This window comes from Streptosporangium saharense (assembly GCF_014203715.1).
GTDB classification, from domain to species: Bacteria; Actinomycetota; Actinomycetes; order Streptosporangiales; family Streptosporangiaceae; genus Streptosporangium; species Streptosporangium saharense.
On the sequence record NZ_JACHJP010000001.1, the window covers coordinates 55,938 to 168,896 of the forward strand.

Annotated in this window: 104 protein-coding genes, 1 tRNA gene and 2 pseudogenes (2 of these 107 running past the window's edge); 62 read left to right on the forward strand and 45 right to left on the reverse strand. The window is 69.1% G+C overall.

Features of this window, described 5'->3' with window-relative positions:
* The 4 genes from FHS44_RS00280 to FHS44_RS00295 form a co-directional block, all read left to right on the forward strand.
* Nucleotides 1-421, forward strand: the 3' portion of a protein-coding gene (locus FHS44_RS00280) for an alpha/beta hydrolase (RefSeq protein WP_184711821.1). 281 nt of this gene lie to the left of the window's left edge; 421 of the gene's 702 nt are visible here — the last part of the coding sequence; the start codon falls outside the window, past its left edge; its stop codon occupies nt 419-421.
* Nucleotides 422-500: 79 nt separating this feature from the next.
* Complete coding sequence (locus FHS44_RS00285) at nt 501-1,118, forward strand: MmpS family transport accessory protein (protein WP_184711822.1); 618 nt, start codon at nt 501-503, stop codon at nt 1,116-1,118.
* Nucleotides 1,119-1,334: 216 nt separating this feature from the next.
* Nucleotides 1,335-2,495, forward strand: a complete 1,161-nt coding sequence (locus FHS44_RS00290; protein ID WP_221460268.1) for a methyltransferase domain-containing protein — start codon at nt 1,335-1,337, stop codon at nt 2,493-2,495.
* Between the two features lie 108 nt (nt 2,496-2,603).
* Nucleotides 2,604-2,837 (forward strand): hypothetical protein, encoded by a 234-nt coding sequence (locus tag FHS44_RS00295; protein ID WP_184711823.1) that lies wholly within the window; start codon nt 2,604-2,606, stop codon nt 2,835-2,837.
* A gap of 109 nt (nt 2,838-2,946) precedes the next feature.
* Here the strand turns inward: FHS44_RS00295 and FHS44_RS00300 are convergent, their stop codons facing one another.
* Nucleotides 2,947-3,453, reverse strand: a complete 507-nt coding sequence (locus tag FHS44_RS00300; protein ID WP_184711824.1) for a winged helix-turn-helix transcriptional regulator — start codon at nt 3,451-3,453, stop codon at nt 2,947-2,949.
* Nucleotides 3,454-3,515: 62 nt separating this feature from the next.
* Here FHS44_RS00300 and FHS44_RS00305 point away from each other — a divergent pair, with 62 nt between their 5' ends.
* Complete coding sequence (locus FHS44_RS00305; RefSeq protein ID WP_184711825.1) at nt 3,516-3,914, forward strand: nuclear transport factor 2 family protein; 399 nt, start codon at nt 3,516-3,518, stop codon at nt 3,912-3,914.
* A gap of 197 nt (nt 3,915-4,111) precedes the next feature.
* Here FHS44_RS00305 and FHS44_RS00310 read toward each other — a convergent pair whose 3' ends face one another.
* The 3 genes from FHS44_RS00310 to FHS44_RS00320 form a co-directional block, all read right to left on the reverse strand.
* On the reverse strand, nt 4,112-5,395 hold the full coding sequence (locus FHS44_RS00310; RefSeq protein ID WP_184711826.1) for an adenylosuccinate synthase: 1,284 nt from the start codon (nt 5,393-5,395) through the stop codon (nt 4,112-4,114).
* Between the two features lie 113 nt (nt 5,396-5,508).
* Nucleotides 5,509-5,925 carry a DUF3151 domain-containing protein gene (locus FHS44_RS00315; protein WP_184711827.1) on the reverse strand — a complete coding sequence of 139 codons (417 nt, stop codon included), beginning with the start codon at nt 5,923-5,925 and terminating at the stop codon, nt 5,509-5,511.
* A gap of 76 nt (nt 5,926-6,001) precedes the next feature.
* The gene (locus FHS44_RS00320; protein WP_184711828.1) at nt 6,002-6,490 is read right to left on the reverse strand and encodes a MarR family winged helix-turn-helix transcriptional regulator; all 489 of its coding nucleotides are present in this window, start codon (nt 6,488-6,490) and stop codon (nt 6,002-6,004) included.
* 68 nt (nt 6,491-6,558) lie between these two features.
* Between FHS44_RS00320 and FHS44_RS00325 the strand changes: the two genes are divergently transcribed.
* The 3 genes from FHS44_RS00325 to FHS44_RS00335 are packed head-to-tail and all read left to right on the forward strand — an operon-like array spanning nt 6,559 to nt 8,770.
* Nucleotides 6,559-7,314 (forward strand): SDR family NAD(P)-dependent oxidoreductase, encoded by a 756-nt coding sequence (locus tag FHS44_RS00325; RefSeq protein ID WP_312863475.1) that lies wholly within the window; start codon nt 6,559-6,561, stop codon nt 7,312-7,314.
* A complete protein-coding gene (locus FHS44_RS00330; protein WP_184711830.1) occupies nt 7,311-7,979 on the forward strand; it encodes a hypothetical protein in 669 nt (222 codons plus the stop codon). Before FHS44_RS00325 ends, FHS44_RS00330 begins: the two co-directional genes overlap by 4 nt.
* The gene (locus FHS44_RS00335; protein WP_184711831.1) at nt 7,979-8,770 is read left to right on the forward strand and encodes an SGNH/GDSL hydrolase family protein; all 792 of its coding nucleotides are present in this window, start codon (nt 7,979-7,981) and stop codon (nt 8,768-8,770) included. The genes FHS44_RS00330 and FHS44_RS00335 overlap by 1 nt, the downstream gene beginning before the upstream one ends.
* Nucleotides 8,771-8,807: 37 nt before the next feature.
* Here FHS44_RS00335 and fbaA read toward each other — a convergent pair whose 3' ends face one another.
* On the reverse strand, nt 8,808-9,830 hold the full coding sequence (gene fbaA, locus FHS44_RS00340) for a class II fructose-bisphosphate aldolase (RefSeq protein WP_184711832.1): 1,023 nt from the start codon (nt 9,828-9,830) through the stop codon (nt 8,808-8,810).
* Nucleotides 9,831-9,999: 169 nt separating this feature from the next.
* Between fbaA and FHS44_RS00345 the strand changes: the two genes are divergently transcribed.
* Nucleotides 10,000-10,719 carry a DedA family protein gene (locus FHS44_RS00345; RefSeq protein ID WP_184711833.1) on the forward strand — a complete coding sequence of 240 codons (720 nt, stop codon included), beginning with the start codon at nt 10,000-10,002 and terminating at the stop codon, nt 10,717-10,719.
* An 87-nt stretch (nt 10,720-10,806) separates the two neighbouring features.
* The gene (locus tag FHS44_RS00350; protein ID WP_184711834.1) at nt 10,807-11,217 is read left to right on the forward strand and encodes a hypothetical protein; all 411 of its coding nucleotides are present in this window, start codon (nt 10,807-10,809) and stop codon (nt 11,215-11,217) included.
* Here FHS44_RS00350 and pyrE read toward each other — a convergent pair.
* A complete protein-coding gene (gene pyrE / locus FHS44_RS00355; RefSeq protein ID WP_184711835.1) occupies nt 11,214-11,750 on the reverse strand; it encodes an orotate phosphoribosyltransferase in 537 nt (178 codons plus the stop codon). The two genes, FHS44_RS00350 and pyrE, sit on opposite strands and share 4 nt — an antisense overlap.
* 265 nt (nt 11,751-12,015) lie before the next feature.
* On the opposite strand from pyrE, the gene FHS44_RS00360 reads away from it, so the two are divergent.
* Nucleotides 12,016-13,236: an NYN domain-containing protein gene (locus FHS44_RS00360; protein ID WP_184711836.1), complete on the forward strand. Its 1,221-nt coding sequence runs from the start codon at nt 12,016-12,018 to the stop codon at nt 13,234-13,236.
* Between the two features lie 62 nt (nt 13,237-13,298).
* On the opposite strand, the gene FHS44_RS00365 is transcribed toward FHS44_RS00360, so the two are convergent.
* Both FHS44_RS00365 and FHS44_RS00370 read right to left on the reverse strand, forming a co-directional pair.
* Nucleotides 13,299-13,934, reverse strand: coding sequence for a response regulator (locus tag FHS44_RS00365; protein ID WP_184711837.1), 636 nt, complete (start codon nt 13,932-13,934; stop codon nt 13,299-13,301).
* Nucleotides 13,935-18,128: a HAMP domain-containing protein gene (locus FHS44_RS00370; protein WP_184711838.1), complete on the reverse strand. Its 4,194-nt coding sequence runs from the start codon at nt 18,126-18,128 to the stop codon at nt 13,935-13,937.
* A gap of 121 nt (nt 18,129-18,249) precedes the next feature.
* On the opposite strand from FHS44_RS00370, the gene FHS44_RS00375 reads away from it, so the two are divergent.
* Nucleotides 18,250-19,788, forward strand: a complete 1,539-nt coding sequence (locus FHS44_RS00375) for a PP2C family protein-serine/threonine phosphatase (protein ID WP_312863476.1) — start codon at nt 18,250-18,252, stop codon at nt 19,786-19,788.
* A gap of 148 nt (nt 19,789-19,936) precedes the next feature.
* Here FHS44_RS00375 and FHS44_RS00380 read toward each other — a convergent pair whose 3' ends face one another.
* The 3 genes from FHS44_RS00380 to rho all read right to left on the reverse strand — a co-directional run bounded on the left by FHS44_RS00380 (nt 19,937) and on the right by rho (nt 23,853).
* The gene (locus FHS44_RS00380; protein WP_184711839.1) at nt 19,937-21,703 is read right to left on the reverse strand and encodes a S9 family peptidase; all 1,767 of its coding nucleotides are present in this window, start codon (nt 21,701-21,703) and stop codon (nt 19,937-19,939) included.
* 163 nt (nt 21,704-21,866) lie between these two features.
* The gene (locus tag FHS44_RS00385; protein ID WP_184711840.1) at nt 21,867-22,709 is read right to left on the reverse strand and encodes a putative RNA methyltransferase; all 843 of its coding nucleotides are present in this window, start codon (nt 22,707-22,709) and stop codon (nt 21,867-21,869) included.
* A gap of 37 nt (nt 22,710-22,746) precedes the next feature.
* Nucleotides 22,747-23,853: a transcription termination factor Rho gene (gene rho, locus FHS44_RS00390; RefSeq protein ID WP_312863477.1), complete on the reverse strand. Its 1,107-nt coding sequence runs from the start codon at nt 23,851-23,853 to the stop codon at nt 22,747-22,749.
* Between the two features lie 221 nt (nt 23,854-24,074).
* On the opposite strand from rho, the gene FHS44_RS00395 reads away from it, so the two are divergent.
* Complete coding sequence (locus FHS44_RS00395; protein ID WP_184711842.1) at nt 24,075-24,824, forward strand: MBL fold metallo-hydrolase; 750 nt, start codon at nt 24,075-24,077, stop codon at nt 24,822-24,824.
* On the opposite strand, the gene FHS44_RS00400 is transcribed toward FHS44_RS00395, so the two are convergent.
* Nucleotides 24,805-26,049, reverse strand: a complete 1,245-nt coding sequence (locus FHS44_RS00400; RefSeq protein ID WP_246435030.1) for an MFS transporter — start codon at nt 26,047-26,049, stop codon at nt 24,805-24,807. The genes FHS44_RS00395 and FHS44_RS00400 overlap by 20 nt on opposite strands.
* 179 nt (nt 26,050-26,228) lie before the next feature.
* Complete coding sequence (relB, locus tag FHS44_RS00405; RefSeq protein WP_184711843.1) at nt 26,229-26,813, reverse strand: type II toxin-antitoxin system RelB family anti-toxin; 585 nt, start codon at nt 26,811-26,813, stop codon at nt 26,229-26,231.
* 63 nt (nt 26,814-26,876) lie between these two features.
* Between relB and FHS44_RS00410 the strand changes: the two genes are divergently transcribed.
* Nucleotides 26,877-28,040, forward strand: a complete 1,164-nt coding sequence (locus FHS44_RS00410; protein WP_184711844.1) for a benzoate/H(+) symporter BenE family transporter — start codon at nt 26,877-26,879, stop codon at nt 28,038-28,040.
* 44 nt (nt 28,041-28,084) lie between these two features.
* Here the strand turns inward: FHS44_RS00410 and FHS44_RS00415 are convergent, their stop codons facing one another.
* The gene (locus FHS44_RS00415) at nt 28,085-28,543 is read right to left on the reverse strand and encodes a hypothetical protein (protein ID WP_184711845.1); all 459 of its coding nucleotides are present in this window, start codon (nt 28,541-28,543) and stop codon (nt 28,085-28,087) included.
* Nucleotides 28,544-28,671: 128 nt separating this feature from the next.
* Here FHS44_RS00415 and FHS44_RS00420 point away from each other — a divergent pair, with 128 nt between their 5' ends.
* The 4 genes from FHS44_RS00420 to FHS44_RS00435 all read left to right on the forward strand — a co-directional run bounded on the left by FHS44_RS00420 (nt 28,672) and on the right by FHS44_RS00435 (nt 32,734).
* Nucleotides 28,672-29,727 (forward strand): FAD-dependent oxidoreductase, encoded by a 1,056-nt coding sequence (locus FHS44_RS00420; RefSeq protein WP_184711846.1) that lies wholly within the window; start codon nt 28,672-28,674, stop codon nt 29,725-29,727.
* Between the two features lie 22 nt (nt 29,728-29,749).
* Nucleotides 29,750-30,718: a magnesium transporter CorA family protein gene (locus FHS44_RS00425; RefSeq protein WP_184711847.1), complete on the forward strand. Its 969-nt coding sequence runs from the start codon at nt 29,750-29,752 to the stop codon at nt 30,716-30,718.
* 173 nt (nt 30,719-30,891) lie between these two features.
* A complete protein-coding gene (locus FHS44_RS00430) occupies nt 30,892-32,166 on the forward strand; it encodes an aspartate aminotransferase type Ic (protein WP_184711848.1) in 1,275 nt (424 codons plus the stop codon).
* Nucleotides 32,153-32,734, forward strand: a complete 582-nt coding sequence (locus FHS44_RS00435; RefSeq protein ID WP_184711849.1) for a hypothetical protein — start codon at nt 32,153-32,155, stop codon at nt 32,732-32,734. Before FHS44_RS00430 ends, FHS44_RS00435 begins: the two co-directional genes overlap by 14 nt.
* Here the strand turns inward: FHS44_RS00435 and FHS44_RS00440 are convergent.
* Both FHS44_RS00440 and murJ read right to left on the reverse strand, forming a co-directional pair.
* Nucleotides 32,715-33,491, reverse strand: coding sequence for a class I SAM-dependent methyltransferase (locus FHS44_RS00440; protein ID WP_184711850.1), 777 nt, complete (start codon nt 33,489-33,491; stop codon nt 32,715-32,717). The genes FHS44_RS00435 and FHS44_RS00440 overlap by 20 nt on opposite strands.
* A 37-nt stretch (nt 33,492-33,528) precedes the next feature.
* Nucleotides 33,529-35,091, reverse strand: a complete 1,563-nt coding sequence (gene murJ / locus FHS44_RS00445) for a murein biosynthesis integral membrane protein MurJ (protein ID WP_184711851.1) — start codon at nt 35,089-35,091, stop codon at nt 33,529-33,531.
* Between the two features lie 74 nt (nt 35,092-35,165).
* On the opposite strand from murJ, the gene FHS44_RS00450 reads away from it, so the two are divergent.
* From FHS44_RS00450 to FHS44_RS00460, 3 genes are all read left to right on the forward strand, one after another.
* A complete protein-coding gene (locus FHS44_RS00450; RefSeq protein ID WP_184711852.1) occupies nt 35,166-35,678 on the forward strand; it encodes a DUF6879 family protein in 513 nt (170 codons plus the stop codon).
* 40 nt (nt 35,679-35,718) lie between these two features.
* Nucleotides 35,719-36,786, forward strand: coding sequence for an alpha/beta fold hydrolase (locus tag FHS44_RS00455; RefSeq protein WP_184711853.1), 1,068 nt, complete (start codon nt 35,719-35,721; stop codon nt 36,784-36,786).
* Nucleotides 36,787-36,920: 134 nt separating this feature from the next.
* A complete protein-coding gene (locus tag FHS44_RS00460; RefSeq protein WP_184711854.1) occupies nt 36,921-37,889 on the forward strand; it encodes a methyltransferase domain-containing protein in 969 nt (322 codons plus the stop codon).
* A gap of 3 nt (nt 37,890-37,892) precedes the next feature.
* Here FHS44_RS00460 and FHS44_RS00465 read toward each other — a convergent pair whose 3' ends face one another.
* Nucleotides 37,893-38,123: a hypothetical protein gene (locus tag FHS44_RS00465; protein WP_184711855.1), complete on the reverse strand. Its 231-nt coding sequence runs from the start codon at nt 38,121-38,123 to the stop codon at nt 37,893-37,895.
* Nucleotides 38,110-38,355 carry a DUF6400 family protein gene (locus FHS44_RS00470; protein ID WP_184711856.1) on the reverse strand — a complete coding sequence of 82 codons (246 nt, stop codon included), beginning with the start codon at nt 38,353-38,355 and terminating at the stop codon, nt 38,110-38,112. Before FHS44_RS00470 ends, FHS44_RS00465 begins: the two co-directional genes overlap by 14 nt.
* Before the next feature lie 402 nt (nt 38,356-38,757).
* Here FHS44_RS00470 and FHS44_RS00475 point away from each other — a divergent pair, with 402 nt between their 5' ends.
* A complete protein-coding gene (locus FHS44_RS00475; protein WP_221460399.1) occupies nt 38,758-40,647 on the forward strand; it encodes an ABC transporter ATP-binding protein in 1,890 nt (629 codons plus the stop codon).
* Between the two features lie 73 nt (nt 40,648-40,720).
* Here the strand turns inward: FHS44_RS00475 and FHS44_RS00480 are convergent, their stop codons facing one another.
* The 4 genes from FHS44_RS00480 to guaA form a co-directional block, all read right to left on the reverse strand.
* A complete protein-coding gene (locus FHS44_RS00480; protein ID WP_184711858.1) occupies nt 40,721-41,272 on the reverse strand; it encodes a hypothetical protein in 552 nt (183 codons plus the stop codon).
* Nucleotides 41,273-41,340: 68 nt separating this feature from the next.
* Entirely contained in the window at nt 41,341-41,988 is a 648-nt protein-coding gene (gene tmk / locus FHS44_RS00485) for a dTMP kinase (RefSeq protein WP_184711859.1), read from the reverse strand.
* A 192-nt stretch (nt 41,989-42,180) separates the two neighbouring features.
* Nucleotides 42,181-42,963, reverse strand: a complete 783-nt coding sequence (locus FHS44_RS00490) for an SDR family NAD(P)-dependent oxidoreductase (protein WP_184711860.1) — start codon at nt 42,961-42,963, stop codon at nt 42,181-42,183.
* Between the two features lie 178 nt (nt 42,964-43,141).
* Nucleotides 43,142-44,731 (reverse strand): glutamine-hydrolyzing GMP synthase, encoded by a 1,590-nt coding sequence (gene guaA, locus FHS44_RS00495; RefSeq protein ID WP_184711861.1) that lies wholly within the window; start codon nt 44,729-44,731, stop codon nt 43,142-43,144.
* 334 nt (nt 44,732-45,065) lie between these two features.
* Between guaA and FHS44_RS00500 the strand changes: the two genes are divergently transcribed.
* The 11 genes from FHS44_RS00500 to FHS44_RS00550 all read left to right on the forward strand — a co-directional run bounded on the left by FHS44_RS00500 (nt 45,066) and on the right by FHS44_RS00550 (nt 56,573).
* Nucleotides 45,066-46,496, forward strand: a complete 1,431-nt coding sequence (locus FHS44_RS00500) for a coproporphyrinogen-III oxidase family protein (protein WP_184711862.1) — start codon at nt 45,066-45,068, stop codon at nt 46,494-46,496.
* 11 nt (nt 46,497-46,507) lie between these two features.
* Nucleotides 46,508-47,689: an adenylosuccinate synthetase gene (locus tag FHS44_RS00505; RefSeq protein ID WP_184711863.1), complete on the forward strand. Its 1,182-nt coding sequence runs from the start codon at nt 46,508-46,510 to the stop codon at nt 47,687-47,689.
* A complete protein-coding gene (locus tag FHS44_RS00510) occupies nt 47,689-48,723 on the forward strand; it encodes an ArsR/SmtB family transcription factor (RefSeq protein ID WP_184711864.1) in 1,035 nt (344 codons plus the stop codon). The genes FHS44_RS00505 and FHS44_RS00510 overlap by 1 nt, the downstream gene beginning before the upstream one ends.
* 25 nt (nt 48,724-48,748) lie before the next feature.
* Nucleotides 48,749-49,258 carry a DinB family protein gene (locus tag FHS44_RS00515; RefSeq protein ID WP_184711865.1) on the forward strand — a complete coding sequence of 170 codons (510 nt, stop codon included), beginning with the start codon at nt 48,749-48,751 and terminating at the stop codon, nt 49,256-49,258.
* Nucleotides 49,255-51,021, forward strand: coding sequence for an alpha/beta hydrolase family protein (locus FHS44_RS42195; RefSeq protein ID WP_184711866.1), 1,767 nt, complete (start codon nt 49,255-49,257; stop codon nt 51,019-51,021). Before FHS44_RS00515 ends, FHS44_RS42195 begins: the two co-directional genes overlap by 4 nt.
* Nucleotides 51,022-51,064: 43 nt before the next feature.
* Nucleotides 51,065-51,208 (forward strand): hypothetical protein, encoded by a 144-nt coding sequence (locus FHS44_RS00525; protein WP_184711867.1) that lies wholly within the window; start codon nt 51,065-51,067, stop codon nt 51,206-51,208.
* A gap of 34 nt (nt 51,209-51,242) precedes the next feature.
* Nucleotides 51,243-53,426 (forward strand): asparagine synthase (glutamine-hydrolyzing), encoded by a 2,184-nt coding sequence (gene asnB, locus FHS44_RS00530; RefSeq protein WP_184711868.1) that lies wholly within the window; start codon nt 51,243-51,245, stop codon nt 53,424-53,426.
* The gene (locus tag FHS44_RS00535) at nt 53,416-54,195 is read left to right on the forward strand and encodes a hypothetical protein (RefSeq protein ID WP_184711869.1); all 780 of its coding nucleotides are present in this window, start codon (nt 53,416-53,418) and stop codon (nt 54,193-54,195) included. The genes asnB and FHS44_RS00535 overlap by 11 nt, the downstream gene beginning before the upstream one ends.
* A complete protein-coding gene (locus FHS44_RS00540; protein ID WP_184711870.1) occupies nt 54,195-54,470 on the forward strand; it encodes a PqqD family protein in 276 nt (91 codons plus the stop codon). The genes FHS44_RS00535 and FHS44_RS00540 overlap by 1 nt, the downstream gene beginning before the upstream one ends.
* Nucleotides 54,467-55,420, forward strand: a complete 954-nt coding sequence (locus tag FHS44_RS00545) for a diiron oxygenase (protein ID WP_184711871.1) — start codon at nt 54,467-54,469, stop codon at nt 55,418-55,420. Before FHS44_RS00540 ends, FHS44_RS00545 begins: the two co-directional genes overlap by 4 nt.
* Before the next feature lie 160 nt (nt 55,421-55,580).
* Entirely contained in the window at nt 55,581-56,573 is a 993-nt protein-coding gene (locus tag FHS44_RS00550) for a LacI family DNA-binding transcriptional regulator (RefSeq protein WP_184711872.1), read from the forward strand.
* Here the strand turns inward: FHS44_RS00550 and FHS44_RS00555 are convergent.
* A complete protein-coding gene (locus tag FHS44_RS00555; RefSeq protein WP_184711873.1) occupies nt 56,564-57,823 on the reverse strand; it encodes an MFS transporter in 1,260 nt (419 codons plus the stop codon). The genes FHS44_RS00550 and FHS44_RS00555 overlap by 10 nt on opposite strands.
* Nucleotides 57,820-58,857 carry a hypothetical protein gene (locus tag FHS44_RS00560; protein ID WP_184711874.1) on the reverse strand — a complete coding sequence of 346 codons (1,038 nt, stop codon included), beginning with the start codon at nt 58,855-58,857 and terminating at the stop codon, nt 57,820-57,822. Before FHS44_RS00560 ends, FHS44_RS00555 begins: the two co-directional genes overlap by 4 nt.
* A 459-nt stretch (nt 58,858-59,316) precedes the next feature.
* Here FHS44_RS00560 and FHS44_RS00565 point away from each other — a divergent pair, with 459 nt between their 5' ends.
* The 4 genes from FHS44_RS00565 to FHS44_RS00580 all read left to right on the forward strand — a co-directional run bounded on the left by FHS44_RS00565 (nt 59,317) and on the right by FHS44_RS00580 (nt 65,178).
* Nucleotides 59,317-59,931: an HAD-IA family hydrolase gene (locus FHS44_RS00565; protein ID WP_184711875.1), complete on the forward strand. Its 615-nt coding sequence runs from the start codon at nt 59,317-59,319 to the stop codon at nt 59,929-59,931.
* A gap of 441 nt (nt 59,932-60,372) precedes the next feature.
* Nucleotides 60,373-62,118, forward strand: coding sequence for a non-ribosomal peptide synthetase (locus FHS44_RS00570; protein ID WP_184711876.1), 1,746 nt, complete (start codon nt 60,373-60,375; stop codon nt 62,116-62,118).
* Entirely contained in the window at nt 62,115-64,055 is a 1,941-nt protein-coding gene (locus FHS44_RS00575) for a B12-binding domain-containing radical SAM protein (RefSeq protein WP_184711877.1), read from the forward strand. The genes FHS44_RS00570 and FHS44_RS00575 overlap by 4 nt, the downstream gene beginning before the upstream one ends.
* A complete protein-coding gene (locus tag FHS44_RS00580; RefSeq protein ID WP_184711878.1) occupies nt 64,045-65,178 on the forward strand; it encodes an acyl-CoA dehydrogenase family protein in 1,134 nt (377 codons plus the stop codon). The genes FHS44_RS00575 and FHS44_RS00580 overlap by 11 nt, the downstream gene beginning before the upstream one ends.
* A 191-nt stretch (nt 65,179-65,369) precedes the next feature.
* Here FHS44_RS00580 and FHS44_RS42850 read toward each other — a convergent pair whose 3' ends face one another.
* From FHS44_RS42850 to FHS44_RS00595, 4 genes are all read right to left on the reverse strand, one after another.
* A complete protein-coding gene (locus FHS44_RS42850; RefSeq protein ID WP_513762518.1) occupies nt 65,370-66,185 on the reverse strand; it encodes a DUF8757 domain-containing protein in 816 nt (271 codons plus the stop codon).
* A gap of 89 nt (nt 66,186-66,274) precedes the next feature.
* Nucleotides 66,275-66,955, reverse strand: coding sequence for a DUF488 family protein, N3 subclade (locus tag FHS44_RS00585; protein ID WP_184711879.1), 681 nt, complete (start codon nt 66,953-66,955; stop codon nt 66,275-66,277).
* A 385-nt stretch (nt 66,956-67,340) separates the two neighbouring features.
* A complete protein-coding gene (locus FHS44_RS00590; protein WP_221460269.1) occupies nt 67,341-67,520 on the reverse strand; it encodes a sulfotransferase domain-containing protein in 180 nt (59 codons plus the stop codon).
* 20 nt (nt 67,521-67,540) lie between these two features.
* Nucleotides 67,541-67,846, reverse strand: a complete 306-nt coding sequence (locus FHS44_RS00595) for a hypothetical protein (protein WP_184711880.1) — start codon at nt 67,844-67,846, stop codon at nt 67,541-67,543.
* A 219-nt stretch (nt 67,847-68,065) separates the two neighbouring features.
* On the opposite strand from FHS44_RS00595, the gene FHS44_RS00600 reads away from it, so the two are divergent.
* The 3 genes from FHS44_RS00600 (at nt 68,066) to FHS44_RS00610 (ending at nt 71,344) form a co-directional block, all read left to right on the forward strand.
* Nucleotides 68,066-69,094 (forward strand): ABC transporter substrate-binding protein, encoded by a 1,029-nt coding sequence (locus FHS44_RS00600; RefSeq protein ID WP_184711881.1) that lies wholly within the window; start codon nt 68,066-68,068, stop codon nt 69,092-69,094.
* Nucleotides 69,091-70,110: a FecCD family ABC transporter permease gene (locus tag FHS44_RS00605; RefSeq protein ID WP_312863483.1), complete on the forward strand. Its 1,020-nt coding sequence runs from the start codon at nt 69,091-69,093 to the stop codon at nt 70,108-70,110. Before FHS44_RS00600 ends, FHS44_RS00605 begins: the two co-directional genes overlap by 4 nt.
* A gap of 214 nt (nt 70,111-70,324) precedes the next feature.
* A complete protein-coding gene (locus FHS44_RS00610; RefSeq protein WP_184711882.1) occupies nt 70,325-71,344 on the forward strand; it encodes a FecCD family ABC transporter permease in 1,020 nt (339 codons plus the stop codon).
* A 352-nt stretch (nt 71,345-71,696) separates the two neighbouring features.
* Here FHS44_RS00610 and FHS44_RS00615 read toward each other — a convergent pair whose 3' ends face one another.
* Nucleotides 71,697-72,617, reverse strand: a complete 921-nt coding sequence (locus FHS44_RS00615; RefSeq protein ID WP_184711883.1) for a TetR/AcrR family transcriptional regulator C-terminal domain-containing protein — start codon at nt 72,615-72,617, stop codon at nt 71,697-71,699.
* Between the two features lie 105 nt (nt 72,618-72,722).
* Here FHS44_RS00615 and FHS44_RS00620 point away from each other — a divergent pair, with 105 nt between their 5' ends.
* The gene (locus FHS44_RS00620; RefSeq protein WP_184711884.1) at nt 72,723-73,808 is read left to right on the forward strand and encodes an FAD-dependent monooxygenase; all 1,086 of its coding nucleotides are present in this window, start codon (nt 72,723-72,725) and stop codon (nt 73,806-73,808) included.
* Here the strand turns inward: FHS44_RS00620 and FHS44_RS00625 are convergent.
* Nucleotides 73,801-74,826, reverse strand: a complete 1,026-nt coding sequence (locus FHS44_RS00625) for an aldo/keto reductase (protein ID WP_184711885.1) — start codon at nt 74,824-74,826, stop codon at nt 73,801-73,803. The two genes, FHS44_RS00620 and FHS44_RS00625, sit on opposite strands and share 8 nt — an antisense overlap.
* A 134-nt stretch (nt 74,827-74,960) precedes the next feature.
* Here FHS44_RS00625 and FHS44_RS00630 point away from each other — a divergent pair, with 134 nt between their 5' ends.
* A complete protein-coding gene (locus tag FHS44_RS00630; protein WP_184711886.1) occupies nt 74,961-75,530 on the forward strand; it encodes a TetR/AcrR family transcriptional regulator in 570 nt (189 codons plus the stop codon).
* 88 nt (nt 75,531-75,618) lie between these two features.
* Here the strand turns inward: FHS44_RS00630 and FHS44_RS00635 are convergent, their stop codons facing one another.
* Nucleotides 75,619-75,873, reverse strand: a complete 255-nt coding sequence (locus tag FHS44_RS00635) for a holin (RefSeq protein ID WP_221460270.1) — start codon at nt 75,871-75,873, stop codon at nt 75,619-75,621.
* A gap of 322 nt (nt 75,874-76,195) precedes the next feature.
* On the opposite strand from FHS44_RS00635, the gene FHS44_RS00640 reads away from it, so the two are divergent.
* Nucleotides 76,196-76,495, forward strand: a complete 300-nt coding sequence (locus tag FHS44_RS00640) for a hypothetical protein (RefSeq protein ID WP_184711887.1) — start codon at nt 76,196-76,198, stop codon at nt 76,493-76,495.
* 100 nt (nt 76,496-76,595) lie between these two features.
* Here FHS44_RS00640 and FHS44_RS00645 read toward each other — a convergent pair whose 3' ends face one another.
* From FHS44_RS00645 to FHS44_RS00655, 3 genes are all read right to left on the reverse strand, one after another.
* Nucleotides 76,596-77,012 (reverse strand): hypothetical protein, encoded by a 417-nt coding sequence (locus tag FHS44_RS00645; RefSeq protein ID WP_184711888.1) that lies wholly within the window; start codon nt 77,010-77,012, stop codon nt 76,596-76,598.
* Between the two features lie 426 nt (nt 77,013-77,438).
* Nucleotides 77,439-77,512, reverse strand: a tRNA-Pro gene (locus FHS44_RS00650).
* Nucleotides 77,513-77,544: 32 nt separating this feature from the next.
* On the reverse strand, nt 77,545-78,468 hold the full coding sequence (locus tag FHS44_RS00655; protein WP_312863484.1) for a metallophosphoesterase: 924 nt from the start codon (nt 78,466-78,468) through the stop codon (nt 77,545-77,547).
* Nucleotides 78,469-78,548: 80 nt separating this feature from the next.
* On the opposite strand from FHS44_RS00655, the gene FHS44_RS00660 reads away from it, so the two are divergent.
* Entirely contained in the window at nt 78,549-79,004 is a 456-nt protein-coding gene (locus tag FHS44_RS00660; protein ID WP_184711890.1) for a GatB/YqeY domain-containing protein, read from the forward strand.
* A gap of 185 nt (nt 79,005-79,189) precedes the next feature.
* Here FHS44_RS00660 and FHS44_RS00665 read toward each other — a convergent pair whose 3' ends face one another.
* Nucleotides 79,190-81,403, reverse strand: a complete 2,214-nt coding sequence (locus tag FHS44_RS00665; RefSeq protein ID WP_312863485.1) for a transglycosylase domain-containing protein — start codon at nt 81,401-81,403, stop codon at nt 79,190-79,192.
* 317 nt (nt 81,404-81,720) lie between these two features.
* Here FHS44_RS00665 and FHS44_RS00670 point away from each other — a divergent pair, with 317 nt between their 5' ends.
* Nucleotides 81,721-82,017: a WhiB family transcriptional regulator gene (locus FHS44_RS00670; protein WP_012887233.1), complete on the forward strand. Its 297-nt coding sequence runs from the start codon at nt 81,721-81,723 to the stop codon at nt 82,015-82,017.
* 125 nt (nt 82,018-82,142) lie between these two features.
* Here the strand turns inward: FHS44_RS00670 and bagB are convergent, their stop codons facing one another.
* Together bagB and bagA are read right to left on the reverse strand one after the other, a co-directional pair.
* The gene (bagB, locus tag FHS44_RS00675; RefSeq protein WP_184711892.1) at nt 82,143-83,294 is read right to left on the reverse strand and encodes an ATPase BagB; all 1,152 of its coding nucleotides are present in this window, start codon (nt 83,292-83,294) and stop codon (nt 82,143-82,145) included.
* The gene (gene bagA, locus FHS44_RS00680) at nt 83,291-84,295 is read right to left on the reverse strand and encodes an ATPase BagA (protein WP_184711893.1); all 1,005 of its coding nucleotides are present in this window, start codon (nt 84,293-84,295) and stop codon (nt 83,291-83,293) included. Before bagA ends, bagB begins: the two co-directional genes overlap by 4 nt.
* Nucleotides 84,296-84,452: 157 nt before the next feature.
* On the opposite strand from bagA, the gene sp36 reads away from it, so the two are divergent.
* The 4 genes from sp36 to FHS44_RS00695 are packed head-to-tail and all read left to right on the forward strand — an operon-like array spanning nt 84,453 to nt 86,751.
* A complete protein-coding gene (sp36, locus tag FHS44_RS40050; protein ID WP_221460272.1) occupies nt 84,453-84,608 on the forward strand; it encodes a Sp36 family protein in 156 nt (51 codons plus the stop codon).
* Nucleotides 84,605-85,063 (forward strand): RidA family protein, encoded by a 459-nt coding sequence (locus FHS44_RS00685; protein WP_312863486.1) that lies wholly within the window; start codon nt 84,605-84,607, stop codon nt 85,061-85,063. The genes sp36 and FHS44_RS00685 overlap by 4 nt, the downstream gene beginning before the upstream one ends.
* A 54-nt stretch (nt 85,064-85,117) precedes the next feature.
* Nucleotides 85,118-85,957, forward strand: a complete 840-nt coding sequence (locus FHS44_RS00690) for an NUDIX hydrolase (protein WP_184711895.1) — start codon at nt 85,118-85,120, stop codon at nt 85,955-85,957.
* Nucleotides 85,954-86,751 (forward strand): MBL fold metallo-hydrolase, encoded by a 798-nt coding sequence (locus FHS44_RS00695; RefSeq protein ID WP_184711896.1) that lies wholly within the window; start codon nt 85,954-85,956, stop codon nt 86,749-86,751. Before FHS44_RS00690 ends, FHS44_RS00695 begins: the two co-directional genes overlap by 4 nt.
* A gap of 6 nt (nt 86,752-86,757) precedes the next feature.
* Here the strand turns inward: FHS44_RS00695 and FHS44_RS00700 are convergent, their stop codons facing one another.
* Together FHS44_RS00700 and FHS44_RS00705 are read right to left on the reverse strand one after the other, a co-directional pair.
* Nucleotides 86,758-87,438, reverse strand: a complete 681-nt coding sequence (locus FHS44_RS00700) for a Crp/Fnr family transcriptional regulator (RefSeq protein WP_086567499.1) — start codon at nt 87,436-87,438, stop codon at nt 86,758-86,760.
* 262 nt (nt 87,439-87,700) lie between these two features.
* Nucleotides 87,701-89,116, reverse strand: a complete 1,416-nt coding sequence (locus FHS44_RS00705) for an APC family permease (protein WP_184711897.1) — start codon at nt 89,114-89,116, stop codon at nt 87,701-87,703.
* A 136-nt stretch (nt 89,117-89,252) separates the two neighbouring features.
* Between FHS44_RS00705 and FHS44_RS00710 the strand changes: the two genes are divergently transcribed.
* The 4 genes and pseudogenes from FHS44_RS00710 to FHS44_RS00725 all read left to right on the forward strand — a co-directional run bounded on the left by FHS44_RS00710 (nt 89,253) and on the right by FHS44_RS00725 (nt 95,238).
* Nucleotides 89,253-89,879, forward strand: coding sequence for a TetR/AcrR family transcriptional regulator (locus tag FHS44_RS00710; RefSeq protein ID WP_184711898.1), 627 nt, complete (start codon nt 89,253-89,255; stop codon nt 89,877-89,879).
* A complete protein-coding gene (locus FHS44_RS00715) occupies nt 89,876-90,949 on the forward strand; it encodes a DmpA family aminopeptidase (RefSeq protein WP_184711899.1) in 1,074 nt (357 codons plus the stop codon). The genes FHS44_RS00710 and FHS44_RS00715 overlap by 4 nt, the downstream gene beginning before the upstream one ends.
* A gap of 103 nt (nt 90,950-91,052) precedes the next feature.
* A pseudogene (locus FHS44_RS00720) lies at nt 91,053-91,826 on the forward strand (IS5 family transposase).
* Between the two features lie 757 nt (nt 91,827-92,583).
* Nucleotides 92,584-95,238, forward strand: coding sequence for an AfsR/SARP family transcriptional regulator (locus FHS44_RS00725; protein ID WP_184711900.1), 2,655 nt, complete (start codon nt 92,584-92,586; stop codon nt 95,236-95,238).
* Between the two features lie 8 nt (nt 95,239-95,246).
* On the opposite strand, the gene FHS44_RS00730 is transcribed toward FHS44_RS00725, so the two are convergent.
* Entirely contained in the window at nt 95,247-96,158 is a 912-nt protein-coding gene (locus FHS44_RS00730; RefSeq protein WP_184711901.1) for a serine/threonine-protein kinase, read from the reverse strand.
* Between the two features lie 98 nt (nt 96,159-96,256).
* Here FHS44_RS00730 and FHS44_RS00735 point away from each other — a divergent pair, with 98 nt between their 5' ends.
* The 8 genes and pseudogenes from FHS44_RS00735 (at nt 96,257) to FHS44_RS00770 (ending at nt 108,170) form a co-directional block, all read left to right on the forward strand.
* Nucleotides 96,257-97,780: a PD-(D/E)XK nuclease family protein gene (locus FHS44_RS00735; RefSeq protein WP_184711902.1), complete on the forward strand. Its 1,524-nt coding sequence runs from the start codon at nt 96,257-96,259 to the stop codon at nt 97,778-97,780.
* Complete coding sequence (locus FHS44_RS00740) at nt 97,777-98,847, forward strand: pPIWI_RE_Y domain-containing protein (RefSeq protein WP_184711903.1); 1,071 nt, start codon at nt 97,777-97,779, stop codon at nt 98,845-98,847. The genes FHS44_RS00735 and FHS44_RS00740 overlap by 4 nt, the downstream gene beginning before the upstream one ends.
* The gene (locus FHS44_RS00745; protein ID WP_184711904.1) at nt 98,840-102,253 is read left to right on the forward strand and encodes a pPIWI_RE_Z domain-containing protein; all 3,414 of its coding nucleotides are present in this window, start codon (nt 98,840-98,842) and stop codon (nt 102,251-102,253) included. Before FHS44_RS00740 ends, FHS44_RS00745 begins: the two co-directional genes overlap by 8 nt.
* Nucleotides 102,254-102,258: 5 nt before the next feature.
* Entirely contained in the window at nt 102,259-104,823 is a 2,565-nt protein-coding gene (locus FHS44_RS00750) for a pPIWI_RE module domain-containing protein (protein ID WP_246435150.1), read from the forward strand.
* Between the two features lie 592 nt (nt 104,824-105,415).
* Nucleotides 105,416-106,437: pseudogene (locus FHS44_RS00755) on the forward strand (IS5 family transposase).
* A 32-nt stretch (nt 106,438-106,469) separates the two neighbouring features.
* A complete protein-coding gene (locus FHS44_RS00760; RefSeq protein ID WP_184711906.1) occupies nt 106,470-106,631 on the forward strand; it encodes a hypothetical protein in 162 nt (53 codons plus the stop codon).
* 69 nt (nt 106,632-106,700) lie between these two features.
* Nucleotides 106,701-107,444 (forward strand): endonuclease III, encoded by a 744-nt coding sequence (nth, locus tag FHS44_RS00765; RefSeq protein ID WP_184711907.1) that lies wholly within the window; start codon nt 106,701-106,703, stop codon nt 107,442-107,444.
* 84 nt (nt 107,445-107,528) lie between these two features.
* A complete protein-coding gene (locus FHS44_RS00770) occupies nt 107,529-108,170 on the forward strand; it encodes an NUDIX hydrolase (RefSeq protein ID WP_184711908.1) in 642 nt (213 codons plus the stop codon).
* Here the strand turns inward: FHS44_RS00770 and FHS44_RS00775 are convergent.
* Entirely contained in the window at nt 108,120-108,683 is a 564-nt protein-coding gene (locus tag FHS44_RS00775) for a HEAT repeat domain-containing protein (RefSeq protein WP_312863487.1), read from the reverse strand. The genes FHS44_RS00770 and FHS44_RS00775 overlap by 51 nt on opposite strands.
* Nucleotides 108,684-108,782: 99 nt before the next feature.
* Between FHS44_RS00775 and FHS44_RS00780 the strand changes: the two genes are divergently transcribed.
* Entirely contained in the window at nt 108,783-109,982 is a 1,200-nt protein-coding gene (locus FHS44_RS00780; RefSeq protein ID WP_184711910.1) for a MarP family serine protease, read from the forward strand.
* Nucleotides 109,983-110,168: 186 nt separating this feature from the next.
* On the opposite strand, the gene FHS44_RS00785 is transcribed toward FHS44_RS00780, so the two are convergent.
* The 4 genes in view from FHS44_RS00785 to nhaA are tightly spaced (each overlapping or abutting the next) and all read right to left on the reverse strand, a layout consistent with a single transcriptional unit that may run on beyond the window.
* The gene (locus tag FHS44_RS00785; RefSeq protein ID WP_184711911.1) at nt 110,169-110,630 is read right to left on the reverse strand and encodes a DUF309 domain-containing protein; all 462 of its coding nucleotides are present in this window, start codon (nt 110,628-110,630) and stop codon (nt 110,169-110,171) included.
* Nucleotides 110,627-111,550 carry an alpha/beta fold hydrolase gene (locus tag FHS44_RS00790; protein WP_184711912.1) on the reverse strand — a complete coding sequence of 308 codons (924 nt, stop codon included), beginning with the start codon at nt 111,548-111,550 and terminating at the stop codon, nt 110,627-110,629. The genes FHS44_RS00785 and FHS44_RS00790 overlap by 4 nt, the downstream gene beginning before the upstream one ends.
* Nucleotides 111,547-112,035, reverse strand: a complete 489-nt coding sequence (locus FHS44_RS00795; RefSeq protein ID WP_184711913.1) for a phage holin family protein — start codon at nt 112,033-112,035, stop codon at nt 111,547-111,549. Before FHS44_RS00795 ends, FHS44_RS00790 begins: the two co-directional genes overlap by 4 nt.
* On the reverse strand, nt 112,032-112,959 hold the 3' portion of the coding sequence (nhaA, locus tag FHS44_RS00800) for a Na+/H+ antiporter NhaA (RefSeq protein ID WP_184711914.1). The gene runs 329 nt beyond the window's last position; the window shows 928 of its 1,257 coding nt (coding positions 330-1,257); its start codon lies off the right edge, out of view; its stop codon occupies nt 112,032-112,034. The genes FHS44_RS00795 and nhaA overlap by 4 nt, the downstream gene beginning before the upstream one ends.

Genomic DNA, 112,959 nt, shown 5'->3' on the forward strand with positions numbered 1-112,959 from the left:
CCACGGCGACGTTCCCGTGGTCCTCGTGGGCAACTCCCTCGGCGGCCGGGCCGCCTTCCGGGCCGCGGGGCACCCGAACGTGGTGGCGGTCGCCGGGGTCGCCCCCTGGCTTCCCCCGGGTGAACCGGTCGAGCAACTGGCGGGCCGACGCGTCCTCATCGTCCACGGTGACCGCGACCGCAGCGACGCCAGCGCGGCGGACTCTCTCGCCTACGCCGAACGGGCCAGGCCGGTGACGAACGTCCGCCGCCTGGAAGTGGCCAACGCCGGCCACTTCCTCCTGACCCGCGCCGACGACGTCTGGGCCATAACCACCAACTTCACCCTCGCCACCCTCACCAACCGCGACCCCTCCCTCCCCACCGAAGACCCCTCCACCCCTCTCCGCACCCCACTCCCCATCGGCTACGGCACCCGGTAGTGACCGGATCCGGTCACCACGTAGCCCGGGTGCATGGCACAGCCGTCACACACGCATCCCTCGCAGATCAGGAGATGACGTGTCCTACCCGCCGAACTATGGCCAGTTGTACGGCGCGCCGCCGCCGACCAAGAACAACGGTCTCGCCATCGCGTCCTTGGTCCTCGGCCTGACCGGTTTCATCACCTGCGGGTTCACGTCGCTGCTGGCCGTCGTGTTCGGCCACGTCGCCCTGGGTCAGATCCGCCGTGACCGCACCGACGGCCGTGGCATGGCCTTCGCGGGCGTCATCCTCGGATGGTCGCTGACCGGCCTGTGGATCCTCTACTGGGTCCTCGTCATGGCGGGCGCCGTCTCCAGCTTCGGCTCCTTCGCGGCCAGTCGCGGCGACTCAGCCTCCTCGAAGGCGGTGGGCGCGCACTCCGTGGTGCTCGAAGCCGTCGGTTCCGACGGGGCCACCAGCGCGATGAACATCACCAGCAGCGTGGACTTCGACATTAAGCAGGACAGCGGTGTTCCCCTGCCATGGCGAAAGGAACTCAAGCTGGACGAACTCGGCCACACGTATCTGTGGGTGCAGAACGCCGGAGACAAAGGCACCGTGACATGCCGCATCATCATCGACGGCAAGGTCACCCGCGAAAAAGTAGAAAGCACCCCCTACGGCGTATGCCAGGTCACCGCCGACACCCCGTAATGCAAGCCGGGTGATCGGATTATCTCCTTCCGGTCGCTCAGCGCGAAGGTACGATCACCGTGAGCGTTCCACGTCAAGGATTCGACGAGGGAGAAAACGCATGGGAGATCACGAGGGAAAACCTCTGCCGCCGCTGGAGCCGTTCGAGTTGGGCGACACCAAACAGGAGCCTGATTCGAATCCCCCTCCGGGTAAGCACGAGAAGCCAGCGCAGAAGTGACGGCCGAAGAACCCCAGCAGGGACTGCGCGAGATTCTGCTCGCCTGCGGTGTCTCCCCTGAGTGGATGAAAGCCTTCGAGGCAGCGCCTCGGGAGTTGTTCCTGCCGGAGGTGATGTGGCCGTTCGACAATGGGCGTGACCTTGTCGTCTCCCGGCCGCGGGAGCCCGAGCGGTGGCGACGGTGGGCGGACACCGATGTGCCGATCACCACGCAGTGGAATGACGGCCGACACACTGGGACAGCACCGGGTGAGGAGCGGACCAGTTCCAGTTCGGCGCCCAGTCTGGTGTTCACCATGTTCGCCGACCTGTCGGTGGACGAGGGGATGCGGGTCCTGGAGGTCGGCACCGGAACCGGCTGGTGCGCGGCTCTGCTGTCAGCTCGGCTGGGGGAGTCGAACGTCGTCTCGGTCGAGGTGGACGAGGCGGTGGCCGTTCGGGCGCGCGAGGCTCTGTCCGCCGCTGGTTGGCATCCCGAGGTCGTCGTCGGGGACGGCCTGCTGGGCTGGCCAAGGCGGGCGCCGTACGACCGGGTGCTCGTGACCGCTGCCGTGCGGGAGGTGCCGCGAGCGTGGATCGAGCAGACCCGGCCCGGTGGGGTGATCGTGGTGCCCTGGGGGACCCGTCACAGTTACCAGGACGCCATCGCCCGGCTGGTCGTCGGCGAGGACGGTACGGCCAGCGGGCACTTCACCAGGCTCGCCCGGTTCATGCAGATCCGCTCTCATCGGCTTGAGGTGAGGTCCGCCGACTACATCCCCGGCAACGCCTGGCCGGACGACACCAGGGCCTCCGCCACCGGTCTGACCGCCTCGAAGATCGTGGGCGACCCCACCACCACCTTCGTGCTCAGCCTGCTGCTGCCCGACTGCGTGCGCGTCCCCGGTCGCAACGCTGACGGCACGCGGGGCATGTGGCTGTACGGCCTGGGCGACCGGTCATGGGCGGCGGTGTTCTTCGGTGAGGATTCACGAGTCTTCCAGGGCGGTCCACGCAACCTGTGGGACGAGGTCGAGGCCGCCCATCGGTGGTGGAGCGAGCAGGGTCAACCGGGATATGAGAAGTTCGGCCTGACCATCACCGGGGACGCCCGCCAGGAAACATGGCTGGGTGACCCATCCACACCCGTACCGAACACCGCTTCCGCCGTACAGTAACCCCGTGCTAGCTGCATAGGCTTCCCCGCTGGCCTCACAGTGAGCGTCAGGCTGTAGGGACGCCCTGATTCTTACCGTCGTGCTTCAGGCAAAGGTGAGGATGGGATCGTGAATCACTACCTGCTGATCTACGGTCGTCGTGAAGGGCGGCTTCTTGCACAGGAAGAGTTCCGTGACGGCCGAGCGGCCTTGAGAGGGCGCTTCGCCGCTGAGGCGCGATACGCGGACGACCCCGATGTCGAGGTCGTCGTGTTGGGAAGCCGGTCCCTGGAGGGGCTGAAGAAGACTCATGCCCGTTACTTCGCCTCCGTCCAGGACATCGCCGCGAGCGCACTGAGGTAGGGCTTCCGCGTCGTGATGACGCACTGACTGTAAAGGGCCGACGCGCCGTGAAGGCGCGTCGGCCCTTGTCGTTTGGCGAGCCTTCCTGAGGAAGAACGTCTGACGGCCTTCACTCGTCGGGGTGACCGGTGAGGAGGGTGCCTATCAGGGCGGTGCCTCGGCCGGGGTGGGCGCCGGGGCCGGGGTGGTAGGTGATCTGGTCGGGGGTCAGTTTTTCGCCGCAGGAGTGGCAGGTCACGGTGGCATGGGTGTCGTTGCCGCAGGTGTGGTGCCGGACGATCAGGGGTGGGCCGTCCTCGCCCGCCTCCCAGCGGTCGCCCCAGGCGGTCAGCGCGAGCAGGACGGGCACCAGGTCGGCGCCCTTCTCGGTCAGGTGGTAGCCGTACCGGTCGGGGCGTTGGGCGTAGCGCTCGCGCCGGAGCAGGCCGCCCTCGACCAGCCGTTCGAGCCGTTGGCTCAGCACGTTGGTGGCGGCGCCGAGGTCGCGCTGGAGGTCGTCGAACCTGTGGAGGCCGAGCGCCACGTCACGCATGATCAGCAGCATCCAGGGATCGCCGACGATCGCCGCTGAACGGGCGATCGAGCAGGCGATGCCGGTGAAGTCCGTTCTGGTCATTTTTAGTCCCTTGCTTAAAGCAAGTCAGCAGGATAGCGTCCATTTTCGTGTATCACGCTGTTGTGCGATCTGTCGTCAGGAGAACCTGGCGCAAGGTGGGCGAGGGCGACTACGAGGCGGCGGTCGCGATGGCCGCGCCTGATGTGCGGTTCCGGTTCGTCGGGGACACGGCGTTGGGGGCGGACGTGCGTGGTCGGGCTGCGTTCCGGGCGTGGTTCGTCCGCTTCACCGAGCGACTGCCCGGTGTCCGGCTGGAGCTCGTGGACGTCGTGGCCGGGGGCTGGCCGTGGAACACCAGGGTCGCGGTCTGTCTGCGGGTCGTCGGCACGCTGAGGGACGGCACGCCGTACCGCAATGTCGCCATGCAGTGGGTCACCCTCCGCTGGGGGCGGATGGTCGACGACGTCGTGGTCGAGGACACCCTCACGCTCGACGCCGCCCTGCGACGGCTCCCCGCCTGAGGCGCTTGGCTTTCCCGGCACCGGGGCCCGGGAAAGCTGAGCCTCGAAGGGGCGAGGCTCGGGAAACGGCGACGTGGGGACGGTGCTCTGCGACACCGTCCCCACGTCAGCACGCCGTACGAACACAGGCAAAAGCACGCCGTACAGGCACAAGCAAAGCGCGCCGTACGGACACAGGCTGAAGCGCGCCGTACGGGCTAGATCAGGGAGTGGATCTGCAGGGTCTCGGTGCGGCCGGGGCCGACGCCGATGGCGGAGATGCGGGCGCCGCTCATGCTCTCCAGGGCCTTGACGTAGGCCTGGGCGTTGGCGGGCAGGTCCTCGAAGGTCTTGGCGCCGGAGATGTCCTCCTGCCAGCCGGGGAACTCCTCGTAGATCGGCTTGGCGTGGTGGAAGTCGGTCTGTGTCATCGGGATCTCGTCGTGACGGACGCCGTCCACCTCGTAGGCGACACACACCGGGATGCGCTCAAGACCGGACAGCACGTCCAGCTTGGTGAGGAAGAAGTCGGTGACGCCGTTGATCCGGCTGGCGTAGCGGGCGATGACGGCGTCGAACCAGCCGCAGCGGCGGTTGCGGCCGGTGGTCACGCCGTACTCCCCGCCGGTCGTGCGCAGCCAGTCGCCCATCTCGTCCTCAAGCTCGGTCGGGAAGGGACCGGAGCCGACGCGGGTCGTGTAGGCCTTGAGGATGCCGATCACGCCGGTCAGGCGGGTCGGCGGGATGCCGGAGCCCGAGCAGGCGCCACCGCTGGTCGGGGAGGAGGAGGTGACGAAGGGGTAGGTGCCGTGGTCGATGTCGAGCAGGTTGCCCTGGCCGCCTTCGAGCAGCACGACCTTGTTCTCGTCGAGTGCCCTGTTCAGGATCAGGGAGGTGTCGGCGATGTGCGGCTTGAGGCGTTCGGCATAGCCGAGGTACTCGTCGAGGACCTTGTTCGCGTCGATGGTCCTGCGGTTGTAGATCTTGGTGAGGATCTGGTTCTTCTCACCGAGGGCGACCTCGATCTTCTGCTGCAGGATGCCCGGGTCGAGCAGGTCCTGGACCCGCACGCCCATGCGGTAGATCTTGTCGCCGTACGCTGGGCCGATGCCGCGGCCGGTCGTGCCGATCTTGGCCTTGCCGAGGTAGCGTTCGGAGACCTTGTCGAGGGCCTTGTGGTGCGGCATGATCAAATGCGCGTTGGCCGAGATCAGCAGGCGCTCCGAGGAGACGCCACGGGCCTGGAGGCCGTCGATCTCACTCAGCAGCACCCCCGGGTCGATGACGACGCCGTTGCCGATCACCGGGATGACGTTGGGGGAGAGCACTCCCGTCGGCAGCAGGTGCAGCGCGTACTTCTGGTCGCCGATGACGACCGTGTGTCCCGCGTTGTTGCCACCCTGATATCTGACGACGTAGTCGACCTGGTCACCGAGCAGGTCGGTGGCCTTCCCCTTGCCCTCATCGCCCCACTGGGCACCCACGAGAACGACAGCCGGCATCGTTAGTCTCCAACCGCAAAAACCAAAGCCCCTGACGCAATCGCGACAGGGGCTCTTGCGAGGTGAGAATACCTGACCTGGTGGGAAATGGGGATTGTCCGTTTCCGTGAGGGTCAGCGGGCGTTCAACTCCTCCACGGCTGCGGGGCTCGAATCCTTCAGGAACTGCTGGCACCGCTCCGCCTCGTCCTTCTCGCCGATGGCCTGGGCGGCGCGGCCCAGAGCATGCAGGCAGCGCAGGAAACCGCGGTTGGGCTCGTGCTCCCAGGGGATGGGACCGTGGCCCTTCCAGCCCGCTCTGCGGAGCTGGTCGAGGCCGCGGTGATAGCCGGTCCTGGCGAAGGCGTAGGAGGTCACCGCGTGTCCGGACGTGAAGGCCTCGTCGGCGAGCGTGGCCCAGGCGGCGGGGTAGGCCGGGAAGCGCGCGGCGACGTCGGAGGCCTGGGCGCCGGACTCCAGCGCCTGCCTGGCCTCGGGCAGGTCCGGCAGCCTGGTGGGCGGCGGACCGGCGAGAAGGTTCTCGGATTCCATAGGGACAGTCCTACCCGCTGGGACGGGCTCAGGCCAAGATCAGCCGCCTGAGACGTGCCTTACTTCTCCAGGCTTGTCATCGGCGGTAGCCCGGGTGGACGCCCTCGGTCAGGCCCTGTTGTACGGCGACGGCCTCAAGGAGGGCGGCGAGCTGCTCGCGCTGGGGCTCGTCCAGGGCCGCGCAGATGTCGTCCTCGTGTGCCGCGCCCACCTCGCGCATCCCGGCCATCACCCGTGAGCCCTCCTCGGTGAGGTGCAGGGCGTAGTTGCGGCGGTCCCGGGGGTTGCGGCGCCGTTCGACCAGGCCCTTGCGCTCCAGGCCGTCGACCAGCGTGACGACCCGGCTCGGCACGACGCCCAGCTCCTCGGCCAGGGACTGCTGGCTGCGTCCGGGGCGCGTGGAGATCATGCGCAGCAGGCCGACGTCCGAGGGGGCGACGCCCAGGACGCCGACCCGCTCGGCGAAGCGCGCCGCGGCGTGTGCGCCCACCTGCGCGAGCAGGAACGCCGTGCCCCTGGGCCTGGACCGCGGCGCCGTCCCGTTCCCGTGCTCCTGTGAGGTCATGCAGCGATGGTAGCCGCAGTGAATAGTTCTCTGCTATGAATAGTTCAGTAAAGAGAACGGAGAAGAGCGTGACGAACGACATAACCGGCAAGGTCGCGCTGGTGACCGGCGGCTCACGGGGGATCGGCGCCGAGACCTCCCGTGTCCTGGCGGCCAACGGCGCGAGGGTCGCGGTGAACGGCCGCGATAGGGCGGCGATCGACGCGGTCGTCGCCGACATCACGGAACGGGGCGGTACGGCTCTCGCCGTACCCGCCGACGTCACCGACGAGGACCAGGTTGCGGCCATGCGCGAGCGGATCGAGAGCGAGCTGGGGCAGGTCGAGATCCTCGCCGCCTTCGCGGGCGGCGCAGGGGCGCCCGCGCCGACGGCGGAGCTCGGGGCCGCCCGCTGGCGCGAGGTCGTCGAGTCCGACCTGACCTCGGTCTATCTGACGGTCTCCGCCTTCCTGCCCGCCATGGTCGAGCGGCGCGGGGGCGCGATCGTCACCATGTCCTCGGCGGCGGGACGCCGCCCCAGCAGGGCGAACGCCGCCTACGCCGCCGCCAAGGCCGGGGTGGTGATGTTCACCAGGCACCTGGCCGCCGAGGTCGGCGAGTACGGCGTCCGCGTCAACTGCGTGGCGCCCTCGGCCGTGCTCAACGAGCGCATGCGGCGGTTCATGTCCGACGAGCAGCTCGACGGGCTGGCCGCCTCCCACCCCCTCGGCCGCATCGGGCTTCCCGAGGACGTCGCCCAGGCCGTCCTGTATCTCGTCTCCGACGCCTCCTCCTGGGTGACCGGCGTCACCCTCGACCTGACCGGTGGGCGGGTGACCGCGTGAGCCGGGGCGGCCCGCCGCTGGGCGTCCTCGGCGTCGTGTTCACCGCGCTCTTCCTGGCCGGGATCGCCGTCAGCACGATCATGGCGGGCACGACCTTCCCCTCGCCCTACGGGGACGGGGCCCCGGCCTACTTCCGGGCGAACCAGAGCGCCGTCATGGTGACCGGTTTCCTGCAGTTCGCCGCCTCCGTTCCGCTGGCCATCTACGCCGCGACCGCCTCGGCCCGGCTGCGCAACCTCGGCGTCCGCGCGCCCGGCGCCGTCATCGCCCTGACTGGCGGCACGCTCGCCTCGGCCATGCTGGCGATCTCCGCGCTGGTGAGCTGGACGCTCTCGCGTCCCGAGGTGGCCGCGGAGACCGGGGTGGTCCACGCGCTGCACTTCCTCGCCTTCGCCACCGGCGGCGTCGGGCACGTCGTCTTCCTGGGACTGCTCGTCGCGGGCGTCGCCGTACCGGGATGGCTCGCCAGGCTGCTGCCGCGTCCGTTCGCGCTGGGCGGGCTGGTGATCGCCGTGGTGGCCGAGCTGACCACCCTCGCCATCCCGCTGACCGGCCTGGCCGTGCTGCTGCCCGTCGCCCGCTTCTGCGGCCTGGCCTGGCTCGTGGCCGCGGGCTTCCTGCTGCCCCGCACCCGGCCCCGCAACAGCGTCAAGGAGACCCCGTGATGCTCGAAAAGCTCATCAGGTTCCAGCACCCCGAGAAGGTCCTCGGCTATCTCGGCGCCCTCGACGACGCCCACGTGGCCGCCCTCTTCGGCCTGGAGACGGACGCCTATCTGCGGGTACGGCACGGCCACGAGGAGCGGGTGCGGCAGACGGCCTCGGAGCTGCTCGACGATCCCGCGTTCGCCGAGAAGGTGGACCGGTTGCCCTTTGCGGCCGGTCAGCGGGTGGTGGCCGTCGGCGAGAGCACGACCGACGACCTGCTGTCCTGGTTCGAGATCCTGCGCCATCTCCTCGCCCTGCGGCGCCCTGCCGACGGGATCGTCCTGGAGAACACCGCCATCTCGGGGCAGACGAGCGTCCAGGCCCTGTCCGGCTCGCCCGGGGTGGCCTTCCAGCGGCCCGACTGGGTGCTGTGCATGCTGGGCGCCAACGACGTGCGGCGCTTCGGCGGCCCCGAGGGGCCGATCCTGGTCAGCCTTCCCGAGACCGAACGCGCCCTGGGCGCGCTGCGCGACGTCGTCACCGCGCGCACCGGCGCCCGCTGGGTGTGGGTCGCGCCGAGCCCGGTCGACGAGGAGCGGGTGGCGGCCTACCAGCCGTTCACGCGGGGTGGGTTCTCCTGGAGCAACCGCGACCTCGACCCCGTCGCCGCGTTTCTCGCCACCCAGCCGGAACCCGTGATCGACGGCGGATCCGCACTGGACGCGGACGCCTTCCTCGACGACGGGGTGCACCTGTCCCTGGCGGGCCAGCGGGCCCTGGCCGTCGCCGTGGTCGAGGCCCTCACGTGAGACGGGCTCCCGGTGGGAACCCGTCTCACACGGGAGCTCAGGTGAGCTTGGTGCCCGCGGACTTCAGGTGCTGGCAGGCCTCGACGATGCGGTTGGCCATACCGGTCTCGGCGGACTTGCCGTACGAGCGGGGGTCGTAGGCCTTCTTGTTGCCGACGTCGCCGTCGACCTTGAGCACGCCGTCGTAGTTCCTGAAGATGTGGTCGGCGATCGGGCGGGTGAAGGCGTACTGCGTGTCGGTGTCGATGTTCATCTTGATCACGCCGTACGCGATCGCCTCGTGGATCTCCTCAAGCAGCGAGCCGGAGCCGCCGTGGAAGACGAGGTCGAAGGGCTTCTCCTGGCCGTACTTCGCGCCGACGGCCTCCTGGATCTCCTTCAGCACGCTGGGACGGAGCTTGACGTGGCCCGGCTTGTAGACGCCGTGCACGTTGCCGAAGGTCGCCGCCAGCATGTAGCGGCCCCGCTCGCCAAGACCGAGGGCGTCGGCGGTGGCCAGGGCGTCCTCGGGCGTGGTGTAGAGCTTCTCGTTGATCTCCCCGACGACGCCGTCCTCCTCGCCGCCGACGACGCCGATCTCCACCTCAAGGACGATCTTCGCGCGGGCGGTCTTGTCCAGCAGCTCCTGCGCGATCTCCAGGTTCTCCTCAAGGGGTACGGCGGAGCCGTCCCACATGTGGGACTGGAACAGCGGATCCTGGCCACGGGCGACCCGTTCGAGGGAGATGTCCAGCAGTGGCCGTACGAAACCGGGGAGTTTGTCCTTGGGGCAGTGGTCGGTGTGCAGGGCGACCGTCACGGGATACTTGGCCGCGACGACCCTGGCGTACTCGGCGAGCGCGGTCGCGCCGGTCACCATGTCCTTGATGGTCGTGCCGGAGAGGAAGTCGGCGCCACCGGTCGAAACCTGGATGATGCCGTCGCTCTCCGCCTCGGCGAACCCTCTGAGCGCGGCGTTGAGGGTCTGGGACGAGGTCACGTTGATCGCCGGGTAGGCGAACTCGCCGGCCTTGGCCCGGTCGAGCATCTCGGCGTAGACCTCTGGAGTCGCGATGGGCATCGGTGTCATCTCCCTAGAGACGGCGGTGAACTGCTGGCGCGGGGCCCGGCTGGGGGCGAGGCCCTCAGCCAGTATTCCGGGTTCCTTCCCACGCGGACAGTCCGGGCAACACTTGTGCCTGTGAAGATCTCTCGATCCGGGGGCCTTTGCCCGGGTAGGCTTCGAGCCGATGGACCTCCTGCATAACATCCTCGACCCGAAGTGGTGGCTCGGCCTGCTCGGCCCCTTCGCCACCATCGGCGTGCTCGGCATCATCTTCGCCGAGACCGGGCTGCTGCTCGGCTTCTTCCTGCCAGGTGACTCGCTACTCGTGGCGGCGGGGGTGTTCAGCACGGCCGAGGCGGCCAAGGCCATACCCGGCCTCGAACCGCTGTCGTTCCCGGTGCTGCTCGTCGTGGCACCGCTCTGCGCGATCGTGGGGGCCCAGCTCGGCCACCACCTGGGCGCGAGATACGGCCGCAAGATGTTCGACCGACCCGACTCCAGACTCTTCAAGAAGGAGTACGTGGAGAAGGCCGAATACTACTTCCAGCGGTTCGGACCGGCCAGGGCGGTGGTGATCGCCAGGTTCATCCCGATCGTGCGGACGTTCCTGAACCCCGTCGCGGGCGCGCTCGGCATGGACGCCAAGCGGTTCTTCCTGTGGAACTGCATCGGCGCCGTCCTGTGGACCGACAGCATGCTGATCTTCGGCCGCGTGGTCGGTTCGGCGGTTCCCAACGTCGACCGGTACATCCTGCCGGGCGCCTTCGTGATCATCCTGCTGTCGATCATTCCGATCATCCGGGAGGTCATGAAGAGCCGCAAGGAGGGCAAGGCCGTACAGAATCCTCAGGGTAAGCACCACCGGGCCGCGCCGAGCGGCACGCCTGGTGAGCCCGGTCTCTGACCGTTCGCGCCTCAGTCCGACAAAGCCCCTCCCGGGCCCGCTGCCTGCCGCTACTCTCCACCTGTGGGACGCCACAGGTCTGATCCGATGGGCATCGCGCGCCTTCTCCTCGCGGCTCTCGCGGTGCTGGCGCTGATCGCCCTCGTCGTGATCGGCGTCAGGTCCCTGTCGGGAGCGCTCTCCGGAGGGGCTCCCGCGCCGACGCCGACCGAGGCGCCCTCCCCGGTGCCCTCCGCCACCGAGGCGACCGAGGAACCGGTTCCCACGGTCCTGGTGCGATGCGTGCGGGAACGCTGTCCCACGGTCTTCCTCAGGGTCGCCGGGGGCGACGTGCTGATCAACCGGGAGATGGACGACGGCGAGCAGGTCCGTTCCTTCGAGGACAGGCTCGACGTGGTGCTGGCCGACTCGGCCTCCGTCAGCGTCCTGGTGAACGGGGAGGAACGCCCCCCGGGCAGCCCGGGGGAGCGTCAGGAGTTCACCGTCTCCCGCGACTAGGCCAGCCCGAGGTCCCCGAGGGTGTAGGCGGTGAGGTACGGCAGGCCCGCGGCGGCGATCGCCGAGGCCGCGCCCCGGTCCACGATCGTGGCGACCGCGACGACCTCCGCGCCCGCCTCGCGCAGCGCCTCGACCGCCGTCAGCGGGGAGCCACCGGTCGTCGAGGTGTCCTCGACGGCGAGCACCCGCCGCCCGGCCACGTCCGGCCCCTCGATCCTGCGCTGCATGCCGTGCGCCTTCTGCGCCTTGCGGACGACGAAGGCGTCGAGACTGCGCCCCTGGGCGGCGGCCGCGTGCAGCATGGCCGTGGCCACCGGGTCGGCGCCCAGCGTCAGGCCGCCGACGGCCTCGTAGTCGAGGTCCTTCGTGAGGTCCAGCATGACCCGGCCGACCAACGGCGCCGCGTGCCCGTCGAGGGTCACCCTGCGCATGTCCACGTAGAAGTCGGCCTCCTTGCCGGAGGAGAGCACGACCTTTCCGTGCACGACGCCCTTGTCCTTGATCTCGGTCAGCAGGTTCTCACGATCGCTCATGGCAACAAGGTTAGGGTGACCGCGGAGGGCCTCGCGCGGCGGGGAATCACCTGCTGGAGGGGCCTCAGAAACGGGGCAAACTGGTACGGTCTGCGTAAACACTCCGGCGTGCGGTCATGCGCGGGTCGAATCGTCGGGATTCACCCTCGGACGATCAGCGGCTTGATTACCCTGAGAAAGGGCCGCCTGTTCTGGTCTCTCAAGGGGTTCTTTCAGGCGCGTGTGAGCCGGAAGGGCCGGGCCACGCAAGGAAGGGCGGTTTCGCGTGGATCGCTGCGCGCTTTTCGTGGACGCTGGATACCTGCTGGCCGACGGTGCGATGGCGGTGCACGGCACCCGGCACCGGGAGGCGGTCTCGTGGGACTACCCGGGACTGCTCACCCTGCTCAACGAACTGTCCAGGGAACGCACCGGTCTGCCGTTGCTGCGCTGCTACTGGTACGAGGCCACCGTCGAGGGCCGCCGCACCCCCGAGCACGACGCGCTGGCCGATCTCCCCGGTCTCAAGCTTCGCCTGTCGCGCATCCGTCCCGGGCGCCGCGAGGGCGTGGACGCCCAGGTCCACCGTGACCTGATGACGCTGGCGCGCAACGGCGCGGTCTGCGACGCGGTCGTGGTCAGCGGTGACGAGGATCTGGCCCAGGTTCTGTGCGACGCCCAGGACTTCGGGGTCCGCGTCACGGTCGTGCACATCACCGCCGAGGGAAGCTGGGCCGTCTCACGCTCGCTCCGCCAGGAGTGCGACGACCTGATCGAGATCAGCGCCGCCCATCTGAGGCCGTACGTCACCCTGACGTCGAGTGTCTCGGTCGGCGTCACGGTCGGGGCCCCAGCAGTGACCTCGGGGGTGACCTCGGGGGCGGCGGAGACCCCCGCGCTGTCCAACGGCAGCAGGTCGGGCGCGAACGGGCAGGCCCCCGCGGTCTCTCTGACCGCCGGGACCTCGCAGACCGGCCCCATGCCCACCGTCCAGCCCTCGCGGGCCGCCCACGCGCTGCCGACCTACCCCGGCTACTCGACCGAGCCGCCCGCCCCGCAGGCGCCGTCGCAGCCCCAGCAGCCGTCCCCGGTCTCCCCGTCGTCCCCCTCGTCCGGCCAGGGCGGCTCGACGGGGTCGCAGTCGCCGTACGGCTCGGCGGGCACGAGCGCGTCCTCGGCCTACCGGCCGGGGCAGATGGGCGCCTACACCGGGCCGCAGCCCGCGCCCGTCCCGCAGCAGAACGTGGGCGGCAACGGCACCACCACCCTCTCCGACGCGGTGAAGGCCGCGCACAAGGAGGGATACGACTTCGGCGAGTCCGTGGCCAAGGACGCCCCGGCCCTGTGGCTTGAGGCCGTGCTCGCGCGCAAGCCTCGGATGCCCTCCGACCTTGAGGCCCGGCTCCTGCAGGGCTCCTCCCTGCCGATCGACTTCCTGCTGCACGACGAGGTACGGCACGCCCTGCGCCGGGGCTTCTGGGACGCCCTCGAACGCGCTCGCCGGTAGCGTTCCGGCGCTGATCTGACGAGGCCGCTGGAGAGAGGTTCCTCCGGCGGCCTCCTCGTCGTTCAGGAGAGGGCGTCGAAGCTCGCCCTGAGGTGGTTGAGGCGGTGGGAGAGGTCGGACAGGGGGCCGACGAGGTTCGGGTCCCCGCCCTTGCGGGCCAGATCGACGACCCGGGCCAGCTCCTCCTCGGCCGCCGTGAGGCGCCTGGACAGCTCGGGCAGCACGGCCGTCTGGACGTCGGCCGCCTCCCCGGAGGGGATCTCGGCGGCCAGCCGCTCGCGGAGCATGGAGGCCTGCTCGGCCAGGCGGCGGTTCATGTTGTACAGCTCGACGAAGACCGCGACCTTGGCCCGCAGCACCCAGGGGTCGAACGGCTTGGTGAGGTAGTCGACAGCCCCGGCCGCGTAGCTGCGGAAGGCGTAGTCGGGAGCACTGTCCACCACCGTCAGGAAGATGATGGGGATGTTGCGGGTACGCTCACGGCGCTTGATGTGCGAGGCGGTCTCGAACCCATCCATCCCGGGCATCCGCACGTCCAGCAGGATCAGTGCGAACTCCGTGTTGAGCAGGGCCTTCAACGCCTCCTCTCCCGATCTGGCCCGCACGGGCACGAGGTCGAGCGAGCTGAGGATCGCCTCAAGCGCGATGAGGTTCTCCTCCCGGTCGTCGACCAGGAGGATCTTGGCGCGGTCCGCCATCTACTGTGCCCCTTCGTTGGAGTCGCCCGCCGGCCTGCCCCTGGTGAGCCAGCCGCGCAGCCGTTCCAGCAGCCGGTCGACGTCCACGGGCTTGGGAACGTAGTCCGAGGCACCCGAGGCTATGCTCTTCTCCCGGTCGCCGCGCATGACCTTGGCGGTGAGGGCGATGATCGGCAGCTCGGCGAACTGCGGCATCCTGCGGATCGCCGACGTGGTCGCCCAGCCGTCCATCTCGGGCATCATGATGTCCATCAGGACCAGGGCGACGTCCTCGTTGCGTTCGAGCTGCTCGATGCCCTCGCGGCCGTTCTCGGCGAAGACGACGGTCGCGCCGTGCCGTTCGAGCACGCTGGTCAGCGCGAACACGTTGCGGATGTCGTCGTCCACGATCAGGATCTTGGTCCCGGTGAGCGGGTCCTCGCCCTTCCACACCTTGGTCTCCTGCTGCGGGAAGTGCGAGACGGGCATCTCCTCGGGCATCGGGATCTCGGGAACCTCCTCGGGCTCCTCGGACACCCGCGTGGCCGGCTGGGCGGGCGGCAGCGCCTCGGTGACCGTGGCCTCGGGGACTGCGGCGCCGCCGTCGCGGGAGGCGAGCGGGCCGACGTAGGACGGCGGGAGATACAGGGTGAAGGTGCTGCCCTGCCCGACCTCGCTGGAGACGTGGATCTCACCGCCGAGCAGGCGGGCGATCTCCCTGCAGATCGACAGACCGAGGCCGGTGCCGCCGTACTTGCGGCTGGTCGTCCCGTCGGCCTGCCGGAACGCCTCGAAGATGAACTCCAGCTTGTCGGCGGCGATGCCGATGCCGGTGTCGATCACCTCGAAGGCCAGGGTGCCCTCGGCGCCGCGCAGGGTGTCGTCCACGTAGGAGATGGTCGAGGGGGCGTTGACGACGCGCAGCCGTACCTCACCCTTGGGGGTGAACTTGATCGCGTTGGACAGCAGGTTGCGCAGCACCTGCTGCAGGCGCTGCTCGTCGGTGCGTAGCTCCTGCGGGATCGAGGGATCGACCTCGACGGTGAACGACAGGCCCTTGTCCTGCGCCAGCGGGGCGAAGGTCGCCTCGAAGTAGTCGACCAGCTTGGGCAGCGAGATGCGCTGCGGGTGGATGTCCATCCGGCCCGCCTCGACCTTCGACAGGTCGAGGATGTCGTTGATGAGCTGGAGCAGGGCGGAACCCGCGCCGTGGATGGTCTTGGCGAACTCGACCTGCTGCACGGTGAGGTTGCCCTCGGCGTTCTCGGTGAGCAGCTTGGCCAGCACCAGGAGGCTGTTCAGCGGGGTGCGCAGCTCGTGGGACATGTTGGCCAGGAACTCGGTCTTGTAGCGGGAGGAGACCGCCAACTGCTCGGCCCGCTCCTCCAACGTACGGCGGGCCTGCTCGATCTGGAAGTTCTGGATCTCGATGGCGCGGTTCTGCTTGGCCAGCAGGGCGGCCTTGTCCTCAAGCTCGGCGTTGGAGCGGCGCAGCTCCTCCTGCTGGCGCTGGAGCTCGTCGGAGCGCTCCTGGAGCTCGGTGGTCAGGCGCTGCGACTCGGTCAGCAGGTCCTGCGTCCTGGAGTTGGCGATGATCGTGTTCATCGTGACGCCGATGGTCTCGACGAGCTGGTTCATGAAGTCATGGTGTATCTCACTGAACTGGCTGAAGGAGGCCAGTTCGAGCACTCCGAGGACCTGGGTCTCGAACAGGATCGGCAGCACGATGATCTGGGCGGGCACCGAGCTGCTCAGCCCGGTGTCCACGGTCAGGTATCGGGCCGGGACCTCTCGCAGGAAGATGCCCTTGCCGTCCATGGCGGCCTGCCCGACGATGCCCTCGCCGGTCGCGAAGCGCTGTCTGATCCGGGAGCCGGGGCGCGCGCCGTACCCGGCGATCAGGTGCAGGTCGTGGTCGCCGCTCGGGTCGGCGAGGTAGAAGGCGCCGTAGTGGCCCGCGACCAGCGGGGTCAGCTCACCCATGATCAACTTGGCGACCTCCATCAGGTCGCGGTGGCCCTGCATGAGACGCGAGATCCTGGCCAGGTTGGACTTCAGCCAGTCTTGCTCCTGGTTGGCCTTCGTGGTGTCACGCAGGTTGGACACCATCGTGTTGATGTTGTCCTTCAGCTCGCCGATCTCGCCCCCGGCGTCAACGGTGATCGAACGGGTCAGGTCGCCCCTGGCCACGGCCGTGGTGACCTCGGCGATCGCGCGGACCTGGGTGGTCAGGCGGCCCGCGAGCTCGTTGACGTTCTCGGTGAGCCGCCGCCAGATGCCGTCGACGCCCTCGACCCTGGCCTGACCGCCGAGCTTGCCCTCCGAACCCACCTCGCGGGCGACTCGGGTGACCTCCGAGGCGAAGGAGGAAAGCTGGTCCACCATCGTGTTGATGGTGGTCTTCAGCGCGAGGATCTCGCCCTGGGCGTTCACGTCGATCTTGCGGGTGAGGTTGCCGTTGGCGACCGCCGTGGTGACTTCGGCGATATTTCGGACCTGGTAGGTCAGGTTGTTCGCCATCGAGTTGACGTTGTCGGTGAGGTCCTTCCACACGCCGGAGACGCCTCGGACGCGTGCCTGGCCGCCGAGCTGTCCTTCCGTGCCGACCTCGCGGGCGACGCGGGTGACCTCGTCGGCGAACATGGAAAGCTGGTCCACCATCGTGTTGAGGGTGTCCTTGAGCTGGAGGATCTCCCCCTGGGCGTCCGCGGTGATCTTCTTCGACAGGTTGCCCTGCGCCACCGCGGTCGAGACGGCCGCGATCTGACGGACCTGCGTGGTCAGGTTGTTCGCCATGACGTTGACGTTGTCCGTCAGGTCCTTCCAGGTGCCCGAGATGCCGGGAACCTGGGCCTGGCCGCCGAGCTGCCCCTCGGTGCCGACCTCGCGCGCCACCCGGCTCACCTCGGAGGCGAAGGAGGAAAGCTGGTCCACCATCGTGTTGATCGTGGTCTTCAGGGCCAGGATCTCGCCCTGGGCGTCGACGTCGATCTTCCTGGTCAGGTCGCCGTTGGCCACGGCGGTGGTGACCTCGGCGATGTTGCGCACCTGGTAGGTCAGGTTGTTGGCCATGAAGTTGACGTTGTCGGTGAGGTCCTTCCAGACCCCCGAGACGCCTCGGACGCGGGCCTGGCCGCCGAGTTGCCCCTCGGTGCCCACTTCGCGGGCGACGCGGGTGACCTCGTCGGCGAACATGGAAAGCTGGTCGACCATGGTGTTGAGGGTGTCCTTGAGCTGGAGGATCTCCCCCTGGGCATCGGCCGTGATCTTCTTGGACAGGTCGCCCTGGGCGACCGCCGTGGCGACGGAGGCGATGGCGCGGACCTGCGTCGTCAGGTTGCCCGCCATGAAGTTGACGTTGTCGGTGAGGTCCTTCCACACGCCCGAGACCCCGCGCACCTGCGCCTGGCCGCCCAGCTCGCCCTCGGTGCCGACCTCGCGGGCGACGCGGGTGACCTCCTCGGCGAACGCCGAGAGCTGGTCCACCATCGTGTTGACCGTGGTCTTCAGCTCGAACATCTCGCCGACCGCGTCAACGGTGACCTTGCGGCTCAGGTCTCCCTTCGCGACCGCCGTCGTGACCAGCGCGATGTCACGCACCTGCGCCGAGACGCGGCTGGACATCGTGTTCACGGCCTCGGTGAGGTCCTTCCAACTGCCCGACATGCCCCGGACGTTCGCCCGGCCGCCGAGGCGCCCCTCCGTGCCGACCTCGCGCGCCACCCGGGTCACCTCGGAGGTGAACAGCGAGAGCTGGTCGACCATGCCGTTGATCGCCTTGCCGAGGCGGCGCACCTCGCCCCGGGAACCGCGGACCAGGTCGATCCTGCGCGACAGGTCTCCCTTGGCCACCGCGTCGATCACGTCGGCGGCCCCGCTGACCGGGCCGACCAACGCGTCGATCAGAGCGTTCACCGAATCGACGCTCTCCGTCCACGAACCGACCCCGGGACCCGGGGTGAGACGTTCCCCGAACCGGCCCTCCCGCACGACCTCCCTGCGGACCCTGTGCAGCTCGTTCGCGAGATGCTCACGGCGGTCGGCGACCTCGTTGAGCAACAGGCGGATCTCGCTCAGAATCCCAGGTGGGGCGTGCGGCACCCGGCGGCGAAAATCGCCATCGCGCCAGGTGATCAGTGTCTGGAGAATCGGCTGCAGGTCCGATTCGGTGTACCGTCGTTCTTCGACGCCAGACACGGTGTTGGCCGTGGTCATGAGACCTCCTTGACTCCCGGGGGGCGCAGCCGTGAGTCATCCCAGTCTGTCACGGTGCGCAACTCCGAGTCCCGCCTTCGATTTACCCCATGTCAGCAGCAAGTGTGGTAGGCACGGAACAGTGACGAACGCTCCCCGCGCCGTCCTGGCGGCGACTTTCGCCCCAGGAGACACGGCCATCCCAGCAGCCAGGCGGTTCACCATGGAGGTGATGACCGCCTGGGCGGCCGCCTCCCTGCTCACCCCCGCTGAGCGCCTGGTCGAGGAGTTCGCCGGTCAGACCAGGAACGTGCCGTTCGAGGTCGTCTGGAGCCACCTTGAGGACGGCCTGCGGATCGAGGTGCGGAGAGAGGACACCTCGGAGACGACGTTCGACCGCCCGACCGTGCCGGTTGAGGAGTGGGGCGTCACCTTCATCGACAACCAGCGTACCCACTGGGCGGTACTGGGGCTTCCCGCCAAGGGGGAGAGCAGGGCCGCCGAGTGGAAGGCGGACGAGCCGAGCCGGGGACCGCTCTGGATGGGCTTCCTCGCCGACGCCAGCGACCTGCTCGCCGGAACCCTCAACCCGGACATGGTGCCCGCGATCATCTCGCAGATCGTGGTGCCCCGCCTGTCCACCTGGTGCGCGGTCTACACCTGGAGCGACGGCGGCGGCCCGCAGCGCCCCGCCTACCTGTGGCACACCGACGAACGCGGCATCGACGGGCTGCGCGAGGAGCTGTCCACCGTCCAGATCCCGCAGACGGGCGGCATCATGCAGCTCGGCGACTGGCAGATGCTCGTCGTCCCGCTGCTGGCCAGGGGCAGGGCTCTCGGCGCGATGTGCCTCGGGCGCCCCGACCACTTCGCCGAGGACGTCTTCCAGTACGCCGAGGACATCGGCCGCCGCGCCGCCCTCGCCATGGACAACGCCAGGCTCTACGCCACCCAGGCGGCGGCCAACAGGGCCCTGCAGCGCAGCCTGCTGCCCCCCGACGAGCCCGGCGAGATCCCCGGCCTCGACCCCGCCGTCGTCTACGAGCCCGCGGGTGAGACCAACGAGGTCGGTGGCGACTTCTACGACCTGTTCGCCGCCGGGGACGACTGCTGGCGCTTCGCCGTCGGCGACGTCTGCGGCACCGGCCCCGAGGCCGCCGCGGTCACCGGCCTCGCCCGCCACACCCTGCGCCTGCTCGCCAGAGAGGGGTACGGCGTCGCCGCGGTCCTCGACCGCCTCAACCAGGCCATCCTTGAGGAGGGCGACCGGGCCCGCTTCCTGACGCTGCTGCACGGGGAGATCAAGCCCGTGCCGAGCGGGCTGGACGTCTCCATGGTCTCCGCGGGCCACCCCGAGGCGCTGCGGCTGCGGCCGAGCGGCGTCGTGGACACGGTCGTGACCTCGCAGTCGCTGCTCGGCGTCTTCCCCGAGGCGACGTTCAAGGCCCAGCTCGTCCACCTCGACCCCGGCGACGTGCTGCTCGCGGTGACCGACGGCGTGACCGAACGCCGCCAGGGCGGCAGGCTGCTCGACGACGACGGGGGACTGGCCAAGCTGTTCGCCGAGTGCGTGGGGCTGTCGGCGCGCGCGGTGGCGGAACGGATCCGCCGCGCCGTACAGGACTTCACCAACGAACCGAGTGCGGACGACATGGCTATTGTCGTGCTACGCGCACGTTAGCCCTGCTTTTTTGCGACGCCTGGCGGCGTCGCGGGGCTTGGGCGCCTGAGGCCAACGCTTTCCCTCGTCGCTCATCCGCTGGCGCTCCTTCGCTCCTCAGTCCAAGCGTCGGCGCGCCCAAGCAAACCCCTCACGCACGGCACCGGGGCTAGTGCTCGGGGGTTATGTGTTTGCGGGCGAAGTCGAGTTGGGTTGACATCTGGGTGATGCGTTCCGAGACGACCAGGGAGCCGTGGCCGGCGTCGTAGCGGTAGACCTCGTGGCGGTGGCCTCGGGCGGCGAGGTGGGAGACGTAGGTCTCGATCTGTCCTATGGGGCAGCGGGGGTCGTTCTCTCCGGCCAGGATCAGCACCGGGGCCTCGACCTGGTCGACGTAGGTGATCGGGGAGCACCTCGCGTAGCGTTCCGGCTGCTCCTCGGGGGAGCCGCCGAGCAGGGCGCGGTGGTAGGCCCGCAGTGCCTCGGTCTCCTCGCGGTAGGTGGCCAGGTGGTCGGCGATGGGCACGGTGGCGATGCCCGCGGCCCACATCCCCGGCTGGGTGCCCAGGCCGAGCAGCGTGAGGTAGCCGCCCCAGGAGGCTCCGGCGAGCACGAGGCGGTCGGGGTCGGCGGTGCCGCGTTCGATCAGGGTGGCCCGGACCGCGGCCACGTCGGCCAGTTCGATGTGGCCGACCTCGCCGACCAGCGCGTCCCGCCAGGCGGAGCCGTACCCCGTGGAACCTCGGTAGTTGATCCGCGCGACGGCGAAGCCGTGGTCCACCCAGGCGGCCACCTGGGGCACGAAGGAGTCGTCGTCCTGCGAGGTCGGGCCGCCGTGCAGCAGGAAGACCGTGGGGAAGGGGCCGGAGCCGCGTTCCGGGCGTGAGACCAGGGCGTGGATGCGTCCGCCGGGACCCTCGACGTCCAGGTCCTCGACCGGCACGGACGGCGGTGCGGTGGGGCCGCCGTGGCTCACGACGACGTGGCCGTTGGTCGATCTGATCACCGGTGGGTGGGCGCCGCTCGACCAGGAGTACTCGACCGAGCCGTCGGGCCGGGGCGCGGCGGCGTCGATCACCCCGTGCGGGGTGTCGATCGGGGACATCCTGCCGCCGGGAAGGTCGTAGTGGTGCAGGTATGTCCGGCCCCGGTTGGCCCGCACGAGCAGCAGGGAACGGCCGTCGTCGTACCAGTCGGCGGTGATCTCGCCGGAGTCGCGCAGCCAGATCTCCCGCTGGTCGCCGGTCTCCGGGTCCCACACCAGGGGCTCCCTGCGGCCCCTGCGCTCGTGCAGGGCGAGCAGTCTGCGGTCGCCGAGGACGGGGGCGAAGCGCAGGCCGAGCACGCCCCTGCCCTCGCCGTCGCGCAGGTCGCCGACCACGGTGCCGTTGCGCCTGAGCACCCGCAGCGCGGGGTGGCGCGAGTCGCCGTGCTCGCTGTGGCTGATCGCGATGAGGGAGCCGTCCAGGGAGATCGCGGCGACGGAGGCGGCCTCGGTGTGCTCGTAGATCACCCGGGCGGGTTCGCCGGGCCGTACGAGACTGACGGTGAAGCCCTGGCCGGGCCTGGCCATGCCGATGGCGGCCTCGCCCGTCGCGGACAGCGCGATTCCCGAGGGGAAGCCGGGCTCCAGGTCGATCGGCTGGTCGTCGCCGCCGTAGAAGGGCTGGCGCATCCAGCCGCCCCACTCGTCGCCGTCGGTGTCGGAGAACCACCAGATCCACTGCCCGGAGGGGTCGATCGTGCCGTGCGAGGTGCCCTTCGGCCGCGCGGTCACCTGGCGGGTCGAGCCCGTCGTACGGTCCCAGGCGTAGATCTCCCAGGTGCCCGAGGCGTTGCTCCGGTAGACGTTCCTGGCGGGTGCCCGCCGCGCCCACACGGGCAAGGTCACGCGGGGCGCTCGGAACCTGGATTGCCAGCGTTCCTCCGCCTTCATATATCGCTTCCCCTCGTCAAGGCGTGGCTTCAAGCGTCCAGGCGCGGGCTCGCCGGATTGCCGTCCAGTATGTCGCCTCCACCACTGGTTTGCTTCATTAATGTGTGGGAATTTCGGGCTAAATGTCACTCCAGTAACACGAATCTCGGAGGCATCTGTCAAGTTAACGGCTTGATCGGGGACGGCGTTGAAAGATAGACATATGGAAAGAAGCCGTCACTTCACTGGTTTCCGGTAGGTCAGCGATCCGAGCCCGCATAACGTGAGAATCGGTATGCCAGGCGCTCGGTCCCATGCCCACGACGGCCTCGACAGCGTCCCGTCCGAGCGTCATGCCGAACTCGTGCGGGCTCCGCTCCGTCTCCGCGAAACGGTCACCGAGGCTCTCGGCCACCCGCCGTTCCTTCTCCTGGTCGACCGAGAGCAGCCCGAGCTTTTCGACAAGCGGTTCCAGGTGCCTGGAGGTCGGGGTGACGACGACCAGCGTGCCTTCCGGGGCGAGAACCCTGGCGAACTCGGGGCCGTTCCTCGGCGCGAACACGTTCAGCAGCACCTCGACCGAGCCGCTCCTGAGGGGCAGTGGCCGCCACACGTCGGCCACCACGGCGCCGAGCCGGGGATGGGCCCGCGCGGCCCGCCTGACCGCGTGCTTGGAGACGTCGAGCGCGACGCCGACCGCGCCCGGCAGCCCGTCGAGCGCTCGCGCCAGATAGTGCCCGGTGCCCGCCCCGGCGTCCGCGACGACCTTCGTTCCCGTACGGCAGGCGCCCGCGACCGCCTCGGTCAATGGGGCGAAGTGTCCGGCCCCGAGAAAGACGTCCCTGGCCGCGACCATCTCCGCGCTGTCGGCAGTCCCCGGTGCCCGCGAGCCGGTCAGCAGGCTGACGTATCCCTGCCTGGCCACGTCGAAGGCGTGCCCGTCGTCACACCGTACGGCCCGCTCGTCGAGGGCCAGGTCGCCGCCGCAGACCGGGCAGACGAGGAGGTGGACGACGTCGGCCAGCATCCGTCCATCATTCCGTGTCCTACGGAGTGCTACGGCCTCAGGCCGCCCGGACCTGCCTGAGGAAGGCGGCGTTCGAGGGGGTCTCCCTGAGGCGGTCGGTGAGGAGCTCAAGGGCCTGCTGCCTGTCGAGGCCCCCGAGCGTACGGCGCAGCCGCCAGGTGAGGTCGAGTTCGGCGGGGTCGAGGAGGATCTCCTCGCGGCGGGTGCCCGAGGCGTCGAGATCGACCGCGGGATACAGGCGCTTGTCGGCGAGGGCGCGGCTGAGGCGCAGTTCCATGTTGCCCGTCCCCTTGAACTCCTCGAAGAGGTTGTCGTCCATCCGGGAGCCGGTCTCGACCAGGGCGGTCGCCAGGATCGTCAGCGAGCCGCCGCCCCTGAGGTTGCGGGCCGCTCCGAAGAAGCGGCGGGGAGGCAGCAGGGCAGCGGCGTCGAGCCCGCCCGCGAGGGTGCGTCCGCCGCCGGGGGCCAGGTTGTTGTAGGCCCTGGCGAGCCGGGTCAGCGAGTCGAGCAGCACGACGACGTCGTGTCCCGCCTCGGCCAGGCGCTTTGCCCGCTCGACGGCGAGTTCGGCGACGGCGACGTGGTCGCGGTCGGCGCGGTCGAACGTCGAGGCGGCGACCTCGCCACCGACGGTCTCGCGCATCTCGGTGACCTCCTCGGGGCGTTCGCCGACGAGGACGAGCATCAGGTGACATTCGGGGTGATTACGGGTGACCGCGGTGGCCAGGTCGCGCAGGACCATGGTCTTGCCCGCCTTGGGCGGCGCGACGATGAGGCCGCGCTGGCCCTTGCCGATCGGCGCGAACAGGTCGACGACCCGGGTGGTCACCGACTCGGTCTCCAGGTGGAGCCGGTCGCGGGGATGGGTCGGCGTCATGTCCGCGAAGTCGGGTCTGTCCTGCCAGGAGGTGCCGCCGTTGACGGCGCTCACCTCCTCCAGCTTCTCGTACGGCCTGCGGGCCTTCGCGACGACGTGGTCGCCGGGACGCAGGCCGTACCGTCTGATCTGGGCGAGGGGGACGCGAACGTCGTCGGGACGGGGCAGGTAGCCACCGGTCCTGAGATATCCGGTCTTGTTGCGGATGTCGAGGAGCCCGGCCACCGTCTCGACGGGGGCGCTGTTACGGGGGCGAGGTGGTTTCACAGGTGTTTGGGACGTCATGGGAGGACCTTTCACACGGGAGACCCCGGACGGGTCTCACACGGGGGAGAAGACACATGGGAAGAAAAGGGGAAAACAACCGCACGCCGAAGAAAGGGGCGGTGATGTGAGAATGGGCGGATCATCGCACGCGGCTCGGCCAGCGGTGCGTCACACCCACATTTACCGTAGCACCGTCAAGCTGTGGATGAACAGGAGAACCGATGCCACATCAGCCGATAACAGTCGCCGGGGTCGAGGTGTTCCCGCTCTGCGACGCCGTGGGACCGATGGGCGAGGCGATCCGGCGTCCGCTTGCCGAGCTGTTCCCCGGGGCCGACCACGGGGACTCCGACGAGTGGGTGCTGCACTTCCACTGCTACCTGCTGCGTGACGCCGCGGGCCGTACGGTCCTCGTGGACACCGGCGTCGGTCCCGAGGGTTCGCCCGCGTCGAGCTGGGCGCCGGTCCCCGGGGCGCTCGGGGCGGAGCTGGCGCGGGTCGGCGTCGCCGCTGAGGAGATCGACGCGGTGGTCATCACGCACCTGCACAGCGACCACGCCAGCGGCGCCGTGATCGACGGACTGCCCGCCTTCCCCAACGCCAGGCACGTGCTCCAGCGGGCCGAGGTCGAGGCGGCGGCGGAGACCGTCCTCGACGCGGTCGTCAGGCCGCTGGGCGAGCGCGTCCACGTGGTCGAGGGCCGGGCGGACGTGTTCCCCGGCATCAGGATCCTGCACGCCCCCGGCCACACGCCAGGCCACCAGGTCGTGCAGGTGGGAGACCTCGTGCTGACCGGTGACCTGGTGCTGCACCCGGTGCAGCTCGCCGACCCCTCGGTCACCTACCTGTACGACGATGATCCCGGCCTCGCCGTGGTCACCAGGACGAAGCTGCTCGAACAGGTCGAGGCCGAGCGGGGCATGATCGCCACGGCCCACTTCCCCGAGCCGTTCACCCGGCTTGGGAGGTGACCTCGGGCTCCGCGGGCCGTACGGCCGCCGCCATCCGCCGGGCCTTGCGCCGGTAGCGCAGGACCTGGAGGGCGCTCAGCGCCCAGATCGGATACTGGACGGCCAGGGCCCAGCGGAAGGACTCAAGGGTGGTCTGTCCTGACAGGTCCAGGACGATCCCGATCAGGGCGATCAGCGACATCGACGCCACGAACCCGCCGCCGTTGACGATGCCGGTCGCCGCGCCGATCCTGGCGGCCGGGTTGAAGGTCCTGGCGTAGTCGAAGCCGATCATCGACCCCGGGCCGTTGGAGGCCAGCACCACCACGAGCACCACCAGCAGCCACAGCGGGGCCCGCCCAGGCCAGGCGAGCACGGCGGTCCACGCGGCGGCGGTGCTGCCCACCACGACGAACACCATCCGCGAGCGGTGGAAGGGGAAACGGCCCGCGAGATAGCCGAGCAGCGGGCCGCAGACCATGCCGCACAGCGTCAGCGTGGACAGCAGCACGCCCGCCGTCGCCGGGGACAGGCCCTGCCCCTGGACCAGGAACGGATACCCCCACAGCATCAGGAACGCGGCGGCCGAGCACTGGGTCGCCGCGTGGGTCCACATGCCGAGACGGGTCCCCGGCTCCGCCCAGGCGGCGCCCAGACTCGGCAGTTCCGCCGTCCGCGCGGGCCGGGAGTCACGCAGCACGACCAGCAGCGACAGCGCAGAGACCGCCCCGAGCACCGCCGCGCCCATGAAGGTCGGGGTCCAGCCGTTGACGCGCAGGGAGTGGATCAACGGCACCGTGGACGCGATCGCGCCCACCTGTCCGATCAGGCCGGTGAGCTGCACCATCAGCGGGTTGCGGTGGGCGGGGAAGTGGACGTTGACCAGCCGGATCACGCTGATGAACGTCATCGCGTCGCCGCAGCCGATCAGCGCCCTGCCCGCGATGCCGCTGGTCAGCGTGTCGGCCAGCGCGAAGACCAGCTCGCCGCAGCCCATCACGACCGCGCCGGTCACCAGCATGCGCTTCGAGCCGAACCGGTCGACCAGTACCCCGACGGGCACCTGCATGACCGCGTAGACCAGCAGTTGCAGCATCGCCAGGATGGAGAGCCCCGCCGCGCCGATCCCGAGCCGGGCGGCGGCCTCGATGCTGGACACGCCGAGGGACTGGCGGTGGAAGACCGCGATCACGTAGGCCAGAACACCCACGGCCCAGAACAGCCCCGCCTTGGATCGTGGAGTCATGGGATGAATATACGTTTATGTGCTTTTTGCCGCATCGTTGGGGTTGTATGACTCTGAGCACACAGGGTGTGGCGCCGGGGACAGTTTCGGTGTGGCTGTACGGCCTCAGCCTCGTGGGCTGCTCTCGGTGTGGCTGTACGGCCATCGGCGATGGGCTGCTCTGGCGTCGCCGTACGGCCTCAGCGGTGGGGGTAGCGGATGAGCAGGGTGGCGTGGACGTCCTGGGTGCCGAGTGCCTCGTAGGAGTGCGGCACGTCGGAGACCCAACTGATGTGCTCGCCCGGCCCGGCCGTCAGCGGGCGGTCCGCGGGGCCGACCCTGAGCGTCCCCGCGAAGACCGTGATGTGCTCGGTCACCCCGCGGTGGTGGGCGGGGGAGGTCTGCGCGGCCCCGGCCGGGACCGTCATTCGGTAGAGCTCGTAGGTCGCCTCCCTCTCCTCGAACACCTCAAGGAGCACGGCGGCGACGGCCGTACCCCTGATGGTGGTGCCCGGGGCGGCGGGAGCGGTGCCGAGGGCCACGGCCAGGGGCACGCCGAGCTCGGCGGTGACCGACCAGAGCGTCTCCAGGGTCGGGTTGCGGGTGCCGTTCTCCAGACCGGAGAGGGTGGCCTTCCCCACGCCCGCGCGACGGGCCAGTTCGGAGAGCGACATGCCACGTTCCTCACGCAACTGGCGGATTCGTAGGCCGATGTCGTGAGTATTGCTCTCCAGCGCCGGACGAGGCGTTTGTGAGTCGGACTCCATGGGGCTATCGTGCAGCATGCCCGCTGTTCCGTTTACGGAACGATCGTCCGCGCGGCGGGCATAGGCGGAGAACGGAGAACGATGTCACGCCTTCTGCAACCGGCGCTCGCCGGGATCGTCACCGCGCTCGTCGGCTTCGCCAGCTCCTTCGCCGTGGTCCTGGCCGGGCTGCGCGCGGTCGGCGCCGACCAGCGTCAGGCGGCCTCGGGACTGCTCGCTCTCTGCCTGGCCAACGGGGTCGTCGCGATCGTTCTCGGGCTGCGGCGACGGATGCCGATCACCATCGCCTGGTCCACGCCGGGCGCCGCGCTGCTGGTCGCGACCGGCGCCGTCGAGGGCGGTTTCCCCGCGGCCGTCGGCGCCTTCGTTGTCTGCGGGCTGCTGATCGTCGCCGCCGGGCTCTTCCCCGCGCTCGGCCGCCTGGTCGCGGCCATCCCCGCCCCCATGGCGAGCGCCATGCTCGCCGGGGTCCTGCTCGACCTGTGCATCGCTCCGGTCAGGGCCCTCGGGGAGGTGCCGCTGATGGCCGCTCCCGTGGTGCTCACCTGGGCGCTGCTGAGCAGGTTCGCCGCCCGATGGGCGGTTCCCGCCGCGCTGGTGGTCGCGGTGGTCGCCATCGCGCTGACCGGCCCCGGTCTTGGCGCCGTGGACGTGAGCCCTGTCGTGGAGCTGACTCTCCCGGCGTGGAGCCCGCAGGCCATGATCAGCATCGCCCTGCCGCTGTTCCTGGTGACCATGGCCTCCCAGAACGTGCCGGGCATGGCGGTCCTCGCCCAGTACGGCTACCGCCCGCCGCTGCGGGGCATCCTGCTCGGCACCGGCCTGGCCAGCACGGTCGGCGCGCCCTTCGGTGGCCACGCGGTGAACCTGGCCGCCATCACCGCGGCCCTGGCCGCGAGTCCCGACGCCGATCCCGACCCGGGGCGCCGCTGGATCGCCTCGGTCACCGCGGGCGTCTCGATGATCGTCCTCGGCGTCGGCGCGGGACTGGCCACGGCGCTGGTCCTGCTCTCCCCGCCCGTGCTCATCGAGGCCGTCGCGGGCCTGGCCCTCGTCGGGGCGCTCGTCTCCGCCCTCGCCTCGGCCCTGGCAGAGCCGGACGGCAGACAGGCCGCCGTCGTCACCTTCGTCGTCACCGCCTCGGGGGTGATCCTGTTCGGGATCGGCGCCGCCTTCTGGGGCCTGGTGGCCGGGGGCCTGATGACCCTCCTGCACGGCGGCAGGAAGGCTCTCGTTCCACGCTGACACGCCCTCCCGCCCGGTGTGGGGCGGGAGGGCGTGGGGCGTCGCTACTTCGACTGGCGGGTGTGGCGACCGGCGACGAGCTGGTCGGACGAGTGCTGACGGGGGACCTCGACGCGGGGGTGCGGAGCCGTCGTCTCGGCGCGGTCGTCCACGCCGTCACGGTCCCTGTCCACCACGGGGGTCGCGGCGGGGGTTGTGGCAGGGGTTTCCTCAAGCTTGCGCTCCAGCTCCCGCTTCTCCTGCTCCAGGCGGGCCACCCGGTCACGCGCCTCAAGGCGAGAGGCGTGCATCTTGCGGCGCCGTACGGCGGAGTGGCGCATTCCGGCGAACAGCAGGGCCAGACCGAGCAGGAAGACCATGCCGGTCACGGCACCGGCGAAGAAGAACTCCAGCTGGGAGAGCTGGATGGTGCGGTCGAAGACCGTGAACGTCGCGGTACTCGCCGCCGTCGCGGCCTCGTCCCAGGAGACCGCGACCACGGTCGCGCCCGCGAGTACGATCAAGAGGAGTCCAAGAACTAACATGTGACCTCATCTCGGGCTGCTTGTGCTGTGCTGGTTATCACCGCTGCCCCGAGATGGTCCGGTTATGCGTGGGACTATCCGCCGCCGGCCGATGGTTGCCAGAAGACATGGTGGACATCGACGTCGTGGTCATCGGAGCGGGGCAGGCCGGGCTGTCCAGCGCCTACTTCCTCAGGAGAGCCGGTCTCGACTTCGTCGTGCTCGACCGCTCCCCGGCCCCCGGGGGCGCCTGGCAGTTCCGCTGGCCCTCGCTGACGCTCGGCGCCACGCACCGCGTGCACGACCTCCCCGGCCTGCCGCTGGGCAGTCCCGACCCCCGTCGTCCCTCGTCGGAGGTCGTCTCCGAGTACTTCGCCCGCTATGAGCAGACCTTCGACCTGCCGGTGCTGCGCCCGGTCGAGGCGCGCTCCGTCGAGGAGGGTACGGCGGGCAGGCTGCTGGTGCGCACCTCGGCGGGGGACTGGTCGCCCCGCGCCCTGGTCAACGCGACCGGCACCTGGGAGCGCCCCTTCTGGCCGCGCTACCCGGGGCAGGAGACCTTCGCCGGACTGCAGTTGCACACCGCCGACTACGTGAGCGCCGAGGAGTTCGCGGGCAAGCACGTCGTGGTCGTCGGCGGGGGAGCCTCGGGCGTGCAGCTCCTGATGGAGATCGCCCGCGTCGCCACGACCACCTGGGTCACGCGCCGTCCCCCGGTCTTCCGTGAGGGGCCGCTCGACGAGGAGGCGGGCCGGGCGGCCGTCGCCAGGGTCGACGCCCGCGTCAGGGCGGGCCTGCCGCCGGGCAGTGTGGTCGGCGCCACCGGCTACCCGGTGACACCGCAGGTGCGGGCCGCGATGGCGGCCGGGACACTGGACCGGCTGCCGATGTTCGACAGGATCGTCCCCGAGGGAGTGGTCTGGGATGACACAGGGCGCCTTGTCAGGGCCGACGTGATCCTGTGGGCCACCGGGTTCCGGCCCGTCGTCAACCACCTGGCCCCGCTGCGCCTTCGCGAGCCGGGCGGCGGCATCCGCGTCGAGGACACCGTCGCGATTCTCGACCCCCGCGTCCACCTGGTGGGATACGGTCCCTCCGCGAGCACGATCGGCGCCAACCGTGCGGGCCGTACCGCCGTAAGGCATATCAAAAGACTCCTCGGCGCCGTTTCCGAGGCCGCCTGATTCCTGGTTAGGGTGAAACGCCATGAACCGCACCCGCCTGTACCGTGACGGCGCCCTGAAGGCCGAGGGGTTCCCCGTCGCGGAGGTCTCCGAGCACGTCAAGGACCCCTCCGCCGTGGTGTGGTTCGACCTGTGCTCGCCGACGCCCTCCGACCTGGAGATGATCAGCGAGGAGCTCGGGCTGCACCACCTGGCCGTCGAGGACGCCCTGCAGAGCCACCAGCGCCCCAAGCTGGACAGCTACGACAGCCACCTGTTCATCACCGTCTACGGCGCGAGACTGGACGGCGGGACCCTCGACCTCGTCGAGGTGTCCATCTTCGTCACCAAGAACGCCCTGGTCACCGTGCGGGAGAACCCCGGCTTCGACATCGACGAGGTGGTCAGGCGCTGGGACGCCAACCCCGAGATGGCCAGGTACGGCGTGCCGTACCTTCTGCACGGGCTGCTCGACTACGTGGTGGACGGCTACTTCGACGTGCTGCAGGCCATGGACGACCGGGTCGAGGCGCTTGAGGACGATTTGTTCGCCGACGTTCCCGGGGACCGGATACACATCCAGCGCCTTACCTTCGAGATGCGCAAGAAACTGGTGCGTTTCCGGCGGTTGGCCGTACCGGTGCGGGAGGTCGTCGGCAGTCTCCTGCGCCGCAGCGTGGAGATGTTCGACCCGGCGCTGACCCCCTACTACCAGGACGTCTACGACCACACCCTGCGTGCGGCCGAGTGGACCGACTCCCTGCGCGAGCTGGTCGGCAACGTCAGGGAGGCCCACATCAACCAGCAGGGCTTCCGGCTCAACGACATCATGAAGCGGATCACGAGCTGGGCCGCGATCATCGCGGTGCCGACCATGATCACCGGGTTCTACGGGCAGAATGTCCCCTACCCGGGTTTCGGCCACGCGGTCGGCTTCTGGATCTCGACCCTGGCCATCGTCGTCACCTCGGCCATCCTCTACACGATCTTCAAAAAGAGAGGCTGGCTGTAGCCCTCAGGGGCCGCGGATGTCGTGGGTTCCCGTGGTCGCGGCCTTGATGTCCCGTGACGAGGCGTCCTTCTGATGATATTTCCGGGTACGGCATGCCGTACCCGACCGGTAAACGGGTTTCCGGTTGTTCTATTCTGCGAGGGCCATTCTGACCAGCAGGCGAAGGAAACCCCGTGACCTTTTCGGCTCTGACCCTCGACGAGCTGACCGCTCAGCGTGACCGTGCCCGGCGCGACTACGACGCTCTCGTCCAGCGCGGCCTCTCGCTCGACCTCACCAGGGGCAAGCCTTCGGCGCGCCAGCTTGACCTGGCCTCCGCCATGCTGACGCTCCCCGGCGGGCACACCGCCGCGGACGGGACCGACTGCCGCAACTACGGCGGTGGGCAGGGCCTCGCCGAGCTTCGGGCGATCTTCAGCGGCCTGCTCCAGGTGCCCGCCGCCCAGCTCCTCGCGGCGAACAACTCCAGCCTGTCCCTGATGCACGACACCATCGTGCACGCGCTGCTCAGCGGCCTGCCCGGTGTCGGGCGTCGCTGGGTGGACGAGCCGAGGGTCGCCTTCCTGTGCCCGGTGCCCGGCTACGACCGGCACTTCGCGCTGGCCGAGCGCTTCGGCATCGAGCTGATCCCGGTGCCGATGAACGACGAGGGTCCGGACATGGACGTCGTCGAGGGCCTTGTGCGGGAGGACGCCCAGGTCAAGGGCATCTGGTGCGTGCCCAAGTACAGCAACCCGAACGGCGTCTCCTACTCCGACGAGACCGTACGGCGCCTGGCCGCCATGCCGACGGCGGCTCCCGATTTCCGGATTTTTTGGGATAACGCCTATGCCGTACACCACCTGACCGAGACCCCGGTCGAGATCGCCGACATCCTGGCGCTGTGCGCGGAGAGCGGCAACCCCGACCGCGCCTTCGTGTTCGGCTCCACCTCGAAGATCACCTTCGCCGGGGGCGGCGTCGCGTTCTTCGGCTCCTCCCCGGCGAACGTGTCCTGGCTGCTCGGCCACACCGGCAAGCGCACCATCGGCCCCGACAAGATCAACCATCTGCGGCACGTGGAGTTCCTCCGCGACGAGGCGGGCGTCCTGGAGCACATGCGCCGTCACCGGGAGCTGATCCAGCCGAAGTTCGAGGCCGTGGACCTGATCCTCACCAAGGAGCTCGGCGGCACCGGCCTGGCCACGTGGTCCAAGCCCCTGGGCGGCTACTTCATCAGCCTCGACGTGCTTGAGGGGAGCGCGCGCCAGGTGGTCAGCCGGGCCGCGGAGGCGGGCATCGCGCTGACCCCGGCCGGTGCCACCCACCCCTACGGCGACGACCCGGCCGACAGCACCATCCGTATCGCGCCCACCTACCCCGAGCTTCCCGAGGTCGAGCTGGCGATCGGCGGCCTTGCCACCTGCGTGCGCCTGGTCGGAACGGAGAGGCTGCTTGAGCGCGCCTGACTGGTCGAGACTCTTCCACGCCTACGGGGCGGCGTCGGACGTCCCGGCCCACCTTGAGGCGCTGGTCGGCGACGACGACCGGGCGCGGGAGGAGGCCGTCGACCACCTGTGGGCGGCGGTGATCCACCAGGGAACGCCCTGGTCGGCCACCCCGCCCGCCGCGCTGGTCGTCGCGGGCCTGCTGTCCGATCCGCGTACGGCCCGGCACACGGTCTCCTCACGCCCGCTGCGGGCCGTACTGCTGGACTTCCTCGGTGAGGTGGCGGAGGCCACCCAGCCGGAGGTGCCCGAGGAGGAGTTCAGGGCCGCGGCCGACCCCCGGGGACGTGAGGCGGAGATCGCCGGGACCCTGGAGACGCTGCTCAGCGACGACTCCGAGGAGAGTGATTCGGAGGAGATCTGGGACGACGAGGCCATCGAAGTGATCATGGCCCAGGCCGTGCTCGACCTCAGGGCCGTGGTGCCGAGGCTGACCGAGGCGGTCGCCGCGTGCCTGGACGACGAGGACCCGAGGGTGCGCGACTCCGCGGAGGCGGTGCTGGAGATCCTCAGGAGCGTGCCGGTCTGACGTTCCCGTCAGAGGCGGTGGCCGACGGCGGTACCTCGACCACGAAGAACAGGAAGACGGGTCTCCGCGAGAGGTCGTGGAAGCCGTCGGGGAACAGCTCACGGGCGGCGGGGTCGGGCTGCGGCTCGCCGATGACGCCGAGGCGGAAACCGGCGGTGGTGAAGGCGTCGGTCATCGCGTGCAACGGCTTACGCCAGAACCTCATCGGGACGGTCCGCCCGCCGAACGTCCAGTCGAAGGTGTAGTCGGTGGTCGCGAAGTAGTCAGGCCGGGGATCCTGGATCGTGTAGGCCACGAAGGGGTGGTCGACCGACGCGATCAACCGGCCACCCGGCCTGAGCACCCGCCGCAACTCGGCCAGGGTCGGCCCCCAGTCCTCCAGATAGTGCAGCACCAGCGAGGCGACCACGTCGTCGAACGAACCGTCGGCGAACGGCAGGCGGTCCCTCAGGTCCACGGCGTGCAGGGCCACGCCGTCACCCAGCCGCCGCCTCGCCAGGGCCAGCATCCCGGCGCTGACGTCGACGCCGGTGACGATCGCACCGCGGTCGCGTAGCGCGGCGGACAGGGGACCGGAGCCGCAACCGGCGTCCAGGATCCGACGGCCGGTCACGTCTCCCGCGAGGGCCAACATCGCGGGCCGCTCGTAGTACGCGTTCACGAGGCTGTTCTCGTTCTCCACCGAGTACGCCTCGGCGAAGCCGTCGTAGTCGTTCACCCGGGCGGGGCTCTCCGGCACATCGGCTACGTGTTCCATCGTCCCAGCCTATTGATCACGTGATCCGCCGCGGTTCCTAGGGGCGTAGGGCGCCGAGCAGGGTCCGGAACTCGGAGACGCGAAGCGCCCACGCGGCCAGGCCGTACAGCAGGGCTCCGAAAGTGCCCGCGGCGAGCACGACGGTGAGCGAACCCGCCCAGCCCGGCCCCGTGACCTGCCCGGCCAGGCGTGCCACGACCGCCGTCGCCCCGCCCGCGACGAGCGTCGCGGGGAGCATCCTGCCGTGCGCGCGCAGCAGGCGGTGGCCGTCGACTCTGCCGAGCCTCGCCCGCAGTACGGCTGCCGCCACGAGGAACCCGGCGCAGTTGGCCAGCGCGTATCCCACCGCGACCCCGACGACCATCCGCGGACCGGGTACCAGCCACGCCGAGACCACGGCGCCCCCAACCGTGGCCGCCGCGACGAGCAGGCCGATCATGGCCGGGGTGCGGGTGTCCTGCAGGGCGTAGAAGCCGCGCAGCAGAACCTGGTAACCGCAAAATGGCACCAGGGCCAGGCCGTACGCGGCCAGGACCGTCCCCGTGAGCGCGACGGCGGAGGGGACGGCGTTGCCGTGCGCGAACAGGGCGGTGGCCAGGTGCGGGCCGAGCACGACCAGGAGGGCGGCCGTCGGCAGGAGCACCACGCCGGACAGCCGCAGGCACCGGGACAGCTCGGCCGTCACCTGCGACAGGTCCCGCCGCGCCGCCGCCCGGCTCAACCCCGGCAGCACACCGGTGACGATGGACACCGTGACGACCGCGTAGGGCAACTGGAACAGCGTGTAGGCGTTGGCGTAGGCCCCGAGCGCCCCCTGCCCCGAGGTCAGGGCGAGCCGGTTGACCACGACGATCGCCACCTGCGAGGCGGCCACGGAGACGAGCGTCCAGCCCGCCATGGCCGCGATCCGCCGGACCCCGACCCCTCGCGGATCGGCGCGCAGCCGTACCCGGAAACCGGTGCCTTGGGTCGCCAGACACAGCACGAGTGCCTGTACGGCGACGCCCGCCGTGGTGCCGACGCCGAGCAGCCAGGTTTGGGCGACGGTCAACCTCTCCAGGTGTCCCGTGCCGCCGACCACCAGGTAGACGGCGGTGGTCGCGATGACCACGAGGTTGTTGGCCACCGGCGCCCACATCGGTACGGCCTGGCGGCCCCTGGCGCTCAGGACGGCGGCGAGGGTCGTCCCCACGCCGTAGAACAGGACCTGCGGCAGGAAGAACCGGGTCAGCGTGATCGCCACCCGGCGCTGGTCGGCGCCGAGGTCGCTGGCGCACAGGTCCACGATCTGCGGGGCGAGCAGGGTCGTGACCACCACGGTCACGCCCAGGCCGTAGACCACCAGCGACAGCAGCCGCTGCGCGTACAACTCGTCGGGATGCCGCACGAGCAGGGGAACCAGGACGCTGGTCAGCGCCCCGCCGAGCACCAGGTCGTAGATCGAGTTGGGCAGCGTGTTGGCGACGGTGTAGGTGTCGAACAGGTGCGATCCGAGCCCGAGCGCGGCGACGAGCGCCAGCGTACGCAGGAACCCGGTGCTCCTGGAGACGACCGTTCCCACGGCCATGGCGCGCCCCGAACGTGCGAGTCCTTGATCCATGAACGCCATACTCCCCGAAAGGTGAGGTGTTCGGCCTATTAGCCGTGCTCCTGGAGGCCGGTACGGTCGGCGCTATGGAGTCGATCTCGGTACAGCGTCGGGGTGAACTGGTGCGGGCCAGCAGAGACACCCGCAAACTTGAGCTGCACGATTATTACGGCGCCGACAACGAGGACCTGAAGCTCTTCCTGGCGGGCGATCTGGACGCCGTGGAAGCCTCCTACCGGCAGTGGGCCGTCAAGGTCGCCGAGGAGGAACGCAAGGGCAGGCATCTGCGCCGGGTGCGGCTGATCTCTGAGCCCCTGTCGGACTACCAGCGGATGTCCGTCCGCTACTCCGGCATGGCGGTCGACGCGGGTGAGGACCTGCGCTGGCTGCCCCGGCGCCTCGCCTCCGCGATACTGCTGCCCGGCAACGACATGTTCGTCCTGGACGGCGGGCTCGCCATGTTCAACGTTCTGGACGGGAACGGGGAGCGGGTCGACATCCAGTTCACCGACGACCCCGCCGTCGTCGCCCGTTGCGTGGAGGTCTTCGAGGCGGCCTACTCCGTGGCCGTCCCGCACCGCGAGTATCACCCGGCCTGACGCCGGGCCGTGTCCGACCACCTCAACGGGAAAGGATGACATGAACCCTCGCTGGGTCACTCTCGCCCTCGCGGCGGGCGCCGTCAGCGCTCTCTACCAGAAGGTGTCCGAGCACGCCGACAGGCGCCGCTTCCCGGCACCCGGCCGGTTCGTCTTCGTCCGAGGCCGACGCCTGCACGTGCGGGCCGAAGGCCAGGGCGGTCCGACCGTCGTGATCCTGCCCGGCATGACCGACAACGGCCTGGGCTGGGCCAACGTCAGGAAGGGACTGGTTCCCGGCCGGCGGGTGTGGCAGTACGACCGGTCCGGACTCGGCTGGAGCGAGGCACCGCCCTGGTGGGAGTGGCGCGGCTCCTCGGCGCTGGCCGACGAGCTTCACGAGGTGCTGGAGGCGTCCGGAGAACCCGGCCCCTACCTCCTCGTCGGCCACTCGATGGGCGGGGAGATCGCCCGGTTCTACGCGGCCCGTCACCGTGACAGGGTCGCGGGGATGGTGCTCGTCGACGCGCCCTCCGAGCGCGTGACCTGGATGGTCGAGGAGTTCGGCTGGCGGGCCGGGCCCGTGAAGCACTGGCGGACCGCGCTCACCTACGCCCTGACGCCGTGCGGCCTGGTCCGCGCCCGGCTGCGCCTGGCGATCCTGAGGGGGCGGGAGCCGGCCCTGCTGCGGCAAACGCGGCGACGGCTCCCGGCGGAACTGGTCGAACTTGGCCTGGCCCTTGAGCTCACCAGCGGGCAACGCCGGGCCGAGGTGCTGGAGGATCTCGGCAGGGCCGGAGTCGTCAGGGCGCTGGAGGCCGAACGCACGCACTTCGGCGACATGCCGCTCACGGTCATCTCCAGAGCCCCGCACCCGGCGCGGGACAGTTACTACGGCGGCTACTTCGCCAATCGCCCCGCCGACGTGGCCGAACGCCAGAACCGCGTCTGGGGACGCATCCAGTCCGACCTGGCCAGCCTGTCCGACGACAGCACGCTGATCGTCGCCGAGCGGGCCGCGCAAAACGTCCAGGTCGACGAGCCCGAGCTGATCGTCAAGGCCGTCACCGACATGTGCGCCAAGCTCCGGACCGATGACGGTGAGCACGCGGGCGGGGGGAAGAGGTGAGCGATCCGGTCGACCGGATCGCCGGGCCCTTCGCGTCGTTGGGGCCTCGTTGGGTGGAGGCGTTGAGGGCTAATCCGAGGGGGTTGTTCGTTCCGGGGCAGGCGTGGGTTTCGCCGGAGGGCGGGCCCGGTTACATGATCGACCGGGACACGGACGCCTCGGCCTGGGAGAAGGCCGTCTACAGCGACATCTCGATCGTCACCCAGATCGACGACGGGGCGACATCCCTGAGCGAGGGGGACGGCCTCTACAGTTCCTCAAGCTCCATGCCCACGATCGTGGCCGCCGAACTCGGGCTCCTCGGCCTGCACGCCGACGACGACGTGCTGGAGATCGGCACCGGAACCGGCTGGACGGCGGCGCTCATCCACGGCTTCGTCGGCGACGGCCGGGTCACCAGCGTCGAGATCGACCTCGACGTCCACCGGCAGGCACGGGACAACCTGACGCGGGCCGGTCACGACGACGTCCGGTTGGTTCACGGGGACGGCACGCTGGGCTTTCCCGGCGGTCAGCCGTACGACGCCGTGCATGTCACCGTCGGCGCGACCGGGGCGGCACCGGCGTGGGTCGCGCAGACCCGGCCGGGTGGCACCGTCGTGTTTCCGTGGATGCCGACGTGGCGGTACGGCGCGTTCGTCGCCCTGCGTGCCCTGGGCGACGGTACGGCGGTCGGCCGTGTCGCGTCGGGCTGCTCGTTCATGATGATGCGCGGCCAGCGTCCGGGGGAGCTTCGGGGGCTCGGTGACGACGTGCGCGGGCGCCCGGCCAGGATCGACCCACGGCGGATCACCGGGGAGTGGGCCGCCTCCGTCTTCCTGAACGCGATGTTGCCCGGTGTCGCGTGCACCACCGAGCACGACGGCGGGTTCGTCCTGTGGGCACACTCCGACACCTCGGCCGCCTACGTGGCCTGGGACGAGGAGGTGGGTGACTGGGCGGTGCGCTACAGCGGTGATCGTGACCTGTACGGCGAGGCCGAGGAGGCGTTCCTGCGCTGGATCTCCTGGGGCTGTCCGGACATCGACCGATACGGCTACACCAGCACGCCCGAGGGCGACGTCGTCTGGGTGGACCACCCGGGTCGCGTTGTCAACCCTTGAGAATCAGAAGGGGCGGGTTCCGCCCGCGCCGAAGGTGGTCTCGTGGTTCCACAGGTGGGTGCAGCCGGGGCACTGCAGGTGGAGCGTGCTTCCCGTGGTGCGGATGAGGTAGCGCCAGTGGTCCGAGCAGTTGCGGCCGTCGGTGCAGGGGGCGCAGTCCCTGTCGTCGCGGCATCCCGGGCAGGGGATCCACGCCCTGCGTCCCAGGTCGGCCTGCGGATCAATCGGCAGCATGCCCGGCCCCCCGGTACGGCAGGACCCCGGCGGCCACGAGCGCGTCGTAGATCTCCTGCTGCCGCTCGTCGAGGTTCGAGTAGAGCAGGTCGTAGGCCTCCTCCTCGCCCTGCATCACCGCGATCGGGTCCCAGTCGTCCCCCAGGGCCTCCATGACCGCGGCCCGGCGACGGGCCTCCTCAAGCGTGAGGTCGATCTCGACGACGACGTGTGCGTTGCTGTCATGACTCATGCGGCGGCTTTCCGGCTTCCTGTGGGTTTGCTCTGGCTCCCTGCGGGCCTGATTGTGGGGGGATCTGGTCGGCGGAGCGGGACCTGCTCTTCGCGGTCACCTGAACGTCCGCCTGCGCGGGACCCTTGGGGCTATCTATACCTTTTTATACCTTATGTCGCTTTTCTTGGGTGGTTCGTGACACATTTCACGGTTTGTCGGGTGTTGGGGGACATGGTTGACCTGAACTTTGGTTGAGGTCCTACGGTTCAGGGAGATGCTCAGGGGGTGGTCGCACTCCGTGTTCGCGCGGGGGATGGCCGTACGCGATTTTGTCGGTGGCGAATGAGAACCTCTGGGTGTCGTAAATCTGTTCGAAGAACGGCCGGAAGGCCGTCGGCCCCCCCGGAGACGAACGTGGACATGGAAGTCACCGCGTGGACGTCGATGTACCACGCGATGCACGCCCAGGAGGAGCGCAGACCCTTCTCCCTGGCGACGTTGCGGCGCATCGGCTCCTTCGCCAGACCGCACCGCCGGTTCCTGACGTGGTTCCTGCTGCTCAGCATCGCGACGGCGGTCCTCGCCGTCGCCACCCCCGTGCTCGCGGGCCGGGTCGTCAACGCGATCGTCCAGGGTTCCGACCTCGGCGTCGTCGTGCTCCTGGCCTCCCTCATCGCCGTCATCGCGGTCGCCGAGGCAGGGCTCGGGCTGGTCACGCGCTGGCTGTCGGCGAACATCGGCGAGGGCCTGATCCTCGACCTGCGGACCACCGTGTTCGACCACGTGCAGCGCATGCCGATCGCCTTCTTCACCCGCACGCGCACCGGCGCGCTGGTCAGCAGGCTGAACAACGACGTCATCGGCGCGCAGCGGGCCTTCAGCGACACCCTCTCCGGCGTGGTCGGCAACCTCGTGACGCTCGTGCTCACGCTCGTCGTGATGATCGGGACCTCCTGGCAGATCACCCTGCTCGCCCTGCTCCTGCTGCCGGTCTTCGTGCTGCCCGCCCGCCGGATGGGCACCCGTCTGGCCAAGCTCGAACGCGAGTCGGCCGACCACAACGCCGCGATGACGACCCAGATGACCGAGCGCTTCTCCGCGCCGGGAGCCACGCTCGTGAAGCTCTTCGGCAAGCCCCTGCGCGAGTCGGCGGAGTTCGAGGCGCGGGCCAGGCGGGTGCGTGACATCGGCGTGCGCACGGCCATGTCCCAGTCGGTGTTCGTCACCGCGCTCGTGCTGGTCTCCGCGCTCGCCCTGGCCGTGGTCTACGGTCTCGGCGGGTTCTACGCGCTGCGCGGGCAGCTCGAACCGGGCGCGGTCGTGGCGATGGCGCTGCTGCTCACCCGGCTCTACGCCCCGCTGACCTCCCTGGCCAGCGCGCGGGTCGAGGTGATGAGCGCGCTGGTGAGCTTCGAGCGGGTCTTCGAGGTGCTCGACCTCAAGCCTCTCATCGCCGACGCCCCGGACGCGAGGGCGGTGCCCGAGGGGCCGGTCTCCGTCGAGTTCGACGGGGTCGGCTTCGCCTACCCCTCGGCCGACAAGGTGTCGCTCGCCTCCCTTGAGGAGGTCTCGACCCTCGACACCCGCGGGGGCGTCGAGGTGCTGCACGGGGTGTCCTTCCGCGCGGAGCCGGGGCAGATGGTCGCGCTGGTCGGCTCCTCAGGGGCGGGCAAGTCGACGATCGCGCAGCTCGCGACCCGCCTCTACGACGTCGACAGCGGCGCGGTGCGCCTGTCCGGCGTGGACGTCCGCGACCTGAGCGCGGAGTCGGTGCGCGAGACGCTCGGCATGGTGACGCAGGACGGCCACCTGTTCCACGAGTCCGTCCGCGCCAACCTCCTGCTGGCCAGGCCGGAGGCCACGGAGGAGGACCTGTGGGAGGTGCTGCGGCGGGCCCGTCTCGCCGACCTCGTCTCCGCGCTGCCCGACGGGCTGGACACGGTCGTGGGTGAGCGGGGATACCGGCTGTCCGGTGGTGAGCGTCAGCGCCTGACGATCGCCAGGCTGCTGCTCGCCCGTCCCCGGGTCGTCATCCTCGACGAGGCGACCGCCCACCTCGACTCCACCTCGGAGGCCGCCGTGCAGGAGGCCCTGGGGGAGGCGCTCGCCGGACGGACCTCGGTGGTGATCGCCCACCGGCTCTCCACAGTCCGGGCCGCGGACCTCATCCTCGTGATCGAGAACGGCCGGGTCGTGGAGCGCGGCACCCACACCGAGCTCCTCGCCGCGGGTGGCCGCTATGAGGAGCTCCACCGCACCCAGTTCGACCAGTCAGAGGAGAGGCAGCCCGTCCCCGAACCCGTCCACTGAGCCTGCCCCCGGGGCTCACCCCAGGCCGTCCGAGTCGTCGAAGGAGAAGGAGCACGGGCCGGATCCCGACCGGTCAGTTGTCGCCGTACCAGTGCCTGCCGACGTGCCCTTCGGGCAGGCCGCACGCCTCGTCGTCGACGCCGTTCGGGTCCGCGCCTATCCGGTCGATGGGGCAGGACGTCAGCTCGACCAGCTCACGGTCGCGACCGCTCCAGCGGATCCACACCGGCTGGGGGGCGTACCGGACCTGGAACACGGGCGACACGTGCGGGCCGGGGTGACCCGCCTCCAGGTCGCACTCGTAACTTTCCATCCGGGCGCTCTCGTCACCGTGGAACAGCCTGATCCACTCGGCGGTGGTGACGACGTTGAAGTGCGGGCACCTGCCCTCGGGGGCCCTGCGCTCCAGGCCGAAGGTTACCGCGCCGACCAGCCAGCTCGAACTGGCGGCCTTGCGCAGGCAGGCGTTGATGAGGACCAGATCGTCGCCGCTCAGGTCGGCCTTGGCGAGTTCGTCGGCCAGCGCCGCCACCCGGGTGGAGAAGGTCTCACAGAGCATGGCCAGCTCGATTACCGAATCCGGAACACCGGTGAGCGCGGTACCCCAGGGGTCCTGATCGTCCATGGCGCGATGCTATGCCGGGCTGTGCCAGGCCGTACCGGAAACGGCCATCCCTTCTCTGATGCGAAGGGTCAGGTGAGGAGGCCGGGGAGGCGGTCGTTGACCACGGCGTACAGCGCTTCCAGGCTCTCCTCGACGGGAAGGTTCGTGTCGAAACGGACAAGTCCCTCCTCGTCGGCGACGATCTGGTAGTTCATGTAGAGCTGCTGGTCGTGGTCGGCCTCGATGTAGGAGTCGCGCCAGTCGGTGCGGCGCCCGACCCGGGCCTGCGACACCTGGAAACCCGGGTCGCACAGCAGCGTCAGATCCGGCCTGGGCACGTGCTTGCAGATCTCGAAGAACCACTCCTCGTTGGCGAGACCGCGTGCCCTCATCTGCGCCAGCGCCGTGAAGACGTACCTGTCGGTGATGACCGTGCGTCCCTCGCGGAGCGCGGGCAGCACCACCTCGTGGATGTTCTGCAGCCGGTCGCTGGTCAGCAGGCAGATGAGGGCGCGGTAGTCGACCTGGTGCCGCTCCTCGGGGTGGTAGATGTAGCGGATGAACAGCGGAGATTCCCGGGCGTAGCGCGACGGCTGCATGGTCACGACCGGTTCCGCGCCACGTGAGGTCAGCCGCTTGGAGAGCCCCTCGATGAGGCTGGTCTTCCCGCTGCCGTCCATGCCGCAGAAGGCGATCAGCGTGCCGGGAAGGTCGTGTTCGTAAAGGGGAAGGGACATGGCCGGGATCCTCTCGGGGTCCTCTCTTGGGCAGATGACGGTACAGCTTCGGGGCCGATGACGGGTCAGCTCCGGGGTCGACAGTGAGTCGGCTCGGGGACCACCAGCGGTCTGGCTCCTGGGTGAGGCGGGGACTCCAGAGCCGATGATGGTCAAGGTGGGTTCAGGGCTGCGTCGGTGGCGATGGGTGGGTCAGATGGCGGTGTAGCCGCCGTCCACGAGTAACTCGGTGCCGGTGATGAAGCGGGCGTCGTCACCGGCGAGGAAGTGGATGGCTCCGGCGATCTCCTCGGGGCGTCCCTCGAAGCGCAGCGGCGCCCCGAACGAGTGCCGCTCCCGCCGGGGGCCGTCGGCGGAGGTGTAGACGGTCTCGGCGAGCCTTCGGGTGTTCTCACCGAGCCGGGTCGCGGTCCGTCCCGGGCTCACGACGTTGGCGCGCACGCCGTACGGGGCGTTCTCCACGGCGAAGGCGCGCACGAGCTGCACCAGGCCCGCCTTGGACGCCTCGTAGGCGGCACACCCGCCGCCCGCGCCGACCACGTGGGCCGAGACCGAGCCGACCGCGACGACCGAGCCCCGGGAGGAGCGGCGCAGCAGCGGCGCCGCCCCCTTCAGGCACAGGAAGGAACCGGTGAGGTTGACGCCCAGGATGTAGGACCAGTCGTGTTCCGACATGTCGGAGACGAACCCGTCGCTGGTGACGCCCGCCGCCAGGATGAGGGTGTCGAGCCCCCCGTCCTCCGCGAGCCGGGCGAAGAGGCTCTCCACCTGCCCGGCCACGGCGATGTCCACGACGTACGGCAGGGCACGGCCGGGGCCGTGTTCGGCGGTCAGCCGTTCCACGGCCTCGGTGAGGGCGCTCTCGTCACGGTCGACCAGGGCGACGTGGTGGCCGTTGGCGAGGAAGGCGTCGGCTGCGGCGTGACCGATGCCGCTGGCGGCACCGGTCACACACACCCGCCGGGGGGCCGTCACCGCTTCCTCCCCGGGGAGTCGTACGTCCGGCGGGAAAACTCACGGCCCTGGGACGCGTGCGCCCGGCGGGAAACCCCACGGCCTGAAACGTGCACCCTGGGAAAAGCCTCACGACCCGAGGAAACCCCACGGCCCGAGGGAGCCCCACGGCCTGAAACGTGCGCCTCCACAGTGGGAGTCACTCCCACTCCACGGTCGCCGGGGGCTTGCTGGTGATGTCGTAGACCACGCGGCTGATCCCCGGCACCTCGTTGACGATGCGGTTGCTCACCGTCGCCAGGAAGTCGTGGGAGAAGCGCGACCAGTCGGCCGTCATCCAGTCCTCGGTGTCCACGGCGCGCAGGGCCAGGACGTCCTCGTAGGTCCGGGCGTCGCCGAGCACGCCGACCGTCCGCTCCGAGGTGAGGACGGCCAGCGCCTGCGCGGTGTGCTTGTAGAGACCGGCCGCGCGCAGTTCGGAGATGAAGATGTGGTCGGCCCGGCGCAGCCGTTCCAGCCGCTCCCTGGTCACCGCGCCGGTCATCCGTACGGCGAGGCCGGGGCCGGGGAAGGGGTGGCGGTCGACGATCTCCTCGGGCAGGCCGAGGCTGCGCCCGACCTCGCGGACCTCGTCCTTGAACAGGAACGACAGCGGGTCCAGCAGCTCAAGGCGCATGGTGTCGGGCAGCCCGCCCACGTTGTGGTGCGTCTTGATCTTCGCGGCGGCGGAGGAGTGGCGCTTGGAGTCGCCCGCGCTCTCGATGACGTCCGGGTAGGTGGTGCCCTGGGCGAAGAAGTCGGCGTCGCCGAGGGTGGGCGCGACCTCCTCGAAGACCTCCATGAAGCTGCGGCCGATCCTGCGGCGCTTCTCCTCGGGATCGACAACGCCTTCGAGGGCGCCGAGGAACTTGTCCGTGGCGTCCACCTTGACGACGCGCATGTGCAGGTGGCGGGCGAAGACGTCCATGCACTGTTCGGCCTCGCCGAGCCGCAGCAGTCCGTTGTCGACGAACACGCAGGTCAACTGGGAGCCGACGGCCCGTGAGACCAGCGCGGCGGCGACGCCCGAGTCGACGCCGCCCGACAGGGCGCAGATGACGCGCCGGTCGCCGATCCGGGTGCGCAGCCACTCGACGGTGTTCTCGATGAACGAGGTGGCGGACCAGTCGCCCGCACAGCCGCACAGGTCGAGCGCGAAGTTGCGCAGCAGGTCGCGGCCGAAGGCGGTGTGCGCGACCTCGGGGTGGAACTGCACGCCCCAGAACATGGCGCCGTCGCCGATGACGGCGACCAGGCCGTCACCGCTGCGCGCGAACACCTCGAAGCCGGGCGGCACCTCGACGATGTGGTCGGTGTGGCTCATCCACGCCACGGAGCGCGACTCCACGCCGTTGAGCAGGGGGGACTCGCCCTCGACGAGGACCTCGGCCCGGCCAAACTCCCGGCTCGGGGCGGAGGCCACCTTGCCGCCGAGGGAGTGGGCGAGCAACTGGGCGCCGTAGCAGATGCCGAGGACGGGAATGCCCAGGTCGAGGAGGCCCTCGGGCAGTCCGGCGGCGCCGTCGTCGTAGACGCTGTGCGGGCCGCCGGACAGGACGATGCCGCGTGGCTTGCGCGCGGCGATCTCCGAGACGTCGGCGGTCGCGGGCATCAGTTCGCAGTACACGCCCAGCTCACGGATCCGGCGGGCGATCAGGAGGCTGTACTGCGAGCCGTAGTCGAGCACGACCAGCTCAGCCTGCTCGACGGAGGGACGGTTGAAGGTGGGGCTCACGTCGGAGCGTGACATGCGAATCCATTCGGGCGGTCTCGGCGGTCCCACGTCCCACGCGGGATCCAGAAGTACTCAGATCATACGTATTAAGTATGAGGGCGAGGCTCCGGGACAAGCCCCGCGAGAGGCCTTCCACATTCCAGCAGGTCAGAGCCTCAAGCTTGTCGGGAGGGCCGGTCGTACCGGCCCAAATGAACGGTAAACCTTCTTAACTGTAGATCCTTGACACTACCAAAGTCATACGTATGATGAAGCTCACTTGTAAGCCTGTTTGTGGGCTATTGGGTGCTTTGGCCATGCGAAAAGGCGGGCCTCCCACCCATAACGCTGCAGCTGGGAGTGAGCACAGATGTCCACCAAATCTGAACTCCAGCGGTCCATCGACGGTGGGGCCATCCCTCCCTTCGTCTACTGCTATCCGGTGCGTTCCTCCTATCGACCCCTGGATCCGGAAAGGGCCGTCGAGGCCATCTGGGAAGAGGACCTGAGTCACTCGCCGACCCGTGAACTCAACCTCTACCTGCACGTTCCCTTCTGCAGGTACAAATGCGGATTCTGCAACCTGTACACCGTCATCTCCGAGGACGCGGACGTGTACGACGCCTACACCGAGGCGCTGTGCGCGGACATCAGGCGGCACGCCCCCGTCATCCGTGACCGGCGATTACGGACGGTCTACATCGGCGGAGGGACGCCGAGCCTGTTGCACCGCCGCAACTTCGACCAGATCTTCGACACGCTGACCGAGGTCTACCCCAACTGGCGCAGCACCACGGAGGAGGTGGCGGTCGAGGCGACGCCCGACTCGATCGTCGACCGCCCCGACACCCTGCGCCACCTCATCGCACGCGGCCTGACCAGGGTCAACATGGGAATCCAGTCCCTGAGGCCGCAGGAGATCCGCGAGGCCGGGCGCGGCCAGGCCAACGAGCGCACGGTCCGCAAGGCCATCGAGATCGTCAAGACGACGGAGCTGGCCAACCTCAGCACCGACCTGATCATGGGATTCGCCGGGCAGGACGACCAGTCCTGGCGTGAGTCGGTCGACGAACTCGTCGAGCTGGCCCCGGAGACGATCAGCACCTACTTCCTGACGATCCGCCCGGACGCCTGGTTCTCCAAGACCGGGAGATACCGCTACATGCGCAACGGCGCCCTGTACGAGCGCTACGACTACGCGCAGGAGAAGCTCCTTTCGGCCGGGTACGTCCAGGAGTCCAACGTCCGCTACAAGAAGCCGGGACGCGGGGGCTACGTCCAGAAGGTCCTGCAGTTCCACGGCGTCCCCGTGCTCGGCCTCGGCTCGGGGGCGCGGACCTACACCAACACCGTGGACTACATCGTCGGCGGCAGCGCCAACCCCAACCTCGCCGAGGTCGGCGACTACATCAGGGGCGCCAACGCCGGGGTGCTCGCCCCCAGGGCCGGGTTCGTCTACGACGACGTCGAGCGCATCCGCAAGCGGCTCGCCCTCGACCTGTTCGACCTCAACCTGCGCGATCTCGACCGGTACGGCTACCGCGAGCACGCCCACCTGTTCGAGCCCGTCCTGCTCGCCGCCGAGGAACTCGGCCTGCTCACCCGCCTGCCCGGGGACCGGGTGCAGCTCACCAGGATCGGCTTCAAGTACCGCGACATCATCTCCTGGATGTTCTACTCCCCGGAGGTCGTGCGGCTCGACGAGGAGTTCTACCGGGAGCTGCACAACCAGAACTCCCGGGCCACCCGCCTGCTCGGCAACCCCTCGTTCATCTCCGGCCTGTCGTCGGCCGCGGTCTGAGGGGGGACGAGATGCCGGTGCTCGCCGTACTCGGGGCCCACTGGGGTGACGAGGGCAAGGGAAAGATCGCGGCGGCCCTCAGCAGGGACGCCCACGTGTGCGCGCGCTTCCAGGGTGGGCCGAACGCCGCCCACTCGGTGCTCGCGCCGGGCCGTACCGAACCGTGGGTGCTGCGCATGGTGCCCAGCGGCATCCTGAGCGGGGCCGTGGGGGTCGTCGGCGGTGGCTGTGTCATCGAGCCACGGATGCTGCTGAACGAGGTCGCGGCGCTGCGCGCGGCCTTCCCCGACGTGACGGACCGGCTGCGCGTCTCGCTGCGGGCGCACGTCATCACCGCCGAGCACCGGGAGGCCGACCGCTCGGGAAGCGGCGTGGGCAGCACCCGGATGGGAGTCGGCCTGGCCTACCGCGACAAGGCGGCGCGCACGGGGCTGCGGGTGCGGGACCTGCTGGCCGGTGGGGACCGGCTGCCCGCCGACCTGCGGCCCGTCGCCGAGGAGTTCGCCGACCTGCTCGGCGGCTGCTGCGTCGACGAGGTCACCTACCTGCGTGACCGGCTCGACGCCGGGGCGCGGGTGGTGGCCGAGGGGGCGCAGGGCAGCAGGCTGGACCTCGACCACGGCGACTACCCCTACGTGACCTCCAGCAACACCACGGTCGGGGCGGTCCTCACCGGCCTGGGCGTCGGCCCGAGGGACATCGCGAGCGTCCTGCTGGTCACCCCGGCCTACGTCACCAAGGTCGGCGGCGGTGAACTGCCCTCCCGGCTGTACGGCGAGCTCAACGCCGAGCTGCAGGAACGCGGGGAGGAACTCGACCGGGCGACCGACCTGATGCGTGACACCGGCTGGCTCGACGTCGGCTGGCTGCGCGCCGCCTGCCGGCTCAACCAGGCGGACGGGATCGTGATGACCAAGTTCGACGTGCTCGCGGGCTTCCCGTCGATCGGGCTCTACGACGAGGACAGGAACCCCGCCGTACGGATGGTCCCGGGGTGGAGCGCCGAGGACGTCGCCACCGCGTCCGGGGGTTCTGAGGCGCCGTACATCGCGGCCTACCTCGCCGAGGTCGAGCGTCGCTGCGCGACCCCGGTGGTCGCGGCGGGACGCGGGCAGGGGCTGGACGACTGGTGGTGGCGCGGCGACGAGAAGGACCTGTGGAGGTCGTCCGACCAGGCCATGGTCGTGGGCTGATGATCGAGGTCGACGTGGGCGAGGCCGTACTCGGCAACCTGCGGATCGGGATCAGCCCGCTGTGGGAGACGGTCGCGAGCCTGTCGCTGCTCAGCAGGCGGGACGCGTGCCCGTGGCCGTACACCGTGTGGGCCAGGAACGCCAGACAGGCGCTCGGCAGGGGACGCGGGGGCGAGGCGCTGGCGTGGTTCGCCGGGGTCGGGCTCCCGCTGCCCGCCTTCCTCACGCCGGTTCCGCCGCCCACGGCGGCCGGGATCGACGAGGAACTCGACGCGCTGCGGGCCGTACCCGAGGAGACGGTCAGGCAGGAGCTGGCCCGCCGGTATCCGTCGGGGACGCCGGAGCCGTTCGCCCGGTTCGCGAAGGAGCCGGGGGAGGCGCTCGACCGGTACGCGGACCTGATCCAGGACTACTGGACGGCCACGGTCGCGCCGTACTGGTCGGCCATGCGGCCCGTCCTCGACCAGGAGGTGCTGCTCCAGGCCAGGGTGCTGGCCACCGCGGGCGGTGAGGCCGTGCTCGGCAGGCTCGGCGGGCGGCTGCGCTGGGACCGGCCGACCCTGAGCCTCAACGACTCCTCGCCCTCCCGGCGTGAGGTACGGCGCGCGCGCAGGCTGGTTCTGGTCCCGCTGCTCTTCGCCAGGGGCACGCCGCTGTGCGTCACCGGTTCGCACGGCGAGGACGAGGTGGCGGTCGCCTACCAGGCGCGCGGCTCCGCCGTACTGGCCGGGGGGCGGGCCTCGGGGGCGGTCAGGCAGGACGCCGAGCCGGAGCGCGGTGACCGGCTGGCGATCCTGGTGGGACGCGGCAGGGCCGCCATCGTCAGGGCGCTGGCGGTTCCCACCACGACCTCGGTGCTCGCCACAACCCTTGGCCTGGCGGCGAGCACGGTCTCGGAACACCTCACGGCGTTGGTCGCCGCGGGCGTGGTGCAAAGGCATCGAATCGGTGTACGTGTGATGTACGAGCTGAACCGGTCGGGCCGGGCATTACTGGAGTATCTCGACAACGAGACCGTGCACCCGGCCGCCTGACGCCTGTTCCAGGAAGGACCACCGCATGCCACCGATGACACCGTCCCTGATCGCCGACGAGAAGACCACGCTGCACGCCTTCCTGCGCTACCTGCGGGAGTCCGTGATCGCCAAGACGACGGGCGTGAACGACGAGCAGGCCGCGAAGGAGCTCGTCCCCTCGGGCAAGAGCCTGCTCGCGCTGCTCAAGCACCTGACGGTGATGGAGCTCGGCTGGGTGAGCTGGGCCTACGCGGGCGTCGACCTGCCCTCTGAGCTGTGCGACCAGGAGGTACGGCCCGGCGAGACGGCAGAGGAGGTGATCGCCGCATACCTCGCCGCCGCGGAGCGCTCCGACGCCGTCATCGACGCCTGCGCGTCCCTGGACACCCCGGGCGTGCGCACGCTGCGCCCGACCGCCCCGGCCACGCCGACCCTGCGCTGGGTGCTGACCCACCTCATCGAGGACACGGCCCGGCACACCGGCCACGCCGACGTGCTCAGGGAGCAGATCGACGGGCTCGCCGGGAACTGGAAGGGCAACACGCGGTGGTGAACGGCCCGCGCGAGGTGGAGACCGTCTTCACCGAGGGGCACGTCGAGCTGCTCGACTGGGTGGGCGGCCCGGTGCTGGCCGACCAGGACGACAAGGGCGTGCTGCTCACCGGCCCGGACGGTACGGCGCGCAGGATCGACGACGGGGCCGACGTCACGGTCTTCACCGGGGACGAGGCCGCCTTCCTCTCGGTCACCCGGGACGGCACGACGCTGCGGGCCGTCCAACGGCCCCTGCGCGGCGACCAGGTCGCGTGGGAGGCTCCCCTCGAAGGGGCGGCCTCGCGGGGATGGACGCCGTTGGACGCCCTGCCGGGCCGTTCCGTCGGCGGGACCCGGGGCGTCGCGCTGGTCGTGGAGACCGACACGGGCGCCCAGGCGATCCTTGAGACGTTCCCCGGGGGAACCGGACGAATCCACCCCAACCGATGGCCCAACGAGTCGCCGGTGCACGTGGACGGCGGCCTGAACCTGGCCGTGACCCAGCTCTACGACGCCCCCGACCGGCCGGTGCTGCACGTGTGGCCCCTGGAGCCGGACGCCGTGGAGCCCGTGGAGCGACGGGTCGCGGGACGCTGGCTCGACGTCAGGGACGGCCTCGCGCTTCTCGACCGCGACGGCAGGCCGGTGACGTGGCGGCCCGGCACCGACGTCGTCACCGACGAGCCCCGGCCTGAGGGAGAGCTTGTCGACGCGCGCTTCCTCGGACCGGGCACGGACACGATCGCCATGGTCGTCACCTCCGAAGGAGCCGACCGGCTGGTGGTCGTCGATCGCGCGGGCGGGGCGCTGCGGGCCGTACCGCTGCCGCCGGGGCGGGTGCGGGTCTGCTCCGCGCACAGCGGCGGCGTCGGGCTGCACCTGACCTCGGTGGTGAACGGCAGCGTGTGGGCCTGGCTGGCACCGGACGGCACCACGCGCACCGCCCCGGGAGAGGTCCCGCCGCTCGGCGGGGGCGCCGGGTACGGCCACCGCCGGCAGGGCGCGACCCCGTTCCACGCCCACCTGCCGGGAGGCAGGCCGAAGGGCGTGGTGATCTCCCTGCACGGCGGCCCGGAGATCGTCGAACGGGACGAACTCCGCTATGACGGCCTCTACCGGAGACTCCTGGAACGCGGGATCGCGGTCCTGGCGGTCAACTACGCGGGCTCGTCCGGCTACGGGCCCGCGCACACCCGGCGCGCGTGGCGGGCGTGGGAGACGACCCTCAGGGAGGACCTGACGGCCTGCCTGGCGTTCGCGGAACAGAAGGGCGTGCCCCGGGAGCGGACGATCCTGCTCGGCGCCAGCTTCGGCGGCGGCCTCGCGCTGCTCGGCAACGCGCTCCTGCCCGGTCTGGCCGGGGTCGTCGCCTGCTCGCCCCTGGTCGACCTGGTGCGGCACGTGCGCAGGATGACCGAGGAGGACCCCCGCTGCCGGAGCTGGTTCGCCCGCAGGTTCGGCGACCTGACCGCCGAGGACGCGCGCGCCCCCCTCGATCCGGTACGGCTGGCCGCCCCCGAGGGCGGTCCCGTCCTCCTCATCCAGGGCGACCGTGACCCGATCTCCAGCCTTGGGGACGTCCAGGCTCTCGCGCGGCTGGCGGCCGAACGCGGCCTGCCCTGGGAACTGGTCGTCGAACGGGGCGTCGGCCACCGGCCCGTCACCCTCGCCCAGGCGCTGACCCGGCACCGCAACCTCATGGAGGGCCTGGAGAAGTTGGCCGGTCAGTGGGGGCATTCGGCTGGAACCGAATTCCTTGTTCGGCCAACGGAGGCGACCTAGGGTCACGGTGGCGATCCACTGTCCGCCGAGTCCGGGAGGTCCCGTGAAGCCCTACGTCAGGCCGAAGCCCATGCCCGAGGAACCTCAGGAAGAGGCCTCCTCAGAGCCCCCGAAGCCCCTCAAGCCGTACGTCAAGCCGCAGGCCAGGCAGGTCGCCTACAACACGGTGCTGCGCGTGGTCGCCTGACCAGGACCTTTCCCGACCGACCCCCGAGGTGTACATGTGCGGCCTGGCAGGTCTGGCCCGTATCGACGGCGGCCATACGGACGCCACGACAGACGCCCTCCTGGAACGGATGGCGCGGATCATCGCCCATCGCGGCCCCGACGACCGGGAGTTGCTGCGGCAGGGGCCGGTCGGCCTCGCCTTCACCAGGCTCTCCCTGGTCGATCCCGAGAGCGGCGGCCAGCCGCTCACGACGGAGGACGGCGACCTCGTCCTGATCGCCAACGGCGAGGTCTACAACCACCGTGAGCTGGCCGCCAAACTGCCCCCGGGCACCCGGCTCAGGGGAGGCTCCGACTGCGAGGTGCTCCTGCACCTGTACCGCGAGCGGGGCGACGCCTTCCTCGACGAGGTCCGCGGCATGTTCGCCATCGTGCTGTGGGACCGCCGCAGGGACCGGCTCGTCCTGGCCCGCGACCGGTTCGGGATCAAACCGCTCTACTACCACCGTGACGGCCGTCGCATCGTGTTCGCCTCGGAGATCAAGGCGCTGTTCGCCGACCCGGCGACGCCGCGGACCCTGGACTGGGAACAGGCGCTCACCCACCCCATGCTCAGCGCCGCGCCGTACCCGCACCGGGCCGAGACGCCGAGCACCTGGTTCGGCGGGATCGAGTGCGTCCCCGCGGGCCGGATCGTGCAGATCGACCTGGCGGACGGGACGACCAGGGAGCACCGCTACTGGTCGCTGCCGACGGCCGACACGGACGCCTCGGAGGAGGAGTTCGTCCGGCGCTACGGCGAGCTGCTCGCCGAGTCCGTGGCCGAGTGCGCCACCGCCGACGCCGAACTCGGGCTCTTCCTCAGCGGCGGCGTTGACTCCGCTGCCGTCGCCGCGCTGGCCACGCCGTACGCGGGACGGCTGCACACCTTCACCGTGCTGTCGGCGAGCACCTACCGCAACGGCGACGCCGAGCACGCCTCCTGGCTCGCCGGGAAGCTCGGGCTGCCCAACCACCAGGTGTGCTTCGAGGCGGAGCGCGTCCCCTCCCCGCAGGAGTGGAAACGGCTGCTGTGGCTGATGGAGCACCCGCAGTGCGGCCCCGAGCAGTACTACAAGCACGAGCTGCACCGCTACGCCAAACAGGCCAGGCCCGAACTGCGCGGCATGCTCCTGGGGGCCGCCAGTGACGAGTTCAACGGCGGCTACTCGGCGGACTACAGCGGGGGCGGCGGCTGGGACGACTTCGTCGCCACCCTCGACACCATGGCGTGCGCGGGCGCCCTGCGGACCAGGCCCGACCTGGCGCCCTGGTGGACGCGGACCGAGGTGCCCCTGCTCGCCAGGGACGTGCTCGGCGTGCGGGAGGACCCCTACCGGGCCTACCTGGCGGGCGAGTACAGCAAGATCCAGCAGTACAACTGCTGGCACGAGGACCGTACGGCCGCGGGCAGCGGCATCGAGGCCCGGGTGCCCTTCCTCGACCACCGGCTCGTCGAGCTGGTCGTCTCCGTCCCGCCGAGCCGTAGGAAACGGCTGCTGTGGGACAAGACGATCCTGCGGGAGAGCATGCGGGGCGTGCTGCCCGACAGGATCACCGGCCGGGAGAAGGTCCCCTTCTTCTACGGCGAGGGCCAGCATCACACCCACTGGCTCTTCCTGCGGATGCTGCGCCGGGACGGGGCCGCGCTCGTCGAGGAGGCCCTGGCGGCGCCGGGCGCGTCCGGGGTGCTGGACGGCCCCGCCGTACGAGGACTGCTGGGGTCGCTGACCGAGCGGAGCGACCTGGCCCAGGTCGAGATCCTGCTGCGCCTGGTGAACCTGGGGCTGCTGGCCCAGATGGTCGCCGACCTTCCCCCGCCCGTGGTGAACATGTCGGCAGGTTCCGTCCCCGTCGCCCTCGACCCCGGGGACCGGGAGCGGACGGAGGAGATCCTCGGCTGCGCGCCCTCCGTCGAGGTGGGGTCGGTGCCCACCACGGCCGACGGGTTCCTCCTACTCGCCGACGCCATGACCGAGGGAACCTGGTACGTCGCCCTGGACGGCGCCGTCCAGTACGTGCTGGAGCGGGACGACGACTGGCTCGACCTGCTGCGTTCCGTTGACGGCGTCCGCTCGGTCGCGGGCATCGCCGAGCTGACCGGCCGGTCCCCGGAGCAGGTGGTACGGCAGGTCGCCGAGGCCGTCGAACGAGGACTGCTGCGACTGACCGAGGAAGGCGTGAGCCATGCGGGTTGATCCGAGCGGGCACCTGGCCGAACTGGCCGCGCGCGGGCTGCTGCCCGAGGACCACCTGGCGGTCTACCTCGCCGGGTCCCTGGTGAGGGGCTGGGGCAACTCGGGCAGCGACCTCGATGTCTACGTCGTCTCCGCGGCCCCGAGAACCGCCCCGAGCACGGCTCTCGCCCCGGTCGCCCTGACCCCCGACCACGTCCCCGTCGAGGTCGTCCACGTGGACGGGGTCAGGTGGGACATCGAGTACTGGACCGACTCCCAGGTGGACCAGATGTTCGCCAAGGTCTCCTGGGAGGAGTTCGACACCAACCACAGCGTGGCCGACCTGCTCACCTCCCACGAGATGGACTTCCTCGAACGGCTCGGCAGCGCCGTAGCCGTGACGGGGGAGACCTGGCTGGCCGGGCGCAGGACACGGCTCGAATCCTCGGCGATCCGCTCGATCCTGGTCAGCCGCGCGCTCAACCTGTCGGACCTCTTCGTCGAGGACGCCGTGGGGCAGCTCAAGGCGGGAGACGTGGAGAGCGCCGTGCTGTCGGCCAAGCTCGCCTTCGGCTACGCGGTCAACGCCCTGCACGTCTCGTGCGGGGAGTTCGGGCACAGCGCCAAGTGGCGGGCCCGCCGCTTCCGCCAGGTCGAGCAGACCATCATGCCGTTCGAGGAGTACTGGGCGATCGAGACCATGCGGGGCTACGACCCGGCGAACCCGTCCGCGTGGGTCGAGGACGTCGTGCTGGCCTGCCGCCGCATCTCCATGGAGGTCGTGATCTGATGGACCACGAATCCGCCGAGGCCGTACCGGTGCCCAGGCTCGACGTCCGGGTGCGCAACGTCGGCGGCACGCTCACCGTCGCCTGGGGTGAGAGTGTCTTCGAACTCTCCGAGACGGCCGGGTTCCTGTGGAAGCGCGTGGACGGCCGCAGGTCGCTGCGCGAGCTGGCCGGGCTGCTCGCCGGTGAGTACGCGGTCGATCCCGAGACCGCGTTGCGGGACACGCTGGAGACCATGACGGCGCTGGCCGACGGCGGGCTCGTGCGGTTGCGATGAAGGACTCGCCGGAGGAGTACGGCAGCCGTTTCGAGCGCTGGGACGAGCGGGCGGCCGTCAGGGTCAAGCCGCAGCCCGTCCTGGACCTTCCGGCGCCGGACGTGCTGTATTTCCCCCCGGAACTCGTTCCCGTCCTGCGCCACCCCCTGGTCGCCGAACGGGGCGGGCGGGCGGTCCATGACGCCCTCGCCCAGCACCTCTACCACTACCTGCACTTCACGGTCGAGCTGGAACAGCTCGCGATCATCCCCGTGGCCGCCAGGATCGCCAGGGGACGCTCCGGGCTCGACCTCCCCGAGCGGATGCGCGCCGACGCCTACAAGATCGTGACGGACGAGGCCTGGCACGCCCAGCTCTCCTACGACCTGATCAGACAGGTGGAGACGCGCTCAGGGGTGGCCTGGACGGACGCGGGCACCCCGGCCTTCCTCCATCGTCTCGATGCCGTACGGCGCCGCCTCGATCCCCGGGTCAGGGGGCTGGAGCGGCTGCTGTTCGCGGTCGTCAGCGAGACGCTCATCTCGACGGTCCTGACCGACCTCCCCAGGGACCGCAGGCTGCCGGGGGCCGTGCGCGACCTGGTGCGTGACCACGCCGAGGACGAGGGCAGGCACCACGCGTACTTCCGTGACCTGCTCCGGCGGCTCTGGCCCGCGCTGAGCGCCACGGAACGCGCCTGCGTCGGCCCCCTGCTGCCCGCGATCGTCGCGGCGTTCGTCGAGCCCGACCGCGAGGCGGCGGCCGTGGTCGCCCGCGCCGCCGGACTGTCGCGCGATCAGGCCAGGACCGTCGCCGCCGAGTCGCTCTCGGTCGCGTGGACACCCCGGGACACGGCGTCGCGGGCCAGGACCGTCGTGCGCTACTTCGAGGAGGCGGGGGCGCTGGACGACGGCGCGACCAGAGAGGCGTTCGCCGAGGCCGGTCTCCTCGACCCCGGCCGCGACGGGTGACGGCATCCCCCGTGTTCCCCCTCGATCCGATGGGGAATGCCGGGATGGAATACTTGTCCTCACATCGGATCGCAGAGCATCGAGTGGCAGCGGCGCACGGGGGCAATGCCCGTCTGTGCCCCATGACGAACACACAGGGTGATTGGACATGCTGAGGCCGGTGAAAGCGCGCATCACCAGCAGGGATGTGGCCCAGGCGGCCGGGGTCTCGCAGTCGACGGTGTCCCTCGTCCTGACCGGGAAGTGGCCGGGCCGGGTCTCCGCGGAGACGGCGGACAGGATCAGGCGGATCACCGAGGAGATGGACTACCAGCCGGACCTGGCGGCACGGAGCCTGCGCCTTGAGCGCACCGGCACGGTGCTGCTGATCGTCCCGGCGATCACGAACGTGTTCTTCGCCAACCTCCACGTGGGAGCGACCCAGGTCGCCAACCAGTACGACACGAGCGTCCTGGTGTATCCCATGGGAACCGACAGGCACGAGCGGCTGCTGCCGATACCGCAGCAGGCCATCGACGGGATGCTCGTCTACGGCGCCGTGGGCACCGAGAGCATCCGGCCGCAGGGCGTCATGCCGCTGGTGCCGCTGGACTGCGACCCCCGGCTCTACCCGGACGCGGTGAACGTGGACATCGCCGTCGGCAGCCGCGAGGCCGCCCGGCACCTGCTGGACCTCGGCCACCACAGGATCGGCTACCTGCACGTGGAACGGCGCGGCGCCTGGATGTTCACGACCCGCCTGCGCTCCCTGCGCGCGGTGGTCAGGCACCGCGCGGGGGCGACCCTCACGGTTGCGGGCACGACCTTCGACCCCGTTGACGCCCACCGGGCGGCCCTTGAGCTGCTGCGTTCCGACCCGCCCCCGACGGCGGTCGTCTGCGAGGACGACAACCTCGCGGTCGTGGTCTTCAGCGTCGCCCGCAGCCTCGGGCTCGACATCCCGAACGACCTGTCGGTGATCGGCTACAACAACCTGCCGATCAGCGACGTCCTGCACCCGACGCTGACGACGGTGAACATCCCGGTCACGGAGCTGGGGGCGGCTGGTGCCCAGGCGCTGCACGACCGGCTCGCCGCCAGGGAGCCGCGCCCCGTCGCGCTGCGCAGCTCCCTGGTCGTACGGCATTCCACGGCCCCACCCCGTCAGGCCTGACCCTCCGAGGCCCGCACGAGGCCCGGGTTGCGGTAGATGATCCCGAACGAGGTGAGCAGGAACGCGACCGGCAGCAGCGCCTGGACGGTCCCGGTGAGGAAGACGGTGGTCGCGGTGCCGAGGGACTGCGCCGCGATGCCCCCGGCCAGCGCCCCGAGGGGGATGGCCCCGTGCGAGATCAGCCGGTAGCTCGCCGTCACCCGCCCCATCAACTCGGGACGGACGATCGCCTGCCTGGCGCTGATGGCGTGGACGTTGTAGACGGCCAGCGCGAACGTGCTGACGAACATGCACGCGACCAGCACGGCGACGCGCGCCGCCGTACCGTCGAGAAGCGTGGCCGAGGCCGCCGCCATCACCCCGACCCCGCTCATGAACTGGGCCGCGAAGATGGTCGGCCCCGCGGGGAAGCGGCTGTGCACGTAGGCCGCGAAGGCGGAGCCCGCGATCCCTCCCACGGCCCCGGCCGCCACGACGACCCCGAGCAGCGCGGGCGTCAGCGCGAGCGACTGGACCACGTAGATGATGATCGTCACTTCGAACGCCTGGATGCAGATGTTGCCGAGCCCGCTGGCCACCCCGAAGGCGAGCACCCGGCGGTCCCGGAAGAAGTAGCGGAACCCCTCGGTGATCGCCGTCCCCCAGCGCAGCCGCTGCGGCCCCTTCCGCCCGGAGAACCTGAGCTTGAGCGTGGCCAGCAACGAGGCGGACAGCAGGTAGGAGACCGCGTCCACGAGGATGGCGTACGGCGCGCCGAGCAGTTGGACGAGCAGTCCCGCGAGCCCGGGGCCCGTCACGTCGACGACGGAGTAGCTCGTGCTGACCGCGGCGTTGCCGGGGACGAGCTGCTCCTCGCTGACGATCCTGGGAAGCATGGAGTGGTGCGCCACGTCGCCGAGGGCCTTGAACACGCCCATGGCCAGGCCCAGGCCGTACAGCCAGTTGAGGCTCAGCACCCCGGTGGCCGTGACGATCGGCACGGTGAGCAGGATCAGCCCGCGGGCCAGGTCGCATCCGGCGTTGACCAGCTTGGCCGGCCAGTGGTCGGCGACGACCCCGGCGAAGGGCAGGACAACCACGGCGGGGACGTACTGCAGGCCGGACAGCACGCCGAGCTGCACGGGGTCGGCGTGCAGGACCACCAGCGCGGTCAGCGGCAGGGCCATCAGCGTGATCTGGGACCCGATCCCCGAGACGGTGACCGCGGTCCAGAACCTGAGGAAGTTCGCGTCGCGAAGCGGGCCTTTCATGGCAGGCCGATGACGCCCACGTCGACGAGCGAGGCGTGGTAGGCGGCGATCTCGTCCTCGCCGACCTGGAGCCCCTTCGAGGCGAGCACGCCCCCCATCAGCCGGACGGCCTCCTCCCTGGGACGGCCGTGGGAGATGCCCCACAGCAGGGCGCCCTGCCAGCTCAGCAGCACGGACTCACCGCGTATCGACTCGATGAGGACGCCGTCGCCCTTCATGGGGATCACGCACACGTCGGTGCGCCGGGTGTGGTGCTCCGGGTCCGCGCCGAGCACCGGCTCGTACTCCAGGCCCGTCGCGGCCATGACCAGCAGGTCCTGCGCCAGGAAGCGGTTCCTGCGGACGACGTCGCCCTCGGCCGCGTACGAATTGTCGATCACCTCGGTGACCGCGGCCTTCAGCAGGTCGCTCGCCGAGCGCCTCCAGCGGGCCCAGATCCACTTGGTGTTCACGTAGAGGTCGCCGCGCATGCACAGGTACGCCTCGGTCGCGCGGTGGAGAAGCTCCTGGGAGAGATATCTCGTGGCGGGCGCGTCCCCGTTGAGAATGGCGCCGCAGATGTCCTCGGTGAGGTTGTGCGCGTCGATCGCGTGCCGCGTGATGAGAAGCCGCCTGAAGTCCGGCATGCTCTCCGTCAGACGCCGCCGTAACGCGGCGAGTTCACCGTCGTCCACGACGACCTCGCCGAGCAGGAAACGCGTGAGAACGTCGAGCCGGTTACGGCTGAACCGCGCCGTCTGGCTGAAGTCGGTGTTCGTCACCCGGAAGACCGTGCTCTCCTGCACGTCCCCGCGCAGCCGGTCGAGGTCCAGGTATTCCACGTCCACGCGCTCGCCCTCGAATTCGAGCTGCGCCGGGGGAAGTGATTCGCAGTCGGCCCTGACGACGAACAGATCGATGTCCGACATCGGGGAGCCGAGCCCCGCCGTGGGCGCCCCACCGAGATAGATCCGGGAAACGGGATGTTCCTTCGCGAGCCATTCGGCGGCGCGTCGTCCTCGTGACAGGACATCGTTCGGCAGGGGGGTGCTCATAGATTTTCGACGCTTTCCGGAGATCTCGCGTGGATTTCTGGGGTCCGGCCGGACGGCTGGGTGCGCGAGCACTCTTTCCGAGGGCGCGCGCACCCAGTCAAGCTGGGGATATCCAGCTTTCGAAGTACTACTCCATCCTGGTGGAGATGGTAATCATCGGAGACTCACCCATGGCCGATCACCCCCTTCCTGACCGTCGCGGCGGTGTTTTTCGTGAAACACGGCCGTCCTCGCCAGGAACCGATATTCCGGGTTCCCATGGGATCTCCGGCCGCCGTCCTCTTCCACATGCGTCCGCCCACGGGAATGGCGTTCCGAATCCGTTGCCGCGTGATTCCTCTTCCGGCTCTCCCACCGGTACGGTTCCCTGCCCAACCTTCGTGGCCCCGGAGATCGCCGGGCAACTCTTTCGGCCCCCGCCGAATCGCCGGACTCCCGGCCCGTGGGTACCGTACAGAGATGTCCCCCTTCGACGCGGTGCTGTGTGACTTCGACGGTGTGCTGCGCGTTCACGACGCGCGGGTCCAGGCGGGCATCGACCACGGGTACGGCCTCGCCCCGGGGACTGTCCTCGCGACGGCGTTGAGCCCGGCCCTGATCGGCCCCGCGGTCCTCGGCGAGATCACCTTCGAGGAGTGGGAGGCGGCGCTGGTGACGGAGTTCACCGGCCTGCTCGGCTCACCCGAGCGTGCGACGCGGCTGGTCGGGGAGTTCATGGCGGTGCCCGCCCGGGTGGACGAGCGGGTGCGGGAGCTGCTGGCGCTGGCGCAGCGGCACGTGCCGGTGGTGCTGGTCACCAACGCCACGACCCGCCTTGAGGAGGAGCTCGACGGGCTCGGCCTGACCTTGTTCGCCGACGAGGTGGTGAGCAGCGCCAGGGTGGGGGTCGCCAAACCGGACCGGCGCGTCTACGAGCTCGCCGCGGCCAGGGCGGGCGCGGTCCCCGAGCGGTGCCTGTTCATCGACGACCGCCGGGAGAACGTCGAGGCCGCCACCCTGCTGGGGATGACCGGGGTGCACTTCCGGGAGGCGGAGGACCTGCGGCGCGTGTGGGCGGAAGCGGGCTGGGAGTAGCCCCGGAGGCGTGGCCCCGGGCCTCGGGCACCGCCATGCCCGAGACCCGGGGTGTCCCCTCCGCCCGAGCCCGGAGCGCCTCCGCGCCGGGGCAGGAAACCCCGATTATCCAGATGTCCCCCTCCCTTCGCTGGCTTTTTATCGTAGAATGCTCAGTTTTCTGAGGCCCTTCTCCCGGAATTGTCGGGTGCATATGATTCGAGCCGATTGAAGAAGTCTCCCGCGCTCGGACCCGGCCGTCTCCGCACGAGGAAAGGGACACCACGGAGCGGTCAGCCGTACTCCGCCTGCCCTGATGCGTCCGCGCGGCCGGGCGGCGGGTGTCGCGCGGTGTTTTCCGGAAACCCCGAACAAACGGTTAAACAAAAGGCGCGTCGGTTCGGCGGAACCCTTTCCCCATGAGTCACGCAAAGTCTTTTCGTATGCCTCGGAGGCGGAACGATGAACGAACCGATGACGGTCGGTGCCGCGGTTCCCGCTCTTGTCGCGCGCTGGGCGCGGGCGCGCCCCGACCACCCGGCGATCGTGTCCGCCGGAACCGAGCTGACCTACGGCGAACTGGTCGAGCGGGCGGGCCGGATGGCGAGCGTGCTGCGTTCCCACGGCGTGGACGGCGGCACTCTGGTCCCGCTGGTCGTCGAACGCTCACCGGAGCTTGTCGTCGCCGCCCTCGCGGTGCTGTTCGCCGGGGGCGCCTACGTGGGTGTCGACGTGGACGAACCGGACGCCAGGCTCAGCACGATCGTCGCCGACTCCGGCGCCCCCCTCGTCGTCACCCGCGCCGCCACGGCCGGACGGCTCGGCGGGGGAGCGGCCAAGGTGCTCGCCGTCGAGGAGCTGCTCGCCGCCGACGCCCCGGTGTGCCCGCCGCTCGATGTGACGACCGAGGACGTCTGCTACGTCACCTACACCTCGGGCTCCTCGGGCACGCCGAAGGGCGTCATGGTGCCGCACGGCGGACTGGCCAACCTGGTCTCCTGGTACGGCCAGGCCTTCGGCGTGCGGCCCGAGGACCGGATCACCCAGTTCGCCCGGCCCTCGTTCGACGCCTGGGCGCTTGAGGTGTGGCCCTGCCTCGCGTGGGGCGCGACCCTGCGCCTGGTCGAGGGACGGCTGCCCGACTCTCCCGCCGACTTCGCCGAGTGGCTCGCCCAGGAACGCATCTCCGTGTGCTTCCTGACCACGGTGCTCGCCGTCGAGATGTTCGACCAGCCCTGGGACCTGTACGGCTCCGCCCCCCGCGTCCTGCTCCTGGGCGGGGAGAGGCTGCGCCGTCACCCGCCCTTCGGCCTGCCGTTCACCGTGTACAACCTCTACGGGCCGACGGAGACGACGGTGGTCGCCACCTGGGCCGAGCTCGATCCCGCCGACGTGGTCGGGGGCCAGGACCCTCCGATCGGCAGGCCGCTGCCCGGTCTGCGGGCCTACGTCCTGGACGCCGATCGGCACCCCGTGCCCCCGGGCACCGTCGGAGAGCTGTACGTCGCGGGGGCCGGGGTCGCCCTCGGCTACCTGCGCAGACCCGAGCTGACCGAGGAACGTTTCCCCGCCGACCCCTTCACCCCCGGCGAGCGCGTCTACGCCACCGGCGACCTGGTCCGTGAGCTGCCGGGCGGCGCCCTGGTCTTCGTCGGGAGGGCCGACGACCAGGTGAAACTGCGTGGCTTCCGGATCGAACTCGGCGAGGTCGAGACGGCGCTGACCCGGCTGCCCGGGGTCCGCGAGGCGGCCGTCGTCCTGCACGAGCGGGGTGACCGGCTCGTCGGCCACGTCGTGACAGACGGCCCGGTTGAGGACCTGGGGGAGAAACTGGCCGGGTTGCTGCCCGCCCACATGGTGCCGCAGACGATCGTCCCGGTCGAGCGGCTGCCCCTGACCCCGCACGGCAAGCTCGACCGCGACGCCCTGGCCAGGCGCCCCCTCCCCGCCCGCGCCGCGAGCGAGGCCGGTTTCCTGACCGAGGCCGAGCGGGTGCTCGCCGAGATCTGGTGCGACGTGCTCGAACTCGACGAGGTCGGACGCCAGGACAGCTTCTTCGACCTCGGGGGCGACTCGCTCAGCGCGATGCGGCTGGCGTCCCGGGCCCGCGAACGCGGCATCAGACTCGGCGCGGAGGACGTGTTCGAACACGAGGTGCTGCACGAACTGGCCGCCGCGATCGGCGCCACGGCGGGGGAGGACCGATGAGCTCTCGAACGCGGCTGAGGGTGAGCCTGCTCGAACTGCCGTTGTACGCCAACACCCTGCCCCTGGCCTCCGGTTACCTCCAGGCCTACGCCCTCCAGGACCCCGAGATCGCGGCCGGGTGTGACTTCACCGTGTACGCCCCCATGGCGCAGACGCCGGTTCCCGAGCTGGTCGCGGCGCTGCTCGCCCAGGACGCCGACGTGTACGGCATGAGCTGCTACCTGTGGAACATGCGCCGGATCAAGGAGGTGCTCGACGAGCTCGTACGGCACCGCCCCGACGCCTGCTTCGTCCTGGGCGGCCCCCAGGTGATGAACCACGCAGCCGAGTACGTGGCGCCCGAGCTGGAGAACGTGCTGGTGTGCAACGCCGAGGGGGAACGGCCCTTCCAGGCGCTGCTCGTCGAACTGCTCGCCGCCCGTGGGCGGGCAGCCGTACCGGACTTCCAGCGGGTGCCGGGGATGAGCTTCTGGTCGGCGGGGGAGCTGCTGACCACCGAGAAGCCCGCGCGCATCACGGACCTGGACGAGATCCCCTCGCCGTTCGCGGCGGGCCTGTTCGACGGCGGGGAGTACACCTTCGCGGTCGTGGAGACCAACAGGGGCTGCCCTTACAGCTGCTCCTACTGCTACTGGGGCGCCGCGACCAACGACAAGGTCCACCGCTGGGAGCTGGACCGGGTCAAGGACGACCTCACCTGGATCAGCGAGCACGGCGTGGAGAGCGTCTTCGTCGCCGACGCCAACTGGGGGGCGCTGCCCCGCGACGTGGAGCTGACCCGGCACCTGGTCGAGGGCAAACGCCGTACCGGCTACCCGATGATGATCGCCATCCAGGCGGCGAAGAACCGTCCCGACCGGGTCACCGAGATCACCGAGATCCTCGTGGACGGCGGCCTGCTGACCAGCCAGCCGGTCTCGCTGCAGACGCTGAGCCCGCAGACCCTGGAGATCGTGCAGCGCGCCAACATCAAGGAGTCCACCTATGTGGAGCTCCAGCTCAAGCTGCACGAGAAGCAGATCAGCTCCTACACCGAGCTGATCTGGCCGCTGCCCGGTGAGACGCTGAAGTCCTTCCAGGCGGGCATCGCCAAGGTGTGCCGCACCGGGGCCGACGCCGTCGTCGCCTACCCCCAGCTCCTGCTGCGCAACACCCCCATGTACGGCACGCGCGAGGCGCTGGGCATCGAGACCGTCCGGGTGGACGACCCCGTGGCCGAGGCCGACGTGGTCGTGGCCACCAAGTGGGTGACCCGCGACGACTTCCAGGCCGGGGCCTGGTTCTACTACGCCGTGATCAGCCTCTACAACGCCCGCTCCGGCTTCCACGTCGCCAGGGAACTCGACCGCAGTGGCGTCTGCTCCTACGAGGACTTCCTCGTCCGCGCCGCCGACCACTACCGCCGCCGCACCGACACGGAGATCTGCGCGTTCTTCGACGAGTCGGTACGCGGCCTGGGCAACTACGACCTCAACAACATCGGCAAGGTCCTGCACATGGTGCTGCACTCCCACCGGGCGGAGATGGACACCCTGCTTGAGGACTTCCTCCGCGAGCAGGGCTGGCTGGCCGACCCCGCGCTGCGCGCCGTCTTCGAACTCGACCTGGTGGCCAGGCCGTACGTCTACCGGGAGGCGGTCTCAGAACCCGCGGTGGCGCTCTCGCAGGTGCGGATCGTGAAGCGCGACCGCTACACGCTCGTGGTGGACCTGCCGGAGACCGCCGTGGAGTCACTCGCCGACGCGGGCTTCGTCGAGGCCGGTGACTCCGGGAGGTTCGTCGTCGACCACCGGGGCCGCAGGAAGATGCCCTATCCGCGCCACCGCAGCCTGGAGCACAACGCCGCCTACTGCCAGGCGATGATGAACCGGCTGCGCGACATCCTGCCCACCTGGCGGGCGGCGGCCGTACGGGATCGGGTGCTCGATGCGTCGTGACCTCTTCACCCGGGAGCACGAGGAGTTCCGCGACCTCGTGCGGACCTTCGTGGCCAGGGAGGTCACCCCGAACCTGGAGCGGTGGGAGGAGCACGGCGCCGCCGACCGGTCCGTGTGGCTGCGCGCGGGCGAGCACGGCCTGCTCGGCCTCGACGTCGATCCGGCGTACGGCGGAGCGGGCGTGGCCGACTACCGCTACCACGCGGTGCTGGGGGAGGAGTTCGCGAAGGCCGGGGCCCACGCCCCGGCGCTCTCCCTGCACAACGAGATCTGCGGCCTCTACCTGCGCGCGCACACGACCGAGGAGCAGCGGCGGCGCTGGCTGCCCGGCTTCTGCTCGGGCGAACTGGTCACGGCCGTGGCCATCAGCGAGCCGGACGCGGGCAGCGACCTGCGGCGCATCAGGACCAAGGCGGTGCGGGACGGCGACCGCTACGTGCTCAACGGGCAGAAGACCTTCGTCTCGAACGGTGCCACGGCCGACCTCGTGCTGGTCGTGGCCCGGACCGGGGAGCGCCCCTCCGACGCCGGTGTCTTCGTCGTCGAGCCGACCAGGGTGGGGGTGACCAGGGGCAGGACGCTCGACAAGATCGGGATGCGGGCCCTCGACACCGTCGAACTCTTCCTGTCGGACGTGGAGATCCCGGTGGAGAACCTGCTCGGTCGCGAGGACCGCGCCTACGCCTACCTGATCAGGACCCTCCGGCAGGAACGGGTGATGCTCGCCGTCTCCGCGCTGACCACCGCCGAACGGCTCTTCGAGGAGACCCTGGTCTACTGCGGCAAACGCGAGGTTTTCGGACGGCCGATAGGACGACACCAGTACAACCGTTTCCTGCTCGCCGAGCTGAGGACCGCCCTCACGGTCGCCCGCGCCTTCACCGACCGCTGCGTTGCCGAACACGACGCCGGACGCCTCACCTCGGAGGAGGCCGCCATGGCCAAGTGGTGGAACACCGAACTGTGCCAGCGCGTGGTCGACCGCTGCGTCCAACTCCACGGCGGCTACGGCGTCATGCGAGAGTTCCCGGTCGCCAGAGCCTTCGTGGACACCCGGGTCCAGACCATCTACGGCGGAACCACAGAGATCATGAAGGAACTCATCGGCCAGTCCCTGCTGTGACCGGTTGCTTCTTCGAATGAGAAGAAGCTTGGCAAAATTTAAACCATGTTTTCTACGTCGCGCGCTCGAAGGAAGTTCTGGGATGCAGAAATAATTTTTCGACCGAAGAGGATTCCGGGGCCGTGCTGCGGGCGACCGACTGGATAAATGATTCGATGTGAATGTGGGCCATCTGTCATCGGCAAAAAATCTCACACGGAGAACAGATCGTCCTGTACAAACTCAACGACACTTCGCTGAGGATAGAACAGGCCTAGCAGCATGAAGGTTCGAGGGCGGGCTGCGATGTTTCCTACAAAGCAGTGAACCGCCCGATCCGGAGTAATGACACGCTCGAACCATCGCTCGTGTAGCTTCTCTCTGGCGGCCCGTTCACCGTATGCGCGCAGAAACTTTCGGTAGGAGGCGCCAGCTTCCCAGTCCTTGAGCCCCATGTCATGCCCTGCGCAGTGACTGTCCGCGCAGCGGAATCGGTAGCGAAATTCGAAGGGCACCCACTCCAGAGGCCTCAGATCTTGATCGAACAGGTCCATCTGGCCTGATAGGGCGGTTTTCGCCGCAGGCCATGGTTCCGCCGGCTCTAACCTGAAGTCGGTGATCTCAGCTGGTCGGAAGATACCGAGGGAGGTCCCGTTGACTTCCTGATCGCGTTTGATTGCGCACAGAGAGGGGGCAACGAGCGGTTCGACGTAGGCATATCGCTGCCTCCAGCCGTCGGACGGTGGCACGCTTCCAACGACATGTAAGGTTTCCAGGTTGGGGCGCAGACTCTCGGGGCGCCTGTCTCCGGAGTGTCGTCTGACGTCAACCTCGACAATTGAGTACTTGGTGAACTGGACGTCCGTGCTCAGGAGACGGAAGGGTACGGGGAAGAGCCGTACATGCTGAGGTTTTCCGCGATCCAGCCGTATGCCGGCCACGCAGCTTGTCTCTCGATACTTCGAGGACAGTTCCGGATAAGTCTTGACCGTGATCATTATTCGGTCTCGCTGCCAGTCGCCTGCCATGCCTTCCCTTCCCACGGGATATCCCTGATCCGATGGGAAAGGAGAAACGACCTTCGGTCAAGACCACAATGTGGTACAGCCCGCTGGTCTCAGCTCAGTGACTGCACCTCCACGACGATCCGCTCACGAACCGTGTCCAGGACCACCTTCCTGTGGCAGCGCTCCTCGTCCTTTTCGAAGCACAGGACGGCGACACGTGATTGTACGGCCTGCTCGGTCAGGCGATTGAGGTCCGACTGTGCTTCGGCTGAGCGCAGTATGTCGCGAAACCGCGCCTGCCCCACGTTCACACGACCGTCCCAGAACGGGGCACGGTTGTCTTTCGGATTACCAAGGGCGCGCAGATGGGTGTACTGGATGCCCGCCTGGGAGAGCGCCTCACCCAGGCGAGATTTGCTGAAACCGGGCTTTCGACTAATGGGCGTGAGGCGTACATCGGCCACCATGTCGATACCGTGGTCGAGTAAGGACGCAACGAACGAGTCAATGTCACGCCCTTCATAACCGGCAGACCACAGCCCAGGATTCGTGCGCGTGCTTCGGAACAGGTCGTCGAGCGACACGTTCAACGCTTCCGCGACAGCTCCGACCGTGAAGAAACCTGGCTGGGCCACGCTTTGGCTCTCCAGACGCGCAAGAGTGCTCAAACTGATTCCAGCTTCGATGGCGAGGTGTTCTCTCGACCATCCGCGCGTTTCGCGCAGCTTTCGAACCTGGCGTGCGAGAGCGTGGGCGTGGTCAGTGCTGTTCGTGGAGAGTTGACCGGCCATGATCTGGGATCCTAACGGGCAGACAACTACATCGTCCTGTTCCCCCTGAAGCCGTTCCATATCGTGTAGTTCGGCTTCTGGAAGACCTCCCGCGACACAGTCTGACGGTCATGCGGAGAAAACCAGCCCCTGCCGTGACCATACGGCTCAGCGGCGGTGGAGCCATTCCAGCAGGTCGGGTAGGGCAGGCGGCTCGTCCGCTCGTGGTAATGGGCCAGTTCGTCCGAAGTGAGCAACTCGCGGCCCGATTCTGAGGTACCCCTGCGGAAGAACCCGGCAGTATCCCTCAGCACCCTGGCCTGGTTGGGAGCGAGCCTGTCGGTACGTGCCGCTGGGCTTCGAGCCGCTCGAACAGCTCCTCCTTCGGCACGGTCAGGTTGTCCAGCTACGGCGACATCTCCGCAAGCGGCTCAGGGAGGTCGGGGGTCCGCAGGATCAGCGGCGCACAGATCATCTGCATCCACGTCGTGCCGCTCTTTGAGCGGGTGCTGATGACGATGTCCCCTCGGCGGGAGGGGAAGCCGTCCCAGCAGGCGCTGCCCTCCCCGGGGAAGACGTATCTCACGGACCCCTCTCCTCACTGCGTTACAGCTTGACGCAGGCGCTTCCCGAGGCCCAGGTGGGGCTGAGCAGGGTCACCCGGTCGCACCGGTAGGTGCCCGCACTCGGGCCCGAGGAGATGGTGATCACACCGGCGCCCCCGTCACCCGAGCCCGTGCACGGGTTGCCCCAGGCATGCCAGAGGGGAGGACCTCCGACGGGTCCGCGCTCGAAGAAGGTCCCGCTCTCACAGACGTACGTTCCCGCCGCGTGCGCGGCCGGGACCGTCAGCAGCGGCCCGGCGAGGAGCGCGGCGGCCACGGTGACGGTGAAACGCTTGATCAGGGACATGGGGGGTGCCCTTCCGAGAAAAGGATGATTGCCCAACTATCCAGCAATCTCCTCCTCGGTACCCCTCACCACCCCGTCAGGGTTTCGAACCCTTTCACCCGTTACAGGACTCTAATTACTGTACATGTACAGTTAGGTGTGGCTAACCTAAGTAGCGCAGGTTTCGGGCCAACCATAATCCCGGCCTTCCCTGGCTTCCCTCGGCAAAGGACCACACCCATGAGACTCCTCCGACGTCCGCTCACCGCCGCCGTCGGCGCGTTCGCCGCCACACTCTTTCTCGTGGGCTGTACGGCCTCCCCAGCGGCCGAAGCCCCCGCGCCCGAGGTGAAAGCCGGACAGGGCGGCTTCCCGCTCACCCTCCACAACGCCTGGGGCGACGTCACCATCCAGAAGGAACCACGCCGGGTCGTCGCCCTCGGCTACTCCGACGTCGCGGTGGCCTCCGCCCTCGGCGCCGAGGTCGTGGGAAGCGTGCAGAGCTTCGGCAGCGTCAGCGGCCTCTCGCAGGACAGGAACCTGCCCTACGTCACCCCGCTGCCCGAACCGGTGACCTGGCTGAACCCCATGGACATCAACGTCGAGCAGATCGCCACCCTCAAGCCAGACGTCATCCTCGCCACCGCCGCCTACAGCCTCAACGAGCAGACCTACGAACTCCTCAACGACATCGCCCCGGTCGTCACCTACGAGAAGGGCCTCTACCAGGCATCCGGTCCCGACGAGGCCCGCAGGATCGGCAGGGCCCTCGGCAAGGAGACCGCGGCGCGGGAACTCGTCACCAAGTCCGAGCAGGCGGTCTCCGCGCTCCGCGAGGAACTCCCCGGCCTCGACGGCGGCACCTACCTGTACGGCCAGGCCAGAGCCGGGGTCGCCGTCATGGTCGTCGCCAAGGACAACCTCACCGCGAAGTTCATGAGCGGCCTGGGCCTCGTGCCCCTGCCCGCCGTCGCGAACCTCAGGGGCAAGGGGTCGGTCCCGGGCACCATCGACGTCAGCTACGAGCAGGCCGGGCTGTTCGAGGACGCCGACGTGCTCTTCATGACCTACCAGAGCGACCAGTACCGCCAGCAGTTCGAGAAGGACCCCGTGGTCGGCAAGCTCGGCATCATGAAGTCCCGGTACGTGCCGCTGGACATCGAGGTCGCCACCGCCCTCCAGGCCCCCAACGTCGTGGCCGTGCCCTGGCTCCTCGACAGGCTCAGGGACGGCCTCGGCAAGGTCTCCGCCAGGCGGACCGGGTCGTGACCCCCACGCGCGGGACGGCCGAGAGGCCGCTTGCGCGCGCCGTGCCGTACCTCACGGGAGGCCTGCTCCTGCTCGGCGCCGCGGTGGTGTGCAGCGTCGCGATCGGCTCGAAGGCGCTCGGCGTCGGCGAGACGCTCCAGGCGCTCACGGGCGCGGGCGTCGACGAGAGCGCGACCATCGTCAGGGAGGTACGGCTCCCGCGCACCCTGCTCGGACTCGTCACCGGCGCCGCGCTGGGCGTGGCCGGTGCCCTCATCCAGGCGCTGACCAGGAATCCGCTGGCCGATCCCGGCATCCTCGGGGTGAGCGCCGGGGCGGGCTTCTCCGTCACCCTCGGGGTCGCCTTCCTCGGGCTCACCGGGGTCCAGGCCCACCTCTGGCTGGCCTTCCTGGGCGCCGCCGCCGTCACCGTCCTCGTCTACTTGGTGGGCGCACTCGGGCGATCCGGGACGAACCCCACGCGGCTCGTCCTCGTCGGCGTCGCCCTCAGCGCGGTGCTCGCCGGAATCCAGTCCGGCCTCACCCTGCTCAACCCCCGCGTCCTGGACGGCATGCGCGCCTGGGCCGCGGGGTCGCTCGCGGGCTCCGACCCCGAGGCCACCCGGCACGTCATCCCGTTCGTCCTGGCCGGACTGGCCCTGGCCGTCTGGGTGGCCCCTGCGTTCAACGCCGTCGCGATGGGGGAGGACCTCTCCCGCTCCCTCGGCGTCAACCTGACCGTCGTCCGCGTCCTCACCGTCGCCGCCGTCACGCTGCTCACCGGCGGGGCGACCGCGCTGGCGGGGCCGATCATGTTCCTCGGCCTCATGGTCGCGCACATCGCCCGCTACGTCGCGGGCCCCGACCACCGCTGGATCCTGCCGGTCTCCCTCCTGCTCGGCCCGCTCGTCCTGCTCTCCGCCGACGTCCTCGCCCGCGTCGTCGTATGGCCCGGCGAACTCCCCGTAGGCGTCGTCACCGCCTTCCTCGGCGCCCCCCTCCTCATCGTCTTGATCCGCCACCGAGGCCCAACATGACGTACGGCCCGCAATCCCATCGAGACACCCTTTCTCCGCGTGTGTACGGCGTGCTCCGGCACCCGGGGCCCCACCGAGGCGTCCTCCCTCCGCGCGCCGCCTCTCGTCATGCCGATCCGCAGCCGAGCCGGAGGCACGGCACGCCCTGGCTACTCGGAGATGTCTGTCTCATCCCTTCCGGCGCACTGACCCGCGGACAAGCCAGAGGCCCAGCATGACCCTTCAGCGTCACGTCGTCAGGCCACACCGAGGCGTCCGCGGGCACCTCGCCGTACTCCTCGTCACCGCCTCCATCGGCGCGCTGGTCTTCCTCCTCGCCCTGGGCACGGGCGAGATCGGTCTCTCCCCGCTCGAAGTCCTCCGGATCCTCGCCGGGAACGCCGGGGACACACTCGGCGGGACGGCCGTCCTGTCCTGGCGCATGCCACGTGCCCTGCTCGCCCTCGCCTTCGGCGCGGCGCTCGGCCTCAGCGGCGCGATCTTCCAGAGCATCACCCGCAACCCCCTGGGCAGCCCCGACATCATCGGCTTCGACACCGGCGCCTACACCGGCGCGCTCATCACGATCATGGTGACGGGCGCCGGGGGCTACCTCCAGATCGCGGCGGGGGCGCTCTGCGGTGGCCTGGTCACGGCCGGACTCGTCTACACCCTGGCCTTCAGACGCGGCATGCGGGGACACCGCCTCATCATCGTCGGGATCGGTGTGACGGCGATGCTCGCCTCCGTCAACACCTGGCTGATCTACCGCGCTGACCTCGACGTCGCGGCCCGCGCGGCGCTCTGGGGCGCGGGCTCGCTGGAGTCCCTCGGTTGGAAACACGCCCTGCCCGCCCTCGCCGTCCTGGCGGTGCTCCTCACCCTCGCCGCCGTCCTGTCCGGACCGCTGCGCGTCCTGCGGCTCGGTGACGACGTCGCCGTCGTCCTCGGCCTGCGCGTCGAGCCCGTACGGCTGGCGCTCGTCGCCGTCGGCGTCGGGCTGACCGCGACCGTCACCGCCGCCGCGGGCCCCATCGCGTTCGTCGCGCTGGCCGCCCCGCAGATCGCCCGCCGCCTGCTCCCCGCCACGGGAACCGCCCTCGCGCTCTCGGCCGTGGTCGGCGCCACCCTGCTCGCCGGAGCCGACTGGCTCGCCCAGCGCGCCTTCGCCCCCACCCAACTCCCCGCAGGCATCATGACCATCTCCCTCGGCGGCCTCTACCTCCTCCACCGCCTCACCACAAAACGCGTGTGACTCTCAGTAGTCACTCACAATTGACTTCGTGTCCGTCGTGGTGCACGATGAGGGCGTCGTGGGCACTAGTCCACGGAAGTGAACCCGGCAGCTCTCCGGACGGTGAGTCGGCCGGGTTTCGCGTTTCCCGGGGACGTTCTTCAGGCAGTCACACTGACGACGTTCCGCACCACACCATCTGTGCGACGACGCCAGTCGCCCCCCTTCCCGTAGGCCCACGCCAGAGCGTCCGGCACCCACAGAAGCGGCTCCGAAGAAGGACGACCATGGCCGTACGCCATCCGATCGTGCGCCTCGGCCTTGCCCAACATCTCATGGACAACCAGCCGATCCTGCCGCAGAAGGATTCCGGTCAGCGCCTCTCGATGATCGTGGTGAGGCCGTCGAGGAGGGCGGACAGGCCGAATTCGAAGAGGCGGTCGAGGTTGAGGTCGAAGGCACCGGCCAGGTCGTCGACGACCCTGGAGAAGGCCGGGTAGTCCCCGGTCTCGAAGAGCGTCCGAAGGTTGTCCTCCTGGCCGTCCATCCACTCGTTCTGGGTGAGCCCGGTGGTGGCGAACGCCTGCCGTTCGACCTCGATGTTGACCGCGATGCCCTGCACGAAGCTGTAGAGCAGGGTGTGCACATGCATCTTGGTCATGGCGTCGATCGGGGTGTCCTCCAGCGCGGCGAACGCCCATTCGGTGTGCCTGATCAGGTTGGACGAGGGAAGCGGCCTCACCAGTGAGGTCGCCTTGACCAGCCACGGATGAGCCCGGTAGGCGGCCCACTGCAGGCGCGCGGACGTCTCCAGGCGGGCGCGCCAGCCGTACGGAAAGACCTCGGGTAGGGGGAACTCCTCGACCACCGCGTCGATCATCAGCAGGACCAGGTCGTCCTTGCCGCCCACGTGCCGGTAGAGCGACATGGTGGCCGCGCCGACCCTGTCCGCGACGGCGCGCATGGTCAGCTCGGGGAAGCCGTCGGCGTCGGCGATCTCGATGGCGGCCCGCACGACGCGTTCCCGTGTCAGGTCGCCGCCCGGTGCCACCGGACGCCGGGCGGACACCGGGCGGCCCCGGGGCTTCGCGACCACCGTGCCGACCCGTGGCTCGGCGACCACGACGCCCTCCCGCGCCAGGAGGGTCAGCGCCTTCGCGGCGGTGGCCAGGGCGACCCCCCAGTCCCTGGCGAGCTGCCTGGTCGAGGGCACCCGGTCGCCCTCGCGGAGTCTGCCATCGGCGACGCGGCGCCTGATGTCGTCGGCGATACGCGCGTGGGGCGGCTGGGACATCGTGCTCCCTGTACTAGTACAGAACGTGCTGTTTCACCTTGCTGCTAGCTGTTCGTACATCGTAATTTCTGTTCTGCGTACAACGTCAACAGACAGGAGTGTCCCATGAGGGTTCTCATCTCGGGCGTGGGTGTCGGCGGCCCCGTCCTGGCCTACTGGCTACGTGAACACGGCGCCGAGGTGACGCTCGTCGAGCGTGCCTCCACCCCGCGCACGGGCGGCCAGGCCGTGGACATCCGGGGGGCGGCGCTGACCGTGGCCGACCGGATGGGCGTCCTGGAGCAGGCCAGGGCCGTACGGACGACCATGCGCGGCATGTCGATGGTCGACGGCGACGGCAACGAGACCATGCGCAGCACCGAGGAGACGGTCAGCGGAGGCCGCTTCGACAGCCCGGACATCGAGATCCTGCGCGACGACCTGACCGCCATCGTCACCGCGGCGACCGACGCCGAGTACCTGTACGGCGACTCGATCGCCGCCATCGACCAGGACGAACACGGCGTGGACGTCACGTTCGAGAGCGGCGCGCGAGGCCGCTACGACTACGTGGTCGGGGCGGACGGCCTGCACTCGAACGTCCGTGACCTGGTCTTCGGCCCCGAACATCAGTTCCTGCACCACCTCGGCACATACGTCTCGATCTACACTGCCCCCAACTTCCTCGGCCTGGACCACTGGCAGGTCTGGCACCACGAGGGCGAGGCGGGGTTCGGCCTGTTCAGCGACCGGGACACCGACGTGATGCGGGTCAACCTGGGCTTCGAGGCCGGGCCGATCGACTACGACCCCCGCGACACCGAGGGGAACAAGCGCCTCGTGGAGGAGCACTGCTCGTCCCTGCGCTGGGAGACGCCCCGGCTGATCGAGGCCATGTGGAAGGCCGACGACTTCTACTTCGACGCCATGGCCCAGGTCAAGATGGACAGCTGGTCCAGGGGCAGGGTCACGCTGGTGGGGGACGCGGGCTACTGCGCCTCGCCGCTGTCGGGCCAGGGCACCAGCCTGGCCATGGTCGGCGCGTACGTGCTGGCCGAGGAACTCGGCAGGAAGCTCGCCGGGGCGTTCGAACGCTACGAGGAGCGCATGCGCCCCTTCGTCGCCCGCAACCAGGCCCTCGCCCTGGAGAACCCCGGCCAGGGCGCCTCTCCCGAGACCGTACGGCAGGCCGCGGAGAGCATTGTCATCTGAGGCGGCGCCGCAGCGACGGGTCGAGCAGCGCGGGCGGGGTGTCGTGTTTCTCGTGCGGGGCCAGATCGACACCGGGGGCGACGATCGTGTCGATCGCGTCGAGGACGTCGGCGGGGAGCACCGTGTCCGCGGCGGCGAGCTGTGAACGCAGGTGATCCAGCGTACGGGGACCGATGATCGCGCTGGTCACGGCGGGGTGCGCGGTCACGAAACCGAGCGCGAGCTGGATCATGGTCAGCCCGGCCTCGTCGGCGACCTTGGCCAGCCGTTCGACGGCGTCGAGCCTGGCGCGGTTGGCGGGGACTGCGGTGTCGAAGCGCTGCGGCATGAACGTCGAGCGGTTGGTGGCGACCTCCCTGCCCTCGCGGATCGCGCCCGACAGCCAGCCGGAGGCCAGCGGGCTCCACACCAGCACACCGAGTCCGTACTGCTCGGTGACGGGCAGCACGTGGCTCTCGACGCCGCGCTGCAGGATCGAGTAGCTGGGCTGCTCGGTGACGTAACGACCCAGGTGGTTCTCACGGGAGGCCCACTGGGCCTGCACGATGCGGTACGCGGGGAAGGTCGATGAGCCGAAATACCGGATCTTTCCCGCGCGTTGCAGGTCGGTCAGGGCCGACAGCGTCTCCTCGTCGCCGGTGCTCGGGTCCCACCGGTGGATCTGGTAGAGATCGACGTGATCGACACCGAGGCGGCGCAGGCTGTCGTCCAGCGCGGTGACCAGCCAGCGCCGCGAACCTCCCCGGTGGTTGCGCTCCTCGCCCATCGGCATGCCCGCCTTCGTGGCCAGCACGATGTCGTCGCGGCGCCCGGCGACGGCCTTGCCGACCATCTCCTCCGACTCGCCCGCGCCGTACACGTCTGCGGTGTCGATGACGTTGATCCCGCCTTCGAGGGCGGCGTCGATGACGGCGGTGACCTCCTCCTGGGTGGTGCGTCCGATCCTGCCGAAGTTCATCGCGCCGAGCGCGAGAGAGCTGACCCGCACACCGGTGCGGCCCAGGTCGCGATACTGCATGGCTGGGTTCCTCCATCGGGGGTGATGACGTACGGCTTGGCCGCCGGGCCCCGTTCTGCCATCATGGATAAACGGGACGTTGTCCCGGTTAACGATATGGAACGTTGTCCCGTTTAGCAAGCTCGGCAGGTTCGATGGAGGACGGAGTGGTGGACAAGCCCAGGCGGGCGGACGCCCAGCGCAACAAGGAGGCTCTGCTCGACGCGGCCGCCGCGATCTTCGTCACCTCGGGCGTCGAGGCGCCGGTACGCGACATCGCGGCCAGGGCGGGCGTCGGGACGGCCACGATCTACCGCCACTTCCCGACACGGGCGGACCTCATCATCGCCGTCTACCGCCACCAGGTAGAGGCCTGCGCCGAAGCCGGTCCGGCCCTGCTGGCCTCCGGTGCGACGCCGTACACCGCGCTGGGGCGATGGATCGACCTCTTCGTCGACTTCCTGGTCACCAAGCACGGTCTCGCCGCCGTGCTGCAACCGGGCAACCCCGGCTTCGACACGCTGCACGCCTACTTCATCGACCGCCTGGTGCCCGTGTGCGCCCGGCTGCTCGACGCCGCGACCGAGTCCGGGGAGATCCGTCCCGGCCTTCAGGCCTACGAACTCATGCGCGGCATCGGGAACCTCTGCATAGGCGCGAACGGCGACCCCCACTACGACGCCCGCCGCCTGGTCGGACTCCTCGTCGCGGGACTGAGAGCGTGAGGAGCCTCAGGAGGGGGATCGCCGCCGCGCTTCCCGTCACCGGCGCGCCCCCGACCATGCTGTACGGCGAGGCGCTCGGTGACGACGGCTACGGTCTGACGCCCTTCCTGGCGCCGGTGGTGAAGCCCGCGGTCTGGGGGTCGCCGGTGGTGCCCGCCGCGACCGAGGTCAGCATGCTGACCACCGCCGCCATGCCCGCCACCGAGACCACCGCGGGCCAGGCGACGTCGAACAGTCCGACCTGCTTGGCGCTCAGCGCGGCCAGGGCGGTGGAGGCCGCCGCCCTGATCATCCGCTCGCCCGTGTCCACCCAGTACGTTCCGGTCAGCAGTCGTCGCGTCATCGTCGTGATCTCCTCTTCCGTCTGCGCCGGAGTCGGGGCGCTGGAGGGTGAATGCTTCCACGATCGTAACTATTTGTAGTTATGTGTGCACTGATCGTTACAGTGAGGAAGTCATCACTTCACCCGTCCCTGTTCGGGAGGGTCGTGGGGCGGACGGTGCTTCTTCGCGGGAGCCCTCCGAGGGCGGGAATTACTTCGGGGGCAAAACGGCAGGGAGATATCAACCATAGGGCCGAAATATCGGTAAATATGATCTCGTTATTCCCGGTGACTGATGATCATCTTGGAGGCGTTAACCCCCCAAAACGCAAGGAAACACCCAGTGAGAATCCGCAGTTTGTCCGCCGCAGCCGTACTCGCCGTGGCGCTGGGCGCCGGAACCCTCGCCGCCGCCGTACCCGCCAGCGCGGCACCGGTCGGATGCCGTCCGACCTACCCCTACAACGGCGCGGTCACCACCTACTGCTCGGGTGGCACCGGCGAGCACAGAGCCGTCTGCCTCTACCGGGACGGAGGAACCACCCTGAAGAACTTCGGCGCGTGGGTCCCCACCACCTCCTCCTCCACCACCTGGTGCCCACCCGCCTCCATGATCGGCGGCAACGTCGAGGTCAGAGGCTGACACCACCCCGACCACGCCCACGGGCGCCCCGGTGCTTCTCAGGCCAGAGAAACACAAACGACCCCTGGCCAGTAGGGCGCCAGGGGTCGTCTCGCGGGCCTCAGGGGATGATCAGGAAGAACGGTTCGTCGGCGGCGGCGCCGTTCTTGCCGGTGTAGACGAGGACCGAGTTGGGGTGGCCGGAACAGTTCGAGTTGTCGATGTTGGTGAAGATCTCGCTGCGCCAGTCGGCGGAGGAGCGCAGGGTGGCGATGGGGACGGCGCGGGCGGCCGAGACGTCGGAGTGGAGCTGGACGCAGTACTTGCCGGTGGCGACCTTGGTGACGCTGGTGACGTTCTTGGAGTTGGTGATGGTGCCGTTGGCGTTGACCTGGGCGGCGGCCTGAGCGTAAGGGGCGATCGGAGATGGAACCGGGGCTGAGGCGGCCAGGGCCGGGGTGGTCAGGGCGGCCAGGGCCAGGCCGCTGGCGCTGATGGCGGTGGCCGCGAAGGTGGCGATCCTGCTGCTGACGCGCATGTGAGGTGCCTTCCTGAGCTGTTCTCGGTGAGCCGGTGCTACCGTTTTGATCTTTCAGTAAACGATCACTCACTGTATGTAACCGATCGGCCACTGTCGACTACGCGCTGATGTGGAGTCGTCGTGTTCCGGCGTGGCCAGGCGTGCCGGGTCACCGCGGGGGGCCGGGTCGGGCGTCGGCCAGGGCCGTACGCGCTCAGGACCGGGGAAGCGTCGGGCGGTGTGCTTCATGCGCGTATGGCCGCACGTGGGAATACGCGCCCGAATGTTTTGATCTTGTCGCCAGGGTCACGCTCGCCGAGGCCACCTCGATCCGCGTGGAAGACAGGCCAGGGCGAGACCGGCGGGGGCCTGGCGATTGGACACGCGGAAAAGCAAGAAGGCCACCTCCGCAGATCGGAAGTGGCCTTTCAGCTGGCAATTCTGTCGGGGTGGCGGGATTTGAACCCACGACCTCTTCGTCCCGAACGAAGCGCGCTGCCAAGCTGCGCTACACCCCGGAGCACGCCGTTTTGCTCGTGCTTCGGAAAGTCTAGCGGACTTCGCGCGTGCTTGCGTCACCTCTGGGGCGGGGGCGCAGGGTCAGCAGGCTGGCCTCGGGGAAGCAGGAGAAGCGCACCGGGGAGAAGGGGCTGGTGCCCAGGCCCGCCGAGACGTGGAGGAAGGCGGACTCGTGTCGGCTCAGGCCCTTGACCCGCGCCCTGTCGATGCCGCAGTTGGTGACCAGGGCGCCGTAGAACGGGATGCAGACCTGGCCGCCGTGGGTGTGGCCCGCCAGCAGCAGTTGGTAGCCGTCGTCGGCGAAGCGGGTCATGTTGCGGGGCTCGGGGGAGTGCATCACGCCCAGCCGGAGATCGGCCTCGGCCGGGGCGGGACCGGCGATCTCGTCGTAGCGGTCGAGGTTGATGTGGGAGTCGTTGATGCCGCCGACGGCCACGTCGATGTCGCCGACCTTGAGGCGGGCGGTGGCGTTGTTCATGTTCAGCCAGCCCTCGTCGGACATGGCGGTGCCCAGTTCCTCCCAGGGCAGGGAGGGGATCTTCCTGCCGTGGTCCCCCTTCGAGGTGCGCCACAGGTAACGCGCGGGGTTCTTGAAGACCGGCTCGTACATGTCGTTCGAGCCGTAGACGAACAGGCCGGGGCGTGACAGCAGCGGTTCGAGGGCGCGCATGAGGGGGGCGACGGCGTCGGGGTGCGCGATGGAGTCGCCGGTGTTGACCACCAGGTCGGGCTTGAGCGCGCCCAGCGAGCGGACCCAGTTGATGAGCATCCGCCTGCCGGGGGTGAGGTGCAGGTCGGACAGGTGCAGGATGCGCACGGGCCGCTGACCGGGTTCGAGGACGGGCACGTCGAAACGCCGCAGACGGAAGGTGTTGCGCTCGACGACCGAGGCGTAGGCGAGGCCGGTCAGGCCGAGACCGATCAGGGACAGGGGCACCGCGGCTGCTTTCCTCACCTTCTCATCATGCCCGACGAACGACCCCCCACAGGAAACCTGCGATACAACGAGGCGGTTAAGACGGCAAGATGGACCGCATGAGCGCATTGAAGGACAAGCTGAAGGCCGACCTCACGGCCTCCATGAAGAACAGGGACGAGGTTCGCACCCGTACGATCCGCATGGCCCTGGCGGCCGTGAACGTCGAGGAGGTCTCGGGCAAGGCGGCCCGCGAGCTCTCCGACGACGAGATCGTCAAGGTGCTGACCAAGGAGGCCAAGAAGCGCCGTGAGGCGGCGGAGGCGTTCAGCGGCGCCGGCCGTACCGAGCAGGCGCAGGCCGAGGTGGACGAGCAGGCCGTGCTTGAGGAGTACCTCCCCGCCCAGTTGTCCGATGAGGAGCTCGCGAAGCTGGTCGACGAGGCCGTCGCGGAGAGCGGCGCCTCGGGGCCGCAGGCCATGGGTCAGGTCATGAAGATCGTGAACCCCAAGGTCGCGGGCCGCGCCGAGGGCGGCAGGGTCGCGCAGGCCGTACGGAGCCGTCTGGCGGGCTGAGAACGCGAACCGGCCGGAGCCCCTCCCCTTGAAAGACAAACGGGGAGGGGCTCCGGCCGTACGAGGGCCGTGCGAAGGAGGCCGCGCAGAAGGGCCCGAGGGTTACACGACCTGCGCGAATGGCTACGAGGACCCCGCGAAAGCCGTACGGCCCGCGCGAGAAGCCACGCGGGTCGTACGAGAGGTCAGCGGCCGCCGCGGGCGTTGGGGCGCTTCTTGATGCCCCGGCCGCCGAACCAGCCGCCGTTGCCGTCGTTGTTGCCGTCGTCGATGGTGCCGTTGTCCCTGGGGTTGCCGTTGTCGTCGCCCTGGCCGGGGCCGTCGCCGGGCTTGTCGGGCTTCGGGGGCGGCTTGGGGGCACACCTGGTGCACCCGCCGAAGCGGTCCTTGTCCACGGCGGTGAAGGGTGTCGGATCAATCCCCTTCAAGGCGTCGATCATGGAATATTTCCAGATCCGTCCGGAGATCGTGGCACCGTACACGTAGGGATAGTAGGTACCGCCGATGGTCACGCCGGTCAGGTCGTGCCGGAAGGCGCCACGCGGGTCGCCGAGGCTGACCGCGGAGGCCATGTCGGGGGTGAACCCGGCGAACCAGGCGGCGGTGTAGCCGTCGGTGGTGCCCGTCTTGCCGGCCGCCGGACGGCCGATGCCGCCGTACTGGCTCATCGTGCCCTTGGTGAACACCCCGGACATGATGTGCGCGGCCGCGTCGGCGACCTCCTCGTCCAGGACCTGCTGGCACTTCGGCTTGTACTGCGTGGCCTTGTTGACGCGGTCGCGGATCTCGGTGATGGCCATCGGCTTGCAGTAGGCGCCGCGAGCCGCGATGCCCGCGTAGGCCGCGGCGACCGTCACCGGGTCCATCTCGTTGACGCCGAGGGTGAAGGTCTCGACCTCGTTGAGCTTGTTGCCGTCGGCCCGCTTGATGCCGAGGCTCTTGGCGGTCTTGACCACGTCGCAGAGGCCGACCTCCTGCTCAAGGCGCATGAAGAAGGTGTTGACCGAGTGCTGCGTGCCGGTGGTCAGCGTGTTGAAGCCGCCCTCGCCCTCGCTGGAGTTCTGCACGGTGTGGTCGGGGATGCCGACCGGGTTGCCCTTGCAGTCGCGGAAGGTGCTGTAGGCCGAGGCGCTGTAGCCGGAGCCGGTGCTGAAGCCGTCGTTGAGCTTGAAGCCCTTGCTCAGCGCGGTGAGCAGGGTGAAGACCTTGAACGTCGAGCCCGCCTGGAAGCCGGTGCCGCCGCCGTGCTGGACGTCGCCCGCCAGGTTGTAGCTCATCTGGTTCTTCTTCTTGTTGCGCCCGAAGTCGCGGCTGGCGGCCATCGCCCTGATGGCGCCGGTGCCGGGCACGACCATCGCCTGCGCGGCCACCGGCTTGTCGCTGGCCTTGACGAACTTCTTGATGGCCTTCTCCGAGGCGGACTGCATCTTCGGGTCGAGCGTCGTCTTGATCGTCAGACCGCCCCGCTGGAGCAGCTTCCTGCGGTCCTCGGGGGTCTTGCCGAAGGACTCGTCGTTGAGGAGCTCGTTCTGGGCGTAGAGGCAGAAGTAGGGGTAGGGGCTCTCGTCGCAGCCACCGGGGACCTGGACGTCCTTGTAGCCCAGCTTCTTGGCCTTGGCCTCCGTGGCCTCCTGCTGCGTGATCTTGCCAAGCTCGGCCATCCGGCTCAGGACGATGTTGCGCCGTTCGAGCAGCCGCTCACGGCTCGCCTTGCCCACGTTCGGGTCGGTCCTGTTGGGGTTCTGTACGGCCCCGGCCAGCGTGGCCGCCTCGACCAGGTTCAGCTTGGAGGCGGGCTTGCCGAAGAAGCGCTTGGCGGCGGCCTGGATGCCGTGGGCTCCGGCGCCGAAGTAGGCGATGTTGAGGTAGCGCTCAAGGATCTCCGACTTGGTGTACTTCTCCTCGATGGCCAGCGCGTAGCGAAGCTCGTTCAGCTTGCGTTCGAGGGTCTGCTCGATCGCGGCGCTCTGCTCCTCGGGAGTCTCGGCGGCGTTGACCAGCACGAGCTTGACGTACTGCTGGGTGATCGAGGAGCCACCCTGGATGCTGCCCCCGGCGAAGTTCTTCACGGCGGCGCGGAGCGTGCCCTCCGGATCGATCGCGCCGTGCTCGTAGAACCGGAAGTCCTCGATCGCGACGATCGCGGTCTTCATGATGTCGGAGACCTTGTCGAGCTTCACCGACTCGCGGTTCTCGTAGTAGAACTGCGCGAACTGCTTGCCGTTCATGTCGAGCAGGGTGGTCTTCTCCGCGAGCGGAGGCTCCTTCAGCTCCTCGGGGAGCAGGTGCAGTTCCTCGGTGGCGGACTTGACGGTCAGTCCCGCCCCACCGACAGCCGGAAACGCCACGGCGGCGGCCAACACACCCGTGATGGTGGCCGCGGCGAGCAACCGCACCACGCTCCCGATGCCACCGAGCACAGACCTGTGAGCTTTGCCTTGAGCTTGCACGACACCAAGAGTACGTCGGACGGATAGCCCAAACGGTAACGGAACACCACTTCACTGTGACTCGCTCCCGTATCGGACGCAGGTGACTAGTCATTCCCGGCCAGATGGCCGCCGATGACCATGCGGGAAATTGGTCCCGCCGGGGTCTGTCGGCCCGATCGTCTGATTGCGTACGTTCTCCTTCTGCGGCAACTGAATACGGAGGCTCGACGCCCGCGCCCGTCGGCCCCAAGTCACGACTGACCACCTAAGGGGAGTGGGGTCGAATGTGGATCACGGATTGGACCTCCCGTGCGGCCTGTAAGGGTGCGGATCCTGACGCGCTTTTCGTTCAGGGCGCTGCCCAGAACCGGGCGAAGCTGATCTGCCGGGGATGCCCGGTCCGGACCGAGTGCCTCGCCGATGCGCTGGACAACCGCATCGAGTTCGGGGTGTGGGGCGGGATGACCGAGCGCGAACGCCGGGCGTTGCTACGCCGGCGACCGGACGTCGACTCCTGGCGAGACCTGCTGGAGTTGGCCAAGGAGGAGTACGAGCGGACGAACGAGCTGATCGCCGGCTGAGTTCACGCAGATTCCGTACGGCTGGCGTCCCGCGCCGGCCGTACCCGCGCGTCCGCGGGATGTGAGGCTCCCGGAGGCCTGAGAGAAGCCTTCGGGGGGTCTTTCCGAGACCTCCGGGAGAATCACTACGACTGGGCCGCCAGCAGTTCACCAACCTTGCGCAGGCCCGCGAGATCGTGCACGTCCTGCGACATCGCGGGAACCCTGGCGACGGGGACCGTGGGATGCGCCGACAGGAAGTGCTCCTGTTCACGGTCTTCACGCGCGGCCAGTTGCATCCGGCCCGCGTGCAGGCGCAGGACGGCGGCGGTGAGATCGTGCTCGCCCCGCGTCTCAAGATCCTCGGCGGCGGCGGTGCTCCGCGCGGCCGACAGTACGGCGGCGGGCGCCCGGTGCACCCGGTTCACCACCAGCCCGGCCAGCGGCATCCGCTCCTCGGCCAGCCGTTCCACGAAGTAGGAGGCCTCCCGCATGGCGTCGCGCTCCGGCGCGGCCACCACGACGAAGGCCGTCCCCGGAGCCTGCAGGAGCTTGTAGGTCTGCTCGGCCCTGGCCCTGAAGCCACCGAAGACGGCGTCGAGCGCGGAGACGAACATCTGCAGGTCCTTGAGCACCTGCGCGCCCAGCAGCTTGGTCAGGGCGCCCGCCACGATGCCGAACCCCGCGTTGAGCAGCTTGAACGCGCTGCGCCCACCCGCCTTCGCGGGGGCCATGAGCAGCCTGATGAGCCTGCCGTCCAGGAAGCGGCCGAGCCGTTCCGGCGCGTCGAGGAAGTCGAGCGCGGAGCGCGACGGCGGGGTGTCGACGATGATCAGGTCCCAGTCGCCAGAGCGGCGGAGCTGACCGAGCTTCTCCATCGCCATGTACTCCTGGGTGCCGGAGAAACTCGACGAGAGAGACTGGTAGAAGGGGTTCGTCAGGATCTGCCGGGCTCGTTCCGGGTCGGCGTGCGCCTCGATGATCTCGTCGAAGGTGCGCTTCATGTCGAGCATCATGGCGTGCAGCTTGCCCTCGCCCTTCACCCCGGCGACGGGCCTCGGGGTGTTGTCCAGCTCGGTGAGGCCCATGGACTGGGCGAGCCGCCTGGCGGGATCGACGGTGAGCACGACGGCCGAACGGCCACGCTCGGCGGCACGCAGCCCGAGCGCCGCGGCCGTCGTGGTCTTGCCGACGCCACCGGAACCGCAGCAGACCACGATCCTGGTGTCCGGGTCGTCGATGATCGCGTCGAGGTCGAGGACCGGGACCGCCCTGAGCCTGCCGGACCGCTCGTTCATGCCGCTCCCTGCGCGTGGATCGACTCGGCCAGTTCGTAGAGTCCCGCGAGATCGACCCCGTCGGCCAGCAGCGGCAGCTCGTAGCGGGGCCTGCCCGAGGTGTCCAGCGAGCGCCGCTCACGGCGTTCGAGCTTGGTGCGGTGGGCGTGCTCGGCGATCTCCTCGGCCAGGGCCTCGGCCACGGCTGCCGCGTTCGCGCCGCCTTCGGCGAGCCCTGCGGCCTTCAGGCCGAGCGCCAGCTCACCCGGGTCGAAGCGGCCCTTGGCGGCGGCGTCGAGGACCGAGGCGGGCAGCAGCGACTTCCTGACCATGTTCGTGAAGATGCCCCCGGGCGGCAGCCCCGTCTCCCGCAGCTCGCCGAGCCCGTCCAGGGTCTCCTGGACCGGCATCTCCTCAAGGAGCGTGACGAAGTGCACCGCGGTCTCCGGGGAGGCGACGACGCCGTTGACCAGGTCGGCGTGGTTCTTGATCGGCCCGACCCTGGCGAGCCCGGCGACCTCGTTGGTGACGTTGAGGAAGCGGGCGACCCGTCCCGTCGGCGGGGCGTCGAGCACGACGGCGTCGTAGACCCGCCTGCCGTCCTTGCCCTTGCGGCGCACCGCCTCGGTGGTCTTGCCGGTGACCAGGACGTCGCGGAAGCCCGGCGCGATGGTGGTCGCGAAGTCGACGACGCCCATCTTGGTGAGAGCTTTGCCCGCCCTGCGCATGCCGTAGAACATCTCAAGGTAGTCGAGCATGGCCTCTTCGGGGTCGATGGCCAGCGCGTGCACGTCCCCGCCGCCCGGGGCGACGGCGATCTTCCGCTCCTCGTACGGCAGCGGCGGCAGGTCGAAGACCTGTGCGATTCCCTGTCGGCCCTCGACCTCGACCAGCAGGACCCTGCGCCCGCCCGAGGCGAGCGCGAGGGCGAGGGCGGCGGCCACGGTGGTTTTGCCGGTTCCGCCCTTACCGGTGACGACATGGAGACGTACGCCGTCCCAGTCGGTGTCACGAGCTCTCACGCTTCGAAGGCTACCCAACGGTCCCTCGCCGATTCGCCCGGACCGTCCACCCATGGATATGCCAATTCTCACTGGCGATCCATCCGAAATGGGACACGGAGGTGGTGGGGGCCTGTGGACGCGGTCCCCGGGGGTGGCTGTCGCTAGTGTGTCCCCCATGACGCAATGGGAGTACTCGACGGTGCCGCTGCTGGTGCACGCGACCAAGCAGATCCTCGACAACTGGGGCCAGGACGGCTGGGAGCTCGTCCAGGTCGTGCCGGGGCCCAACCCCGAGCAGCTCGTCGCCTACCTGAAGCGGCCGAAGCAGTGACGCCGGAGGAGAAGCTGGGCGAGCTCGGCCTGACTCTTCCCGAGGTGGTCGCGCCGCTGGCGGCCTACGTCCCCGCGGTCCGCACGGGAAACCACGTCTACACCTCGGGCCAGCTCCCGGTCGCCGACGGCAAGCTCCTGGCGACCGGCAAGGTCGGCGCCGAGGTGAGCCCCGAGGACGCCTACCAGCTTGCCAGGACCTGCGCGCTCAACGCCCTGGCCGCGGTCGCCTCGGTGGTCGGCGACCTGTCGAACGTCGTCAGGGTCGTCAAGGTCGTCGGCTTCGTGGCCAGCGACCCGGCCTTCTCCGGCCAGCCGAAGGTCGTCAACGGCGCCAGTGAGCTGCTCGCCGAGGTCTTCGGGGACGCGGGCAAGCACGCCCGCAGCGCGGTCGGCGTCGCCGTCCTGCCGCTGGACGCCCCGGTCGAGGTCGAACTGGTCGTCGAGGTCGCCTGACCGGCCGCCAGGGGCGGGAGCCGTACCGGATGATTGTTCTGGTTGAGGGGTCTGATGGGTGGGATTCCGCTCCGCGGTGAGCTGGGCGAGCGCGCGCGTGACATCCTGGCCGGGCGGGCCGAGCCCGTCCCGGCCCGGGACGCCGCGACGGTGGTCCTCCTGCGCGAGACCCCGCCCCGGGGGGTCGAGGTCTATCTCCTGAGGCGTACGGCGAGCATGGCCTTCGCCGCGGGCGCCTGCGTCTTCCCCGGTGGTTCCGTCGATCCGCGCGACGCCGACCACGCGCTCGCCTGGGCCGGTCCGCCGCCCGCCGAGTGGGCACGCGTCTTCCGTACGGCCGAGGGCACCGCGCGTGGCCTGGTGTGCGCCGCGGTCAGGGAGACGTTCGAGGAGTCGGGCGTGCTGCTGGCCGGGCTCTCCGAGCGGGAGGTCGTGGCCGACACCACCGGAGACGACTGGGAGGTCGACCGGCTCGCCCTGATCGACAGGAGCCTGTCGTTCGCGGACTTCCTGGCCAGGCGCTCCCTGGTGCTCCGCGCCGACCTGCTGCGCCCCTGGGGGCACTGGATCACCCCGGAGGCCGAGCCGAGGCGCTTCGACACCCGCTTCTTCGTCGCCGCGCTCCCGCGGGGCCAGCGCACCCGCGACGTCGGCGGGGAGGCCGACCAGGTCATCTGGGTGCGGCCGGCGGACGCGCTCGACCGGGCGGGGCGGGGGCTGATCAGGCTGATGCCCCCGACATACCGCACGATCAGGGAGATCTCCCTGCACCCGACCGTGGCCGACGTCCTGGCGACCGAGCGTGAGATCGTGAGCTACATGCCCGACATCGCCGAGGTCGACGGGGAGATGCGGATCGTGCTCGACGACGACTACGGACCCGGTGTGGGATGAGCGGCCTGCGGATCCCGCTGGACGGCCCCGACGGGTCGGGGACCGCCAACGCGTTCGCCGTCCTGGCCCCCAACCCGTCCCCGATGACCCTGGACGGCACCAACACCTGGGTGATCGGCACCGGTGAGGAGACGCTCGTCGTCGATCCCGGTCCCGACGACGAGGCCCATCTGCGGCGCCTCGTCGCCCACCTGGGGGAGCGCAGGGTCCGGGCGGTCCTGCTCAGCCACGGCCACGACGACCACAGCGGCGGCGCCAGGCGCTTCGCGGAGCTGGTCGGGGCACCGGTCAGGGCCCTCGACCCCCGGCACCGCCTCGGCGAAGAGGGGCTCGGCGACGGGGACGTGATCACCGTTGACGGCCTCGAACTGCACGTCGTGGGCACTCCCGGCCACTCGTTCGACTCGCTGTGCTTCTGGCTGCCCGAGGACGGGGCCGTGCTCACCGGGGACACCGTGCTCGGCAGGGGGACGACCGTGATCGCCCCCGACGGGGACCTCGCGGACTATCTGCGCTCCCTCGACCGTCTGCGGGCGACGGTCGAGGAGGTCGGGGCGCGGGCGCTGCTGCCGGGACACGGCCCCGTGCTGCCCGACCCGGTCGGCGCGCTCGACGGCTACGTCGCGCACCGCAGACAGCGGCTCGACCAGATCAGGCGGGCCAGGAGGCAGGGGGCGACGACGGCGAGGGAGATCGTCGAGGTCGTCTACGCGGAGGTGGACAGGTCGCTGTGGCCGGCCGCGGAGATGTCGGTCCGCGCCCAGCTCTCCTACCTGGACGATCTCGGGGAGTGAACGGGGTCAGCGCGAGCGGTTGTGCAGGCGCTCCAGGTCCATGATCACCACGGCCTTGGCCTCGATGCGCAGCCAGCCACGCTGGGCGAAGTCGGCCAGGGCCTTGTTCACGGTCTCGCGCGAGGCGCCGACGAGCTGGGCCAGCTCCTCCTGGGTGAGGTCGTGGTGGACCCGGACGCCGTCGTCGATCCGCTGACCGAAGCGCTCGGCCAGGTCGAGCAGGGCCTTGGCGACCCGGCCCGGGACGTCGGTGAAGACCAGGTCGGCCAGCACGTCGTTGGTACGGCGCAGCCGCTGGGCCAGGGCACGCAGCAGGTGCAGGGCGACCTCGGGACGGCCGGTCAGCCACGGGCGCAGGTCGTCGTGGCCGAGACCGGCCAGGCGGACGTCGGTCAGCGCGGTGGCGGAAGCCGTACGGGGCCGGGGGTCGAACAGCGAGAGCTCGCCGAACATCTCGCCGGGGCCCAGCACGCTGAGCAGGTTCTCCCGCCCGTCTGGAGCGGTCCTGGACAGCTTGATCTTGCCTTCGAGGACCACGTAGAGGCGGTCCCCGGTCTCGTTCTCGCTGAAGAGGGTCTGTCCCTTGGACAGCTCGACCTCCGAGACACTCGTGCGCAGCGCGGCGGCGCCCTCACGGTCGAGCGCCGAGAACAGAGGCGCCTTTGCCAGCACGTCGTCGGTGTTCACAGTGCCTCCTGGTTCGCGGCTCACGCAGTTATTGTGACCTATCCCACCGAGTCGTTCTCAAGGGGCCCGGCGAGAAGGCCGCCGGGACTCACGGCGGCGGTTCCGCTGGTGAGGCCCGGCTCACAGTGGTTTCCCCGTGTTCGCCGGATAGACCACTCATCCGGAAATTTACCCATATGGGCGGGTGAACCCGACGCCGGTCCCTCCTCTTACGCCTGTGCCCGCGCTCCGGGCGGGCCGGAGCGCGGGTGTGAGGTGACCGTCAGTCGTCGGCGGCGCCGCGCAGTTCCCACGCGCCGCGCCTGCGCAGGACGAGCAGGTAGTAGGCGGCGAAGACGATCCCGATGCCGAGGGTGATGAGGAGGCTGGGCCGTCCGACCTCGGGGTCGAGGAGGTTGCGGTAGGCGACGTACCCGATGGCCAGCAGGGCGAGCACCGGCGCCACCGGGAACCACGGCATGCGGTAGGCGGCGTGCGCCGTGGAACCGTTGCGCCGCCCGGTGAGGGTCGCGACGCACAGCGCCGCGTAGATCGCGATGATCGTGGTCGCGGTCACGACCAGCAGGAACCGTTCGTCGGCGTAGCAGAACCCGGCGCCGACGAGTCCGGCCCCGATGGTGGCGATCCACGGGCTGCCGAAGCGCGGGTGGATCGAGGCCAGCGCCCTGCTGACCGGGGAGGGCCAGGTGGTGTCGCGGCCGGTGCTGAAGATCATGCGGGCGGTGACGAGGATGATCGCCAGGACCGCGTTGAAGATGGCCAGGGCCACGGTGAGGCTGAGGATGTTGTTCAGCGTCGTCCCGGCGCGGGCGGTGATGAAGTACTCCATCATGTTGCCCGCCCCGAACAGGTCGGGGAGCGAGGGCGCGCCCATGAGGACCGCGGTCACCGGGATCAGTTCGGCGGCGACGGTGATGCCCAGGGCCCACAGGACGGTCTTGGCGATGCCCCGGTGGGCGTCCTGGGTCTCCTCGCCGAGATAGACCGCGGCGCCGTAGCCGTTGTAGGCGAACAGGGCGACGGCGGTCGCGGCGCCGATCACCCCGACGGAGGCCGCCACGACCGTGCCGTCCTGGCCCGCGACCACCGGGTGGAACACCAGGTCGGCCAGGGAGCGCTGGGGGTTGAGGAAGCCGAGCGCGCTCACCACGACCAGGGCGAGCATCTCGATGGCCAGAAAGACGCCGGTGACCCAGGCGTTGAGCTTGATGTCGAACACGGCCAGCACGGTGGCGACGACCGTGGTCACGGCCGCGACGGTCGGGGCGTGCAGGCCGGGGAAGATGACCGCGAGATAGATGCCGACGCCGAGCGCGATCACCGCGATGATCAGCAACTGGGTGACCATGAACAGGCCGAGCACGACGAACCCGGGCAGCCGCCCGAAGGTGCGGGCCACGATCGCGTACTCACCGCCGCTGAGCGGGTAGGCCGAGCCGAGTTCCGCGTAGACGAAGGCCATGAAGATCCCCACGATGCCCGCGACCAGGAAGGCCGTGAAGGCTCCCGAGCCCGCCTGGGAGATGACGCCCGGGGCGATGATGAACACCGAGGACGCGGGGGAGATCGCCGACAACGTGATGAACAGGGTTCCCAGGAGCTTCAGGCCCCGATGCAGATGGGGATGGGCGTCGGCTGTTGGTGCGGGGGTGGACGGGCTCGTGTCGTGGGGGGTCACGGCGCCTCCTCAGGCGTGGTTCTTTGAACATGCATCAAAGAACTCCGCGGGGTGTACGTCAATACACATCCGTGTAAAAGCTCTGTGACGGCTTCCCCGGTTGCGTTCTTTGACCGATGTCTAGAGAATCACCGGCATGGCACGACCTAGCCGAGCACACGAGAAGCGCGCCGAGCTCGTCGCCGCCGCCCGCCAGGCGGTGCTGCGGCACGGCGTCATCGACCTGCGCCTGCGGGACGTCGCCGAGCAGGCGGACATGTCGACGGGATCGGTCCTGTACTACTTCCCGGCGCTGACCGACCTGCTGAGGGAGGTGCAGCACGAGGCGGTCGAGCGGTTCTGCGTGGAGCGGGAGCGGGCGGCCTCGGAGGAGCCTGACCCGAGACGCAGACTGCTCGGCATGATCCGCTCTGGCCTGCCCGCCGGGAGCGACGACGAGCTGTGCGTCCTGCTGTACGAGCTGGGCACCTACGCCCGCAGGGACCCCGCCTACTCCGCCCAGCACATCCGGCTGTGCGAACGGCAGGTCACCCTGTACGCCTCCATCCTGGAGGCCGGGGCCGCGACGGGGGCCTTCACGCTGACCCGTGACGCCGTCACCCTCGCCCGCAACCTCGTCATGCTGGAGGACGGTCTCGGTCTCCACGTCACGCAGGCCGTACCCACCCTCGACGCCGGGCAGGCCGAGCGTCTGCTGCTGACCTACGCCGCCGACGTGACCGGCTGCGACCTGGAGAACCTGGAAGGACCTGACGAACGATGACACGGGCGCGCGAACTCGGCCTACCGCTGCCGGGCCGTACGGGACCGGAGAACGCGATCACCGACGTTGCCGGGGTCGAGGTCGGCTACACCACGCTGATCGAGGGGGAGTCGGTGCGCACCGGCGTGACCGCGCTGCTGCCCCGCGGGCGCGCTGACTTCGAGGTGCCGTGCGCGGCGGGGTGGTTCTCGCTCAACGGCAACGGCGAGATGACGGGCACCTCCTGGCTCAGCGAGACCGGCTCCCTGCGGCTGCCGGTGCTCATCACCAACACCCACGCCGTCGGCACCTGTCATCGCGGGGTCATCGACTGGGTGGCGAGGGAGAAGCCCGAGGTCGCCGCCGAGTGGCTGCTGCCGGTGGTCGCCGAGACCTGGGACGGCTACCTCAACGACATCAACGGTCCTCATGTACGGCCAGAGCACGCGGTGGCGGCCATCGACGCGGCCCGGCCAGGCCCGGTCGCCGAGGGTTCGGTCGGCGGCGGAACCGGGATGAACTGCTACGGCTTCAAGGGCGGAAACGGCACTTCCTCCCGGCTTGTCGAGTATGGCTCCGACACCTACACGGTCGGGGCGTTCCTCCAGGCCAACTTCGGTGGCCGTAAGGAGCTGACCGTCTGCGGCGTGCCCGTCGGCAGGTCGTTCACGGACGCCGACACCATGGAGGCGCATGACACCCCGGCGGGGGCGGGCTCCGTCATCGTCGTCATCGCCACGGACGCGCCCTTGCTGCCGCTGCAGTGCACGGCGCTTGCCCGCAGGGTCCCGCTCGGCCTCGCCCGTACCGGAACCACCGGGTCGCACTTCTCCGGCGACATCTTCCTTGCCTTCTCGACCGGCAATCCTGGCGCCCTGACCTCGGGTTTCCCCGGGGAGGAGGCCGTCTACGAGACCATGCGGTTCATCCCGTGGAGCCGCCTCGACGACTTCTACGAGGCCGTCGTCGAGGCCGTCGAGGAAGCCGTGCTCAACGCCCTCCTGGCCGCAGAGACCATGATCGGCCGCGAGGGCCGCCGCTCACCCGCCATCCCCGTCCCCCGCCTCCTCGACCTGCTCGGCGACCGCTAATCCGCGAACGCATCGATCTTCACCATGGCCGCTGGTACGACGTCTCCTCCTTGAACGACGCGGTAAGACCGTGACTCATTTGGCGTCAGTCGTTAGACCGTTCGTGGATGCGTTCTTTCAACGACTGGTGCCCGGTGAGTTGCGGGAGTTGTTCCAGCGGGTGGTTCCGTCTGTGCCGACACGGCCGCAAGGCGGTGGACGGCGGCGGGTCGATGATCGTGTGATCATGGCGGCGATCGTGTATGTGGCCATGACTGGGTGCGCCTGATGGCAGGCGGTCAACCGGAGCTTCACCGAGTGGAGCTAAGCGCGGGTATGGGCCACACTGTACCATTTCCTGCTGGATGAACTCGGCTCCCGCAGGGAAGCCTGACTGGTCGCGGTGTGCGATCGACTCGGTCAGCGTGCGCGCACTTGAAGGAGGGGATCTGACCGGTCCCAGCTCGATCGATCGTGGCAAGCCCGGGTCGAAGATCCACCTTGTCGGCGGCATACGGGCCTGCCGATCGCTGTTGCGATCAGCGCCGCCAACATCCACAACAGTCTGGCCTTGGAGCCGCTGATACGGAGCATCCCGCCGATCCGCTCCCAGCACGGGCCACGACGGCGCCGACCCGCCAGGTTGCACGGCGATAAAGGCTGCGAATATCCCCATCTGCGGGCTTTTCTACGCAGCCGCAGCATCGTCCCGTACATCGCCCGCCGAGGCATCGAATTCAGCCGCAGACCCAGCCGTCACCGCTGGATCGTCGAGCGCACCGTCTTCTGTCTGTCCGGTTGCTGCCTGCACCACCGCTACGAACGCCGAGCAGGCCACTTTGCGTTCTTCGTCACTATCGCCATGGCCCTCATCCGCTACCGCCGATTAGCCAAATGAGTCATGATCCCGGTGACACCGACCCTGTTTGCGAAGTATCTGACGCCGGAGGGTCTTTCCGTAGTAAATCTACGCTGCCTTCGTGCGGAGCCTCAACTGAGGATGCCCTGACAGGCTCCGCCGCAACGGCACCCAATGCCGCTCACCGCCCCCGAAAATGCCCTCACCGGTTCGACCGGGAACCCGATGGATCGCGGTCGCGACCATGGATCTGGCTCGACTTCCTCGAATGGACCACATGATGGCGATGACACAGACAACCAAGCGGCTTCCACGGCCGAACTCCGCAAACTGCGTAGTGGCCCCGGATCGGTCAATCCGGGGCCACTATTTTCTATGGGCGATTTGTCGCGCTAGTCGGGTTGAGTAACGCGAAGAGCGGTTTGCTGTTAAGTGCCGGGCGTGGTCTCGCCGCCGGACTTTTTGGGCGCCGGACGCGGCTTGGTCGTCGGGTAGGACGGGCGGCGCCTACGGGATGCACGGAGCTCACGTCCCGGCCTTGAATACGTCTTTCCCATGATCGTTCCTTTCTTCAGCCTTGTGCCCGATATGTCTTCCTGAGGATGCACTTTCGGGTACAAAACCTATTTACTGGACAGTCCGGGTTTGATTGCTCGTTCTTCCCGGACATCACTCATGCTGGCAGAGGCGAACTCTGCTGTCGCGTGCGGTCATGAGCGAGTCGTGAGAATTCCTTCCGGCCGACCTGGCATGCTGAGGTCTGACAGAGAAACAGGTGATCGAGGGGCGATCATTGATGAGCATCTCAGTAAGGATTCTCGGCAACTTCGGGGTTTTCGCCGATGGCGAGCGTATTGCGATCCGTGCGGAAAGCATGCAGGGCCTCTATATCGTCGCGCTCGCCGCGAGTGAGAATGCCAGTGCTCGGCATGAGCACATATCTCGGCTCCTGTGGGGCGGCACCGTGACCGCAGAGCGGGCCAGAGACCGGCTTCGGCAGTACAACTCGCAGCTTCGCACTGCTGCTCCGGGAATTGTCCCAGAACGGAATGAATTCGGCGAATGTCGCCTCTCGCTCCCTCTCGCTGCCATTGACTACCAGAGGTTTCGCAGATACTGCGACAAGGCGTACGGGGCGACCGGAGAGGTCCGGGTTGACCTTCTCGGCAGCGCGCTCGCCCAGTGGAGTGGATCCCCTCTCTCTGACATCACCAGTGCTGGTTTCGCCGACGAGAGAATACGCCTTGATCTTGAATGGCTGAAGAGTTGGCACTCATATCTTGGCGCATTGGTGGATCTGGGAGACGTTAAGACGATCTTGGATCGGGTCGAGGAGCCGCTCGCCCGTTGGCCCAATGACGTTCGGCTCCACAAGATCAGGAGGGAAGCGGAAGACCTGCGGGAGGGGGTCGGCGCCTCGGAATCGTTCTCTCCGATCATGAAGTCCTTGTCGAAGCGTCCGACCGGAATATCATCCCTGATTGGGCGAGAAGAGCAGATACTTCTTCTCGATCTCTTTCTTCTCGGTTCCTCCGCGCCGCCGAAAGTCGTCGTCCTATCCGGAATGCCCGGAGTTGGCAAGTCTGCGTTGGCTCGGACCTGGGTCGAACAAGTAGCGCATAGATTCGGAGATCGCGTGCTCAGGGCTGATCTCAACAGTTATTCGGGCAGTCAGCCGGTCGCTGCGATTCTGGTTGAATTCCTGGACAGGCTCATGGTCAAGCCAGCTTCTTCCACCATGGACGATCTAGTCGAGGCGTATGTGAAGGCCACAAGTCGGCAGAAGGTGCTGGTCGTTTTGGACAACGTGCGTGATGCGACGCAGGTGCGCCCGCTTCTTCCTGCCCAGGGCGGTGGCTCCGCGGCCCTGGTGATCAGTAACGATGATCTCAAAGGCCTGACCGTTCGCCCCGGCGCCCGTTCCATACGGCTGCTTCCGCTTGCGCTCCACTCGGCGGTCAAGCTCCTTGCGGAGACCGGGGGCATCACTATCGACGCCAATCTGGCGATCGCGCGCGAAGTCGCTGAACATTCCGGCTGTCTTCCGCTCGCTCTGCGGATCATCGGATCCCTGGTCAAAGACGGCAGTCATACCCTCCTACAGGCGAAGACCCTTCTTGAGGGCACGACATCCAGGCTGCGTAAGCTCCGCTACGACTCCTCTGACGAGCGACTCGACGTCGAGGCGGTGTTCGCGAGTGCCCATCAGAGGCTGTCCGACGACGCGAAGGGGCTGTTCTGGCGGCTTGCCGTCCATCCCGGTCCGACGATCAGCAGGTCGGCAGTCGCCGTGCTCATCGGCGGGTCGGGTCATGAGTCCTGGATCCAAGAGCTCGAAGAGCTCAGATCGGCGAATCTGATCGAGGAGCCCTTGGAGGGTCGATTCGCCCTGCACTCACTGATCCGCAGCTATGCCGAGTCGCACATTGAGGAGCAGGACGAAGAAGAGATAGTTCGGACACTCACGCGCTGCCTCGACTTCCTCCTGCACGGCGCGCGTCATTGCGACCGGCTCCTGTCGCCCGGACGGCCCGAGTACACCGAGTACAGAGAGGAGTTCCCCGCATCCGCCATCGGCGACGTGCCGGAGGCCATGAAGTGGTTCGAACGCGAGTATCAGACTCTGGCCAGCGCTTTCACGTCCGCCCTCCGATTCGGACTCCACCGGCATACTCGACAACTGGCCCTGGTCCTCGTTCCTTACCAATGGAGGACGAACAGGCACGAGGAAACCGTTCGGATGCTCACGGAGATCCGGGACGTCGCAGACGGATCGGCCTCCTTCTGTGAGCAGTCGATGATCTATCGTCTCCTCGGCGGTGCCTACCGTTCGCAGGGCCGACCGAACCTCGCCATGGCCAACGCCGAGTCAGCGCTTCGGAAGGCAGAAGAGGGCGGCGAGCCCCGCGACATCTCGCTGAGTCAGAACGCTCTGGCGATCCTCTGCGTGGAGTCGGGCGACTACCAGAGGGCGCAGAGGCTGTTCGAGGAGTCGCTGCCGCAGCTTCGAGGTCTTGGTGACCTCGCCAGCGCCGCGATCTCGCTGCACTGGCTAGGCCAGATCCACTTGGATCGCGAAGACTTCCCCGCCGCGCGTGAACATTACGACGAGGCCATCGATGCCTTCAGCCAGACGACGGACATGGCAGGACTGGCCAGCGCGTTGTATGGCCGCGCGCTGCTACGGCTGGCGACGGATGCCGGAGCTGAGGCCATGGAGGACCTTCGTACAGCAGCGGAGTGGTACAGGCATCTCGGGTACACGCGGAACGAGGCGAGGACCCTCGCCGCACTCGCTCCGTCGCTGGTCGCTTCGGGCCTGATCGAAGAGGCCCGCCGTACGCTGACCCGTGCCCAGGCACTGTTCCAGACGATCAACGACACGCTCGACGCCGAGCACCGGAAGTCGGCGGATGCGGTCGAGACCATGCTTGAGGAACTGGCCCGGTGACCCTCTCCTCAATGAGTGTCGGCCGTTACGCCTGGGCCTTTGCGGTACCAGCGGGTGACATCCGGCGGCCTGACCTTCGCGGGCCGCAGACTGCCGGGAGCCGGGAGCACAGGTCCCAACGCGCGCAGCACGGCATCCGCTGTGGGACGGTCCGCCGCATTCGGGCTGATCATCGCGAGGCCGAGCTCCTTGAGAACCGGGTGGACTCCGTCGAGCGTCCCGGGAGGGAATTGCGGGTCGCCGGGCTTCGCGGTCCTTGCGTTGCCGTCGTAGGGAAGGACCTGCACGAGCATGTCGAACAGAACGCACCCCAAAGCGAAGACGTCGTTGGCGAACCGGGTCGGCTCGTCCTTCCTGAACTGCTCGGGGCCGGAGTAGCCCTCCGTTCCCGACGCGGACGGAGGAAGTTCCCCCACGCGGCAGGCCAGCCCGACGTCGAGCAGACGGACCTCCCCGTCGGGCTCGATCAGGATGTTCTCTGGTTTGACGTCCCGGTGCACGAGCCCCTTGCGATGGATTTCGGCCAGGATCTCGCTGAGCTGACCGGCGACCGAAGCCGCTACACAGGTCAGCGTCGCCTTTCCCACCTCTATGTAGCCTTCCAGGCTGCCGCCCGCACACAACTCCATGGCTATGTAGCGGCGTTTCTCTCCTGGTATTTCACCGATGTCGCCTTCGCAGACCCACTCCGGTACCCCACGGACCCCCCTCAGCTGGACCAGGTTCTTCCCCTCAGCTTCGAAGTCTGCGCGCGAGCTCTCGAAAGACTGAGTGGTGTCGAAACTGCGCCGGTGCTGGATCTTCACCGCGACATCCGCGCCTGTGATGAGGTCCCGGGCCTTGAAGGTCTGGCCCCAGGAGCCGCTGCCCAGCTCTTTGTCGAGGCGGAAACGGCTGCCAATCATCGTGCCGACGCGCACCGGGTCCCCCGATCCTCAGGGCCGCCTCCTGGGGCGAGCCCGGCTGATATCCACTGAAAGGTGAGTGCAGAATGTCAAGCTGGCACCCTCCCGAGGGCATGAAACCGTTCAGCGGTCTGATCCGGGTCTCCATGGCCACTCTCGCCTCAGGGAACTACCACTGTCCGGCCAGCACTGCCATGAAGGCGCGCCTGCTCGAGCCGGTGGTGCCGCCGCCGCGCAAACCGGATCGCCTGGAGGACTTCGCCCTCGGGCCGTTCATGGCCGCCCTGGATCAGGCCGACTTCCCCTTTCTGGAAGTACGCCGTGGCCGGCCGATGCACGACGGGCTCAGAGCGTGGACGGAGCACGCGCTCACGATGTACCGCAGGGCTTTCCCGGCGGGAGCGGAATCCGGCCTGGAACCGGTGTACGCCCCTTGGACCAGGACTGTCGAGCTGCGCGATCCCGACCATCGGTCCGCCCGGCGCTACGAAATCACCGCGTGGGGGCGCCGTCTGGCCTCGCCCGACAATCGCATCCGTGAACTGCGGCTTCCGGTGTACCGGATCAGCCGCCTCAAGAACTCCGCGGAACGTTCGGTGGCCGCGCTCGTCGCCGCGACGGGCTCGCCGGGGCCGCTCCCTGAGCACGTCCGGGTCTTGCAGTTCGGGCTGCTAGACGGCCAGGTCGAACCCCTTTTCTCAGGATCTCCGCAGGACGCGCAGATGCTCTTCGACGAGCATGGGCGGAGCGGCCTGGAAAAGGCCGTCGACAACAACGACTATCGCCCGGGCTCAGCCTGTGTCACTTGCAAGTACACCGCGGCATGCCCTGCGCTGCCCCGGGCCCCGGGGCTGCTGGGCATCACCGACCGGACGCAGCCGCGCAGAACATGGTCGCCGTCGAACGGACGTGCCTATCGGGCCTGCCCGGCACGCGATCATCTCCGCCGGTTGAACCTGCCGAAGGATCACCGGATCGATCACTCGGCGAGTGCGGACCGGGGACGGGCGATCCACCACTTCCTCGCGGACCGTCATCGTGTCCCGGCGGCGCCGTCCTGTGATCCCGCCGTTCCGGAGCAGTGGAACGCCGTCGATTTCGTTCTGCCTGAGAACGAACGGCTGCTCGGCGCGAGGCTGCTGCGCCAGCATGCCGCGGTATGCCCGCTTCTGCACGCTCGGACCGGCTCGGCGAAGGTCGAACCGACGCTGACCTTCCATGACGAGAATGCCGACGTCTTCGTGATCACCACTCCGGACCTGCTCTACCTCGATGGCGACTCGTGGGTGTGGCGGGAGGTCAAGACGAGGAGCCGAGATTGCAGGAGAACTGTCGACCTGCTGGAGGACAACCCGCAGCTCTCACTGGCGATCCTTCTGCTCGCACGCGGTGAGCTGGGGGGAAGCCGTACCAGGTCCCGAGTCGAGCTGGAGATCCTTCATCCGGATGGTGTCGACCTCGAGATCCTCGATCCGTTCACCATGAGCGTCCAGGTTACCGCTCGACAGGTCCTAGAAGATCATTTGCGTGAGTGGCACGCCGATCGGGACTACGCGCCCAGGCCTGGTATCGAATGCGGCCGCTGCGAGGTTGCCCGCTGGTGTTCGGCCGCTTCGACGTCAGGAGCGGAGACATGAACGAGCCTCAAGATCACCTATTCTTCGCGGCTGCCCGTGCTGTCATGGAGCTGATGATGCTGCGCAGGACGGACTCATTGCGACTGCCCTATCCGCCGCTGGTCCAGCTCACGCTGGACCGGATCGTGCTGGACTGTCTGAGACGGGGAGACGATCCGCCGACGAGCGTTCCCGATTTGGTCGCCCGCCTCGGAGACCCCGCCCGCTGGCCCTTCGTCCCGCCCGTTGGCATCACCATCCCTCTGGTCGACTTGGCCACGCGGACTCCGACGAGGACCTGCGCGGAGGCGGCCTCCGCAGGGCCCTCGGGAGTCCTGGAGCAGGAAGCCGAGCTGCTCCTAGCCGAGATCGCCGAGGGCTGCCGCTCTGCGGAGCACTTCGCCGAGTGCAGGGCTTTCCTCAGCGAGAACATCATCATCTCCCCGGCTAGGGGCCGAGCGCTGTCCTCTCATCGGCGGAAGTCGGCGCTGCTACGGCGTTTGCGGTGGCTATACGAGGAGGCGCCGACGGCCTTCGCAACGCGCGGAATGGGCGAACGGTTCCTTGCCGAGTGTGCCCGGTGCCGGTTTCCGGCCTTCCAGGTGGGACGGGCTGAGGAGGAGACCTGGCGGTGCGAGACCGGCTATTGCGGGCTCATGGACGCACCGACCCTCTACGGCTTCCACGACTCGCTGCTGCTCCGAGCCCCATTGCGGCTCTTCATGGCGCTGCCAGGTCAGGTCGAAAGTGATCTCCTCCGGCGTCTCCACGGAGCCGGCGTCTCCACCGTGCTGGTGGAGGGAGGTCTTGGCGCTCATCGGACGACCCACCCGGTGGACGGGCCGGTCTTCCAGGTTTTCGACCGTGAGGATCCCGTCCTCCTTGCAGCTCGCTTCAGTGAACTGGACGATCTTCCTGGGCCTCCGGTGACCGCAGTGATCCCTGATCGAGTGGTCGCTGAACGACCCTCCTACCTCACCACCCTCGCTGCGCATCTGGAGCCGGGAAAGACCGCGACGGTCGTCACCGAGGCGGAGCTTCTCCGCTCCCTCATCGGCGCGGTCGAGGAGGGATTGGCGCATGCGTAGCCTGGACGTGCCACTCAAGGAGATTCTCGGAGAGCTCCGAGAATCACCCCTGTCCAAAGACCTGCTGGAGAGCGATCTGCGCGCTCTGTGCGAGGTTGAGATTGGGTTGTACCTCCAAGAGAAGATCATCCCGAACGACCCAGCCATCACCGGCTGGGCGATTTTCAGCGGCTACCCGTTCGCCGAGGCGTGGGGCACGGTCACGACCCCAGAGCATCGGCTGCTTCTCCGCATCGCGCGCCATAGCGTCTGGAGCTTCCGGAGTCGTGAAGCCTGGAACTCCGCACTCCAGACTTATCAGACCCACGAGCGGCTGCTCAGAGGCTACGACGTGGCGAGTCCCGCTGCCGCGCCAGCGGTACGCCGCAGCCTCCCCGCAGCGGCACGTGACCGCTGGGACGTCTACGAAGCGCTTCTCCTGGCGCCGCCACCGTTCGAGGGTGCCCCGCTGCCGATTGCGGCCCCCGGGTACTACGAGTTCTGGCTCGGCCGGTCGAAGACCGGCGTTGCTATGCCTGTGTTGCCGTCTCAGCCGCCGATCCCATCCCACGACCTTGACGTCCGTCCGGGTCCGTGCGGCCCGCTGACCTTCGGCTGGGACGAGTTCGAGCGCACTGCGGACTACATGGATTCCGTGAGCTATCGGCGGTGGAGGGGCCGCCTCGACGAGATCCGCCTTTTTACCGCCGGAGCCCAGGGATTCGCTAGGAGCGAGCGGTTCACCGTCTCCGGCATGCTCCACCTTCTCGGCATCGTCGGAGTGGGGAAGAGCACGCTGCGGGACGTCCTCACCGTCCACCTCGCCCGAACGGGCCGACGGGTCACGGTGGTGGTGGGAGATGTGGCGGAGCAATTGAGGCTCGTGGAGGACTACAACCTCTACGCCCCTGAATCGGCCGTCCCGGTGATCGGAGTGTCCAGCCGGGAACAGCATGCTCAGCGGCTCCACCGCAGACTCGCGAGTCGGACCAGCCTGAACCTCCTAGCCCATGACGGCCCTGGTTTCGCCAGCGTCTGTACCAGCTGCTCGATCAACGCCCTCCGCTGGGAGCAGCAGGGCGTGGCAGAGCCGCTCCCGTACACGGACGCCCCCTGCACCCGGATGTTGCGGGGCTGGACCCGGCACTTCTGCTCTCTCTGGGCCTCATGCCCCCGCCACTTGGACGAACAGCGTCTGGTCTCCGCGCCCGTATGGGTCACCACCCCACAGAGCCTCGTCAGTTCCTCGGTGCCGGATCCGCAGAACGCCGAGCAGATCCGTTACCTGGAACTCGCCTGCCGCCGCAGCGACCTGATCATCATCGACGAGGCCGACCGCGTCCAGATGCAGCTCGACAGGATCTTCGCGCCAGCCGTGACGCTGGAGGGTGGTTCCAGCGGAGAGTCGTTTCTGTTGGACGTGAACCAGCGCAAGCTCAGCACTCTGGCGGAGGGCAGGCAGGAGCAGCTTTCCAGCCATGACGTCGAGACGTGGTCGGCAGCGGTAAACACCGTCACCGCTGCGGTCAACCGGATCTATCCGATGCTTCTCCGCGACCCCAGCCTGCGCAAATGGGTCCGCGGCAGGTACTTCAACTCCTGGACCCTCCAGTTGCGGATGGTCGAGGAAAGGTATCCGCTGCCTGAGGACCCCGCCTTGCCTGACCCGTACAAGAAGCCCCGAGAGCGTCTGAGGAAGCTGCTCGACGAATTTAAGGACAACCCTTTCGGTGACAAGGCGCAGCCGAAGGGCGAGGCCGCTGGCCTGGTCCACACCTTGGCCGACCTTCTTCTCACGGGACGCCCCGCGAAAACCCGGAAACGCCTCACTAAGCGGGTGATAAGGATCTTTGACCTCGCTCCCGAACTCGCGAGGGTGCAAGCGGAATACGAGGCGTTCGAGGTGCAGCAGGAGTTGAGGATCCGCACGAAGGCGAAGCAGCCGCCCTCCGCCAAGGAATGGCTCGATGTCCGGGTCAAGCGCTTCGAATTCACTCTGCTGCTTTGCCTGCTGGAAACGAAGCTCGCCCTCATGAACGCGATGTGGCCGAGAGTCTCACCGATCCTGAAACTCGATTTCAATGAGATGTACCGCTCGCCTCGCGACTACGCTCCGATGATCCCCGAATCACCGATGGGCAACGTTCTCGGCTTCCAGTTCCTGGTCGACGGCCACGACACGGGCGGCGTCCGCAGCGGCGAACTCCAGTACTTCCGGTGCAGCGGGCTGGGACGGGAACTCCTGAGAGCCATGCCGGGGCTCGCTGAAGTAGACGGGCTGCCCGGGACCAATGTGATCTTGATGTCCGGCAGTAGCTGGGCAAGCGTGTCGAGTCGCTACAACGTCCATGTCCCGGTGGGAGCTCTCCTCAGGCCGGAGTGTTCGAAGATCGAGGCCATCAGCCGGGACAGTCGCTTCCGGATGGAGTTTCTGCAGGGCGTTGGCGGTCCTCTCACCGTCTCCGGGACGAACGAGACGCAGCGGCCTGAGGTCCTCCGGCAGATGATCACGATGCTTGGCGCCGCAGACCATGACGGTCTGAGCAGGCTGAGTCGCGAGCTGAACCGGCTTCCGGAACTCCGCCGCCACCTCCTCATCCTGGTCGGCAGCTACGAGGAGGCGACTCTGGTCGCCGACGCCCTGCACGCCATGCCTAACTGGAAGGGTGACGTCATCCGGCTCGCAGCCGATGACGAGGACCTCGACACCGGTGTGGATGCCGACGAGCATCATGCCCGTGTCCTGCGCCGGGGCGATCTAGACACCTTGGCGCTGATCCCTGGCCGCGTCCTGGTGGCGCCCCTCCTTGCGGTCGAACGCGGGCACAACATCCTCAACGAGGAACTGGAGGCCGCGATCGGCACGACCTATTTCCTGGCGCGGCCTAACCCCCGACCTGACGATCTCGGCCTCGCTGTTCACGCGATCAACGATTGGATGGTGCGCGCTCTGGAGAGCGGCGAATTCGCCACTTGGGTTCAGAACGGACAGAGCCTTGACCAGGGCGCGTCTGCGGCTCATGCCGAGGCCCGTTCGCACTGGTACCGGCTGCTGGCTCGATCGCTGGCCTGGAGTCGACTCGGCGACGACCGTGCGACTGTTACCTGGGACATGCTCGTTCTGACGTGGCAGGTGATCGGCCGTCTTGTCCGCGGTGGAGTCCCCGCCAACGCGGTCTTCGTCGATGCGGCCTTCGCCCCCTTTACCGCCTCCGGCAACCGCCATCTCGAAACCTCTGCCTCCAGCCTTTTGCACAGCATCTGGGAGGTCCTCGACCCCGCCTTCCGCGGACCGGAGATTACTGCGGGTCCCGGCAGGCTCGAGCAACAGATCATTCGAGCGCTCTTTTACCCGCTGTGGGCCCCACTCGATCGCTGCCTGAATGATCCGACCGGTGAAAGGACAGTGGCATGCCTCACTCAGTGATCCGGATGGCGGCTTACGAGCCCGATCCCGCCCACGGCCCTTGGGAGGTGGTCCATCAGGTGCTGCGTTTCCCCCAGTTGTGGGGAGAGGAACTCCACGGCCTATACCGGCGCCGCTGGTCCACCGCCCCTGTCCTCCCGGTCCGCTCGCTTAGCGCGACGGCACGCGCCATCGCCCCTGGCCTGATTGCCATCGCGCGACCTCCCGGAGGGCTGGCGGGTCCGGCCATGCCCCTCTTGCACGCCCAGGAGCGGATCCCGGACGATGTCGTCATGGCCCTCATCAATGCGTGGGCCTGGTCGCTCGCTCCGGCTCAAGAGGCAGACCAACTCGTGGACCAGACGTTCCAGAGGTTGGAAGAGGCGCCGCCCCACTGGGAGGTCGCCACGATGAACCTGCTGGAACAGCGCACGACCAGCGGCGGAACCGCAGAGCCCGCGCGAGAGCTTTACACGCTCCTTCCAGAGCGGCTCGCGGCCAGGCTGGCGGATCGCGCCTTCCGCACCGCCGGTGGAGAGCTGCGCTTCCGGGTGGTCAGCGGTGAGGCTGGCGCCGAAATGGTCTCGTGGCCGCCTCTCTTCCACGTCAAGGAAAAGCGCCGCTGGTACTACTCCCTGGTCATCACGATCACGGTGCAGACGGTGCCCTTCGCCGACTCCTTCCGGGTGCACACCTCTACCCATCTCCGGCGGTGGGCGACCTCTTCCGGCACCCGTCCGCGCCGGGGACAAGGCGCTAAGGTCCTCTTTGACGTTCCGATCCCCTGGGCGGATCTGGCAAGCGAGCGACGTCGCCTCATTCCCAACACCATGCGCTACAGCCACGAGACGGGCAAGCTTGGGTGGGGGCAGCGCGGTCCTGTCGAACTGCTCGGAGGTCTCGACATCATGCGGGACTACCCTTCGCCGGCCGACTTGCTGGCCGCACCAGAGATCCGTGTCTTGGGCGTCGAGGGCATCGCGTCCGGAATCGTGTTCAGCACGGGAATGGGGCACCATGCCGTCGGTACAGGCCTTATGCCCGGCGAGCGGGCCGAGATCGACGCCTGGATAGAGGAAGGGCTCGCCCCGGTGCTCCGGCGGGTGTCGGACTTGCGGAGGGCCTTCTCGCCTTCGAGACCCGCTCTGCTTCCTGAAGCCCATCCGGGTGAACTCGCGAAGGATCCAGAGAGCTACCAGCGCAAAGTGGAGACCCGCCGCGCTGCCCGGAGGGCGGCGCTCTCGGCGGCCCTGAGAGAGCCGCCGAGAGTCGAGATCCTCTGGAAGCACGAGACGACGAGAGACTCCCTGATCAACGAGATGAGCGATCTGCTCGGCACCGGGCTCCAGATTCACTGCGAGCCGGTCGACCGCCTCGTCCGACCGCTAGAACTCATTGGGAACGGTGTCGAGGCGTGGCAGGAGGCCGTCCGCGCCCGGGGCGAGGAGGTACGGGAACGATTTGGTTCCGATGGCGTATCCCGGCGGGTGGCGCTCACCTTCGTTGAGATTGACAAGAAGGATCTCTATCCCTCGAAGGAGGTCGACCCGAAGTACGCGCTGCGGCTCGGATTCGCGCGCGCGCACCGCCTTACCCAGTTCATCCAGGACGCGGAGCAGACGGATGTCGGGATTGGCCTCCGCTCCCGCTCCGCATGCCTGGACGGGTTGCGGCAACTCGGCGCCGACATTCTGGCCCCGCACCGATGCGGGGCTGGCGTTGCGGCAGATCTACAATATGCGGGCCTTTGGATGATTCGTCAGAACTCCAGGAGGAAAGGACAGTACGGGGCACGCAGGCTGATCGCCGTACGCATCCGTCCCGATGCCCATGAGCACCCCGTCCGCGGGTGGGATCAGGGACTCGGGGAGTGGATCCCCTATTCCGACCTTTTGGCGAACCTTGGCGCGAGCACGGAGCCGTACCGGCCAGACGCCGATGAGGACGAGTCATCAAGCGAGAAACTGGCGCGAACCGTCCAGCAGCAGATCCGCGTGCTTCTCTATCGGCTTCGGGACAGACCGACACTCCTAATGGTGAACAGTCCGAACATCCGTCAGCTGTGGCCCTTCCTTAGGAACAGCCGTCTTGTTTGCGATCAGCTGCAATTCGGCGGTGACCCGTTCCAACCCGTGGCCCTCTACGGTCCCGACCTGCGTGTGGTTCTCGTCCGGGATCGCAACGGCCGAGAGGAGACCGCTCAGTGGCATGCGACCGGCGGGGGAGAACCCGGCTTCGCCTCGGGCCTATGGAGCGCGCCGACCGAAGAGAGGGAGGAGCGTGTGTTTCTCAGCACGACCGATGCGCCACCCATTCTCCGCACGCTGCCCAGAGGCCTGCGCAAACTCTTTCCTGGGCCGGAATGGCTGACCGCGCCGCGGAAGACCGCCTGGAACCCCCAGGCTCTGGAACTCACCGTACTCGGTGGTCTCACCGAACACGGAGAGGACTCAGCGGTCCTCTGGGCCGCGTTGGCCCACCAATCCCGTTTCCACAATGACCACCAACCCCTCTCGCTCCCATATGCGCTGCAGCTAGCCCGGCAGGCCGAAGAGTACGTACTTCCGATGGCCGAATACGACGAGGGCTGAGCAAAGGCCCGCAAGGCAACCCACATTTCCGATCGGAGAAAAGAGCAGCAGGTTCGTCAGGAAAAGACCACCGCTTTCGCTGAATCGAATATGCTGCGGCCCCGGAATGAAGGAGCGAGGCCCGTCGCGGAGAACGCGATGGGCCTGCGGTCACCGGTTGCGCCCCTTCCATCTGAGCGGGCTTCCGCTCAAGGCCTTTCGGGCGTCGGCACGCTGGGCGGGGGTGCGGTGCGGGCCCGTGATCCGATCCTCGCAGAGGGAGCGGTATAGCGGTCGCGTATGTCGTTCAGATGGCCGCCGAGAACGCCAGAAGTGTGGCCTCTTGATGGAGCATTGGGAATTCTATAGCGCCGCGTCCTGTACCGGTCGGTTATGAATGCGACGGACCCGATCAGATATCTGATGCGCTCACCTTTACGTGCCGCATGCTGGCGGCCGACCGCAGGTGAGGAGATTTGGATAATCGCAGGTTGCAGTTTCGACGGACACTCCCGAGCAATCGGAGTATTCTTCCTCACCGCTAGGGCCTGTTTGGGGTTCGGATCTAGGTGGGGCCCGGTGACGGGCTGGCTGTGGCTGGTAGAACTCGGGCATGGCGCGTTTTGATGTGACCGATGCCGAGTGGGTGTTGATCGAGCCGCATCTGCCGGTGGCGGCCACCGGGCCGCTGCCGCGGCGCGTGCGCGATCAGTTCAACGGGATCCTGTGGCGTTTCCGCACCGGGTCCGGTTGGCGTGATGTCCCGGAACGGTATGGGCCGTGGTCCACGCTGTATTCCCGGTTCAACGGCTGGGCCAAGGCCGGGGTGTTCCAGGGGCTGATGGAGGCGTTGATCGCCGAGGCCGCCTCGCGGGGGCAGGTTGGGCTGGAGCTGGTCAGTGTGGACTCCACGATCGTGCGGGCGCATCAGGACTCGGCCGGGCTGGCGGTGGCCGGGGAGACGCTGGATGCGCTGGAGCAGGCGCTGACCGAGGAAAAGGGGGCTGCGCTGGCGGGGCAGCCGCCGGTGCTGCGGGGGATACGCCGCAGGTCACACCCGGCCTCGACGGTGCGGACACGTCGTCGGGCTGGGATCGCGTCGCCGTACGGCGACGCCGCAAGGCCCGCGCTGCGGTTGCCGGGCTTGGCCGATCCCGAGGCGGGTTGAGCAGCAAGGTCCATGCCGCGGTGGATGCCGCCGGGCTGCCGTTGGCCTTCGTGCTCACGCCCGGCCAAGCCGCCGACTGCCCGCGCTTCGTCACCGTCTTGAACAAGATCCGTGTTCCCGGCCGGGTCGGGCGGCCGCGTACCCGCCCTGCCGCGGTGGCGGCGGACAAGGCGTACTCGTCTCGCGCCAACCGCTCCTATCTGAGGAGACGCCATGTCAAGGCGGTCATCCCGGAGAAGAGGGACCAGGCCGTCAATCGCAGCAGGAAAGGCAGCCGGGGCGGTCGGCCCGTCGGCTACGACACCGATCTTTACAAGGAGCGCAACACCGTTGAACGGTGCTTCCAGAAGATCAAGTCCTGGCGCGGTCTGGCGACCCGTTATGACAAGGCCCCGGAAAGCTACGAGGCCGGGCTCCACCTTCGAGGTTCGATCATGTGGCTGAAGCTCCTCACCTCACCCACATGATCCGAACCCCAAACGGCTCCTAGCCTCTGGCGGTGTCCCGGACACTCCGTCGACCGGCAACCCCCGAGCCCCGACCTCGGGTTTCCCCGTGGAGCCGCTTCGACGACTTCTACGAGACCATGATCGGCCGTGAGGGACGCCGCTCACCCGCCATCCCCGTCCCCCGCCTCCTCGAACTGCTCGGCCGCCGTTAGACGCGCGGGCTTCGGACGTCGACCACCGGATCGGGTCCGGGGCCCCGCCGCGCGGCGTAGCCTTCCTGCATGGCAGAGAGCAAGACCAGCGGCAAATCGGTCAAGAGGGCCAGGAAGCCGGAGACCCGGCTCGGTCTCGTACGGCGGGCACGGCAGATCGACCGCGTCCTCGCCGAGACCTACCCGGACGCGCACTGCGAACTCGACTTCACCAACCCCCTCGAACTGCTGGTCGCGACGATCCTGTCCGCGCAGTGCACCGACAAGCGGGTCAACCTGGTCACCCCCGCCCTCTTCGCGAAGTATCCGACTGCTGAGGACTACGCGGGGGCCGACCGCGCGGAGCTTGAGGAGCTCATCCGCTCGACCGGCTTCTACCGGGCCAAGGCCAACAGCATCCTCGGCATGGCGCAGGCCCTGTGCGAGCGCTACGGGGGAGAGGTGCCCGGCAAGCTCAAGGACCTGGTCACCCTGCCCGGCGTCGGCCGCAAGACCGCGAACGTGGTGCTGGGCAACGCCTTCGGGGTGCCGGGCATCACCGTGGACACCCACTTCCAGCGCCTCGTGCACCGCTTCGGATGGACAGAGGAGACCGACCCCGTCAAGATCGAGCACGTCGTCGGCACACTCATCCCCAAGCGCGACTGGACGATGGCCTCCCACCGCCTGATCTGGCACGGCCGCCGCATCTGCCACGCCCGCAAACCAGCCTGCGGCGCCTGCCCCCTGGCCACCCTCTGCCCGTCGTACGGCACGGGCCCCATCGACCCCGTGCAGGCCGCGAAGCTGGTCCGCCCAGGCCCCTTCTCCTGACTTTTCGTGACTTGGCCGGGTCGGTGGGAAGCGCCGGGCCGGACGGCGCGTTGCAGAGAACCGGAACAGACCGGAGGTGTGCCCGTGGAAGTGCCCGGATGGTTGGAGACGCTCGCCGAACGGGTCGCGGGGAACCCGGTTCCCCTGGCCCTGCGTCCACCGGAGACCGGTGGGCGTCACGCCGCGGTGCTCATGCTGTTCGGCGAGGGGCCGCTCGGCCCCGACGTGCTCCTGATCCAGCGCAGCTCACGCGGGCGCAGGCACGCGGGACAGCCCGCCTTCCCCGGCGGTGGGATCGACCCCGGCGACGGCGGCCCGATCGGCGCCGCGCTGCGTGAGGCACGCGAGGAGACCGGGCTCGACCCCGCGGGCGTCCGCGTGGTCGGCACCATGCCCGAGCTGTACATCTGGCGCAGCGACAACCGCGTCACCCCCGTCGTCGGCTGGTGGCACACCCCCTCCGTGGTGCACGCCGCCTCGCCGAACGAGGTCGAGTCTGTGGAACGCGTCCCGCTCGCCGAACTGACCGACCCGGCCAACCGCCTCGTCCTGCGCCATCCGAGCGGCTTCGCCGGACCCGCCTTCCGGGTGCGCGGGCTGCTGGTGTGGGGCTTCACCGCGGGAGTGCTCGACGGGGTGCTCACCGGCTCCGCCTTCGAACGCCCCTGGGACAGGTCACGGGTCGAGGACATGCCCCCCGACGTCGTCAACCTCGCCGCGCGCTGAGCCCTCCCAGCCGCTCTCCTCGACCTCGCGCCCTGTGGAGAGCGCCAGTCCGAGCCGCGCCCACTCGGCCACGTCGTCGTCGGAGTCCTCGGTCAGCCGTTCGAGCACGGCCAGGCCCGCGGGATCGGGTGGAACGCCCATGATCTTCGGCAGCGCGTGGGCGACGCCGTACCGGACCCTGGAGTCCTCGTGCTCGCTCAGCGCGAGGACCGAGGGCAGCGCGCGGCCGTCCCGCAGGTGGCCGAAGGCGATCAGCACCGAGTAGAGCACCATGCAGTCGTCCTCGGCCGCGGCCAGGAAGCGCAGCACGGGCAGGCTGCGGTCGACGAACGGCAGTCTGCCGAGGATGTCCACCCCGAGCATCCGCTCGGTGACCGTGTTTCCCGCGCACAGCCGTCTGGCGGCGGTGAAGGTCTCCAGATCGCCCCGTTCGTGCAACATGGCGATGGCTTTCCAGCGGATTGTGCCGTCCTGGTCCCTGTCCCGCAGCGCGGTCTCGATGAGCGTTTCCACAGCTGGCGACCCCCCGATCGTTGCCATACGGCCACGATAACCGTCGGGACCTCCGGCAAGGGGTGCACGCGCGGGCCGACGGCTGGATACCGTAAAGGGGTGCGTGGTGATCTCCTCGACCTCATCCTGATCGCCCTTATGGTGGCCTTTGCGGTGTCGGGGTACCGTCAGGGGTTCATCATTGGGTCTCTGAGCTTTGTCGGTTTTGTCGGCGGCGCCCTGCTGGGCATGTTCATCGCCCCGCCCATCGCCGGGGCCATCGTGGACGGCGACACCGAACGGGCGCTGCTCGCCATCGTCATCGTCTTCCTCGCCGCGACGATCGGGCAGTTCGCCTCCTCGACGATCGGCGCGGTGGTCCGCAGCCATGTCACCTGGGAACCCGCCAAGGTCGTCGACGCGGTCGGCGGCACCTTCGCCAGCGCCTTCTCCGTGCTGGTCATCGCTTGGCTGATCGGCTCACTGGTCGCCTCCTCGCCGTTCACGGTGCTCAACCAGCAGGTCAACGGCTCCCTGCTGATCAGTACGGTGGACCAGGCGCTGCCCCCCGCCGCCAAGGACTTCCAGAAGCCGTTCAGGGAGTTCATCGACACCTCGGGCTTCCCCAAGGTGTTCGGCGCCATCGGCGGCAACCAGCTCGTCGAGGTGCCGCCCCCCGACCAGAGCGTGGCCAAGGGCCCCCAGCTCAAGCGGGCCCGCCGGGGCATCGTCAAGGTCCAGGGCGTGGCCACCAGCTGCCGCAGGCACATCGAGGGCACCGGGTTCGTCTTCTCCCAGAACAGGGTGATGACCAACGCCCACGTGGTCGCCGGGGTCAACCAGGACCTGCAGGTCACCGACTATCTCAACAACAACCACCCGGCCAGGGTCGTGCTCTACAACCCCGACCGGGACATCGCCGTCCTGTACGTCCCCGGCCTGAACATGCCGGTGCTGCGCTTCGACGGCACCGCAACGCAGGGTGACGACGCCATCATCGCGGGCTTCCCCCACGGCGAGGGCTTCACGCTCGCCGAGGCCCGCATCCGGGTCAAGCAGCGGGCCAAGGGCCCCGACATCTACGAGCGCAAGACGGTCGTCAGGGACATCTACTCCATCCGGGGGAGGGTCATCCCGGGCAACTCGGGCGGTCCGCTGCTCACGCCTGACGGGCGGGTGTACGGGGTCGTGTTCGCGGCGGCCCTCGACCAGCAGGAGACGGGCTTCGCGCTGACGGCGGCGGAGATCTCACCAGACGCGGAGGACGGGTCCAAGCTGTTCAACCGGGTCAGTACGCAGGAGTGCGACCGTAATAGCTGATACACGGCGCCGCAGTGCTTGCTTTTGCGGCGCCTGGCGGCGCCGCGGGTTTGGGCGCCCGAAGTCGGTGACTTCCCTCGTCGTTCCTCCGCTTCGCTCCGTCACTCCTCAGTCCAGCTCACCGACGCGCCCAAACCGACACTCTTCACGCTTGGCACCGGTACCCCAAACCCTTCACGCACGGCATCAGAGGAGGTCTCTGATGGTGGTTATGGCGGTTTGGGGGGGTGGGGGTGGGGTGGTGGCGAGGGAGTGGGCGGCTTGGGCCAGGGATTCGTAGTGCGGGCCGTACGGGGTGATTCTGGTGGCGCCGCGGGTGAGCAGGGTGGTGGCGCCGCGGGGGTTGCCTCGTTGGAGGTGGGTGAGCCCGACGCAGATCTGCGCCAGGCCCTGCCACAGCTCGCGTTCCTCCTCCGGGGAGTTCTTCCAGCGGCCTTCGAGCACCTCGTGCGCGTGGAAGGGTTTGCCCTCGCCGAGCAGCCTGCGGGCCTCGGTGAGCGCCTCCTCGGCGGTCGGGGCGTAGTCGTCGGGGATGCGGTCCACGCCCTGTTCGCCGTGGGGCAGGGGGCGGCCGAAGGCGTCCCTGGGGCGGCGGTTGCGTGGTCTGCCCTCGGGGTCGCGGTCCCTGGGGAACGGGTGGTCCGTCATCGGTCGGGCTCCGCGTCGGCGAGCCAGGACAGGAGCTCGGTGTCGAACTCCTCGGGCCGCTCCTCGTGGGGGAAGTGCCCGGCCCCCTCGATCAGCCGCCAGCGGTACGACCCGGTCACGTGGCGGCTCGATCCCTGGGCGGTGCGGGGCAGGGTGTGCGGGTCGAGGGAGCCGTGGACCTGGAGCGTGGGCGCGTGGATCTCGCCGCGCATCATCCTGGCGTAGCGCAGGCCGTCGGGACGGAGCTGGGAGCGGGCGAACCACCGGTGATACTCCAGCGCGCAGTGCGCGACGGTCGGGATGCGGAACACCTCGCGGTAGGTCCGCGCGACCTCCTCCTCCGGCCAGTCGGGCCCCGACCAGTCGTCGAGCATCCGCCCGACCATCGCGCCGTCCTTCGCGGTGAGCCGCCACTCGGGAAGGAAGGGCAACTGGAAGCCCAGCGCGTAGGCGCTCGCCCTGATCTGGCCGACCGAGCCGGTCAGCAGGGCGGAGCGGAGCCTGAGGGGGTGCGGGGCCGAGACCGGGACCAGCCGCAGGACCGCCTTCGGGTCCCGGACGGCCATGGTCCAGGCGAGCAGCCCTCCCCAGTCGTGGCCGACGACGATCGCGCCGCTCTCGCCCAGCGCCCTGATCAGCCCGGCCGCGTCACCGGCGAGGGTCGGCAGGTCGTAGCCGCGCGGCGGTTTGTCGCTGGCACCGTACCCCCGCAGATCGACGGCGACGGCGCGGTAACCGGCGGCGGGCAGGGAGACGAGCTGGTGGCGCCAGGTCCACCAGAACTGGGGAAAGCCGTGCAGCAACAGGACGAGCGGGCCCTCACCGGCTTCGACCACGTGGAAGCGGGTGCCCCCCGCGTGGACCGAGCGATGGGTCCACGGGCCCTCGATCCTGACCAGGGACTCGTCCGGCTCGCTCACCGGTCCGGACTCACCGGTTCGCGGTGGGAGCCGACCTGGCCCGCGCTCTGCGAGGCGCCGACCGTGGCGAGGCCGGACTCCGACTCGCCGCTCTTGAGGTTCTTGAGCGAGCGCATGGTCCGCCGCATCCCGGCCAGACCCTTGAGCTTGCGCACTCCGAACAGGACCAGCAGGCCCGCGACCACCAGGTAGAACACCGTCACGATGGTGAAGGCGAGCCAGGTCCACACGCCCAGGGCGACCAGGCCGTAGGCGATGGCGAACGAGGCCAGGATCAGGCACAGGTGGGCCATGAACGCGGCGGCGCCGAAGAGCCCCGCGGCCGTGCCCACCCGTTTCGCGTCGAACCGCAGTTCGGCCTTGGCCAGTTCGATCTCGGCGCGTACCAGGGTGGAGATGTGGTCGGTCGCGTTGGCGACGAGTGCGCCGAGCGACTCCTCCTGCGGCTCCGCGGACAGTGGCTCCGCGGCTGGGTTGTGTGTCATGAACGATCTCCTATCGAGCGCCGGTGTCCATCATCATCCTGTGCGCCGGCGCGGTTACGCACGCGCGCCCGGAGCAGGATCGCCGCCAGGACCGAGGAGGCGAGGCTCGCCGCGAGCACGCCCGTGGTCACCGCGTTCGTCCGTCCGGGATCGTCCCCGTATGCCAGGCCGCCGATGAGCAGTGAAACGGTGAATCCGATCCCCGCCAGCGTCGAGACGGCCGCCATGTCCCGCCAGTGCAGTTCCTCGGACAGTCTGGCCAGGCCGAGCCGTACGGCCAGCCACGCCCCGCCGAACACGCCGAGGAACTTGCCGACGACCAGCCCCGCGACCACGCCGAGCACCACCCGGTCGCTGAACATCGTGCTCAGCGATCCCGTGTCGAGCGCGACCCCGGCCGACAGGAAGGCGAAAACGGGCACGACGAACCCGGCGGACAGGGGACGCAGGCGGTGGGTGGCCAGTTCGGCGGGGGAGTTCTCCTCGCCGGGGTCGTTGCGGACGCGGGTCATCAGACCGAGGGCTACCCCGGCCACGGTCGCGTGAACACCGCTGAGCTCCACGAGATACCAGGCCAGCAGGGCGATCGGGAGGTAGATCCATGGCCCGCGGACCCGCCTTGCCTGGAGCAGGCCGTACAGGGCGATGAGAGCGGCTCCCGCGGTCAGGGCGAGGAGGTTGAGGTGGTCGGTGAAGAAGACGGCGATCACGCTGATCGCGCCGAGGTCGTCGACGACGGCGCAGGTCAGCAGGAAGGCCCGTAGCGCCGCGGGCATCGCGCCCGCCGTCACGGCGAGCACCGCGAGCGCGAAGGCGATGTCGGTCGCGGTGGGTACGGCCCAGCCCCGGCCTGCCCCGGGAGCCCCCCAGCTCACCGCCAGATAGACCAGGACAGGGACGACCATTCCGGCGATCGACGCCAGG

What these genes read in the sequence shown, in the direction of transcription:
- FHS44_RS00300 (WP_184711824.1), bottom strand. Translation starts at nt 3,453, where the DNA reads ATGACCAGAACGGACTTCACCGGCATCGCCTGCTCGATCGCCCGTTCA.
- FHS44_RS00310 (WP_184711826.1), bottom strand. Translation starts at nt 5,395, where the DNA reads ATGCCGGCTGTCGTTCTCGTGGGTGCCCAGTGGGGCGATGAGGGCAAG.
- FHS44_RS00315 (WP_184711827.1), bottom strand. Translation starts at nt 5,925, where the DNA reads ATGGAATCCGAGAACCTTCTCGCCGGTCCGCCGCCCACCAGGCTGCCG.
- FHS44_RS00320 (WP_184711828.1), bottom strand. Translation starts at nt 6,490, where the DNA reads ATGACCTCACAGGAGCACGGGAACGGGACGGCGCCGCGGTCCAGGCCC.
- FHS44_RS00335 (WP_184711831.1), top strand. Translation starts at nt 7,979, where the DNA reads ATGCTCGAAAAGCTCATCAGGTTCCAGCACCCCGAGAAGGTCCTCGGC.
- fbaA (WP_184711832.1), bottom strand. Translation starts at nt 9,830, where the DNA reads ATGCCCATCGCGACTCCAGAGGTCTACGCCGAGATGCTCGACCGGGCC.
- FHS44_RS00345 (WP_184711833.1), top strand. Translation starts at nt 10,000, where the DNA reads ATGGACCTCCTGCATAACATCCTCGACCCGAAGTGGTGGCTCGGCCTG.
- FHS44_RS00350 (WP_184711834.1), top strand. Translation starts at nt 10,807, where the DNA reads ATGGGCATCGCGCGCCTTCTCCTCGCGGCTCTCGCGGTGCTGGCGCTG.
- pyrE (WP_184711835.1), bottom strand. Translation starts at nt 11,750, where the DNA reads ATGAGCGATCGTGAGAACCTGCTGACCGAGATCAAGGACAAGGGCGTC.
- FHS44_RS00365 (WP_184711837.1), bottom strand. Translation starts at nt 13,934, where the DNA reads ATGGCGGACCGCGCCAAGATCCTCCTGGTCGACGACCGGGAGGAGAAC.
- FHS44_RS00370 (WP_184711838.1), bottom strand. Translation starts at nt 18,128, where the DNA reads ATGACCACGGCCAACACCGTGTCTGGCGTCGAAGAACGACGGTACACC.
- FHS44_RS00380 (WP_184711839.1), bottom strand. Translation starts at nt 21,703, where the DNA reads ATGAAGGCGGAGGAACGCTGGCAATCCAGGTTCCGAGCGCCCCGCGTG.
- FHS44_RS00385 (WP_184711840.1), bottom strand. Translation starts at nt 22,709, where the DNA reads ATGCTGGCCGACGTCGTCCACCTCCTCGTCTGCCCGGTCTGCGGCGGC.
- FHS44_RS00395 (WP_184711842.1), top strand. Translation starts at nt 24,075, where the DNA reads ATGCCACATCAGCCGATAACAGTCGCCGGGGTCGAGGTGTTCCCGCTC.
- FHS44_RS00400 (WP_246435030.1), bottom strand. Translation starts at nt 26,049, where the DNA reads ATGACTCCACGATCCAAGGCGGGGCTGTTCTGGGCCGTGGGTGTTCTG.
- relB (WP_184711843.1), bottom strand. Translation starts at nt 26,813, where the DNA reads ATGCTGCACGATAGCCCCATGGAGTCCGACTCACAAACGCCTCGTCCG.
- FHS44_RS00410 (WP_184711844.1), top strand. Translation starts at nt 26,877, where the DNA reads ATGTCACGCCTTCTGCAACCGGCGCTCGCCGGGATCGTCACCGCGCTC.
- FHS44_RS00420 (WP_184711846.1), top strand. Translation starts at nt 28,672, where the DNA reads ATGGTGGACATCGACGTCGTGGTCATCGGAGCGGGGCAGGCCGGGCTG.
- FHS44_RS00425 (WP_184711847.1), top strand. Translation starts at nt 29,750, where the DNA reads ATGAACCGCACCCGCCTGTACCGTGACGGCGCCCTGAAGGCCGAGGGG.
- FHS44_RS00440 (WP_184711850.1), bottom strand. Translation starts at nt 33,491, where the DNA reads ATGGAACACGTAGCCGATGTGCCGGAGAGCCCCGCCCGGGTGAACGAC.
- murJ (WP_184711851.1), bottom strand. Translation starts at nt 35,091, where the DNA reads ATGGATCAAGGACTCGCACGTTCGGGGCGCGCCATGGCCGTGGGAACG.
- FHS44_RS00450 (WP_184711852.1), top strand. Translation starts at nt 35,166, where the DNA reads ATGGAGTCGATCTCGGTACAGCGTCGGGGTGAACTGGTGCGGGCCAGC.
- FHS44_RS00455 (WP_184711853.1), top strand. Translation starts at nt 35,719, where the DNA reads ATGAACCCTCGCTGGGTCACTCTCGCCCTCGCGGCGGGCGCCGTCAGC.
- FHS44_RS00460 (WP_184711854.1), top strand. Translation starts at nt 36,921, where the DNA reads ATGATCGACCGGGACACGGACGCCTCGGCCTGGGAGAAGGCCGTCTAC.
- FHS44_RS00465 (WP_184711855.1), bottom strand. Translation starts at nt 38,123, where the DNA reads ATGCTGCCGATTGATCCGCAGGCCGACCTGGGACGCAGGGCGTGGATC.
- FHS44_RS00470 (WP_184711856.1), bottom strand. Translation starts at nt 38,355, where the DNA reads ATGAGTCATGACAGCAACGCACACGTCGTCGTCGAGATCGACCTCACG.
- FHS44_RS00475 (WP_221460399.1), top strand. Translation starts at nt 38,758, where the DNA reads ATGGAAGTCACCGCGTGGACGTCGATGTACCACGCGATGCACGCCCAG.
- FHS44_RS00480 (WP_184711858.1), bottom strand. Translation starts at nt 41,272, where the DNA reads ATGGACGATCAGGACCCCTGGGGTACCGCGCTCACCGGTGTTCCGGAT.
- tmk (WP_184711859.1), bottom strand. Translation starts at nt 41,988, where the DNA reads ATGTCCCTTCCCCTTTACGAACACGACCTTCCCGGCACGCTGATCGCC.
- guaA (WP_184711861.1), bottom strand. Translation starts at nt 44,731, where the DNA reads ATGTCACGCTCCGACGTGAGCCCCACCTTCAACCGTCCCTCCGTCGAG.
- FHS44_RS00500 (WP_184711862.1), top strand. Translation starts at nt 45,066, where the DNA reads ATGTCCACCAAATCTGAACTCCAGCGGTCCATCGACGGTGGGGCCATC.
- FHS44_RS00505 (WP_184711863.1), top strand. Translation starts at nt 46,508, where the DNA reads ATGCCGGTGCTCGCCGTACTCGGGGCCCACTGGGGTGACGAGGGCAAG.
- FHS44_RS00510 (WP_184711864.1), top strand. Translation starts at nt 47,689, where the DNA reads ATGATCGAGGTCGACGTGGGCGAGGCCGTACTCGGCAACCTGCGGATC.
- FHS44_RS00515 (WP_184711865.1), top strand. Translation starts at nt 48,749, where the DNA reads ATGCCACCGATGACACCGTCCCTGATCGCCGACGAGAAGACCACGCTG.
- asnB (WP_184711868.1), top strand. Translation starts at nt 51,243, where the DNA reads ATGTGCGGCCTGGCAGGTCTGGCCCGTATCGACGGCGGCCATACGGAC.
- FHS44_RS00535 (WP_184711869.1), top strand. Translation starts at nt 53,416, where the DNA reads ATGCGGGTTGATCCGAGCGGGCACCTGGCCGAACTGGCCGCGCGCGGG.
- FHS44_RS00540 (WP_184711870.1), top strand. Translation starts at nt 54,195, where the DNA reads ATGGACCACGAATCCGCCGAGGCCGTACCGGTGCCCAGGCTCGACGTC.
- FHS44_RS00545 (WP_184711871.1), top strand. Translation starts at nt 54,467, where the DNA reads ATGAAGGACTCGCCGGAGGAGTACGGCAGCCGTTTCGAGCGCTGGGAC.
- FHS44_RS00555 (WP_184711873.1), bottom strand. Translation starts at nt 57,823, where the DNA reads ATGAAAGGCCCGCTTCGCGACGCGAACTTCCTCAGGTTCTGGACCGCG.
- FHS44_RS00560 (WP_184711874.1), bottom strand. Translation starts at nt 58,857, where the DNA reads ATGAGCACCCCCCTGCCGAACGATGTCCTGTCACGAGGACGACGCGCC.
- FHS44_RS00565 (WP_184711875.1), top strand. Translation starts at nt 59,317, where the DNA reads ATGTCCCCCTTCGACGCGGTGCTGTGTGACTTCGACGGTGTGCTGCGC.
- FHS44_RS00570 (WP_184711876.1), top strand. Translation starts at nt 60,373, where the DNA reads ATGAACGAACCGATGACGGTCGGTGCCGCGGTTCCCGCTCTTGTCGCG.
- FHS44_RS00575 (WP_184711877.1), top strand. Translation starts at nt 62,115, where the DNA reads ATGAGCTCTCGAACGCGGCTGAGGGTGAGCCTGCTCGAACTGCCGTTG.
- FHS44_RS00580 (WP_184711878.1), top strand. Translation starts at nt 64,045, where the DNA reads ATGCGTCGTGACCTCTTCACCCGGGAGCACGAGGAGTTCCGCGACCTC.
- FHS44_RS42850 (WP_513762518.1), bottom strand. Translation starts at nt 66,185, where the DNA reads ATGGCAGGCGACTGGCAGCGAGACCGAATAATGATCACGGTCAAGACT.
- FHS44_RS00585 (WP_184711879.1), bottom strand. Translation starts at nt 66,955, where the DNA reads ATGGCCGGTCAACTCTCCACGAACAGCACTGACCACGCCCACGCTCTC.
- FHS44_RS00595 (WP_184711880.1), bottom strand. Translation starts at nt 67,846, where the DNA reads ATGTCCCTGATCAAGCGTTTCACCGTCACCGTGGCCGCCGCGCTCCTC.
- FHS44_RS00600 (WP_184711881.1), top strand. Translation starts at nt 68,066, where the DNA reads ATGAGACTCCTCCGACGTCCGCTCACCGCCGCCGTCGGCGCGTTCGCC.
- FHS44_RS00610 (WP_184711882.1), top strand. Translation starts at nt 70,325, where the DNA reads ATGACCCTTCAGCGTCACGTCGTCAGGCCACACCGAGGCGTCCGCGGG.
- FHS44_RS00615 (WP_184711883.1), bottom strand. Translation starts at nt 72,617, where the DNA reads ATGTCCCAGCCGCCCCACGCGCGTATCGCCGACGACATCAGGCGCCGC.
- FHS44_RS00620 (WP_184711884.1), top strand. Translation starts at nt 72,723, where the DNA reads ATGAGGGTTCTCATCTCGGGCGTGGGTGTCGGCGGCCCCGTCCTGGCC.
- FHS44_RS00625 (WP_184711885.1), bottom strand. Translation starts at nt 74,826, where the DNA reads ATGCAGTATCGCGACCTGGGCCGCACCGGTGTGCGGGTCAGCTCTCTC.
- FHS44_RS00630 (WP_184711886.1), top strand. Translation starts at nt 74,961, where the DNA reads ATGGAGGACGGAGTGGTGGACAAGCCCAGGCGGGCGGACGCCCAGCGC.
- FHS44_RS00635 (WP_221460270.1), bottom strand. Translation starts at nt 75,873, where the DNA reads ATGACGCGACGACTGCTGACCGGAACGTACTGGGTGGACACGGGCGAG.
- FHS44_RS00645 (WP_184711888.1), bottom strand. Translation starts at nt 77,012, where the DNA reads ATGCGCGTCAGCAGCAGGATCGCCACCTTCGCGGCCACCGCCATCAGC.
- FHS44_RS00660 (WP_184711890.1), top strand. Translation starts at nt 78,549, where the DNA reads ATGAGCGCATTGAAGGACAAGCTGAAGGCCGACCTCACGGCCTCCATG.
- FHS44_RS00670 (WP_012887233.1), top strand. Translation starts at nt 81,721, where the DNA reads ATGTGGATCACGGATTGGACCTCCCGTGCGGCCTGTAAGGGTGCGGAT.
- bagB (WP_184711892.1), bottom strand. Translation starts at nt 83,294, where the DNA reads ATGAACGAGCGGTCCGGCAGGCTCAGGGCGGTCCCGGTCCTCGACCTC.
- sp36 (WP_221460272.1), top strand. Translation starts at nt 84,453, where the DNA reads ATGACGCAATGGGAGTACTCGACGGTGCCGCTGCTGGTGCACGCGACC.
- FHS44_RS00690 (WP_184711895.1), top strand. Translation starts at nt 85,118, where the DNA reads ATGGGTGGGATTCCGCTCCGCGGTGAGCTGGGCGAGCGCGCGCGTGAC.
- FHS44_RS00695 (WP_184711896.1), top strand. Translation starts at nt 85,954, where the DNA reads ATGAGCGGCCTGCGGATCCCGCTGGACGGCCCCGACGGGTCGGGGACC.
- FHS44_RS00710 (WP_184711898.1), top strand. Translation starts at nt 89,253, where the DNA reads ATGGCACGACCTAGCCGAGCACACGAGAAGCGCGCCGAGCTCGTCGCC.
- FHS44_RS00715 (WP_184711899.1), top strand. Translation starts at nt 89,876, where the DNA reads ATGACACGGGCGCGCGAACTCGGCCTACCGCTGCCGGGCCGTACGGGA.
- FHS44_RS00725 (WP_184711900.1), top strand. Translation starts at nt 92,584, where the DNA reads ATGAGCATCTCAGTAAGGATTCTCGGCAACTTCGGGGTTTTCGCCGAT.
- FHS44_RS00735 (WP_184711902.1), top strand. Translation starts at nt 96,257, where the DNA reads ATGAAACCGTTCAGCGGTCTGATCCGGGTCTCCATGGCCACTCTCGCC.
- FHS44_RS00740 (WP_184711903.1), top strand. Translation starts at nt 97,777, where the DNA reads ATGAACGAGCCTCAAGATCACCTATTCTTCGCGGCTGCCCGTGCTGTC.
- FHS44_RS00745 (WP_184711904.1), top strand. Translation starts at nt 98,840, where the DNA reads ATGCGTAGCCTGGACGTGCCACTCAAGGAGATTCTCGGAGAGCTCCGA.
- FHS44_RS00750 (WP_246435150.1), top strand. Translation starts at nt 102,259, where the DNA reads ATGGCGGCTTACGAGCCCGATCCCGCCCACGGCCCTTGGGAGGTGGTC.
- nth (WP_184711907.1), top strand. Translation starts at nt 106,701, where the DNA reads ATGGCAGAGAGCAAGACCAGCGGCAAATCGGTCAAGAGGGCCAGGAAG.
- FHS44_RS00785 (WP_184711911.1), bottom strand. Translation starts at nt 110,630, where the DNA reads ATGACGGACCACCCGTTCCCCAGGGACCGCGACCCCGAGGGCAGACCA.
- FHS44_RS00795 (WP_184711913.1), bottom strand. Translation starts at nt 112,035, where the DNA reads ATGACACACAACCCAGCCGCGGAGCCACTGTCCGCGGAGCCGCAGGAG.